The organism is Asticcacaulis sp. SL142, assembly GCF_026625745.1.
Classification (GTDB): domain Bacteria; phylum Pseudomonadota; class Alphaproteobacteria; order Caulobacterales; family Caulobacteraceae; genus Asticcacaulis.
This window is the reverse complement of the sequence record NZ_CP113061.1, coordinates 863,172-977,466: the sequence shown is the minus strand read 5'-3', so window position 1 is coordinate 977,466 and position 114,295 is coordinate 863,172. Positions and strand designations below refer to the sequence as shown.

Here is a 114,295-nt window from a genome sequence, read left to right as displayed (position 1 = left end):
CCGACAGGCGCAGGTATCGGAACACTGGCCACTCAGGACGGGGTGTCACCGGCGGATGTCGATTTGATCGCACCCAACGGTATTGTCGATGCCGGCGATGCAGGTCTGCGGGTATCGGGTAACTTCAACGTATTTGCTGTGCAAATTCTTGGTACGGATAACATCGATGTGGCGGGTATCTCAACCGGCCTTCCGGTACCACCGGCGGCGCCTCCGACCTCGATCGATATCGATATTTCTTCCGCAAACGACCTCGTCAAGAAGTCGCTCGAGGATGCTATTCAACAAGTCCAGAAAGACAAATCGATCGTTCCTCCCTCTCTGATCGAAGTCAAGGTTACGGGTTATGACGACGACGAAACCTGCGGCACCGAAGAAAATCCGTGTCCAAAAGTTGAACCGGACGCGCCGTCTTCACCCGCTGCTATCCGGGCCCCCCTGCAAGAGGAATATAAAGTGAAAGTGGCCTATACAGAGCCAAAGGTGGAATTCAAGATCGCACCGCAAATGCTCGATGAGGCGGTGCGCGCCATTGGCGAGGCGTCTGGTTTCAATATCCTTTATGACTCAGCGATCCTGAAACAACGCATGGCTCCGGCTTTGCGCGGACGCATGACGGTCGCTGAGGCGCTTGAAAAGCTGCTGTACAATCAGGGGCTTACGGCGGTTCGCGTAGGGCCACGCACCCTCATGCTGAAGAAGCTTCATAGTTGAAAATTAAGTCCGGAGCCGTCGCACTGACGGCTCCGGAATAAATCTGAAAGAAAATAGTATGTCTGAAACCAGAGTTAAACCCGACCCTGCCAAGGCTGAACCCCAGACGAGCAAATCGACCGCTGTGGCCAACCTTGCGTTGTTTTACAAAAATCCTCAGCCTTTGTCGGCGCAGTTGCATGGACACTGGCGATTAAGGGAAGGCAATGTGGGATTTGCAGCCGATACGGCTTATATCCCGGTTACTTTGAGCGAATTTGCCTTAGTGGTGCGCGATTATCCTCTGTTGTTCGCGCAATCAACGGCGGCACCGCTGGCTTTACTGGGGCTTGAGCGGCAGAACCTGTTTGTGTCAGACGGGATGTGGGAAGACCATGCCTATATCCCCGCCTATGTCCGACGCTATCCATTTAGCACGATACGATTGGAAGACGATAAAGGCTTCGCCATGGTCGTGGATACCGAAAGTGAACGTTTGGTAAAAGACCCGGCTTGCGAAGATGGCGTTGCCTTGTTCGATCTTGACGAACCGTCATCTTTCACGCGACAGGTCATGGACTATTGCGAGGCGTTTCACAGAGAAGCATTGGCAACCCAAGCTTTTAGTGAGGCCTTAAAAGCACAGGATATTCTGGTAGATCGACGTGCCGACCTTACCTTGCCGGACGGTAAAATTTTAGGCATTGATGGTTTTTGCATTGTCGATGCCGAGCGTTTTTCCAAGCTTGACGACCATGTGATCGTTGACTGGCATCGCAAGGGCTGGCTTGGCCTGATCAGCTTCCATCTGGCCTCACTGGAGCGGTTTTCAAATCTTATGAAACGCAACAGCGCACGACGTCAGACCCTAAGCGAACCAATCACTAACGCCAAAAGTAAGAAAGGCTGAGAGCCATGAAACCACGTCTTTTCCCGGTTTTTATCGTTATCCTGGCGCTGGGGGGGGCTACATGTGCAACCCCTTTATTGGCGCAGAATACTACAAAGGACCAAGGTCTTGGGGGGACGCCCCCATCTGGGCTGTGTATGCTGTCTCGTGAGGCGGTATTTGCCAATAGCAAGGTCGGCATAGCTGTTTCAGCCCGCCTGAAACAGTTGGCCGATGCCGCTCAGTCAGAAATTGAAGCTGACCGTAAGCCGGTTGAAGCCGAATTCCGGGGACTGCAGGCTGAGGCGGCAAAGCTGAAACCTGAACAGGTTAAGGCGCGTGAGGCCGCACTACAGCCTAAAGTCCAGGCTATTCAAACGAAAACGACCACACGTTCGCGTGAAATTGAACTCACCCGCACTAAGGTTATGGAAATGATTTCGGTGGAAGCTCAGCCCGTAATTGCCGAGGTTTATAAAAAAAGAGCGTGCGGTCTGCTGATTGATCGTAACACAGTGCTGGGAGGTAATTTTACGAATGACCTAACCTCAGACGTCGTTCGCAGTCTTGATGCAAAAATTACCACATTAACGTTTGAGCGGGAAACTCTGCCGAGTGGAACCTCCAGAAATGGCACCTAGGCTTCGCGAGTAGGATACGCCAAGCCAAGCCAAGCCAAGCTCGCGGCGATGCCGATCCTATCGCCGCCCTCCAAGAAACAGAGGAAAGTGATCTATCGGTCGTGGTTTAAGGGTGAGGAGTATACGCAACTCTATAAGGCCACGGGCGCGGGCGCAAAGGCGGCCCCAGACGCCCATCGCTGGAATTATCAGCAACTGCCATGACACCGGCGAAGAAATCCTTGAGATCGAGGTGCGCGGTAAGACCGGCCATGGGCCGTGTACACACCGGAGTCCAGAAATATCCGCTCAAATCCGTAAGAAACCCCCAAAACCGCTGGGGTCAATGCTAGGGTTTGGGTGAGGTATCGTAAAATGAATAGTAAAAACAAATATTTAAATAGTGTGATGGCGGGCAGAGAGTCATTCGCCCGGCGCACATTTTCATATTGGGATGTCAGGTCAGGATCGGTGGTGTTCCGCTCGGAAATTATCGCCGAAAACTTTCTGCTATTTGATGGTGAAGCACTATTTGCCAGATATTTGGTGGCCAAAGTCGCGGTTTTCCCTGATTCTAGATGAGCAAGAGCGTGAAGCAAACATGGCGACATGTCTTGACAACATGCTGATTGCTTCATTGCAAAATGATGGTGTCTCTCAGCACCTTTCGGAGGTAGAGATGATGGGCTTTCACTTTAGTGCGCTACAGCCTCGTTAACACTTTTAGGTTTCGGGAATGAATGCCGCTAATGGGATCTTGACGGAGCCGCCGAATGTCGCCTTCAGGGTGCGAAGTGCTTGAATGGCACTCAGGCGCCGTTGTCAACTTATGACCCATTCCCAAGCGCTTCGCTAATACTGTCGGCCACCCGGCTGGCGGCCATCTTTATGGGCGCATTGGCCAGGTGAGCGTATCGGGAAGTGGTCTGAACTTGCGTGTGGCCTAGTAGCTTGCCGATCATGGGCAAGCCTTCCCCAAGAGCGAGCGCCCCGCTGGCAAACGAATGGCGAAGATCGTGAATGCGAACATCATCTAATCCGGCGGCGGCACGAATACGACGCCAGGGATGCTGCAGATCGGTGAGGGGGCGGCCTTCATTCTTGCCTGCGATGACATAGGGATTGCTGTTGATGCGCTCGATCCTGAGCAGGACATCAACGACGCCCTGTCCAATGTAGACGGTTTTAGCACCGGTCTTGGAATCCGGTAGGCGCAGTTCGTAATCGGCTAAATACACGTCTTCCCACCTGAGTGTCATGATCTCGTTGAGGCGACAGCCGGTCAACATCAGAAGACGTATGGCATTGATGGCGGACTGGGTTTCAGAGCGGCTTTGCTCGGCTTCATTGAGGGCTTTACCTAATGACTGGTATTCTGCCGTGCTCAGGAAGCGGGCGCGCTTCTTCTCAGGATATTTCTTCACATGTAGGCAAGGATTGCTGCCGTCAGGACGAATATTCCACACCTCTGCCAGGTTGAACAACACGGACAGGACGCCAAGCGTTCGGTTAGCTTGGTAGGGGATATGACTAAACGCACAGTGTAGTTCAGCGATGTCGGCTCGGGCGATATCCGTCACCTTACGGCTGCCAAGGCGTGGGACGATAAACATATCGACGTTGCGCTGATATTCCCCTCGCGTGCGGGGCTTGCATCGTACCCTGACATGGTCGCGCATAAAGCGCTCGCATAAGGCTTTGACCGTCGGCGACTTGCGGGTCTGATCCAGTTCAAAGGCCGGATCACGACCATTCTTGGCTTCAGCTAGAATGTTATAGGCCCGGCTCCGGGCTTGATCGACGGTGACCGGGCCATGCGGCCCCAGCGTGATGACGCGCTGGCGGCCTTTGACCCGGCACTTGACGAGATAGACCTCCTTCCCGTAGGCCAGACGCGGACTCCGAATCCGCGCAGTTGGTCATCCCAGACATAGTAGGAAGTCCCCTGTAGAGGGGCGGCATCAACGGTCCGCTTGGTCAATTTCGTCATGGCGTGCACCTCGAATAGCTACCAAATAGCTACCACTTGGAGGAAAATAGGCGTGGACATGAGCGTATCGTGATGGCGATTTATGTCAAGAAAGATAAAATAAAACAACGACATGTCGGGCATGTGTGGACGAGTGCGGATAAAGAAAAATGTCGATTTGGCTATCTCATAACCTGAAGGTCGTCAGTTCAAATCTGGCCCCCGCAACCAAAATTAAAATATCATCACATTAAAAGCCTCCTTCGGGAGGCTTTTCTGCGTCCAAATCCAACGGCGCCAACGCGTCCTGTTTGAACGCCTCCGAAAACCTATTCCCCGTCTTCATCTCAGATATCCTTACAAAAAGGTAAAGTGTTTACACTTCTAGCGACACCTCAGCACGAGGTCGGCAATGTAGCTGTACGTCTCTACAACGGAACTTAGACTTCAGGTTTGCCTAAACGTGCGGTAACAGCCTTAGAATTAACTACGACGTCGAGGGATGGAAATCACCTTGCCCGTATTCGACCGCCACGGACTAATTTAATATGCCCTGTCATTAGGTAAGACCAATATTTGCAGGCGTGTTCGTTGGCCATGCCAGATTGACGTGGCATTTGTCGGCGAGTAAGACGTAATGGCTTCTGCAACTGAATACAGAGCGCGCGCTTCGAGCCGCGCTTTTTTTTTTAGCTTTTCTCTTTGCGCTATCTGCTGAGGAGCATGTAGTGCAACGGTTGTAGAGCAAGCTACGCAATGAAAAAGCCAGTTTAAATATTTTCGGGTTATTAATATTACTTATTTAAACCTCTGATATATATTGCCTTTTTTGTAACTGGTAACATTTTCAACCAAAACGTGTTGAAGTCAGGCCACAGTCTACTTATTGGTAAGGCCAGAGCTTGACGCTTGGTAATTCCTTTCATAGGCTGCACCGGTATTTTCTGCCCATGCAGAGATGCCCATTAATTATAAAACGGGAAGTTCCGAACGGAACTCAGGAGGAAAAGTGCCAAACCTATCACAACGCCACAAAACCATCAAAGCCGCCCTGATGAGCGCAACCGTTCTGACCGCCCTGTCAGGTGCCGGCGCTTATGCACAGAATGCCGACGTTCCGGTAGCCGCCGAAGAGGATGACACCACGGTCGTAGTTGTCACCGGATACCGCGCGTCACTACGCAGTGCCACCAACGCTAAGAAAAATGCCACTAACTTTACCGAGACGATTTTCTCTGAGGATCTGGGCAAGTTTCCTGATCTGAACATGGCCGAATCCATGCAGCGCGTTCCCGGCATGGTCGTTCAGCGTGATGCTCTCAGCGGCGAGGGGACACAGGTCTCGGTACGCGCGCTGCCGGGCAGTTTCACTCAGGTGACCATGAACGGCAACCGTGTGATGGTGGCGTCTGACTTCGGCTTTACCGGCTCGTCGCCAAACCGCAGCGTTGACCTTGATATGTTCCCGACCGGGCTGTTCAACCGCGTCGATGTTTCCAAGACCCCGAGCGCTGAAACCCTCGAAGGCGGGATTGCCGGTACGGTCAATGTTCAAAATGCGCGTCCGTTTGATCGCAAGGGGACCCATATCGTTCTGGCAGCGCAGGGCAATTACAATACTTCCATCGAAGAGATGGCACCGCGCTTTACGGGCGTGTTTTCAAAGACGTGGGACAAGTTTGGCATTCTAGCCGGCTATACCCAGACGGATCGTAAAATTTACACCGCCGGCTTTGAAACCATCGGTTGGGGCGATCCGAACCTTGCCAACTTTTGCACGAGTTGCGATCCGGCAGCACAATTTCCTGGCGGCGGCGCGGTGGTTAATCCCGGTGGCTCGAACCAGTTCAGATTCAGTAATACGGTTTATGGTTACACCGGCAATGGTTTGACGCCGGGGGCGCTGGATCTCAACGGCCTGCTGGCGCTCAATCCCGGTCTGACGACGGATCAGATCAAAGGCGCCATTCTGCCCCGTCTTGGGCGTAACTCTATTCTGGATGGCGAAACGACCAACAAGGTCGGGCTGATTGCGCTGGAGTTCCGTCCGGAGGATAATCTAAGGTTTACGCTCGATATCCTGGGTGGTCAGGCCGAACGTGAGGCCCTTAGGGCCAATATGATGTGGGCCATTCGCGGCACCGGACCGGGCGATGACTATAACGGCGGCATGATCCCCATCAATATGGAAGTTGACAGCAACAATGTTGTGACTTCCGGCACCTTTGCTAATTCGAGCTTTTTCTCGGAAAGCAACTTCTATCTGGATGAAACCTCGTACATCAGCGTCAATGCCGGCTTCGTATGGAATCCGAGCGATACCTGGGTCATTGACGGCCAGGTCGGGCGAATGGAGTCTGAATTTGAACGGCGCACCCTTTATCTGAAATATCGCTCGCCATTCCAGGTGGAGACTACGACCACCTATGTCAATGACGGGGGTAACGATATTCCGACCATTCAGTCGAGCCTCGACCTGAACGACCCTACAATCGGCTGGCGTACTTTTACCAGCCAGATGACGCTTCAGCGCGACATGCGTGAAGTCGAAACCTCTGCCATTCGCCTGAATGCGACAAAGTTCCTGGGTGACTGGACGATCAAGGGAGGATGGGCTACGGATAAATTCGTCCGCGAAATGGATATCCGTGATAATTCCGAAGCCTTGCGCACCGCCTATACGGCGGCGATACCTGATTCCAGCCTGTCAAATTATATGACTCCGATGTCGCGTTCAGTCTACGAAGGGACGGGGGTCTCAGGTGCGGGATTTGATAAATGGGTCATCCCTGATTTCAACAAGATATCCACTGCCGTTAATCTGAATGCACTGGTAGCCGCGCCCGGTAACGTAACTACAGGCAATTCTTCTAACGGTGCTGGTTCAACCAATATTGAGGAAGATATCACCTCGTCCTTCCTTATGGCGTCCTATGACGGTACCTTGTTTACGGTACCCATTCGCTCCAATTTTGGCTATCGCCTGCAAAAAACAGAGCAAACCATTACCTCGCCGTCGATTATCAACAATCAGGTCGTTTATATTACGACGGATCGTAAATATGAGGATGCCTTACCGGCTTTCAACGTGGTCGCAAAAGCCACAGAAAAGCTGAATATCCGCTTTGCCGCCTCAAAAACCATGACCCGCGCCAACCCGTCGGATATGTCGTCTCAACTGGGCTTCAGCGATCCGTCCGCCCAGAGCGCCAGTCAGGGCAACCCGAACCTCAAACCTTATTATTCTAAAAACCTCGATATTGGCGGTGAGTACTATACCGGCGATACCGGCTATGTCGGCTTTACCTGGTTCCGCAAGGAAATCGAAAACTACACCAGCCGCGTAAATATTCAGGTACCATTCAGTACGCTGGGCATCGGCTATGAAAACATTAGCCCCACTCAGCAGACATCGATGGCCGTGAATCTGGGCACAACGGTGGCGGCTCTGACGGCGAACCCGTCACTGGCAGACTCGGCGGTTATCACCTTGTCTACCCCACAGAACTCCGATCTTAAACTGGTTCTGACGGGGCAGGAATTTATCTGGGTGCAGCCACTCGACAATCTGCTGGACGGGCTTGGCTATACCTTCAACTACACACAGTTTGACTTTGATCAGGCCAATCTGGCCACGGGTATTCCGGAATATACCTATAACCTGACCGGTTACTATGAGCATGACGCCTATTCGGTGCGGGTCAGCTACTCCAAGGTAGGGGAAACCACGACCGGCCTGCTGCCATCACCCAACAGCATGCCCTATAACTGGTACGGGGCCGAACGCCACCAGATCGATATGTCGGGGGCTTATAAGTTCAAGGCTTTTGGCTTTGATCAGACCCTGACACTGGATGTCACCAACGTCGATAATCAGGGCTTCAAGAGCTATATTGGCTTTGAGAACGTGCCCTATGGTTATCAGCGTCCGGGCACAACCATCCTGTTTGGCTGGCGCGCTCAGTACTAAATCTGGCAGGGCTTGCCGCAGCCTCAACACAGTTTGATCCTGGTTTAATCTGTGTAAGGCGGCGGCGACCTGTGTCCGAGCCGGACTCGGACTCCCCGGCTCTTAATTGAGCCGGTTTTTTTTGATGAAAACAATGTGAAACTGCCGTCACTATAAGTTGGCCGGGTGCTTGCCTTGCGTGTAAGGGGTAGAGTAGAAGTATACAAAATACTTTGCCGCTATCATGAAACCATGAGTAATTTTTAATGAGTATGCACGAAAACTCGCCTCAACCTGATCGGTTATACCGGCGTGTGGCCGATAAGATGATCGCGGCAATCCAGGAGGGGGAATATGTGCCTGGTTGTAAGTTGCCAGCTGAACGTGATCTGGCGGAAACCTTGGGCGTCAGCCGACCTACAATCCGTGAGGCTATGATTGCCCTTGAAATCATGGGGGTTGTCGAAATTCGTGACCGTTCCGGTATCTATGTTTTAAATGGCGATAACCGTGCGATAGTGGAAACGTCAACGCCTGCGGTTGTCGATCTGAGCGTGGGCGCTTTTGAGTTGCTGGAGGCGCGCATCTTCGTTGAGGGCGCCGCGGCGGGTCTGGCAGCAGAGACCGCGACGCCGGATGATATAGATTTTTTAAAACAATGTCTTGCCGAGATGATGGATAGTGATCCCTTGGTTCGTGAACTGGCCGATCGCAGTTTTCACATGCGCATCGCGGCCATGTCAAATAACAGCGCTCTGGCGGCAGCGGTTGAATTAATGTGGGATCTTCGGCGCAATTCGCCATTGGCTTCACAGATAATGACGCGCGCCTTAGGGGGCGGGGCTACAGCGCGTATTAATGAACACGAAAGCATTTTGAACGCTTTGGCGGCCCATGATGCGATGGCGGCGCGGGAGGCCATGCGCATGCACCTTGAGCAGGTTCGCGACTATGTGCTGGATGCGACCGAAACCGCTGAGATCGATGCTTTGCGCTCAAAACTACACCAGCAGCGTCAGAGAGTTCTTCATCGTACCCAGAAGATGGGGGCCTGAGAGCGTAAATCCGCGTTGGTTTTTGGTAAGGCCTATTTTTTATTTTTGGAGTAAACTGGTCTATCCAATGTATTGACAGCTTTTAGGTTATCGCCTATCCCTTGATGAAAGCGGTGCTGATGCACCTATAAAAACAACAGGGATGGTCGGAATAGCGCGTTGTGTGTCTGCGACCGACAACATGCGCCACAACTCACAACATTACCCTGTACAATTCGATATAAGCCTGATGCTTTGAATGAAATGGGTAATCATGTTAAAAAAAACGGGTTTGTTCGTACTTTTGCTCGCTTCAGTCTCTTCTGCCGGTGTCGCGCAAGTCTGCGATCCGGTAGCGTCTGATGCGTCCGTCAATCGGCTGACGGCGACCGAGACCGCACAGGGCTGGACACTGTTGTGGGATGGGCGGACGTCGGATGGCTGGCGCGGGCTGCACTCAGACAGTTTCCCGGCCAAAGGCTGGAGTCTGTGCGACGGCACGCTCACTATTCATGAAAAGGGCGGTGAGGAATCTCAGGGCGGCGGCGATATCATTACGCGCGCCCGTTATTCGGATTTCGAACTTAGTGTCGATTTTAAAATTTCCCCGGGCGCGAACAGTGGCATAAAAATATTTGCGCAAACTGATGTGTCTCCGATCGACCGCGTCACGGGTAAGCCCGTCAAGGTTGGATCAGGTATCGGAATGGAATTTCAGGTTCTTGACGATGACCTTCACCCTGATGCCAAGGCCGGACGCGACGGCAACCGCACGATAGGCTCGTTCTATGACGTGATGGCGGCCCCCAAGGACAAGCATGTGCTGCCGCCGGGGCAGTGGAACAATGCCCGTATTCTGTCAAAGGACGGTCAGGTAACCTACTGGCTTAACGGGGTAAAGACGGTTGAGTTTACCCGCGGCTCGCCCGCCTTCCGCGCGGCGGTCGCCCAAAGCAAGTTCAAGGATATTCCGGCTTTCGGGGAATGGCGTGATGGTCATATCCTGTTGCAGGATCACGGTAATACCGTATCGTTCCGGAATATCAAAATCCGGGTGCCGGCGGGCGGCTGATATGCCCGGCGCGGTTTTCCACCATACCTTTTTCGCCATGAATACCCGGCTGTCGATCGTGCTGCCGGGGGTGGCTGAGGCTCAAGGCCTTGGCCTTATCCGCAGCATTGAGCGCTATGTCGATCAGCAGGAGACATTGCTAAGCCGTTTTCGGCCGGGTGAGACCTATCGGCTGAATCATTGCGCCTTTGACCATGCCGTGGACGTATCCGATGCGCTGTGGGCGGTACTGTGCGCGTGCCGGAACCATAACCGGCGCACTCACGGCCTGTTCGATATTGCGGCCGGCGGGCTCGGTAAGGTAGCGTTTGATGATCAGCGCCAGACCGTCCGGTTCCTCGAAGCGGGCATGAGATTTGATTTTGGCGGCGTCGGTAAAGGTATCGCTTTGGCGGGTGTGCGGGATTGGCTTGAGAGCAGAGGTATTGTGCAGGCGTTCTTGAGTTTTGGCGACAGCTCGATTGTCGCCATGGGTGAACACCCGTCAGGCGGGGCCTGGTCAGTGGGGCTGGCGGGCGGCGGTGAGGCCACGTTTGATCTGAATGATCAGGCCCTGTCGATTTCCGGCCAGACTGATAATCGCCGCCATATCGTTGACCCGCGCACCGGCACATGGGCGAACGGCACCCATATGGTGGCGGTTAAGAGTGCATGTCCGGTGGAGGCCGAGGTTTTATCGACCGCGCTGTTTATAGCGTCCCCGAAAGAGCGTCAGGCAATATTACGCAATTATGATCGGACGGTTGCCGCGCATATTGACACGGGGCAGGCGACGCAGACGGATATACAGTCGGAGTGGCGTGATGAACGACGAATTTCCTGATCTTGATTTGAGCCTTAAGCACCATGCAGCGGCGCGGCGTGAGCTATTGCGCCGCATAGCGGGCGGGGCGGCGGCCTCAGCGGTACTGGCGGGACTGCCATGGTTTTCCCCGCTTAAAGCCCAGCCCGCCGGTAAAAGTCCGTCCGACCGCGTGCGCATCGGTCTGATCGGCACTGGCTCACGCGGGCAGGTCTTGCTGGAACACCTGCTGAAGACACCGGCGGTCGAGATTGCGGGGCTATGCGACGTATATGCCCCGAGTCTGGACGCCGCTCAGCGCAAGGTCGGTAAAAAAGTGCCGTATTACCGCGACTACAGGGCTTTGCTAGACGATAAAACAATAGATGCGGTGGTGATCGCGACCCCTTTGCATCTTCATGCGCCTATGTGTCTATCGGCCTTTGCGGCCGGTAAAAGCGTGTATTGCGAGAAAAGCCTCGCCCTGACGATTGAGGAATGCAAGGCCGTGGCTATGGCAGCTGACCAAAGCCCGCAGGTTTTTCAGATCGGCCACCAGCGGCTTTTCCATCGCAGCGCCCTGCACGCCCTGTCGCAGGTCAAGGCCGGGGATTTGGGGCCCATCACCCAGATCCGGGCCTATTGGCACCGCAATATTGACTGGCGCAGGCCTGTACCGTCGCCTGATCTCGAACCCCTGATCAACTGGCGGCTATACCGGCAATTTTCAGCCGGGTTGATGACCGAGTTGGCGTCCCATCACCTCCACGTCGCCAACTGGTTTCTGGACGCGCCCCCTGTAGCGTGTGTGGGCTATGGCAGCATCAATTACTGGAAGGATGGCCGCGAAGTTTTCGATAATGTCAACGTTATCTATAAATACCCTAACGGCGTGTCTTTTGTGTACGACTCGTTGAGCAGCAACCGCTTTCACGGACTGGAAGTTCAGATCATGGGGCCGAAAGGGACTCTGGAACTGGAGACCTCCAGGTTTTACCGCGAAATCCCGCCACCGGCACCGGGGATCGTGCAGCTGATCAACCAGATCGAAAAGGGTATATTTGAGCGCGTACCGATCGGTGGTCCCAGTTGGGTGCCTGACCTTAAAAAAGATACAAAAGGTATCGCCCTGCCCGAAGATCCCGGACATGATGATGGCACAGGCCTTTCGCTGGCGGCCTTTGCCAGTGCGGTCAGGCTTAAGGAAAAAATGCCTTACATGGTTGAGCACGCCTACCGCTCCGGCGTGGCGGCCCTGATGGGGGTTCAGGCGATGGAAGAAGGGCGCGAAGTGCTGTGGCCGGGAGATTACCGCTCATGAGCCGCGTGACCATAGATATGCCTGATGTCCGGCGGGAACTGAGTCTGTTCGCGGTGTGTTTCGCACTGGCCTTTGCCCTGAACGTCTATGCGATCTTTGCCTTTCATACGTCGTGGCGCGAACTGATCACCAGCCTGCCGTGGGTGATGGCCATCACGGTGTTCCTGTACGGGATAGCCGCCATAGTCCGGCTCCTGATCTATGCCTTTAAACGCCTTCAAAATCGTCTCATCACTCAAAAAAACAACAGGGAAAAATCATCATGATCCTCAAACCTGACCGCCGGTCTGTCGTCACGGGCCTGATCACCGCCGCCATAGCCTCGCCCGCAATCCTGCAGGCGAAAACGCCGTCTGAAAAAGTTAATCTGGCCTGCTGCGGTATTGGCGGGCGGGGCGGGGCGGTGGTCAAGGAACTGTACGCCACGGGTCTGGTTAATATCGTGGCCCTCTGCGACACGGATATGGACTCGCCGCAGACGAAGGAAATTCAGGCCCTGTTTCCCAATGCGCCGACCTTCCGCGATTTCCGCCAGATGTTCGACAAAATGGGCAAGGACATTGAGGCCGTTTCAATCGGCACGCCTGATTTCTCGCACTTCCCGATCGCCATGCAGTCGATGGCCATGGGCAAACACATCTTTTGCGAAAAGCCCATGGGCCACAGCTTCCATCAGGTGCAATTGATGATGGAGGCCGAAAAGAAGTACAAGGTCGCCGCTCAGATGGGTAATCAGGGCCATTCCGGTCAGGGCTATTTCCAGTTTGAAGCCTGGACCAAGGCCGGCATAATCAAAAACGTGACAAAGATCACCACCTTCATGAACAGTCCGCGGCGGTGGCATGGCAAATCGTTTCCTGGCTATCTGCCGGAACAGCCGATCCCTGCGGGGCTTGATTACGACTCCTGGCTGTCGAGTGCTATGCCTCATCCCTATAATAAGGGCTATATGATCGGTGAATGGCGCTCATGGTATGATTTCGGTAACGGGGCCCTGGGTGACTGGGGCGCGCATATCTTTGATAATGCCCATGAGTTCCTGAAGCTGGGCCTGCCTACCGAAGTTGACCCTGTCCACATGGTTGGTCACAGCCCGTACATATATCCGCAAAACTCAACGCTCGTGTTCCGTTTCCCGGCGCGCGGGGATATGCCCCCTGTCGAGATGAGCTGGTACGAAGGCCAGCAGAACCTGCCGCCACTGCCCGAAGGCTTTGGCACGTCCGTGGTCGATCCCAACATCCCTCCGCCGACATCGGGCAGCATCGACACCAAAGTACTGGCCCCGGGCAAGGTTATTTACGGCGAAGGGCTGACCTTTAAGGGCGGCTCCCACGCCAGCGAACTGGAGATTATTGGTGGCCCTCGCGCACAGGAAGTCTTAAGCCATCTGCCGGTCGTGCCCCAAAGCCCCTCCAATCATTTCATGAACTTTGTCCGGGCATGTAAGGGCGAAGAAGCCTGCCGCTCTAACTTCGCCGTGGCCGGGCCGCTGTGTCAGGCCATGGCACTTGGGATTATTGCCCAGCGCCTCAATACAAAGGTTGTCTTTGATCCGAAGACGCAGCGCATTGTGAACAACAAAGCGGCCGATGCCATGCTGCGCGGCGATAGGCCCCGTAAAGACTGGGAACAATATTACCGGCTGTAAAAAATGCCTTTCAGGGTGATGCAATGGGTCTGTGGCGTCACCCTGAAGCCTGAACATTACGTAACACGTCGGTATTTGCTTGGATCTGAAGAGGCTATATTCATAAATTTTGGTAAGGCCATGCTGATAAATTGATAAATAGGCAAGCGCGGCTGTTATCTGTCGATGAGATTCCGGCGACACAGAGTTGATAATTACAGCTAAATATGATTCCTATCTGGTAAGGCCAGGCTATCCCTTCTGGTGGCAGGTTAGGTTTTTGCCAATGGCGGGTTTTTCTAAAGCTTTTCGAACACATAAAATGCCCCGGTTGCCATAGATGCGACCGGGGTATTTTTACATGGGGTATTTTTATATCAGATCCACGCTACCTCGGATTTTGAGCCAAATCGCGCTGTCGCTGTCAACCGATTGCGTTAACGCCATGGCGAAAATCAGACGGAATATGAAGTTTTTATAAAGATCCGGCGCGTCGGCAAAAGGCCTGCGTCCTTTGTACTGGGGGGCAATATGGTTTTGCTCCGGTTCAAGGGACTTCGGTTAATGACATCGTCCAGTTTCAAACATAAACTTTTGGCGTCGGCGATGACGCTGGCGGCCATGACGCTTGGGGCGCAGGCCCAGGCGCAGCAGGCCACAACTCAGGCGCCTCCGGCGGCGGAAGAGCCTGTGACCGTCACTGTGGTCGTCACGCGCAATGACGCCGTGCGGGCCCAGATGCGTGCCGATAACGCCGTCAGCGTCATGTCGGCCGACGATCTTGAGCACACGGCGGTCCACAACGTCGCCGAAGCTCTGGCGCTTTTACCAGGGATCAGCGTCACGAACACCGGTAACTCCTTCTTTGGCGGCGTTGATGGCGCCTCGCGCGGTGAAGGCATGTTCGTCGGCGTGCGCGGCATGAACTCAGAATTTACCCTGGCTCTGATTAATGGCGTCAACGCCGCTCAAGGCATGCCCTATTCGCGTCAGGTGCAACTCTCCCTGCTGCCGCCCTCAGGCCTGAAGACCATTGTGGTCAACAAGAACTCGACCGCTGACATGGACGGCGACGCCATCGGCGGCACGGTTGATTTCCGCACGCCGTCGGCTTTTGATTTCAAGAACGGCTATGCGTCGGTTTCGATTGCCGGACGCGTGGAAAGCCGCGCCCGCGACTATGATGAAGATGGTCTGGGCGGCGGTGCCAGCGGTGAATATGCCCGCCGTTTTGGACAGAACGATCAGTTCGGCCTTTATATCAGCGGCTTCTACGATAAGCGTAACTATGCCAATTCGATGGTTGCGGCGTTGATGAACGCTCAGAACGACGGCGGCTGGGCCTATCTTCATTCGGCGACCAACTCCGGCGAAGGTACAAATCCGGCGGGCATGGATAAAGAAGCCAATCTGGCCCTGACCGGACTGAACACCGGGATTTCCACCGGCTATACCGAACGCTACGGCGGTAACTTCTCGCTCGACTGGAAGGTTGATGACAGCCTCGATCTTTATGTGCGCGGCTCATATGCTAATGCTGAAACCGAGCAGAATTCGACGCTGAACCAGTTCGTGCAGAACCGGGCCCGCGTCCTGAACACGGCGACTGGTCTTTATGATCTCAACCTGACCAATTCGTCGGTACGGATGTGGTACACCACCAACCCCGAAGATGCCGACCTGGGCACCCTGACCTTCGGTGCGGTCAAGCGCGCCGGTAACTGGACTCTGTCGCCGTCGGTTTTCTATTCTTACGGCAGCAACGACCGCCCCGAGCACATCGAAGCCTCGATGCGTAATAACCAGACGGATAACTACAACACCGGTGCTGCCGCCGGTACGACCACGCCCTATAGCGGCCTGTTTATCGGCTACGATTCCGATGGTTACCCGATCCCGTTGCTCACCCAGGCGCAGTCGAACCTGATCAGTAACGCCAATACGCTGCTGCTCGCCCGCCGTGCCGGCCAGTTGACGGAGCAGTTTTCCAGCCAGGCCAAGGCGGGTGTTAAGTTCGACGCCCAGTATGACTTCGATTCCGGTAATCTGAGCTATATCAAAACCGGCTTTAAATTCGTCGGCAGCCACCGCCGTGTCACCAGCCGCGACTGGACCAACGATCACTTTGCCAACCTGCTGAAAAAGCCGGGCGTAACCTGGGCAGAACTGGGACTGGCGACCGATTATTACGACTCCGTCTATCCGGGGCTGTATAACTTCCGCGCCCCCAAGGTCGATCACCAGCGCCTGTTTGATCTGTTTTATCAGTATGTTGATAAAACCGCTCAGGCCGCCGACTTGTGTTACTGGAACTGCAATACGCTGAAAGGTGATGAAAACGTCACCGCCGCTTATGTGACGGGCAAGTATGATTTCGGCAATCTGGAAGTCATTCCGGGCATGCGCTACGAGCATACCGATATTGAAAATACCTACTGGAACAATGACAGCAAGGCGAAGCGCTTTGAGTCGAACTCGACCAAGTACGATGAATGGCTGCCCAGCCTGTTCGTCAACTACCGCCCGCAAGGCAATGCCGTTTATCGCGCCTCGCTGACCCGTGCCTATATGCGTCCGGCTCTGGTGCAATTGGGTGGCAATGAAACCACTGAGCGCGGCGACAATTCGATTACGGTGACGCGCGGCAATCCCGATCTCAAGACGCTGAAGTCATGGAACCTCGATACCTCGGCGGAATGGAGCAATACCGATGGTGGCTATGCCATGATCGGCGCCTATTACAAAAAACTGTCGGATTACATGTTCGATAACGGCTCAACACTGGTCAACGGGGGCACTAATCCGGCGGGTACGACCTATAATGGTGAAACCTTTGACCGCGTGACTATCGTCGCCCCGACCAATGGCGGCGACGGCTATGTGAAGGGGCTGGAAATCCAGCTTTATCAAAAGTTCGCCATGCTGCCGGGCTTCCTGTCGGGCTTCGGGTGCTGGGGCTAACCTCACCCGTCAATGGACTGAGGTCGATATCGGCGGCGGTCAGAAAGAGCGGATGCAGAACGCGCCGGACGTATTGGCCAACGTCAAGATCAACTACGCCTGGAAGGGCCTGACGGTCGATCTGAACTATAACTACGCGGGTGAGTCGGTCACGGCCTATAACCGCATCGCCGGTCTGGATTACTGGACGCGCCCGACCAAGCGGACTGACCTGCATGCCGGGTATAATTTCGGCAATGGCATGATCGTCGATGTGTCGGTGTCAAACCTGTTCAAGGACTACAGCTACTGGTCGCATGTCGGCAAGAACAGCCTGGCCATTTCCGATATCGTCAACTCCGGCTCAACCACACTGGTCACGCTTAAGTACGAATTTTAAGCGTCCTGGGCACACATTTCTGACCGCTAATCCGGAATGTGTGCTTATTTTCAACCTTGGCCGGACAGTCCCCTCTGTCCGGCTTTTTTTTAAGGATGTCTGTGATGCGGGTTTACCTTGTGGCCTGGGCGCTGATGATGACGCTGCCCTCATTTGGCCATGGCGAAGACCGAAGTGCGATGGCCTATGGCCGACTAAAGGCCGCTGCCGCCACGATCACGTCGGCAAAGGTGCGCGCGCAGACCCTTGATGCACTTGGTACCGATCCGTGCGTTCATCACCGTGCCCATCTGTCGGCGCACGATAAAGCGCTTATTCTCAAACAGTTACGCGCGGCCGGTTTTATACCTGAACCCGCATCGCCGTCTGATGCCGAGGCCCAGATGACGGGCGTATTCCCAAAGCTTACCCGCGACGCCAGCGCCTGTCCGGGACTGGCTCAGCCCTTTATCACCGCACCGGGCGGTAATGGCGGGTCGCATCACGACTGGCCCGGCGGGCTGGTAGATCATGAAGACGCCAACCTCAGAATTGGGCGTGATCTGGCGGCGACCTATGAGGCCCAAAGCGGTGTGCCCGTGGATGCCGACACCTTGACCGCCGCCATAATCTGGCATGACTGGGCTAAGGCGCTGGTGCTCACCTGGCAAGGTGACGGCACCCTGACGTCGGAATATTATATTGCCGGGGCAGGGGCTCACCACATTCTGGGGCTGGCCGAAGCCATGGCGCGCGGTCTGCCGGCGGATATGATCATGGCTCAGGCCTGCGCCCACACAGCGCCTGTCGGCAGTGATGCCCAAACGGTCGCTAACTGGCTCAAGGCGGCGGCCATAATCGCCCGGCTGGACACAGTGCCGGTGTTGCCAGAGGTGGCCACACGCGAATGTCTGATCAGCAACGCCTCAGACGACAACTGGGTTCATGCCGAAGTGGCTGTGCAGTCAAGCGATGCGGTCTTGGCGAGGCTGGCCCCGCGCTATGGGTTTGATCCGCAGGACCGGCCTGTCTATCTTACCCGTTTCCGCCATGTGGTGCTTAAAGCACTTGGGGCCGATCGCCTCTACGGCCTGTGGCAGGCTGAGGGCGATGACGGGGTGGCTCGCGCGATCAATGACTTAAAACTCCCGGCGCACACTGATGACAAACCGCCGTCCTGAGTCAATGACATCGGACAGGGCCAGACTGTCGCGGCCGACATGGGACCAGTAGCTGTAGTCGTCGGTCAGGTTCGTCATGACCAGATCCAGACTTAGTCCGCGCCGTAGCTGAAACTGGGCGCGGGCATCCAGACGACCGACCGGCCGGACCCACAGATTATCCCATGTGCCCGGCGCCTGAAGCACGTCATAGTCGGACAGATAGGCGCCGATATAATTGTAGCTCAGGTAAAGCGCGGTCCGCCCGCGCCGGTAGGTCAGATCGACATTGCCCAGCCAGTCCGGCGCATTCTGCATCGGCATATCCCGGCCCAGATCGTCGCGGCCCAGATCCACCTGCGACCACTGGCGGCTCAGGTTGACATGCAGGCTGACCTCACCAATGAGGCCAAGCGGATTGGGGAGGCTGCGAAAAAATTCCGCCTCCAGCCCGTAAACTTCGCCGCGTCCACCGTTTTGCGGCATGACGATGCGTAAGGTGTCCGTCGCCGGAATCTCCACACCGTCAAGGCTGCCGCCGTTTTCAAACAGATAATGATCCAGCCGCTTGTAATAGGCCGACAGGCTGAGCGCCGATCCGTCTGCCGCCACCCGCTGATAGTTTAGATCGAGGTTGGTGGCATCGACGCTTTTCAGGTCAGGATTGCCGCGCGTAAGCGTGGTGATGCCCGCCACAGTTTCCTGGCGCACACCGCCGCCCAACTGCATGAACGCCGGACGGACATAGGACCGCCACAGGGCCGCCCGCCACACGCTTTCGGTATCTGGCCGGTAGTTTAGGTTCAGGCTGGGCAGGAGTTTGCTGTACTGGCTATGGCTTCGGGCCCAGCTTCCGGCCTGTTCGACACCGCTTAAATCCGGCATGACCCAGTAGGTGTTGGCAATGCGGGTGTGCTCATATCTCAGTCCCGCCAGCAACTCCCATGGGCCGGCTATCAGCGTGCCCATGCCATAGGCGGCGGCGACGTTCTCCGTGCCCGACTGCGTGTTGCAGTTGAGGTTATTGATATAGATCTGACCGCAGGTGTCAAAGCTCAGCTCCGTACGGTTCTGGTAAAAATAGCGCATCAACTGATCATGGTCGATACGCGGCACGGACCAGTCATAGAGGCCCGGAAAGACAGAGTCGTAAGCCCCACGGGCGATCCCCAAGCCCTCCCAGGTCAGGCCTGCGGTTTCATAGACATCGCCAAAGAACCGGTTCGTCCAGTTGCGGTGGGTAACCTCACGGTCACTGAGGCTGTATTTCACACCAAACTTAAGGCTTTGCCATAGTCCCGCGGGCGGGCTGTAGGCCGCATCAAAGCCTGCGCCATAGCGTGTCTGTCCGCTGAACTGCGCCGTCAGTTGTCCGGCCCGCCGCGCCCGTAGCCGCTGACCAGCCTGATCCAGATCCTCAAAAACGCTTTGGGGCCACTGCGGCACCGGCAGGTGATCAACATAGGTGACGACGGCGGAGCCGCCAAAGGCGCGCGGGGCGTTGCCCTGATTATAGCCGTCCGTCTGATCCACCCATGCTGAGGCTTCTATGTGGTCGGGGCGGGCGCTGTTGCCGTCACTGGCGAACAGATAGGGCGATAATCGCCAGGTGCCCGCCGTGGCGTGCGCCCCCAAGGTCAGGGTTGATAAGGAAATTTCATCAGGGTTGGTTTCGTACCATACCCGCGATGACAGGCTGTCGACGACCAGTCGATAGGTGCCTGACCCGTCGTCCACCCAGCGATGGGGGCCGCTGACCACCTGACTGAAGGTCGAGTTTTGCTCGGTTTCAGCCTCGGCGTGGTTGCCGTACAGATAGACATCCAGAGTATCGCTGACCTTCCAGTCCAGCGACGCCGTCTGATTGCGAATGAGGCTGTGACCGCTCGATACCCCGACATTGAGGCTGGTCAGGGTCAGATTACCCTGGGGTCGTGTGGGGTCGACGGGGTCACCTGACGCTGAGCCCGACTGGCTATAGGCCCAGCCATTGTCGTTTTGCGCCGCCATAACCCCGGCCAGTTCGGAATTCACAAACGTCCGGCGCTCATATTCCGCAGCAATATAAAGCCCGATCTGTTGATTGGGGCCCAGACGATGGGCATGTTCCAGGCGTATGCCGCCCCCCAGTCCGTCGTCACCATAGTCGCGGGCCCGGCTTTCGGCGCGTCCGGTCACCGTCAGGGCCGTCCAGGGCTTCCCGTCGATATCAGTAGCTTGCGGTGTCTGAAAATCCATCGCCGCCCCGACGAAATCGCCGTCCAGATCGGCCCGCCCGGTCTTATAGACCACCACATTCTGAAAGGCGGCCGGCGGCAGGAGGCTAAGCTGAATACCGCGCGAATAGGGCTGGCCCTGCGCCAAAGTCACCCCATTTATCATGTTGAGGTTATATTCGGCGTTCAGCCCTCGAAACGCGGCATAAAGACCTTCGCCGCGTGAGGCCGAATCGACGCCGCCGATAAACGACCGTCCGGTATTGACGACCGTCATGCCCGGCAGACCGCTTAAGGCTTCGGACAGGTTCTGGGCGCTGTCCTGGGCCAGATCGGCCCGCGACAGGCGCTTAACGGCAGTCATGTCGAACACTTCCGCATCAAAACTTCGGCCCGCCGGGGCGTTGACGATGCGCGTACGCGGGGCCACGACGACCACTACCGGCACCGCGACCTCGCGCTCAGGCTGGGCGCGTTCCGGCCGGGGAGGGGTAGGTTTGCGCGCCGCGCGTTTGCTGGCGACCACGATCAGGGTGTGTTTCGTGACGCGCCGAACCTCAAGCCCCGTTCCGGTCAGGGCCTGGCCAAAGGCTTGGCGCACCGGCAGGCGGCCCTTAACCGCACGGCTGCGCTGACCGGCAACCCGGTCGCCTGAAAACAGGATCTGTACGCGGCCTTGCTGGGCCAGCAGGCGCAAGGCCGTATCAAGCGATTGTTCGGGTACGTCGAATAAGGTGTCTGAGGCTTCACGCGACTCGGCAACCGCTATATGCGGGCAAACCACCCCCGCCAGCGGCATCAGCAACGCTAATCGAAACCATAGTGCGCCAAATGCGCCGCTGCTCATAGGGGCTCAGCCTGTGACACCCGCGGTCACACCGACCGCTGGCCGAGGTCTTAAGGCGCGGGTGCAATAAAATTATGACAGGCTTAACGGAATAGCGTTTTCATACTATTGTCATCAAAAGCGGGTTTGGGTTGTTTTTTGGCGGTTAAGGCTGCGCGGTGCGTCTATCATTATACAGACGAAGGCGCGTTCGATGTTCGATGGTGACGGCAGGCAAATCATGAGCCTCAAAGAAGGCAGCCCTTCAGGCGCGTCGACAGGGTCAAAAGACGCGCCCAAAGATGTACCAGACATCATAGCCGACCTTATCGCCCGCTTTGATGGGCGGTTGCGCCGATACCTCAGACGGTTTCTGAATGAGCCGGACGCTGAGGATGCGTTGCAGGACATCTATGCCCGCCTCATCAAGCTGTCACGTCAGATTCCGCCCCCTGACTTTAATGCCGTCTACGTTTTTAAGGCCGCCGACAGTGTGGTGCGTGATCGCCATCGCCGCCATGTGAGCCGGTCGGGCGATCAGCACGTCGAAATTTCAGAGACCTTGCCGCAGGAGGGACCTTCGCCCTTTGAAGCCCTGCGCTGGCGTCAGAATGCTGACCTGCTGCGGCGGGCCATTTCAACCCTTAATCGCGATGAGCGCATGGTGCTGATGCTGCACCGCGTCGAAGGGCTTAAGCTTACCGAAATCTCAGAAAAACAGCGCATTCCCCTGCGCACGGTTCAGCGTCTGCTGGCCGATGCCCTGGCCAAATGTCGCCATAAACTTAAGGACAGTGGATGGTTCGAACTGTAATTCCCCTTCGCCCGGCGGGCACAGATCCACAAGCCGAGGCGTTTGTGGACGCCGTCACGCGTGCCGAAGCGGGCGAGACCCCGGCTGTGGGGCCCGACACGGCGGACGTCGAAGCGGTCTGGGATGCGCTCGGGCAACTGGAGGCCTCCGATTTCGACGTTTCGGATGTGGTGGTCAATAAACCGGCTTTTGGGTCGCGTCGTTATGTGCTGGGCGGTGCGGCTCTGGCGGCCAGTCTGGTTCTTGGAGTCGGGTTGATGTGGAACCAGCGGCCCGTCACCTATCAGACGGATGTCGGCGAGCAGAAAACTATCCAACTGCCGGATGGCTCAAAGGTGACGCTGAATACCGATACGCGGCTGTCGGCGCGGGTGACGGACAAACACCGCGAGGTCACGCTTAAAAGCGGAGAGGCCTTCTTTACGGTCGCGCACCGCCCGGATAATGCGCCGTTCGATGTCGTCAGTGGTCCGGCCCGCATTCGCGTGACCGGCACGAAATTCAATGTCTATCGCAAGGCTGAAACTACCGAGGTCGATCTGATTGAAGGCGGGGTCAGGGTGGGGGCCAAGAACACTGATGCCAATGTCGTATTGCGTCCCGGTCAGGCGGTCAGAGTGGATTCACAAGGTCGTACCGGACCGGTCACCGCCGCCCGGGCAACACGCATCCTGGACTGGCAGCAGAGGCGCCTTAGCTTTGAGAGCGCCCCTCTGGCTGAAGCTGTCGATGAAATGAACCGCTACAGCCGCGTAAAGCTGACGGTGACGACCCCGGCGCTGCAAGCGCTTAAGATAGATGGTGTCTTCGACGCCGGTGATACCAGGGGCTTTGCGCGCGCCCTGCACGAACTGCACGGTGTGTCGGTTAAGGAAAACGAACATGAGATTTGGCTTCATTCCGCCCGAACTACTGATCGCTGAATCTGTAGCCTATGCCGGGCTCCGTGAAGATAAAGGTCGGAGCCAGCGGATCGTCGTTGAGCTTTTCACGTAGGTGCTGGGTGTGGATGCGTAGGTAGTGGTTCTGGTCGCTCGAATGACGGCCCCAGACGGCTTTTAAAAGCTGGGCGTGGGTTAAGACCTTGCCGCGGTGACGAATGAATTCTGACAAGAGTTTGTACTCGATGGGCGTCAGGTGCACATCGTCGCCGTTCAGCCACACCCTGCGGGCGGCCAGATCGACTTTGAGACCCGCATACTCGATGATTTCGGTGGCACCCGCAGGGCTTTGGGCCGCATGACGCAGGGCGACGGTCACCCGCGCCAGCAGTTCTCCGGCCGCAAACGGTTTGGTCAGATAATCGTCAGCGCCGTTTTCCAGCGCCTCGATCTTATCAGATTCCCGATCACGGGCCGACAGGACGATGATCGGGGTTTTTGACCATTCGCGCACCTGCCGGATAAAATCCTGACCGTCCTGATCAGGCAGGCCGAGGTCGAGAATGACCACATCGGGCCGGTTGACCGTCAGTTTCTGCAGGCCCTCCTTGGCGGTCGCCGCCTCAAGCACCTCATAGTCGCGCGCGATCAGGGTGGCCCGCAAATAGCGGCGGATATCGGCTTCGTCTTCGATGATCAGAATGGTGGTCATAAAGCTTACTTAGCTATCGGCAGGGTAAAGATAAAGCTGGCGCCGGTGGGGGCGTCGTCTTTTGGCGGGTTGTTCTTGGCGTAGATCATGCCGCCGTGGGCCTCAACTATGCCCTTGCAGATGGCAAGGCCTAAGCCGGTGCCTGACCCGTCGCGGTCGGCAGCGGGTTTGCCGGAATGGAATTTGTTAAAGATGCGCGTCTCCTCGCCGGGTCTAAGCCCTTCGCCGTCATCGCTGATGCGTACCCGTACCCGATCAGCATCGGTCTCTAAAGTTATCGTGATTATGCCATTATCATCCGTGTGGGCGATGGCGTTTTCGATCAGATTGATCAGCACCTGCTCAATGAGTGCGCCGTCGATTTGCACCATCGGCAACTGACCGCTGACGGTTGTGCGGATCTGGCGCGCGCCTTTTTGCGGTTCGACGCGGGCGATGGCCGCTCCGGTGATTTCCTGAATGAGATAGGGCTCAAGATTGAGGCGCATCTGGCCCGACGTAATGGCCGCCATACGCAGCAGATTGGTCACAAATTTCTGAAGCCGCGTCAGGTGGCCCCACAGATTGGTCAGTTCCTCAACCGCTTCGCGCGGCAGCTTTTTACGCAGTTTGAGCAAAGACGACACCGAACCGTTCATGACGGTCAGCGGCGTTTTCAGGTCATGCGATAACGACGCCAGCAAGACATTGCGCAATCTTTCGTTCTCAGACTCCACGCGCGAGGTTTCGGCCAACTCGGCCTGACGGGCGCGTTGAAAGGCCCCGGCGATCAGGCTGGCGACCGTCTCGAACACAAGCTGGTCGGCGCCGGTGAACTGGCGGTCATCAGCGCGGGGTGTGATCGACAAAACGCCCAAAGGACTGTTTTCGGCCATAACCGGCAGATAAAGGCCGCTGGCCGAGGGCAAGGTATCCGTATGACGGCCGGCGATGTGATGGTTTTGCATGACCCAGTGGCGCGCGCCGATTTCCTTGGCATCACTTAGCGGCGCACCGGTAATCTGGCGCTCCCCGGCCCACAGGCGGATGTCGGCCTCAAAGGCTGGTTGCAGATGGCGCACGAGGACTTCGCCCATAGCCTCAACACCGCGCACGGCGGACAACTGTCGCGACAGGTCGTAGAGCAGGCGGGTCTCGGCTTCGCCCTTACGCGCCAGGCGGGCGTGGCGGGACAACTGCGCTGTCAGTGAGCCGACTATCAGCGAGGTGATCAGCATGACCACAAACGTCACCGCATAGCTGACGTCATCAAAGGTGAAGGTGTAGTAGGGGGTGATGAAAAACCAGTTGAAGGCGGCGACCGACAGGACCGAGGCCAGCACCGCCGGGCCGATGCTGAACCGTGCGGCGGTGATGACCACACCAATCAGATAGAGCATGATCAGGGTGTCAGGATCGGTCAGATTACGGAAGGGCAACCCTAAAAGCGTGCAGGCCGCGATGATGGCGGCCGCCATCAAATAGTCGCGGGGGCGGGCCGCCCAGACTTCCCAGCCGGAGGTATCGTCACGCGGGGTTTCTGCTGTCTCAAGATCAGCATTAAGCGTGGTGATTTCAAGACCTGCGCCGCGCTCGATCAGCTTTTGTGACAGGGACGTAGCCCCCAACAACCTGCGCCACCACGGCTGATGACTGTGGCCGAGTACCAGACGGGTGAAGCCGTTGTGACGGGCATAGCCGAGGATAGCGGTGGCGGCGCGCGCCGCATTCAGGCGTACCACCCGCCCGCCAAGTTTTTCGACCAGCCGCAGATTATGCTCGACCCGCAGGCGCGCCTTGGGTGACAGGGTTTCATGGCGGTCAGTGTGCAGATAAAGCGCTGACCACGGGGCGCGGGTGCGGTCAGCCATGCGCTTGGTGTGGCGTATCAGGCGCGACGACAGAGCGTCCGGCCCGACGAGCGCGAGGATTTTATCACCGGTGGCAGCTTCATCATGACCTTGCGCGGCGCTTAAGGCATCGTTCTGGGCATCAACCCGCTCGGTCGTGCGGCGCAGGGCCAGTTCGCGCAGGCGGCCCAGATTGCTCTTTTTAAAGAAGTTCTCGGCGGCACGGTGGTTGGCCCCTTCGGCCACATAGACCTTGCCGTCATGGAGGCGTTTCAGCAACTCATCGGGCGGCAGGTCGATAAGGGCGATCTCATCGGCGGCATCAAAGGCGGCATCGGGCACAGTTTCCTTCACCCATACGCCGGTCAGGCGCGCCACCATATCGTTGAGGCTTTCCAGATGCTGGACGTTCAGGGTTGTATAGACATCAATGCCGTGGTCGAGCAGTTCTTCGATGTCCTGCCAGCGCTTGGGGTGCCGCGATCCTGGCGCATTGGTGTGGGCGTATTCATCGACCAAAATGAGATCAGGATGTTGGGTGAGCGCCGCATCAAGATCAAACTCATGAACCCTGATCCCGCGATGATCGATCTCCCGCAAAGGCAGCACTGGCAATCCGTCGATCAGGGCCAGAGTCTCTGCCCGACCATGATGTTCCGCCACGCCGATGGTGACATTGCGGCCTTCAGTATGGAGACGCTGTGCTTCGGTCAGCATGGCAAAGGTCTTACCCACCCCGGCGGAGGCGCCAAAGAAGATTTTCAACCGCCCCCGGCGCTTACCGGATGCGGGCTCGCCCTCATCGGTGCGGATGAGGGCGAGGAGTTTATCAGGGTCGGGTCGGGTATTGATGCTCACTTACAGCTTGCCATCCAGTCGAAGATTGACCTCTAGCACATTGACGCGCGCTTCGCCGAAAATTCCAAGCGTAGGGCCTTCGGTTGCGGCGTCGATGGCGGCGCGTACCTTAGCCGCAGGGACGGCGCGGGCGGCGGCGATGCGGGGAACCTGAATTTCCGCCGCCGAAGGGCTGATGTGCGGGTCGAGGCCGGAACCGGACGCGGTCAACAGGTCAACAGGGACGGGGATTTCGACCCCAAGTGCCATTTTGCGGGCGGCAGCGGCCTCATGCAGGGCGGGGTTATTGACGCCGTAGTTGGAGCCGGAGGAGGCCCCGGCATTATAGGGCGTCTCAGCCGTGGCCGACAAACGGCCCCACAGATATTCAGGCTTGGTGAAGTTCTGCCCGATCAGGCGTGAGCCGGTGACGGTGTCGCCGTCGTGGATTAGGGAGCCTTGGGCCTTGTCAGCAAAAGCAAGGCTGGTGATGCCAGTGACGGTGAGGGGGTAGACCCCGCCGAACAGAACCGTGAACAGGCCAAGCGTGACTAAAGTCGGGCGGATGTGGGAGGTGAATGACATGATAAATTCCTTACACTAAGCCGACGGCGCTCAGGCCGAGATCAATGATCTTGATGCCGATGAACGGGGCGATGATCCCGCCCAAGCCGTAAATCAGGGCGTGGCGTGTCAGCATGTTGGAGGCAGATTCAGCCCGGTATTTGACACCTTTCAGCGCCAGCGGGATGAGAGCGACGATGATCAGGGCGTTGAAAATCACGGCGGCAAGAATAGCGCTCAACGGCGACGACAATCCCATAACATTAAGCACGCCAAGCGCCGGATAGGTGGTGGCAAAAGCCGCCGGAATAATGGCAAAATATTTGGCGAGGTCATTGGAAATGCTGAACGTCGTTAGGGCCCCGCGTGTCATCAAAAGCTGTTTGCCGATCTCGACAATCTCGATCAGCTTGGTCGGATCGCTGTCCAGATCAACCATATTGCCGGCTTCCTTGGCGGCCTGGGTGCCTGAGTTCATGGCCACGGCCACGTCTGATTGGGCCAAAGCCGGGGCGTCATTGGTGCCGTCACCGACCATAGCCACCATTTCCCCGCCTTCCTGCATCTTGCGGATATATTTCAGTTTTGTCTCCGGTGTGGCTTCGGCAACGAAATCATCGACCCCGGCCTCACTGGCAATAGCGGCGGCGGTCAAGGGATTATCGCCGGTAATCATCACCGACTTGATGCCCATCTTACGCAGTTCCGCCAGCCGGACCTTGATGTCGGGTTTAACGATGTCCTTGAGGTAGATAACGCCCAAAACCTTGGGGCCTTCGGCGACCAGCAGCGGGGTGCCGCCCTTGCGGGCAATGTCCTCGACCGCCGCATTGACGCCGGACGGCACCTGTCCGCCTTTGAGGGCGACCAGTTTGGCAATGGCGTCACCGGCGCCCTTCATGATGTGGCGTTCATTGATGATGACACCCGAGGCGCGGTGCTCCGCTGAAAACGGAATGAAGGTGGCTTTGATATCGGCAGCGGCACGGGCGACAATGTCAAACTGCGCACGGGCAAGCGTGACCACTGATCGGCCTTCAGGGGTCTCATCGGCCAGTGAGGACAGCTCAGCCGCTTCGGCCAGTTGGCGGGCGGTGACATTGGAGGCCGGGATGAACTCAACCGCCTGACGGTTGCCAAAGGTGATAGTGCCGGTTTTATCAAGCAGCAGGACGTTGATGTCGCCGGCGGCTTCGACGGCGCGGCCGGACGTTGCGATAACATTGGCCTTGATCAGGCGCTGCATGCCCGAAATACCGATGGCCGACAATAGCCCGCCGATAGTGGTAGGGATCAGGCAGACCAGAAGCGCAATCAGGACGACAATCGAAATCACCGTGCCGGAACCTGCCCGCTCGACACTGAACAGCGAGAACGGGAGCAGGGTGGCACACGCCAGCAGGAACACCAGGGTCAGGGCCGCCAGTAGGATCGACAGGGCGATCTCATTGGGCGTTTTCTGGCGCTTGGCCGATTCGACCAAGCCGATCATCTTATCCAGAAAGCTCTCGCCCGGATCAGCCGTGACGCGCACGATGATCCAGTCGCTGAGCACCCGCGTGCCGCCGGTGACGGCATCGCGGTCGCCGCCGGATTCGCGGATGACGGGGGCGGATTCGCCGGTGATGGCGCTTTCATCGACCGAGGCTATGCCCTCAACCACCTCGCCGTCGGCGGGGACGACATCGCCCGCTTCGATGATGATCAGGTCGCCTTTGCGAAGGGTGTTTGCGGCAACGACGGTTTGCTTTTTGGATTTGTCGAGCTTCTTGGCCGAGACATCGCGACGGGCTTTTTTGAGACTGTCGGCCTGCGCCTTGCCGCGCCCTTCGGCGATCGCTTCGGCAAAATTCGCAAACAGCACGGTGAACCATAGCCAGAAACAGATCAGGCCGACGAACCAGACTGGCTGGCCACCGCTGATGAGCGTGTCCGGATCGGCAAACATGACCACAAGGATCGCGGTGGTGACGACCGACCCGACCCAGACCAGGAACATGACCGGATTGCGGATCTGATAGCGCGGATCGAGCCGCTTAAAGGCCGCCAGCACGGCGCCCATCATATCGAGTTTATAGGGTTGAGATGATATTGTCATGAGAATTTCTCTTTCCTCCTCCCCTGCGAAGCGGGGGAGGTGTCGCAACTTGTTTTGCGACGGAGGGGGCGTTTTGTGGTCGGGTTGCCCCCTCCGTCAGCTTCGCGAAAGCTCGCTGCCACCTCCCCCGCTACGCAGGGGAGGAGAGTGAATTTAGCCTTTGAGCATGGTTAATGTTCTATGACCGGCCCAAGGGCGAGCGCCGGGGCATAGGTCAGCACACCAACGAGGACGATGACCCCGATCAGGATGGCGACGAGCAGAGGGGTGTGGGTGGGCAAGGTTCCTGTGGAGACAGGCACGGTCTGCTTGGCGGCCAGCGATCCGGCAATGGCCAGAACGGGCAGCAGCACAAAGAAGCGGCCAAACAACATGCACAACCCCAGCAAGGAATTGTAGAACGGGTTGTTCGCGCCCAGGCCCGCAAAGGCCGATCCGTTATTGTTGGCGGCTGAGGTAAAGGCATAGAGTACCTCAGAAAAGCCCTGCGCACCGGGGTTATAGATTCCGGCCTGACCGAGTGGTGACAGCACCGCCACAGCCGTGCAGATCAGCACCAGCGCACAGGGCAGGAGCACGGCGATCGAGGCCATCTTGATCTCATAGCCGCCGATCTTTTTGCCGAGATATTCGGGGGTACGTCCAACCATCAGGCCTGCGATAAACACGGTGAGGATGACAAACACCAACATGCCGTAAAGCCCTGAGCCCGCGCCGCCATAGATGACTTCGCCGAACTGCATCAGCACCATCGGGATCATGCCGCCCAGTGGTGTAAAGCTGTCGTGCATGGCATTGACCGAACCGTTGGAGGCGGCGGTGGTGGCGGTCGCCCACAGGGCGGAATTGGTGATACCAAAGCGGGTTTCTTTTCCCTCCATGTTTCCGCCGCCAGCGTCAGCGCCCGCCGTGATCAGATGCGGATTGCCGGACTGTTCAAGCGCGATACAGGCGACCGTCATGGGCACAAACACCAGCGTCATGGCCGCAAAGATGGCCACGCCCTGACGGTTGTCGCCGACCATCTTACCAAAGGTGAAACACAGCGCTGCCGGGATCAGCAGGATCGAGATCAGTTCCACAAAATTGCTGAAGGGTGTCGGGTTTTCAAACGGGTGGGACGAGTTGGTGTTGAAGAAACCGCCGCCATTGGTGCCCAGCATCTTGATGGCTTCCTGGGACGCCACCGGGCCAAGCGCCAGAGTCTGCTGACCGCCTTCCAGCGTTTGGGCGGTGACATAGGCGCTGAAGGTCTGAATAACCCCTTGCGAGCCTAGAATGACGGCTACAATCAGCGCCAGCGGCAGCAGGATATAGAGATTGATCCGCACCAGATCGGTCCAGAAATTGCCGAGCTTATTGGTGCTTTGCCGAGACAGGCTGCGCATCAATACGGCCAGCACGGCTATACCCACGGCGGCCGAGACAAAGTTCTGTACCGTCAGCCCGACCATCTGGCTGAAATAGCTAAGCGTGGTCTCGCCGCCGTAAGATTGCCAGTTGGTATTGGTCACAAAACTGACCGCCGTATTGAACGCCAGATCAGGTGTCAGACCGGACAGACCTTGCGGATTGAGCGGCAGAAACCCTTGCGCCAGCAACAACGTAAACAGCAGCAAGAATCCACCGAGCGAAAAGGTAATGACCGCGGTCGCGTACTGTTTCCAGGTCATGTCTTCATTCGGACGTGACTGGCTAAGGTTCAAAAACGCGCGCTCGACAGGGGCAAGCACAGGCGACAAAACCGTCCGCTCACCTGACAGGACGCGGGCGATATACCCGCCGAGCGGCACCGCCAGCGCCGTGAGCACACACATATAAAAGCCAAGCTGCAACCAGCCGCTTGGCGTGACACCGAGCATCATGTCGGTTTCTCCGGATAAGCGCATTCCAAAAAGTGCCAAGGAAGTTTCAAGGCGGTTTTTTGGATATAAATGCGCGTTAAAATAATTAAGTTGTTAGGGAAAAAGCTCAGGCTTGATCAGGGCAACGATCAGATAGCCCGCCAAAGCGACGGTCACTAAGCCTGCGGCAATATAGAGCGCGATCATGATCCGCCCTCACGCAAGTCTTCGGCGAAACCGACAAAAGCCAGGCACAGGCCGAAAAAGCCTGCCCCGGCCAGGCAATAGACGATGGCCATATAAAAAGCCCTCCGTTCACGTTTAAGGTGAGAGGGCTTTAGGCTGATCGGCATATAGGCGGTGTATGATTGCGGAGGTGGGCTATATATTTTTTATATAGGGCGTCTGAGTGTTCTTAGACGCTAAGACATGGACTTACGGACGCTCATGGTAATCGAAAAATGCGAAATCGGCAGGCAGAACCGTGCCGGACATATCCTGACAGGCCATGCCGACAAATGCGCCGGTGAAATTGGGCAGGCCCGGTGCCGTAGCCTCATCCGACAAAATGCTGGCGTCGAACACCGCTTCGATCCATGTCCATTCGCCATCACTGGCCAGCCTGAAGGCAAAGCGCAGATGCTCATAGGTGACCTCGACCCGTAAGGCGATTGGGCCTGACCCGATCGGTATCGGTGCGGTGAAGGCATCACTCACAGGCGCATCGGGCAGGGCCGACATCACACGGATATGGCGGCCCACCGTGTCATCGTGCGAGACATGAAGGTAGTGGAATTTGCTGCTATTGTAATAGCACACCAGCCCGGCGGCCTGTTGATAATGGGCCGGTTCAAACGCCATCTCGGTTTCAGCGGTATAGCTAAAGGCCTGCTGACGGCGGGCGATGAGCGATTGCTCATAAAGGCTTCCGATAGATTCGCGGCCATAGAGTCTGAGGTGACCGGGCCGTTCGGTCAGGCTGAACAGGCGCTGGGGTTCGGGCGTGCGCAGCCACTGAAACTCAATGGGCAGAACGGGCGTGTCGAATGTGGTTCTGACCGGGGGCGTGGGGGCGGTCTGTAAGGGTTCGGGGCTGTCACATTCCAAAAGCGGCAAGCCATCGCCCGCGACCGTCTCCAGCCAGTCGTCTTCGGTCCAGCGTATCGGCTGAATGGCGGTTTCACGCCCCATAACGCACCGCCCGCGGTTGGGCAGCGGGCGGCCGCACAGATAGACCATCATCGGCGTACCATCGCGGGCTTCCACCCAATCGGCATGTCCGGCCCGTTGCAGCGGGCTGTCGTGGCGGCCCCGGCTGGTTAAAATATGGCGCTTGGGGTGCAACTCATATGGCGCCATCAGGGATTTGGAGCGCGCCAGGGTTACGGCGTGGTTCCAGCCGGTGCCACCTTCGGCGGTCAGCAGATAATACCAGCCGTTGCGCTTATAGACATGGGGGCCTTCGGTGAAGCCGAGCGAGGTGCCCTCGAAAATGAGCCTGCGTTCCCCGATCAAGGCCTGCTCAGCGGGCGAATATTCCTGAATGACAATCCCGGCAAAGCGATTGCGTCCGGGCCGGTGGTCCCACAGCATGTTGGTCAGGTATTTGCGACCATCGTCATCGTGAAACAGTGACGGATCAAACCCACCGCTATTCAAGAAAACCGGATCTGACCAGTCGCCGTCAATGGTCGGGCAGGTCACCAGATAGTTATGGAAATCCCGCAGTGACGCCCCGCTGGCACCGCCGACCGTGGTGCGGCCATAGCGTTTGACATCGGTATAGATCAGGTAAAACAATCCGTCTGCATAGGTCAGGCACGGCGCCCACACGCCGCAGCTATCGGGAGCCCCGCGCATATCAAGCTGGGCGGCACGATTAAGCGGCCGCGCGATCAGCCGCCAGTTGACCAGATCGCGCGAATGGTGGATCTGAACGCCCGGATACCATTCAAAGGTCGAGGTGGCGATGTAGTAGTCATCGCCGACACGGACGATAGACGGATCGGGGTTAAAACCGGGCAGGATCGGGTTGCGGATCATGGCTTGACCTCCGCTTCAGGTGCTGGTGCTTTGACCAGAGTCCACAAAACGGCGGCGGCAATCAGATCAAGTACGCCCAGCACAATAAAGAACGGCTCATATCCGACGGTGGTGACCAGCGCCCCAATGGCCAATGAGAACAGCAGAACCCCCAGATTGGCAAAGGTGCCCGCCATGCCGGTGACCGTGCCGACTTCGTGTTTGCGAAACAGATCGGTCGACATGGTGATCACGGTCACCGACAGGGTTTGGTGCGCAAACGCCCCCAGGCACAGAAGCCCGATGGCCACATAAGGACTATCGACCATGCCGACAAAGATCATGCTGGTCATAAGTACCGCCCCCAGCGTAAAGGTCCAGCGGCGGGCATTAATCAGGGAGATGCCGCGCTTTTGCAGCCACAACACTACCGCAGGCCCGAACAGGCAGCCGATGTCGGCGGCGACGAACGGCAGCCACGCAAACAGCGCGATCTGGGTCAGGTCGAACCCGCGCGACGTGGCCAGATATAACGGCATCCAGAAGGTCAGCGTGCCCTAGGTCGGATCGGCCAGAAAGCGCGGCAGGGCAATGCCCCAGAAATTGCGCTGCCGCAGGATTTTCATAGGCGAGGGCTTTTCGGCGGTGCCTTCCAGAAAGCTTTCCTGACCTTCCTTGATGTAGGTTTTTTCCGCCTCAGACAGAGCTTTGTGCTTTTCCGGCGATTGATAACAGAAGATCCACAAAACCACCCAAATCAATGCGAACACGCCGGTGATCACAAAGGCCATGCGCCAGTTGTAATAAAGGATGGCCCACACCACTAGGGGCGGGGCCAGCATCGACCCGAATGACGCACCGATATTGTAGATGCCGCCGGCCAGACCGCGTTCTTTGGCCGGAAACCATTCGGCAACAACCTTAAGACCGCCGGGGTGGGCGATGCCTTCGGCAAACCCTAAAAGACCGCGCAGGGCTGCCAGACCTTGCCAGCTATTGGCCAGTCCGTGGGCCATGGTGATCAGGCCCCAGGCGGTGGCGAAGATGGCAAAGCCCCATTTCAGCTTGATGATATCCAGAAAATATCCCGCGATGGGCTGCATCATGATGCCAAGCTGAAACAGGCCGGTAATGTAGCTGTACTGCTGCGGCGTGAGGTTAAGTTCGGTCGTCAGCGTGGGGGCCGCGACGCTTAAGGTGCTGCGCGTCAGATAATTTATGATCGTTCCGAGCATCACCAGCCCGATGATCCACCAGCGCAAGGCCCGTATAGGTTTTGCGAACATAAGCCAACCTCTCCCTGTTTTATATTTTTGAGAGAGGTTGGCACGTTATAGCTGATAGCGCTACCAGAAATTTCCGTTCAGATTTCGGGCGGAATTTCGCCCGATTTGTATGATGACTTTATTTGGAAATATATCCAAAAGGATACGCCATGGCTGTCGCGTCATCATTAGTTTTAGCGGTTAACCGCTTTGGTCTGGGCCTGTCTGCAGGCGGTAGGGGGCTGACCGGCGACGCGCGGGAAGCGCTGAAAGCGGAGATGGTATCGCCTGACTCACTGGCGGATTTGCCAGCGACACCGGCCCTTATGCAGCAACTGGAGGTCTATCAGGCCTCAAGGCGTGATAATCGCAAAGCGACCGCCATACCCGAAATGGCGGAAGGTATGGCCTCTGAAAAACCAGAGATGATGGCGGCGGGCAAAGGCAAAAAGCAGGCCCGTCAGATGGACGACACGCCCGATAATCCCCGTCGTCGGGTTTTCATTGATGAGTTGTCTGCCCGCTATGACGGCAGCCTGCGGACACCGGTGATCGGGTTCAATGAGCGGCTGGTGATGTTTTGGGCCAATCATTTCGCGGTCGCTGTCAACCGGTCTTTGCCAGTCGGGGTACTGGCGGGCGCCTATGAGCGTGAGGCGATCCGGCCCCACATATTCGGCTCATTTACCGACCTTTTGATTGCGGCTGAAAGCCATCCTGCCATGCTGATGTATCTGGATAATCACCAATCGATCGGCCCAAATTCTCGCGCCAACCGCAAAGGCCAGCGGGGCCTGAATGAAAATCTGGCGCGCGAAATTCTTGAGTTGCATACGCTGGGGGTGAACGGCGGCTACGCTCAGGCTGATGTCACCAGCTTTGCCAAGGTCATCACCGGCTGGGGCATTGACCGCAAGGCCGGTGATTTCGGCTTTAATGCCAATCAGCATGAACCGGGGCCGCAGACGGTGCTGGGAAAAACCTATGCGCAGGCGGGGCAGGATCAGGGGTTGGCGGTGTTGAAAGACCTGAGCCGTCATCCGGCGACCGCCAACCATATTGCCTATAAGCTGGCGCGTCATTTCGTGGCCGATGTGCCGCCACAGTCTCTAGTTGAGAAGCTGAGCCAGAGCTTTACCCGCAGCGACGGCGATCTGAAAACGGTCTATGAGACCCTGATTGATGCACCCGAAAGCTGGAGCGCGCAACCGGCCAAGATACGCTCCCCGCAGGAGCATCTGATTGCCATGATCCGCGCCAGTGACACCAAAATGAAACCGGCTATGATCGCGACCACGCTCAAGGCTATGGGCCAGCCACTGTGGGAGCCGCCGGGCCCGAATGGCTTTGCCGACACGGCCGATGTCTGGGCCTCGCCCGAAGGCCTGAGCACGCGTCTTGAGGTCGCCAACAGTCTGTCGATACGGGCGGCGGAGCGGCTCGATGCCCGCGAATTAAGTGAAAGCCTGTTTGGTCCGTCGTTGAGTGAGGCGACACGCACCGCCATTGCCCGCGCCGAAAGCCGTGCGCAAGGCTTAGCCATTCTGTTCATGTCCCCCGAATTTATGAGGCGCTAAAAATGACTATTCATCGCCGTAATTTACTGGGCCTGATGGGGGCGAGTGCCGCCTTTGGTGGCTTTGGGCTGGCCCATGCGGCCACAGGCCGAGATCCGCGATTTGTCACCATTATCCTGCGCGGGGCGCTGGATGGCTTGAGCGCCGTGCCGCCGGTCGGTGATCCGGATTTTGAGCGGGTGCGCGGGGAACTGGCGGCTGTTAAGGCCGATGCGCTGCCGCTCAATGACCTGTTCGCGCTTAATCCGGCCATGCCGCAGTTTGCGCGGTTATATAAGGCCGGGCAAGGGGCGGTCGTTCATGCGGTCGCCTCGCCTTTCCGCGAACGATCCCATTTCGATGGCCAGGACGTTTTGGAGTCCGGTCATGAAAAGACTGGCTTTACCCGCTCCGGCTGGATGAACCGGCTGTTGACTGTAATGCCCAAGGGGCAGGGCGCGCCAATCCGGGGCTTGGGCGTGGGCGCTACGACACCACTGGTTATGCGCGGGGAAGCCGAAGTGCTGGGTTGGGCGCCGTCTAGCCTGTCGCCGGTCGATCCGGATTTGCCAGCGCGGCTGATGGCGCTTTATGAACAGTCCGATCCCTTATTATACAGGGTGCTGACCGAAGGGGTGGAGACCGGTAAAATCGCCGCCAACATGACCCAAACCAATGCGCGCGGCGGCTCGGCTGATCCGGCCATGATGGTGCAGATGGCGCAAGGGGCTGCCAACCTTATGGCGCAGCCCGAAGGCCCGCGTCTGGCGGCCTTGGCGTTTGACGGTTGGGATACCCATGCACAGGAAACCCAGAGACTGACGCGTCTTATGGGCGGGCTGGATCAGGCGATTGCGGCCTTTGAGACGACGCTGGGGCCTGCGTGGCAGGATACGACCGTACTGGTGGTTACGGAATTTGGCCGCACCGTCAATCCCAACGGCACCAAGGGGACGGATCACGGCACCGGTACAGTGGCGTTTCTGGCCGGTGGTGCGGTCAAGGGCGGTCGGGTCATTGGTGATTGGCCGGGATTGAAAGGCGGACAGCTTTTTGAAAACCGCGATCTGATGCCGACAACCGATCTGCGGGCCGTCATTAAGGGCATTGCGGCGGATCAGTTTGGGGTATCGGCTTCGTCTTTGTCAGGTACGGTGTTTCCAGGGTCTGAGCGGGTAGCGCCGATCAAGGGGCTGATCGCCTAAATCCGGAATACCGATTTGGGGATATGGGTGATGCGGCAGGCCAGATCGGTCTCACCCGAAGCCACGATATAATAATCGCCGCCATCAACTATGCCGGTCGTAAAAACCACGTCGTTCAGGTACATTTTATCCTGAAGGGGGGCTGTCAGGTCGGGATTAGCCTCCAGCAACGGCTGTGGAGAGGTATGGATCACGCGGCTGGGGTCGTCCTTATCCAGTAGTGACCAATAGGTACGGTAGATGCCGACGACCACTTTGGGCTCGACCCCATGCCACAGGCTCAGCCAGCCATCGGGCGTCAGGATCGGTGGTGTGCCGCCGCCCATGCGGGCCGTGGCTGCCATGCCCTTCTTTGGACGCAGGCCGGCGCGCGTGCAGGGCTTCCAGTAGAGCGCGTCTTTTGAGGTCGCCAGATTAATTGACGGACCGGCATGCCAGGGACTGTCTGGCGGATAGGCGAAATAGACATCCCCCAACGGGCGGGTTTGGGCCCAATATTCATCTGTGATCAGGCCTTCAAAGATCAGCATGTCCTTATTCTGGTGATCCAGAACCATGTCGGCAAAGCGCCAGTCCAGACCGTTCTGAGACCTGTAAAGCACGGTCGCGTGACGCTCCGGACTGATCGAGCAGGTGGTCATCAGCCACTCACCATTCACCTTACTGATGCGCGGGTCTTCTATGCCATAACACTGAAAGCTGGCGGTGGGCGTGATCGCTTTATCGTAGTGGATGCTGATAATCTCCAGTCCGTCAGGCCTCAACTCCACGGGCAAAAGCCACGACAGTGAGGTCAGGGCGATGACCTTCCATGAGGCGTCCGCAACCTTAAAGACGCGTGGGTCGGTGGTGTCGACCCAATCCAGCGGCCACGGATCAAGGACGTAACCTGATTGAGCATCCCACCTGATGGCGTGGATATGGCCGTTCGTTATTGGCGTTTTCAAAGCCTCAGCGACGCGCACCATCATCAGCAGATTGCCGCTTTCCAGCCGTGTCAGGCCGGGATTGAAAGCCCCCAGCACAAAGGTCTCCGCCCCAAGCCCAGCCCCAAGCCCCGCCCCAAGCCCTGCCAAAGGCGATCGCGACAGGTCTATATCGCCGGGCGTCAGGATCAGGCAGTCTACGGCGTAGGTCATGCTTTGTGGTTTGAGGGCGTTAATGGGTTGGCTCAGTGACGCTCAGCGGTTTCATGACTCGGCGCCGTCCGGCCGACGGGCGGTTATAGGCCTCAATTTCCTGACGCAGATAGGTTTCAAGCTCCGCATCGTTCTGGCTGGCGGCCTGAATGATGTAGATGATCTTTTCGCGGGTATCGCTGTGGGGGCGTTTACCCGTCGAAAAGGCGTGCAGTACCGCGTCAAGATACTGATTGAGCAGGCGATGATCGGGGACTATCGCGGTGGTCATGGTCTCCTCCTTATGATTGTGGGGTCACTTACTGTCCGGCAAAGGACATAAGAGAGCAATTGGCAAGTTAACCATTGGGCGCATTTCGCTCATAAGGCGAGCGTTTTGGAGGGCTGCTCGCGGTAAGTTTACCGGGGGTGAATGGTAAATTCGCGCGCCAGGGGATATGTTTCGGTGAGAACCTGACCGGGACATCGGGAGACATTGCATGATCGAGATGTATGGCCTTTATCGCGGGCGTGGCCTTAACCGCGAAGAACTGGTGATTTACGGCAATGGCGACGTGGATTTTGTCACCACGCGAAAATCCTACGAAGCGGCAGGGTTCACCCCGCGCTATGAAGACCTGCCGTGGAAAGAGTCGCTTGAGGAACTGATGCCGGGTTGAAACCCTGTCCGCAGGACGGCTATGAGCAGATATACATTGCTCAGGAGTGACTCGTGGCTGTGAAAATCTATGGCATCAAGAATTGCGACACTATGGCCAAGGCCCGCCACTGGCTGGAGGCGCGTGGTGTTGAGGCTGTGTTCCATGACTATAAGGCATTGAGCATCGGGCAGGATGTTCTCGAAGGTTGGGCTGATCGCATCGGCTGGCAAAAGTTGATCAATACCTCCGGCACGACGTTTCGGAAACTGCCGGACGAAGATCGCGCTGATCTGGATGAGGCCAAGGCGTTGCGGCTAATGCAAGCGCAACCGTCGATGATCCGGCGGCCCATACTCGATACCGGGGATCAACTGATTGCCGGGTTCAAGCCGGATATTTACGAGAACGTCTTCAAGTAACCCAAAGCTCGCCACACCGGCGGGCTTTTTTCTGTTTTGAGGTGAACATTACAAATGCGTTATGTATCGATAGGTATCTTGCAGTGAATGGTAGCTTGCTATAGATAGGTAATCAGCCGGTGAGATTGATCACCGCAGCCCGAGCGCTTCGGCGGAAGGATGGGAAAATGCCTGAACCTATTGATATACAACTTAAAAAGGGCGTGCTGGGCCTGTGTGTCCTGGCCGTGCTCGCCCGCCGCGAAAACTATGCCTATGAGATCGCCAGCCTGTTGTCAGGCGCGATCGGCATGGGCGAAGGGACGATCTACCCCCTGATGCGGCGCATGCAGACGGACGGTCTGGTGGAAACCTATCTGGTCGAATCCTCATCCGGTCCGTCACGTAAATACTATCGTCTGACCCCGGCGGGTCATAAGGCGCTTAAGGCACAAAGCAACGAATGGCGCGGGTTTGCCCGCGCGGTTGACGCCCTGCTTGAGCCCCTAGCTGAGCCCGCTGAACCGCAACCCGTAAACGAGGCCTGATCCATGACCCGTACTGAATTTCTCACTAAACTTAAGGCCGGTCTGTCTGACCTTCCGGCCAGCGCCATTGCCGATATTGTGGCCGATTACGAAACCCACTTTGCTGATGGGGCTGCCGCAGGCCGTACCGAAGCCGAAGTGGCTCAGGCTTTGGGTGATCCGGAGCGTCTGGCCCGCGAACTGCGCACCGAGGCCGGCATGAAGCGCTGGGAAGACTCCAAAACGCCGTCGTCAGCGGTGACCGCCGTCTTTGCGGTTATTGGTCTGGGGGCGCTCGATATTCTGGTGCTATTGCCGATTGTTATGGCTATTGCCGGAACCCTCGTCGGGTTCTTTTTCGGAGCCGTTGGCGCTTTCATTGGTGGCGGCGCACTGTTTGCCGCCGGGCCGTTCATGGGCTTGCCGGGCGGGGCCGCGGCCTCATTGTTGGGCGGGCTTGGCCTGATGGCTGCGTCCGTGACGGTCGCCGCTTTGACGGCTGCCGTGACCATCTGGTTCGTAAATGGCATCGTCTGGTATGCGCGCCTGCACTACCGCCTCCTGAAACCCGCCCTGAATGTTCAGTCGGCCTGATCTGGCCCCTCTGAAGGAGATTTATCATGATACGCAAACTCTTTATCGTCGCGGGTGCGGGCCTTGTCCTGTCGGTGGTCAGCTTAGGCATCACTGCCGCCCTGTTCAGCCGCGACATGGCCGCAGACGGATGGAACTGGGCACGGTTCGAAGACGGCGACCACAGCATCGTCGTCCGCAGCACCACTAAGGCCACGGAAACCACAACTCGCGCCCTGACCTGGACGGGTGGTGACCGGCTTGACATCAACATACCGGCGGATGTGATCTATACGCAGGGGCCAGTGGCATCCGTGAAAATCACCGGTGACAAGACTATGGTCGATCAGGTGGTGCTCGATGGTGGCCGCCTGACGATAAAAGATGGCGCTGACAATGAAAAGCACATCAATTTCAATTGGAACGGCGGTAAGTTCCGGCCCAACAGCGGTCACCTTACGGTCGAAATCACGGCCCCTTCGGTCACCAGCTTTGGGATTTCCGGCATTGGCGATCTTGAGGTGATCAATTACGACCAGCCAAAGCTTGATCTGGATATCTCCGGGGCCGGTCAGGCGGAGGTTGCGGGGCGCACTCAGGCGCTGAATGTCGACATTTCCGGCATGGGCGATGCCGAGCTTGAGAACCTGCAAACCGTCGATGCCAATATCGATGTCAGCGGGGCCGGTGATGCCACGATTGCCGCCACTGGCAAAGTCAACGTGTCGGTTTCAGGAACCGGAAATGTCGACCTGAAAGGCAAGCCTGCGAGTGTGAGTACGGATATATCCGGCCTCGGCAGCGTCGATCAGGAGTAGATCCATACTTTCAGGCCCGACTTGCTTTGACGGCAGGGCGGGCCTGAAGCTTAAACGGCATTGTGATCTTGAGGCGTCATATTGTTTATTGGTGCTGACATCGGAACAACGGTCTCGCCAATCGCTACCGTGCCTGCCATGATCACCCGTGCCGTAATGCCGCCGTGGCCGCGCACCGCGTTATAGCCGCCGGGCCCAAAGGTCTCTTCCATGCGCGAGCAGGGATGGCAGTCGCCGGTCATTTTGAGGGTGGCGCTTCCCAGCCGGAATTCACGATCCTTGAGCGCCAGCAGGTTCAGGCCCGACACGACAATATTACGGCGCAGGTCTTCGGGCGTGACCTGATCGCGGCCCAGAAAGCAGGCGATGGCCATCAGATGCTCGCTCTGGATCAGGGTCACATGGCGGTTGCCGGTGGTTTTACTCATGTAGCGATCACCGACAATGCCGTCCTGTGAGTTTAATTCGATCCTGTCAGGTGTCAGCATAGCCGCGCGGCGGGCCGGACGGATGCCAATCCATTCGACACGGCCAGCTCGCACCGGGGACAGCATCAGTTGCGCCAGAGGGGATGCCGGATTAAGCGCCATTCAGGCCGTCAACTCCGCATTAATGGCGGTTTGCAACCGTTTGTCATCGGTGGTGACGTCCGGCGAAAAGCGGCCCTTGACCTGACCATCGCGGCCGATCAGGAACTTCTCGAAATTCCACAACACTTCGCCGGGCGCAGGCGAGGCCAGACCATAGGATTGCAGCTTGGCCTTCATGATCTCATCGCCGGTGGTTACGGGGGCGGCTGCGGTCAAAGCGGCATACAGTGGATGCTGATCCGCACCCTTGACGCTCAGTTTGGCAAACATCGGAAAGGTGACGTCATAGCTCAGCGAACAGAAATTGGCGATCTCATCCTCACTGCCGGGTTCCTGGCCCATGAAGTTGTTGGCGGGAAAGCCCAGCACGACCAGCCCATCATCCTTGCGGGCACGGTACAGCGCCTCCAGCCCCTCATATTGCGGGGTCAGGCCGCATTTAGACGCGACATTGACCAGCAGGACAACCTTACCCGCATAGTCGCTAAGCGTGGCAGGCGCACCCTCAATGGTGGTGAGCGGAATATTGGCAATGTCGGTCATACGCGTCCTTACAATTTATCAAATACCGACCCCATGCGCGGGCTGAACAGGCGCTCATAGGTCTTCATGAGGTGGCCATCGGTCATGCCTGAAATGTGGTCGCATATGATGCGTTTGTCACCCCCTGATGCCGCAAATTTCTCATAAGCATCAGTGGGTAAAAAGGCTTTTGGATCACTCTCGAAAGTTTCAAACACGGCCACGACCATGTTCTGGCCCTTGAACTCAAGGTGCTGAACCTGCGGGCTTTTGATGACCTTATCGAACACAATATCCTTCAGGGCCTTAAGGAAATGATGGTGCGCCCCGGTCATGCCCGCACGGTAACGCAACAGCGGTTCGTCAAACAGGCCGTTATCTTCTAAGCGGACATTGGCCATAAGGAACCGCACCAGAATATTGATGAACATCTTGCGGGTGTTGGAATCCGAAAATAAGCTACGGACAAAGTGCTCATAGACATCGTTACCGCACTTATCCGGGTATTTTTCGTTAAGGTAATTCAGGAAGACCGCGCAGTCGGGCTCTAACACCGCGCGCCTGAAATCGCCCTCCCGGATTAGTCCCAAAGCGATAGCATCTTCGAAATCATGGACGCCGTAGGCGATGTCGTCGGCAATATCCATGATCGAACAATCGAGCGATTTGTGGCGCGTTCTGGCGTGCTTTCCGTCTTTTTTATCAATGGCTTGAAATCGATTGCGATCGGCAATTGATAGCGGCGACAGCGCCCATTCAACGACTTGTGTTTCGCAATCTAAATAGGATTTTGGCGGCTCAGACGCATGGCGATCAATAATGCGGATGGCTGATGGGCCGTCCTGAATCGTCGGGACAATTTCAGGGCTGCGGGCGGCACTATAGGCCACCGGATATTTTAAAACGCCCAACAGAGACCGCCGCGTCAGATTGGCGCCATTGGCTTTGGAGAAATTCTCCAGTTTGGTCAGGATGCGCAAAGTCTGGCCATTGCCTTCAAAGCCGCCGTCGTTGCGCATACAATAATTCAGCGCGGTTTCCCCACCATGCCCGAATGGCGGGTGGCCGAGGTCATGAGCAAAGCCCAAGGTCTGCACCAGACTGATCGGCGGTAGATGCGGGCAGGCGGGGTGGTCTTTGGCGAAGGTCTGAAACTGCCGCACCAGCCCGCCGGCGATTTGCGCCACCTCCAGCGAATGGGTCAGGCGGGTGCGGTAAAAATCACTGTCGCCCAGGTTCAGGATCTGGGTCTTGCCCTGCAACCGGCGGAACGACGCCGAATGGATGATGCGGGCATAATCGACATCAAAGGGCGAACGGGCGTCATCGTCGGCTTTACGTTCCGGTTTCTGCCGCGCTTCCCATACATCGTTCATATCAATCTCCGTACCCTGCAGACTTAAAACGATTCCCGGCTTGAACGGAAATGGCTATGGGTTATGACAGGCCCATGTCCTTACCGCTGATTATATATAGCGATGATTATCTAATTGTCGTCGACAAACCCGCAGGCCTGCTCAGTGTGCCGGGACGGGGTGAGGCCAATCAGGACTGTGTGGCGGTGCGCGTGCAGGCGGCGTTTCCTGATGCGCTGATCGTACACCGGCTCGATATGGCGACCTCCGGCCTTATGGTGATGGCGCGCGGCAAAGCGGCCCACCGCAGCCTGTCGATGGCCTTTGAGGCGCGCCAGGTTGATAAACACTATGTGGCGGTGGTGGCCGGACAGGTGGCGGCCGATGAGGGCGCGGTTGATCTGCCGCTGATCACCGACTGGCCTAACCGCCCGCGCCAGAGGGTTGACCATGATATCGGTAAGCCCAGCCTGACGCGCTACCGCGTGCTTGAGCGCCTTAGCGACCGGACGCGGGTGGAGTTGGAGCCGGTCACCGGCAGGTCACATCAGTTGCGGGTGCATATGATGGCGATTGGTCATCCCATTGTCGGTGATGAGTTTTATGCTTCCGATGAGGTGCGTAGGCTTAGCCCGCGTATGCTGCTGCACGCGCAATCCCTGCGCCTGCCGCACCCGCAGACGCAACAGCCTGTGGATTATGTCTCTGAGGTCAAGTTTTAGGACGCGGTTACCCTTAAACCCCGCTCAGGTCGTGCCTATATGACATCTGTAACCCCAACAATAAGGACATGACCCATGAGCACCGCCAAAGGCTATGCCGCCCTTGCGCCTAAAGCCCCATTGCAAGCATTTTCGTTCGAGCGCCGCGAACCGAATGATGACGATGTGGTCATCGATATCCAGTTCTGCGGCGTTTGCCATTCCGATATCCACCAGGTCCGCGACGAATGGTTCCCCGGCATCTACCCGCAGGTGCCCGGTCATGAAATCGTCGGTGTTGTCACCAAGGTCGGTGCCAAAGTCAGTAAATTCAAAGAAGGCGACCGGGTTGGTGTTGGCTGTTTTGTCGATTCCTGCCGCCACTGCCAGCGCGATGTGGATGCTGAGCAATATCTGCCCGGCCTGACCCAGACCTATAACGACCGTGACGCCGACGGCCAGCCGACCTACGGCGGCTATTCCGACCACATTGTCGTCAAGGAAGGCTATGTCCTGTCGGTGCCGGACAATCTGCCGCTCGATGGGGCCGCGCCTCTGTTGTGCGCAGGTATCACCCTGTGGTCGCCACTCAAGCACTGGAACGCCGGGCCGGGCAAGAAGGTCGCCATTATCGGCTTGGGCGGTCTTGGCCATATGGGCGTGAAACTGGCCCATGCGCTGGGGGCAGAGGTTACCGTGCTTAGCCAATCTATGGCCAAGAAGGACGATGCCCTGCGTCTGGGGGCTGATCATTATTATCCGACCAATGATCCGAAAACCTTTGAGGCTCTGGCCGGGTCGTTCGACCTAATCATCAACACGGTGTCGGCCCCGATCGACTGGAACGCTTATCTTGGTCTCGTCAAGGTCGACGGCACCATGGTGCTTGTGGGGGTGCCGGATAACCCCGTACCGGTCAGCGCTTTCGCTCTAATCGCCGGTCGTAAGTCACTGGCCGGTTCGATGATCGGCTCGATCAAGGAAACTCAGGAAATGCTCGATTTCTGTGGTGAGCACAACATCGTCTCAGATATCGAAGTTATCGACATCAAAGACATCAATGCCGCCTATGAACGGGTGATCAAATCCGATGTTCGCTATCGCTTTGTCATCGATATGGCGACGTTGAAAGGTTAAGGCTTTGGTCTTGACCTTATGATGAGAGTCACGGCTTGCTGACGCTCTATTTGCGGAGGTGGCCGTGGCCGATATCGCCCTTGATGAGCAATGGAAATCTGCCCTCGAAGGGGAGTTTTCAGCATCCTATATGCAGGCGCTGAAAACCTTTCTGACGGCGGAGAAGTCGGCGGGTAAACGCATATTCCCCAAGGGTTCGGAATATTTCGCAGCCCTTAACCTGACGCCGCTCGACAGCGTCAAAGTGGTGATTTTGGGACAAGACCCCTATCACGGCGAAGGTCAGGCGCATGGTCTGTCGTTTTCGGTGCGTCCGGGTGTGAAAACGCCGCCGTCACTGGCCAATATCTATAAGGAATTACAGGCCGATCTCGGCATCCCGCCCGCCCGTCATGGCTTTCTGGAGCACTGGGCCAAGCAGGGCGTGCTGCTGCTGAATGCGGTGCTGACGGTCGAGATGGCGCAGGCGGCCTCCCATCAGGGTAAGGGCTGGGAGCGCTTTACAGATGCCGTCATTCGCGCGGTTAATGATCTGCCGCATCCGGTGGTGTTCATTCTGTGGGGGGCATATGCGCAGAAAAAAGCGGCGTTTGTGAACGCCGATAAGCATCTGGTGATCAAATCGGCCCACCCTTCGCCGCTATCGGCCCATAACGGATTTCTGGGATCTAAGCCGTTTTCAAAAACGAATGAATTTCTTAAGTCAAAAAGCCAAAAACCTATCGACTGGCAATTGCCTTAATCTTCTCCTCCCCCGTTTACGGGGGGGGTGCGTTAGCAAAAGACGGAGGGGGGATTCCGTGGGCCGTTTCACCCTCTCTTTCATTTGACTTGTCAAATGAAAGCTCCCCCTGTTGCAGGGGGAGTTCTAAGGATTACAATGCGTTTGCAGCTGATAGTATCGCCTTGACCGACGCGGTAGCCGTATCGGAATCAATGCCCACGCCGAACACCTTCCGGTCATCGGGGGTTTTGCATTCGACATAGGCGACGGCCTTAGCGTCCGTGCCTTTGTAAAGCGCGTGTTCGTGGAAATCGACGACTTCCAACCCTAAGCCATAGCTGTCGTTAAGCGCATTGACCGCCGACGAAATCAAACCATTGCCGCGACCATTGACGGGCACTTCGACCCCGTCATGGCGGATGCGACCGGCAAACAAACGCTCGCCACCGGTGCGCAAAATACCGGAATCAGCGTATTCTAGCAGTTCATATTTTTGCTCACCGTTCAGGTGATAGGCACCTTCAAATGCATGCCAGATGTCTTCGGCGTGCATTTCCTTACCCGTTGCGTCGGCGATTTCCTGAACCTTGCGCGAAAAATCGACCTGAAACCGGCGCGGCAGTTTCAAGCCCTTATCCTGCTCCAGTATCCAGGCGATGCCGCCCTTGCCTGACTGGGAGTTGACACGGATGACGGCTTCATAGCTTTCGCCTAGATCGGCCGGATCAATCGGCAGATAGGGCATTTCCCAAATGCCGTCATTGCGCTCTTCATGGGCGGCAAAGCCTTTGCGGATGGCGTCCTGATGAGAGCCCGAAAAGGCAGTGAACACCAGTTCACCGGCGTAGGGGTGGCGCGGATGGACGGGCAGGGCGTTGCAGTATTCGACCGTGCGTACGACTGAGCGCATGTCAGAGAAATCAAGGTTTGGGGTGATGCCCTGCGTATAAAGATTGAGCGCCAAGGTCACCAGATCGACATTGCCGGTACGCTCGCCATTACCGAACAGACAGCCTTCGATCCGGTCAGCCCCCGCCAGCAGCGACAGTTCAGCCGCCGCAATGCCGGTGCCGCGGTCATTGTGCGGATGGATCGAAATGATCGCGGCATCCCGGCGCGACAGCTTACGGCAGAAATACTCGATCTGATCGGCATAGAGGTTGGGCATGGAGACCTCAACCGTCGCCGGCAAGTTCAGGATAACCGGATTTTCCGGTGTCGCCCCAAACACGTCCATGACGCGCTCACAGACCTCAACCGCGAAATCGAGTTCCGTTGCCGAAAACGTCTCCGGCGAATATTCGAACATCCACTTGGTGTCGGGTTGCTTGGCGGCCTCGGCCATAATGGCGGTGGCACCCTTGATGGCCAAAGCGATCACATCGGCCTTTTCCAGACCGAACACGACCCTGCGGAACAAGGGCGAGGTGGCGTTATAGAGGTGAACGATCGCCTGCCTGGCGCCTTTCAGCGACTCAAAGGTGCGCGCAATCAGGTCTTCGCGCGATTGCACCAGCACCTGAACGGCGACATCATCAGGGATATGGCCGCCTTCGATCAGTTTACGCACAAAATCGAACTCGATCTGCGACGCCGACGGAAAGCCGACCTCGACTTCTTTCAGGCCGACTTCCATCAGCTTGTTCCAGAAGCGCATCTTTTTTTCGACGTCCATCGGATCGGCCAGCGCCTGATTGCCGTCGCGCAGATCGGTTGACAGCCAGCGCGGAGCGGTCGTGATGGATTTTGACGGCCATGTCCGGTCGGACATATCGACGCCCAGGTCAAACGGGCGGTATTTATCGGCAGGATTTTTTAACATCATAGGGGTGGTACACCACAAAATACGGATAGATCAAAACATGTGACTACGGCGATATGCTCAAGCCGTCGGGTCGCCGTCAGTCCCGACAGCGGCCCATAAGTCGCTTAATGAGCGCCGCCTGTGCGCAGGCACCGGCAATATTCTCACATGTCTTAGACGTTTGATCCGTCGCCATAAATTACACCCGTAACGACCTCAGCACCAGTCAATTCCAGAACCGGAATTATGCTGAATCTTTGGGCGCACCCTATCTCACACCCATCCCGCAAGGTCAATGAAGAAGGGGGGAGAACGGGAAACGATCAGAGATAGGGCTGAAGGGCAGTCGCCAGTACCGAGATGTTTTCGACCGTTAGGCCTGCAATATTGATACGACCGGAACCAGCCATATAGATGCCGTTGTCTTCGCGCAAAGATGTGACCTGATCCGGCGACAGCGGCAGAAGTGAGAACATGCCAGTTTGAGCGGCCATCGGCGCCAGTCGCGGATGAGCGGCTGCCAGCAGCATACGCAGTTCCACCAGACGGCCTTGAGTTTCGGCCAGTTCGGCCTTCCACACTTGCGTCAGTTCGCCGTCCAGTAAGATAGTGCGCACAATCGCCCCACCATGATCGGGCGGCATAGACCAATGGGTGCGGGCAATGACCAGAATATTGCCGAGCACGCGCTGGGCCAAAGCCTCAGACGCCGCCAGCGCATAGATCGCGCCGACCCGTTCGCGGTAAAGGCCGAAATTCTTATCGCACGAATAGGCGATCAGGGCATTAGGTACAGCGGCCAGCAGGGCGCGCATGGCCTTGGCATCATCTTCAAGGCCATTGCCCAGCCCCTGATAGGCCAGATCAATGATCGGCAGCAGGCCGCGCGCAACGATGAAATCGCTTAAAATCTGCCATTGGGCCGATGTGAACTCTGCCCCCGCCGGATTGTGGCAGCAGCCGTGCAGCAAAATCGCATCACCGGAACGCGCCGCCGTCAAGGCCGCCATCATCTCATCGAACAGGACGGTCTGGGTGGCCTTGTCAAAGAACGGATGCTCAATGACATCAACGCCCGCAGACTTAAAAATCGGACCGTGGTTAGGCCAGGTCGGGGTGCCGACAAAGACGCGCGACTCCGTCAGTTTCAGAAGCTCGGCGATCAGTTTGAGCGCGCCGGTGCCGCCGGGGGTCTGTACCCCGATCAGGCGCTTAGACGCGGCCACGGGCTCACCAAAAGCCAGAGGCTTTAACAACTCAACATAGACCGGATCGCCTTCTGGCCCCAGATAGGACTTTGAAGTTTGTTCCGTCAGTAGGCGTTGTTCGGCGGCTTTAACGGCCGCCATGACAGGCGTTTGCCCGTCAGCGTTGCGATAAACACCGACTCCCAAATCGATCTTAGAGGTGCGCGGATCGTTGCGATACATACCGATAAGGGCCAGCAGGCCATCGGCGGGCTGATCCTTGAGGGCGGCAAACGGGTCGCGCTGGGCGGTGGCGGCATCGGTCATTGAACAGGTATCCGTTGAAACTTTTCGCTGGGTACTTAGCACATGGTGTCAACGGAAACTATTCAAAAAGGCATCCATTGCGGAATAGAATTACCTTTCGACTTTGACGCGCCGTCTGATGATAAATTTACTGTCACGCGGGCAGACTATGGTTTAGCGTTTTAGTCTCACATTCACTGAAACAGGAAAGGTCATCCCATGTTACGCACGGCTACGGCAAAATGGAGCGGCGACGGCGCTACAGGTCAGGGCGGTCTGACGACCCAGAGCGGGGTGTTCACTGATCAGCGCTATTCCTTTAAACTGCGCTTTGAAAACGCCGACGGCAAGGCAGGCACTAACCCCGAAGAACTGATCGCCGCGGCCCATTCCGGCTGCTTTACCATGGCGCTGGCGTTTGCCTTGGGTAAGGCGGGCTTTACGGCTGACCATATGGCGACGGATGCCGAGGTTGACCTCCAACAAGCTGATGGCGGGTTTGCCATTGCGGGCATCAAGCTGAAACTGAAAGCCACCATCCCCGGCATTTCCGATGAGCAGTTTCAGGAAGTCGCCGCCGGTGCCAAGGCCAACTGCCCGGTCTCAAAAGCCTTGTCGGCAGTGCCGATTACCTTAGAGGCCACGCTCGCCTAAAATCGTGTGTCAGGCGATAGATTTGTCGCCTTTTTACCAGTACAGGCGCAATTTACGGCCATTTACGGGTACGTTTCAAAAAAGCGCTTGCCTTGGTTTCACATGTTATCGGATAGAGGCCTTTGATAGTTTTTTCAAAGGCCTTTTCCGTTCATGACCTACGGTTTTCACAATATCCAGAGCCTGATCGGTATTGCGGTCATGTTGTTTGTCTGCTGGGTACTGTCCGAGAATAAACGCAAGTTCCCCTTTGTGCTGACCATCGGCGCGATCGGCGTTCAGGTGGGCCTGATCCTGCTGTTTTTCGGGGTGCCGCAGGCGCAGGTCGTTCTGGATGCCGTCAATTCAGCCGTGGATGGTCTGGCTCTCGCCACCCGTCAGGGCACCCAGTTCGTGTTTGGCTATCTGGGCGGCGGCAATCAGCCCTATCAGGTCGTCAATCAGAACGGCCTGTTCGTGTTTGCCTTTGAAGTTTTACCGCTCATTCTGGTGATTTCGGCCCTGTCGGCGCTGCTGTGGCACTGGCATATTCTGAAATGGATCACGCAGGCGTTCGGGTTTTTGTTCCAAAAGGCCATGGGGCTGGGTGGGGCGTCGGCGCTGGCCGTGGCGACCAACATATTCTTAGGCATGATCGAAAGCCCGATCGTCATCAAGGCATACCTTTCCAAGTTATCGCGCTCCGAAGTGTTCATGATGATGGTGGTGGGCCTTGCGACCGTTGCCGGGTCAACCATGGTCGCCTATGCCTTGATCCTGCGCGACGTGCTGCCCAATGCGGCCGGGCATGTGCTGGTGGCGTCGATCCTGTCAGCACCGGCGGGCGTGCTTCTGTCGCGTGTGATAGTGCCTGAAAAAGAGGGCGAGGGCGGCTACTACGCTGAGTACGATAGCGCGTTGAAATACGATTCCGCCATTGATGCCATCGTCAAGGGCACCAGCGATGGCCTGATGGTGGTCATGAACATCTCCGCCATCCTGATCGTGTTTGTGGCGTTTGTCTCGCTGGTCAATGTCATGCTGTCGGGCCTGCCGCTTGTGGGCGGAGAAGCGGTGACATTAGAGCGTATTCTAGGGGTTGCGTTCTCGCCTCTGGCCTGGCTGATGGGCGTGCCATGGGAAGAAGCGCAAAAGGCCGGCTGGATCTTAGGGGTAAAGCTGACCCTGACCGAGTTCGTGGCGTTCCTTAAGCTGGGCGCCATTCCGGCGACCGAGATGAGCGAGCGTACGCGCATGCTGCTGACCTATGCCATCTGTGGCTTTGCCAATATCGGCTCAGTCGGTATCACGGTCACGGGCCTGAGCGTGCTGATGCCCGAACGGCGCGAAGAGGTGTTAAGCCTTGTCTGGAAAGCCCTGTTCGCGGGTTTTGTCGCCACCTGTCTGACGGCGGCTGTGGTGGGCGCTCTGCCGTCAAACCTGTTCGTTAGGTAGTTTTTTAAGTCGCGCCTAGAATTTCCGGATCACGCCTGAAAAGGCCATGATCGGTTTATCGCCGACATGCAGCATCCCGCGCGCGAATATCGTGGTGCGGCCTGAGCGAACCACTTCGCCGGTCGCGATCACGATATCGCCGACATTGCCGGGATTTAGAAACTGCGAATCCAGTTGCATGGTCACCCCGCGCGAGCCTTCGAGGTCACCGACCGCGAACGCAAACAGTGCCGTATCCGCCAGCGACAGCATAGACCCGCCGTGCATAATGCCGCCGCCATTCATATGACGCTCATCGACCCTCATGGCAACGCGCATGTGGCCCGCGTCATCGAACTGATAATAAAACGGCCCGATTAGCTTGACATAGGGGTCTTGTTTAGGCGACAGGAACCAGCCCTTGAATTCGCCGTCTTCAATCATTAACGGTTCAAGACTTAAATTATCGGCCACGGGCTTACTCCTGCACATCGGACTTATGATATGTCGCTATCCATAGAAGATGCTATTTTCGACCTGCTATCGAAGGCGACGCCGGGGGAAAGTATCAATCCCAACCAGGTGGCTCAGGCTGTAGACCCGGAAATGTGGCGGCGTCAACTCCCGAAAGTGCGCACCACGGTGGTTGGCCTTGCGCGACAGGGCAAGATTGAGGTGTTGCGTAAGGGCAAGCCTGCCGATCCGAATACGTTCAAGGGTATTTACCGGCTGCGGTTGCCGGTTGAGGGGGAATAAGTTTACCCCCTCTGATCTAAACGCGAGCGTTTAAATCAGCTCCCCCTGCAACAGGGGGAGTTCTTAAAAAGCTAAAACACCGCGACCAGTTTCGGCTCAAGTCGGACATGGACGGTTTGCCCGACCGTATAGGGACGAAGCGATGACACATGGGCGTGGGCTTCGTCGCCGCTCGGCGCTTTAAGCACCAGATCGCAATAGGCGCCGTGATAGCGATAGGCGGTGACCAAAACCTCTGACGTCAGGTCGATCGCTGCGTCTTCGACTACAAAGGCTTCGGGGCGGATGCACAGGGTCAGTTTGATCGCCGCCGGACCCTTGGCCTGGAGGCTGCCGAACCCGGAGGTGATATGATCGCCCATGTGCTTACCCGGCACCAGATTGGTTTCACCTAACAACCGCGCGGCTACTAGCGACGCCGGATTGAAATAACAGTCTTCGGGCGTGCCGGTCTGGATGATCTTGCCTTCGTTCATCAAGGCCAGAGCATGCCCCATGCTGAGGGCTTCTTCGGCATCGTGGGTGACCATGATGGCGGTGGTGCCGGTGGTTTCCAGAATATTGAGCGTGGCTTCGCGCACTTCGGATTTCAGATGGGCATCAAGACCGGAAAACGGTTCATCGAGCAGGATCAGACGCGGATGGCGGGCAAGGGCGCGAGCCAGAGCAATGCGTTGCTGCTCACCGCCGGACAGGGACGACGGATAGAGTTTGGCCTTATCGCTTAAGCGGACGGTGGCCAGCAGGCTATTGATGCGCTCATCACGTTCAGCCGCGTTTAAGTGCTTCAGGCCAAAGCCGATATTGTCACGCACGCTCAGATGGGGAAACAGGGCGTAGTCCTGAAACACAAAGCCCATGTCGCGCTTTTCAGGCGGCACATGGATGCCCTTGCCCGACAGAACGACACCGTTTGCGGCGATCGTGCCGCCTTCGATGGTCTCCAGCCCCGAAATTAGCCGTAACAGGGTTGATTTCCCGCAGCCCGATGGCCCCAGAAGGCAGGTGATTTCGCCCTCGTTCAGCGACAGGGACACCCCATCGACGGCCTTATGGCCGCCAAAGGCACGTTTGACATCGGTAATTTCCAGCAGGGCGGCCATGAGTTATTCTTTTCCGGTACGCGAAGCATCAATGCGTAAAGACAGGTATAGGGATGGAATGAGCGATACCGCAAGGATCAACAGGCTGGGCCACGCCGCCTGTGACAATCTTTCATCACTGGCATAGCGGTCGGCCAGTACGGCAAGGCTTTCCAACTGGAATGGCCGCAGGATCAGGGTGGCGGGCAGTTCCTTGGCGATATCGACAAACACCAGCAATGCTGCCGCCATGAAGGTGCCGCGCACAAGCGGCAATTCTACCCTCCGGATAGCCTCGGTCTTTGTGGCCCCAAGGGTGCGGCTGGCCAGTGCCAAATTGGGTTGAATGCGGGTCAGGCCAGCCTTGATCGGCTCAAACGCGGACGCCATCAGGCGGGCGGCATAGGCGATCAGCAGCAGGGCGATGCCGATCCAGAAATTGTTTTGAATGGCAAAGCCTTGCCACAGGATTGCGGCAGGGACTAACAATCCGATGGCCATGACCGCGCCGGGGGTGGCGTAGCCGATGCTCATCAGGTTGGAAATGGCGCGGCTTTTTCTAAACCCAAAGGCCACTAGAGTGGCAAGCACAAGGGTGATGGCCGCACCCGCAAGGCTCAGGCCCAATGTGCTGATGGCGGCGTCCAGCAGACGCTGAACATCGGGGGAGGTTTTGATAGCGCGGTAGATCAGCCACGCGACGGGAATGACCACGCCAAACGCCAGCAGCAACAAACAATAAAGCGTGGCCAGCCACTGCTTAGGGCGGCTTAAGGGCAGGGCGTTCAATTCACGCCAGCGGGCGGAGGCGGCGGAGTAGCTACGGTTATGGCGCTGAGTGCGCTCGATCAGCAGCAAAAACGCGGTCGCCCCGATCAGGCACAGCGCCAGTCGCGCCGCCAGTTCGGTCGAGCCAAAGATCGACCATGCCCGCACCACGCCGGTGGTCAGGGTCTGCACGCCTAAGAAATTGACCGCGCCATAATCAGCCAGACATTCCATGATGACCAGCGCAACACCGGCGATCAGGGCCGGCCGGCATATAGGCAGGGACAGGCGCAGGAAGATATCGTTCGACCTTACCCCCAGCATACGCGCCGTCTCAATCGCGCAGACAGACTGGTTTAAGAAAGCGGTTTTAAGCGTCAGATAGATATAGGGAAAATAGGCAAAGCTTAAAACGAAAACCGCGCCGTAAAAGTTGCGCATATTGAGCGGGACATCATAACCCAATGCACCATAAAGCCATGCCCGAAACGGTGAGGCGACATCCAAAAAATCGCTCCAGCCATAGGCCAGCACAAAGGCGGGACAGGCCAGCGGCAGCACCAGCGCCCACGAAAAAATGCGACGGCCCGGAAATTCGTGCATAGCCACTAGCCAGGCTGCGACCGTCCCCAAAGCGACCGTAATGACGGCCACCCATGTCACCAGCGCGGCACTTGTCAGGGCATAGCGCATGACAGGAAAATCGGGCAGGTTAAGCGACTGACCGGACTCAAACGCCTTATAGACCACCGCCAAAATGGGCAGCAAGGTCACGCAGACCGCCAGGATCGCGCCTGCCTTAAAGGCCGCACCGCTCCAGTCGGTGCGCTCAGGGCGCCCGGACGTAGAAACCGGAGAGGGTGCGGCAGCATCAGGCATGGAGGGGGGTTATTTCCACCCCGCTTTATCGTAGATTTTTTGGGCCTCGGACTGGTTGGCACCATAGGTCGTGACCGACAAAGGATCGGCCTTGAAGCCGGAAATCGCCTGAATATAGGCCGGGGTCTCGTCTGACGGGACGACGGGATATTCGCCATTGGCCTGAGCGAAGATGGTCTGGGCTTTCTTTGAGGTCATGTACTCAAGGAACGCCTGAGCTTCCTTTTTGTTGGCGGCATATTTCGCCATGCCGCCGCCGGAAATATTGACGTGAGTGCCCTGGCCCGCGATATCGGGGAAGCTTAAGGCCGTGGTTTGCGCCACCTTCGGGTCGATTTCGCCCTCATGGTGCAGCAGGCGCATGTAGTAATAGGAGTTCGACAGTGCGACTTCGCACGCCCCGACGCTGACGGCTTTGATTTGGTCAATGTCGCCGCCTTGCGGATCGCGGGCCATGTTGGCGACCACGCCCTTGGCCCAGTCGAGCGACTTTTTCGGGCCCCAGTGCTGAATGAAGGCCGCCATCAGTGACAGGTTATAGACGTTGTCAGAAGAACGCACGCACACCTTGCCCTTAAAGCGCGGGCCGGCCAACGCTTCATAGGTGGCGACCTCTTCCGGTTTGACCTTGGTCTTATCATAGACAATGACGCGCGCCCGCTTGGAGAAGCCAAACCACAGGTGGTTAGGTTCGCGCAGGTTTTCCGGCACGGCGGCGCTGATGACCGGCGATTCCAGAGGTTGGAACAGACCGGCGTCTGACGCCTTCCATAAGGCACCGGCGTCGGCCATCAGGATGACATCGGCCGGTGAGCCTTCGCCTTCGGCCTTCATCCGCTCAACCAGTTGGTCGGGCTGGATCTCCAGCCGGTTGACCTTGATACCGGTCTCTTTGGTGAAAGCCTCATAGATCAGGTTGTCAGCATCGTAATGGCGGGCAGTGTAGACATTGACATGGCCTTTGGTTTGCGCAGGTACCGCTGGTTTCGCTTCCTCGGCGGGCTTGCCACACGCCGACAGTCCGAGAACGGCGGCAAACGCTAGAAAACGAGCGGAAATCAAAGTCATGACACAAACCTTTCACGCATACCCTCTAAATGCGGTCTGTTTGGCATGTATGAGAATTATTCGCAAGCGCGACGACGCTATTTGTCGGAATTTTATGGATTGGATAACAGGCCTGCTGGCTTCGCATTCCATTTTTACAAATTTTGGCGTGGTATAAAAAGCGCGGCAAAAAAATAAATGGATCACTTATTTTGTCATCACGTCATTTTAAGGGTAATCATAACACTTGACCTGCATAAGGTTGAGCGGTACGGATACAGAATGAGAATGATCGTTCATTCTCATTCTGTATCCGTCGTATGCCCGGGTAAATCCGGTCTGTTCTAAAATATGAGCCTGCGCTTTGGGGGCTCTATTCATGGTTTTTAAATTACTTAGGTATTTCAACAGTCTTTATGGCCAGCGCGCGCAACGACAAAGCACAATACCGCATAGAACCTGTGGGGGAGCAAGACGGCTATGGTCGGCTCACGCTCAGCGGTGATTGGCGCGTCGGTACGATTGGCGGCATCGCGCCGCGCCTTAAAAGCGATCTGAAGCCCTTTAGCTCGATCAAGGTTGATTCCGATGCGTTAGTTCAACTTGATACCGCCGGGGCTTATCTATTGAGCGCGGTCATTGGTGATCGGGTGCGCGGGGAGATATTCGCCGGGCAGGACAATTTTCGGGGACTTTATGATCTGGTCAGTGGGCGCGATCTGACGGTTGATGAGTTTCATGAAGACCATAGTCGCCGCGAAGACAGCCAAAATCCGATTATCCGGGGCGTCGCCAAGCTGGGCGCAGGTGTTGTCGCCAATCTGGCGATCTTTACCGCCCTGCTGTCCTTTATCGGGCGCACGGTCGTTACGCTGATCGTGACGATCTTTAATCCTTTGAAGCTGAGGCTTACTCCGCTGGTCAGTCTGATGCAGCGGGCTGGACTCGAAGCGATCCCGATCGTGGTCGCCTCAAACCTGTTTATCGGTGCGGTCATTGCCTTTCTGGGGGCGATGCAGTTGAGCCAGTTCGGGGCGCAGGTGTTTAGTATCGAGTTGGTTGGTATTGCCGAGTTGCGTGAACTGGGGCCGCTGATCACGGCGGTGCTGCTGGCTGGGCGCAGTGCCTCCAGCTTTGCCGCCGAAATCGGTGCCATGAAGATGAATCAGGAAATTGACGCCATGCGGGTCATGGGCATCGATCCTTACGAAGCCCTGGTGCTGCCACGCCTGATCGGGCTTGTCCTTATGATCCCGCTGATTACCTTTGTGGGGTCGATGGCCGGTATGATCGGTGGTTTTAGCATCATATGGACGACGCTGGATTATGGCCCACCGATGATCATGCAGCGCACGCTCGACTATGTTGATATCAGCCATTTCTTTGTCGGTATGGTCAAAACACCGTTCTATGCGGCCGCCATCGCCATCATCGGCTGTCACATGGGCATGACGGTGACGGAGGATGTCATATCCCTGGGGCGTCAGGTGACGCGCGCCGTCGTACAGGCAATCTTTGCGATTTTTGTCATTGATGCGGTATTCGCCATTCTGTTACAGGGAATTCCCGCCCAATGAGTGCGTATGAACTTAACCCCCGCAATGATGGGCCGCCGATTGAAATCCGCGGGCTTGTCAATCAGTTCGGTGACCGGGTTATCCATCAGGATCTTGACCTGACGGTTGAGCGCGGCAAAATTCTGGGCGTGGTCGGTGGGTCGGGCTCCGGCAAGACTGTGTTGTTGAAATCTATCCTTGGTTTGTTGCGCTTTAAATCCGGTCACAGATCAATATTTTCGGTCAGGATATTGCGACGGCCTCGAAAAAACAAAAACTGGATGTTCAGTCGCGCAGCGGCGTGTTGTTTCAAAGCGGGGCGTTGTTTTCCTCGCTGACCGTGCTGGAAAACATCATGGTGCCGATGGCTGAGTTCACAAAGCTGAACCGGCGCGAATCCAAGCGTATCGGACTGCTTAAGATGTCGCTGGCGGGGCTGCCGCTCAATGCGGCTGACCTGATGCCGTCGGAACTGTCAGGCGGGATGATCAAGCGGGCAGCACTGGCGCGCTCTCTGGCGCTTGATCCGGAGCTATTGTTTCTGGATGAACCGACCGCCGGACTTGACCCGATTTCGGCGGCGGCATTCGATGCGTTGATTAAGGAACTGGCGTCCAGTCTGGGGCTTACGGTCTTTATGATCACCCATGACCTCGACAGCCTCTATACCATTACGGATGAGGTGGCGGTTCTGGCCGACAAGCATGTGGTGGCCAAGGCCCCGCCGCTGGAGCTGGAAAAATCAGACCATCCGTGGATACACGAATATTTTCATGGTCCGCGCGGTCGCTTAGGCGGCAAGATGCGCGATCACACACCTTCTGGCGATCAGGAAAGCTGAGACGATGGAAAGACAAGCCCATTATGCCTTCGTAGGCTTTGTGACCTTGCTGCTGCTGGCGGCGGGACTAGCCTTTACGTTCTGGTTGGTTCGCTTTGATTTTAACCAGAGCTATGACACTTATGATGTCGTCTTTACCTCTTCGGTCAGTGGTCTGGTCGAAGGCGGAGAGGTGCACTTCAACGGTATCAAGGTCGGTGAAGTCACGGATCTGCGTCTGGGCAAGGTTGACAACAAGCAGGTGATTGCGACGGTTCGCCTTGACGGGGAAACGCCGGTGCGGGTGGATTCGACCGCAACGCTTGAGCCGATGGGGGTCACGGGTCTCAACTATATTCAGATTACGCCTGGTGGCAATAAATCCCCCTATCTGGTGCGCAAGAGCCTGTCTGGCCCCAATCCGGTGATCAAGGGGGCCCCTGGCGCGCTTGATTTGCTGCTGCAAGGGGGCGGGTCGGTGATCCAGAACGCCTATAAGACCCTTGACCGCGTCAACCGGCTGCTGTCGGACAAAAACCTGATGACATTGACCAAGAGCCTTGAGAATATTGAGAATTTTACCTCTGATCTCAAAGATCGTGAGCAGATGCTCAACGATACCCATGAGGCTATTGTCAGTGCGGGGCAGGCCGCTGATGAGGTCGCAAGGCTGGCCAAATCCACAGATGCTCTCGTCGGCGAGCGGGCGCCGCAAACCCTGGCCAAGCTGGAAGACGCCGCCGGACGGTTCGGCAAGGCGTCGGACGAACTGGCAAAGTTAGCGGTCGCCTTAGAGGCCCCGGCAACTGAGGTTTCGGAAACGACTTTGCCAGATATTCAGGAAACCCTGCAAAATCTCAACGAAGCGACCCGGTCGCTGGAACAATTGGTCGAAGAGGCCCGCTCAAGCCCGCAGGGCCTGATCAGTAAACCCGTTGCCAAGGACAGAAAGGTCAAAGAATGAACCGTTATATGGTTTCGCGCCGTCAGTTACTGACCCTTGGGGCAGTCTTGTCCGCCTCTACGGCCTTGGGCGGTTGTATCACCCTGCTGCCCAGCAGCGATCCGGTTCAGCTTTATCGCTTTGGGTTTAACGCTGATCTGCTTAAAGTGGGCGGTGTATCCGCAGAACCCGTCACGGGCGGCGAAGCGGCTGAGGTCTATATCTCCGGCATCAGCTTGCCCAAGGCGGCCGCGGGCGATGGCATCCTTACGACCGAAAATTCACTGGTGTCCTACATCGAAGGGGCCCGCTGGGCATCACCGGCGGATACCCTGTTTGAAAATGCGGTTTCCGAAGGCTTTGACCGGGTGGCGTCCACGGTTAGACTGTCCGATCGCGGACGTGGGGCGGCTAAATACCGCCTGGATGTTCAGGTGCGGCGTTTTGAGACCGCCTATGCCAAGCGTCAGCCCACCGTCGTAATCGCGCTGGATGTGACGATGGTGCGCTTGTCGAATCGCACGGCGGTGGCCCATAAATATCTGTCGCGGGAGGTCAAGGCGGACAGCAACCGGGTCGGCGAAATTGTCCCGGCTTACGAAGAAGCCACGACGCTGATGATTGCCGATATAGTGGCCTTTGCCGAGGAGACGGTGAAGGGGCAGGCTCTAGTGGTTCAGAGCCCGACGTCGTAATCGGCCTCGGTCAGGCGCGCCACCTCGTCCAGGGTCACATCGGGCGCTAACTCTTTGAGAATCAGGCCGGAACCATCCGGCTTGACCTCAAATACGCCCAAAGTTGAGATGATTAGATCGACCACATGCGTACCCGTCAGCGGCAGGGTGCAGGCCTTGAGCACCTTGGATTCGCCGTGCTTATTGGCGTGTTCCATGACCACGACGACGCGCTTGACGCCGGCCACCAGGTCCATGGCCCCGCCCATGCCCTTGATCAGCTTACCCGGTATCATCCAGTTAGCGATGTCGCCGTTTTGGGCCACTTCCATCGCGCCCAGAATAGTCAGGTCTATATGGCCGCCGCGGATCATGGCAAACGAGTCTGCCGATGAGAAATAAGCGGTTTCATCCAGTTCTGTAATGGTTTGTTTGCCGGCATTGATCAGGTCGGCGTCAACTTCAGTCTCGGTCGGGAAGGGGCCCATGCCGAGCATCCCGTTTTCCGATTGCAAGGTGACCGTCATGCCCGCCGGGATGTGGTTGGCCACAAGCGTGGGGATGCCGATGCCCAGATTGACGTAGTAACCGTCCTTCAGTTCTTTCGCCGCGCGTTCAGCCAGTTGGTCTCGTGTCCAGGGCATACTCAGGCCTCCACAGTACGGATAGTGCGCTGCTCGATGCGCTTTTCAAAAGTGCCCTGCACGATGCGGTCAACATAGATGCCCGGCGTGTGGATGTGGTCGGGATCAAGCGCGCCCACGGGGACTATTTCTTCAACCTCTGCTACGCAGATTTTACCGGCGGTCGCCATCATCGGGTTGAAATTGCGGGCGGTTTTCCTGAAAATCAGATTGCCTCGGGCATCGCCTTTCCAGGCCTTGATGATCGACAGATCAGCGACAAGCCCGGTTTCCAGCACATAGTTTTTGCCGTTAAACGCTTTGGTTTCCTTGCCCTCAGCCACCAGGGTGCCATAGCCGGTGGCGGTATAAAACCCCGGAATGCCTGCGCCACCCGCCCGGATGCGTTCGGCCAGCGTACCTTGCGGGTTAAACTCCAGTTCAAGCTCACCGGCCAGATACTGGCGCTCAAATTCCTTGTTTTCACCCACGTAGGACGAGATCATTTTTTTAATCTGACGGGTATTGAGCAACATGCCTAAGCCAAAGCCATCGACCCCGGCATTATTGGAAATGACGGTAAGGTATTTGGTGCCCGCATCACGTACGGCGGCGATCAAATTTTCAGGTATGCCGCACAAACCAAATCCGCCCGACATGATGGTCATGCCGTCGAACAACAACCCGTCGAGCGCGTTTTTAGCACCTGTGTAAACCTTGCTGGCCGATGTCATGTGCGTGCCTCGCCCTGATGCGTTTATGTTGGGGCGAGGCTATGCCATATCGGCTTGATTTGTCACGCGCAAATACGCTGCGCTGCGGCAAAATTATGTGATTTACCCTGCCGTCAGAAACGGTTTGAGCGAAGCCGCTGCATCGGCCACAACGACTGGATCAAGGGCGACACCCTTGGCGATCAGTTGTTTGGCGGCCATGAAATCAGCCGGGCGATTGACACATTCGGCGGCGCGCAGGCGGTGATCATCATCAAGGTGAAAAACGCTGAATGCGCCGTCATCAGGATTGCCGCGCACGACGGTATTTGACACAGGCGGGATCAGCCCCGCGATCTGAAGCTTATAGTCATATTGATCTGACCAGAACCACGGCACTTCGGGGGCGGGCGGTTTTGAACCGGCAATGGCGGCGGCGGCCTGCTTGGCCTGCTCCAGTGCATTGGGCACGCTCTCCAGACGATAGCGGCCTTCGTAATAGGGCTGCACCATGCGGGAGGTCACATCGCCAATGGCAAAGATATGGGGATCAGACGTGCGGGCCTCATTATCGACCTGCACTCCGTTTTCACACAGCAGGCCGCATGCGCGCGCCAGATCATCACAGGGCAGGGCGCCAATACCGACCAGCAGTAGGTCAAATTCAGATTGCGTACCATCGGCATGATGAACGATGGCGCCGTGGTCAGAGGGGCTGAGTTTAGAAATATCTGCACTCAGGCAAAAGGATACGCCATTTACCTCATGCGTTTTCTCAAAAAAGGCCGACAAAGTTTTCGAGGCGACGCGAGCCAGAACGCGGGCTTCGCGCTCAAAGACCGTAACCTGACACCCCAGTTTGCGCGCAGAGGCCGCGACCTCAAGGCCGACATAGCCCGCACCGATCAGGCCGACCCGCAAGCCATCTTGGAATGCGGATTTCAGCGCCTCGGCATGGGCCAGCGTGTGTAGCTGGTGATAGGGTGTCAGATCGGCACCTTCGATAGTGAACGGTCGCGCGGTCGAGCCGGTGGCAAGGATCAGATGATCATAACCGACACGCTCACCGCCGTTCAGTTCAACCTGTTGCGCTTCACGGTCAATCATTGACACGTGGGTGTCCAGCCTAAGCGTGATGTTTTTTTCGGCATAAAAACTGGCCGGACGCAGATAGAGGTCTTCCTCTTCGGCTTCGCCTTTCAGCCACGCCTTGGACAGGGGCGGGCGTTGATAGGGCAGGTAGGCTTCCGCCCCGATCAGGGTGATGTCACCGTCATAACCATATTGCCGCAGAAAGGCCGCGGCGCTGCCGCCGGCATGGCCCGCACCGATGATCACCACGCCCATATCTTACAGGCCTTCAGGGGAGGGCAGGCCGTATTGCAGGCAGGTGGCGTGCAGGGTGTTGTTCAAAAGGCAGGCGATGGTCATTGGCCCGACGCCGCGCGGCACGGGCGTAATCGCCTTGGCGCGCAGCTTGGCGGCGTCGAAATCAACATCACCGACGACCTTCGACTTTTTACCCTCCGGTCCGTCAACCTCGATGCGGTTGATGCCGACGTCAATGACATAGGCGCCGTCCCTGACCCAATCGCCGGCGATAAATTTCGGACGGCCAACCGCCGCCACCAAAATATCAGCCGTGAGGCATAATTCTTTGAGATTTTTGGTTTTTGAGTGCGCAATGGTGACGGTGCAATCCTGATTAAGCAGCAGTTGCGCCATCGGTTTGCCAACAATATTCGAGCGTCCCACGATAACCGCATTCATGCCCGCCAATGACCCGTTGCCCTGGGTTTTGACGGCATCTTTGAGCAGCATCAGACTGCCCAGCGGCGTACAGGGGACTATGCCGTCTAACCCGACCGCCAGCTTACCGGCATTTTCAATATGGAACCCGTCCACATCCTTGAGCGGATCGATGGCGTCAATGACCTTGAGCGAGGACATGTGTTTTGGCAGTGGCAACTGAACCAATATGCCGTTAACCGCAGTGTCGGCATTTAGTTCGGCGATCAATTTCAGCAGGTCATCTTCGGTCGTGGTGTCCGGCAAGGTGATAGTGCGCGATTCCATGCCGATGGCCCGCGTACTTTCGCCTTTGTTTTTGACGTAGATCTGGCTGGCTGGATCATCACCGACAATAACGACCACCAGGCAGGGCGTGATGCCGTTGGTAGCCTTAAGCTCTGCCACCTTGACCGCTAGCCGTTCCCGCAGACCCTTGGCGTAGCCAAACCCGTCGATAATATTGCCCAGATTGGTGTCGGTCATAAAAAAGGCTCACGCGTTGTTGCAATTAACCCGGTCTATAAGACCGCTCAAGGTGAGAAAGCAAGGCCTCAACCAGCGATTTCAGGCGCATTGACATGGCTTTGGCCCGCTCGGCATGGAATGTGCGCGGATCGGCTGTATCGAGATACCGATCCTGCACGATCTCGGTCTGAAGGCTGAACTGGTTGATCTCAGGCCTGCCGTAATGTCGGGTGGTATAGCCGCCCTTAAAGCGACCATCGAGCACGCTGGAAAACGGCGACCGTGTGTCTTGCCACTTGCGCACGACCTCCAAAACCTCCGGTGACAGGGTTTGTCCGTCATTGCTGCCCAGATTGATATCCGGCAACGACCCGCTGAACAGGCTGGGGATCGCGCTGCGGATCGAGTGGGCGTCGATCAAAAGCGCATAACCATGCCGCGCACGGGTGGCGGTCAGAATTTCAGTCAATCGTTGATGGTAGGGTGCGTGATAGTGCACCCGTCGGTGTTCAACCTCAGCGGCATCGGGTTCCAGCCCTGCGATATACAGCGGCTGGAGGTCAAAATCGGTCAGCGGGCACAGGGCCGTCTCGAACTTGCCAGGATACAGCGCGCCGCCATCGGGCGGACGATTAAGATCGATGACATAGCGGCTGTGGGTCGCCCATAATGTGCTGGCGCCCAGACTGCGGGCAAAATCGTAAAGCCGGTGAACATGAAAATCGGTTTCATTGACGCTGCAACCCGTAGACGTCATGCAGGCGGCAATATCATCGGGTAGATAGGTGCCGACATGCGGGGCAGCAATCACCAAAGGTCCATCGCCTTCGTGAACCTCAAACAGCGGCAGGGCAGGGATTATATCCATAATTTATGTGAGCCGTGTTCGTTGGTATCTGTCAAGCGCAACGGACTCGGGGTATCAGTAAGGCCGTCATGGAATCGAAATTACTGATCAACATATTTATCTTTCTGGCGGCCGCCTGCGTGGTGGTGCCGCTGGCGTCGCGTTTTAAGCTCGGCTCGGTTCTGGGCTACCTGATTGTCGGCGTTCTGATCGGGCCATTTGCTCTTGGCTTGATCGACCAGCCGGAGCGGATCATGGGCTTCGCCGAATTTGGCGTAATCATGATGTTGTTCCTGATTGGGCTTGAGCTTGAACCTGACACCTTGTGGCGGTTGCGGCGTTCGATCGTCGGCTTAGGCGGCTTACAAGTGGTGGTGACCAGCGTGGCCATTATGTTGGTCGGGATGGCGATGGGCCACGACTGGCAAACGACGCTGGCGGTCGGTATGGCCTTGTCATTGTCATCGACCGCTCTGGTCATGCAGATGTTGCAAGAGAAAAAGCTGCTGCACACCAATGTCGGGCAATCGTCATTTTCGGTCCTGTTGTTTCAGGACATAGCCGTCATTTTCATTCTGATTTTGTTGCCGTTTCTGGCCGCATCTCTGGGCGTACCCGAAAGCCGGATTGCCAATGAGTCGGGGCATGGCCACGGACTGTTGGCGGACGCTCCGGCATGGATGCAGGCCGGGGCGGTTGTGCTGGTGCTGGGGACAATGGTTCTGGCGGCGCGTTTTATTCTGCCAAAGTTGTTCCATGCGGTCGCCAAGACCAACCTGCGTGAGTTATTTACAGCGACGTCTCTGGCGCTGGTGGTGGGCACGACGGTGCTGATGGAAATGGTCGGTGTGTCACCCGCCTTGGGGGCCTTTATCGGTGGGGTGATCCTCGCCAACTCAGAATATAAGCGCACGATTGAGACCGATATAGAGCCATTCAAAGGGCTGCTGCTGGGGCTGTTTTTCATCACCGTCGGCATGGGGATGAATTTCGATGTTCTGCTGGAAAACCCACTGGGATTGATGGGGGCCGTACTGGGGCTGATGGTGCTCAAGGCTTTGATTCTAGTTGTGCTGGCAAAAATCTTTGGCTTTAGCGGCGAGGAGAATCTGGGACTGGCGCTGGGGCTGGCTCAGGGCGGCGAATTTGCCTTTGTGCTGTTTCAGATGATCTACGGTTTGCGGGTTATCGACGGTGAGATGTATCGGTCGCTGATGTTGATTGTGACCATATCGATTGCGCTGACACCGCTGATTATGGAGCTTTATGCCCGCTATGTCGTGCCCCGCTTTGTGACCATGCTGCCGGAGCGGCAATTTGATGCGATCAATGAACGCAACCGCGTCATCATTGCCGGATTTGGCCGTTACGGTCAGGTCATTGGCCGGTTTCTGCGCCATCAGGGGATAGGGATCACGGTTTTGGAGAACAACCCGGATCAGATCGAGCTGGTGCGAAAGTTCGGCAATAATGCCTATTTCGGGGACGCGACACGGTTAGACCTGTTGCGCAGTGCCGGTGCCGCAGACGCTAAAATTCTGGTGGTAGCGGTTGATGGCCCGGATGATGCGCTGGCGATTGTGCGCATGGCTAAACAATCGTTTCCAAACCTGAAAATCTACGCCCGCGCCCGTAACCGCCGCCATGCCTATGAACTGGATAAGGCCGGCGCTGACCACTTCCGGCGGGAGACGTTTGAATCGTCGCTGAATATGGCGCGCGAAGTCATGATTGCTTTGGGTTTCAAGTCTGCCGACATGGAGCGGAAAGCCAAGAAATTTATGGCCCATGATGTCATGACGCTCAAAAAATCGTTTGAGTTTTTCGACAATGAGCCTGAACTGGTCAATATGTCCAAGCTGAGCGCCGAAGAGCTGGAACGCATCCTGCGTGAAGATGTCGCTGACCCGGAAAAGGTCAATACCCCTTAAGCGGCCCGGTCAGACGCGAAGGTTTCGACCGCGTCCGACAGGCGTGACAGGGCATCAGTGACCCGATCGGCGGCAGTGGCCAGATCCTGAGCCGTCTGGCGTGATGCGGCCACTTTTTCGGAGGCGCTGACCACAGCCTGACGGGTATCGTCGGCGCTGCGGGCCGCGGAAGACGCGCCGTCTGAAATAGCAGCCGATGACTGGCTCTGGTCGGCTACGGCGCCCGACATAGCCGAGGCCAGATTTTGAACTTCACCCAACACGGAGGTGATCGTCGTAATGGCATCCACCGTGTCGCGGGTGGCGGTCTGGATTTCGCTAATCTGGGCCACGATGTCCTCAGTCGCCTTGGCGGTCTGGTTGGCGAGGGATTTGACCTCGGTGGCCACAACCGCAAAGCCTTTGCCAGCTTCACCGGCGCGGGCGGCTTCGATCGTAGCATTGAGGGCCAGCAGGTTTGTCTGGGCGGCAATCTGGCGGATCAGGCGCACCACATCATCAATTTTCTCAGCGGCATTGGCCAGTTGCGCCACTTTCACCGTAGCCGCATCGCCTTCGACGGTGGCCTTGTGCAGGGCCTGAGACGTGCTTTGGACCGAGGCTGATACCTCGCTTACCGCACTGGCCAAAGAATGGGCCGCTTCGGCGACATGTGCGACCGTGCGGGACGCTTCGTCGCTGGTCTGAGCGGCCGCTCCGGTAGACTGGGCCGTGGCTGAGGCGCTCGACTGCATATCGCCGGACAGTTGGGTGAGGGCGCGGACATCTTCGCTAAGGGTATCAAACAGACTGCGTGTGGTTTGCAGAAATGTGGCCACGCCGGTTTGGGTACTGTCACGACGAGCGAGCGCCTGAGCCGCCTCAATGGCCTGTTGCTCACGCAGGGTTTCGCGCTCACGGGCCGCATCGCGAAGATTAGCAATCGCGCGCCCGATCAGGCCGATTTCATCGCTATCATTTTGATGCGGGATATCGCGATCCAGTTGACCCTGAGCGATATCGCGGGCGGCGTTTGATATTTTATCGATCTTTTTCAGCTCTTTCGACAGCAGGCTGTAGACCACGACGGCGGTCACAAGCAACATAAACACCGCCGTGCCCGCGAGTTTCAGGGCTTGCCCGATCAGAGCGGCATTGAGATCGGCAACCTTGGCCGCCCCGACAAAAATGATGCCGATGACCTTGCCGTCAGTATTGATGACCGGTGTGTAGGCGGTCTGGTATTTTTCACCGACAATGGCGGCGACGCCGAAAAACGGCTTACCGGAGGATATGGCGGGGAAGGCAGCGCTGTCCTTGCCCAAGGGGGTGCCGACCGCGCGGGCCCCATCAGGTTTGATGACATTGGTGGTCAGGCGCACGAAATCGGCAGCGGCGTCATCGGCCTTGAAAACCGTTACATAGCCTTTGTTGATCTGGCCAATGTCATCGACCAGACTGTTGTCGGCGAAGTCAGGAACGCTGTCGGCGCGAACCGCCTGAACAATCCCGGCGTCATTTGTGTCAACTTGTGTTCCAGGCGCTACGGCGGCATATTTATCGGCCGCGACCCTTAAAGACCACTCCAGTTGCTGGCGAACCTGATCATCAAGCCGGCCTTTCATGGCCACGAAATCGAGCAGGGCTGTGACCACAACGGCGGCGGCGATACAGACAAATACTGCGCTCAGGATGCGACCTTTGAGCGACGACAGAATTTTGGCCACGCGGAGTCCCTTATAATCAAACGATTCACCTATGCTGCGACTATCGGTCGCAGTGGTAACTATAGGGTTAACCAAAAGGACTTAAAAGGGGCTCAAAGCCTTGCGCGGTAAGTGTTTGCCGTAAAAGCAATATGCGCTAAAATCAAAGACGATGTCGCTTCAGCCACGCGGCGGCATAACCGCAGATGGGTACGATTTTCTGGGGGCGGGTGCTGACGATATCGACCAGCCCTTGCATCAGCTTTCCCGCCGCGCCTGTGCCGCGCAAGGCATCGGGTGCAAAAACGTAATCGATATAGAGGGTGTCGCCGGTGACGTGGTAATCGGCATAGGCGGTTTCGCCCTCAACCGACAGTTCAAAGCGGCTTTCGGCGGTATTGTCGGTAACGGCAGTGGCCATGGGTGTCGCTCCTTGAAGATCGACTCCGAAGATGAGGCCGTCCGTGTAAACTTTCAATAGAGCTTATAATTACACGACAAAGTACACTGAGCGCAGCGAAGGACTTTGAAGTGAGATGGCCGAAGCGAAGCGACTAGCGACCAAGCGGGAGCGCAGGCTGCGCGCCGCCAAGGGCCTATGGCCCTGAGCGCCAGAAAAAAAGCATTTCTGAATTTTCGGAGAAAATGAGGAAATGGTGGACCCGACAGGGATTGAACCTGTGACCCTTCGCGTGTGAAGCGAATGCTCTCCCGCTGAGCTACGAGTCCGAACCAATTGCGAGGAGCGGTGCTTTAACCGCTCAAAACGCCGGTGACAAGTCCTTTATTTGAGGCAGGCGGCGACCGCATCGGGCAGTTCGCGGAAATGGTGGATAAGCCGGTCGGGCTTAAGTTCAGCCACCGGCGTGTCGTTATAGCCAAAGCTGACCAGTATCGACGGCACACCGGCATTGCGGGCGGTTAGAAAGTCGGTCTCTGAATCCCCGATCAGTATGGACTGATTGAGGGTTAAGCCCATAAAATCGGTGCAGGCCTTAAGGTGTTCCGGATCGGGTTTTTTATGGGTTACGCTGTCGGCACCGACCACCGTTTTGAAATGCTCGATCATGCCCATACGCGTGAGCAGCAAAACGGACAAATCATAGGGCTTGTTGGTGCAGACCGCCAGATGCGCGCCCGCCGTGCGAAGCATGTCCAGTGCCTCAAAAACGCCCTCAAACGGCTGGCTTTCATGGTCGATACGCTCCCGGTACAGCGCCAGAAAGTGCGGCACCATCGCGTCTTCCTGTTCTGGCGTCAGCGACAGTCCGGCCGCGGCAAAACCCCGCTGTATCAATGAGCGCGCGCCCTTACCGACCAGTGCGCGGGCGGCACTGTGCGGGAAGGGCTCTGCGCCATGTTCTTTCAGAATGTCGTTCAAGGTCCCGATGATATCCGGGGCCGTATCGACCAGAGTTCCGTCCAGATCGAAGGCCAGACAATAATCGCGCAAATCGGGCAGGGCAGGCATATAATGACTCGTGAGGTAATGGTGTTTGACCCTGCTTTGGGCTAAATCCGGTAAGGCTGCAACAGATGAGTCGCGATATGAGCTTAGATTCCACCATCAAACGGGCTGCGGTGATTTTAGCGGCGGGTCAGGGGACGCGCATGAAGTCGCCTCTGCCCAAGGTTTTGCATAAGGTTGGCGGGCGTACCATGCTCGACCGCGCCATTGATGCGGCCTTCGATCTGGGCTGTGACCGCGTGGTTGTGGTGGTCGGTAACCACAGCCCGTCGGTGGGTATTGCTGCCCGCGCGCGGGTGGGTGATCAGAATGTGGTCGTTCAGGATCCGCCGCTCGGCACCGGTCATGCGGTGTTGGCGGCGCGGGATGCGTTGGCTGATTTCGATGGTCAGGTGATTGTCACCTATGCTGACTGCCCGTTAATGTCGGCTGAGGTGCTGCTGCCGGTGTTTGAGATGGCCCAAACCACGGAAATGGTTGTGCTGGGCTTTGAAGCGGCTGATCCCGGTGCCTATGGGCGGTTGGTGATCTCTCAGAACCATAATCTTTATGCCATCGTCGAAGCCAAGGAGGCCAATAAGGAGCAGTTGGCCATTACCGCCTGTAATTCGGGCGTGCTGGCCTGTGACTGCGCGGTGCTGTTTTCGCTGTTGGCTGAGGTCACCAATGACAACGCCAAGGGCGAGTATTACCTGACTGATGTGGTGGCTCTGGCGCGCAAGCGTGATCTGATGCCGCAGGTGACGTTTGCGTCCGAACAGGATGTCGGCGGCGTCAATGCTCAAGGCGAACTGGCGATGATGGAGGCCGTCTGGCAAGGCCGCACTAGGCAGGCGTTTCTGCGCGATGGCGTGACCATGACGGCACCCGATACGGTTTGGTTCTCTTGGGATACCAAGATTGCGCCCGGTGTGGTGATTGAACCCAATGTTGTCTTTGGTGAGGGCGTTACGGTCGAGAGCGGTGCGGTGATCCACGCGTTTAGCCACCTTGAAGGCGCTGTCGTGGGTGAGGGGGCTCTGGTCGGGCCCTATGCGCGTTTGCGGCCGGGGGCCGTGCTGGGCAGGCAAGTCCATATCGGCAACTTTGTCGAAGTGAAAAACGTCACCATTGGCGAGGGTGCCAAGGCCAACCATCTGGCCTATCTGGGCGACGGCGAGGTCGGGGCCAAGGTCAATATCGGCGCAGGCACGATTTTCTGTAACTATGATGGCTACTTCAAGCATAAGACTATCATTGGTGACGGTGCGTTTATTGGTTCCAATTCGTCGCTGGTCGCCCCCGTGACCATCGGCGCGGGTGCCTTGGTCGGGTCGGGGTCGGTGATTACCGAAGACGTCAGCGCCGATGCTTTAGCCTTCGCCCGCTCGCGTCAGTCTGAAAAACCGGGCTGGGCCGCTAATTTCCGAGCCGTCAAATCCGCTGAAAAAGCCAGCAAAAAGTAGGAATTTCATGTCAGCCGAAACGCAAAAAGAACAATCGGGTCTCGCCGCCATAGAATACGTCAAGGATGGCATGAAAGTAGGGCTGGGGACGGGGTCTACCGCCGCCCATTTCGTCAAGGCCCTTGCCGATAAGGTCAAGGCAGGCATGAAGCTGACCTTAGTTTCGACGTCAGTGCAGACGACCAATCTGGCGCAGTCTCTGGGCCTGGCTATCCTTGATATCAATGATGTCGGCACGCTCGATCTATGTGTCGACGGGGCCGATGAAATCGGGCCGGGGCTGGCGCTGATCAAGGGCGGCGGCGGGGCATTGCTGCGTGAAAAGCTGATCTGGGAGCAGGCCAAAACCTGCATCGTTATCGCCGATGCTGCCAAGCATGTGAAAACCCTGGGGGCATTTGCCCTGCCTATTGAGGTTGAACCCTTTGCCTATAAGGGCACGGTCAACCGGATTTGTGATGTGCTGGCTGAGTTTGAGATCCAGAAAGTGCCGACATTACGTAAAAAAAACGGCCAGCCCTTTATAACGGACGGCGCGAACCTTATTTTTGACGTACCGTGTGGGCAGATTTATGACCCTACGGGACTGGCCGCCGCCCTGAAAGCCACGACCGGCGTAGTCGATCACGGCCTTTTCCTTGATCTGGCCGAATTTGCGTTGCTGGGGACGGATGATGGCGTGAAGGTTTTGGAACCTTAAAGGAGCTAAGTGTTTGTCATTGTTCTCCAAATATAAAATCGTCTGTGACGGCGATCTGACGGTGTTTGAGGGCAAACAGGCGCGCTTTCGTGTCTCGAAAGGCGGGCTGGAGAAATGCGTGCTGATGCACGACACCGCCAAGGCCCCGAAGATTCTTGAAAAGACGTTTCTGAAAACATTTTTCACCGCCAAAGACGCGGTGCATTTGCGCAGCATCATGCTGTTTTCAGGCGACGGCGAGATTGCCCTCAGTGCCGCCGAGCGGGGTTTTGGTGACGCGATCGAATGGCTGCGGGCCAATGGCTGGCAAATTGATGAGGCGCTGGCTCAGTCGGTAGGTTCGCCGGGCGTACGCACTTTTGTGAGAAAAAAATGACTTACGACTATGATTTGTTTGTGATCGGCGCAGGCTCCGGTGGGGTGCGCGCGGCCCGCCTGTCGGCCAATCTGGGCCTTAAGGTCGCGATTGCCGAAGAAGACCGGCCCGGCGGCACCTGCGTCCTGCGCGGCTGTGTGCCCAAGAAATTCATGGTCTACGCCTCAGAAGTGCCGGAACAACTCAAATATGCCCGTGGCTTTGGGTGGGACATTGGTGAGGCGGCCTTTGATTGGGATGCCTTCAAAGCCTCAAACGAAAAAGAACTGACCCGCCTGTCGCAAGCCTATACCGGTAACCTGACCCGCAATGGTGTCGAAATCATCGCTGCCCACGCCGCCTTCAAAGACCCGCATACCCTGACCCTGACCCCCAGCGACGGCTCGGCCCCCTATGAGGTGACGGCGAAAACCATCCTGATCGCCGTCGGTGGCTGGCCGTTCCTGCCGCGCCATATTGAGGGCGTTCAGGAGTATGCGATTTCCTCCAACGAAGTCTTCAATTTGCCTGAAATGCTCAAATCGGTGATCATTGTCGGCGGCGGCTATATTTCGGTCGAATTTGCGGGCGTGCTGAACGGTCTTGGGGTCGATGTCACCCTGGTCTATCGCGGCGAGCAGATCCTGCGCGGCTTTGATGATGAGGTGCGCGACCATCTGGCGATGGAAATGCAGGCGCGCGGCATCAAAATCCTGACCCGCGCCGATCCGGTAAAGCTTGAGAAAACGCCAGATGGTATCCGCGTGCATCTGAATACGGACATAGAGCTGATGGCCGATCAGGTGCTCTATGCCTCCGGTCGCAAGCCCAAGACCGAGGGGCTTAATCTTGAGGCTGCGGGCTGTGAGATCGAAGTGCATGGGGCCATTAAGGTCGATAACTATTCGCGCACCTGCGTCGATCATATCTGGGCGGTAGGCGACGTTACCAACCGCATGAATTTGACGCCGGTGGCGATCCGCGAAGCCGTGGCCTTTGTTGAAACCGCGTTCAAGAACAACCCAACGACCTATGATTACGAAAATATCCCGACCGCGGTCTTTTCTCAGCCGCAGATCGGCACAGTTGGCCTAAGCGAACAGCAGGCGATCGAAGCGGGCATAAAGTTCGATGTCTACACCACCCGTTTCAGGGCTATGAAAACGACCTTCATCGGCGGTGAAACCCGCGTCCTGATGAAACTGATCGTTGAGCAAGGCTCGGATGTGGTGTTAGGATGCCACATGGTCGGCGTCGATTCTGCCGAAATCATTCAGATGGCCGGTATTGCCGTCAAGGCGCGCCTGACCAAGTCGCAGTGGGATGCGACGTGCGCGGTCCATCCCACGGCCGCGGAGGAATTTGTGACCTTAAAGGATAAACGGGTCTGACCGGATGAAGTTACAGGCCCTGACCCCCATTGATATGGAGTTGCGCAGCATGGCTCCGGCTGAGTCGGCGTCTGTATCAGGGGCTGTAACGGGCCTGAAAGCCAGCCTTTATATGCGTATCGTGTTCACAGGGATGCTGCTTCTATTTCTGTTATGCACCTTTGCGTCGCCTTTGGGTTATATCCTGCCGGCGACCTTTGCGGGTTTGCTATGCATCGGGATGTGGCGACATGCCGGGGTGATCCTTGGGCCTGTGATCGCCCTTGGGCTGGCTCTGATGTGGATATTATATCGCGCGTCGGTGCCCGAAGGGGCAGACTTTTCGGACTATGAAACCTATGAAAAGCTGGTCTGGCTTAAGGCGTGTTTGCAGGCCGTCTGTTATGTGCCGGTGGTGATTGCCGGGTTTAGGCTGTCCCTTCCCGATGCTCAAAATCTGATGAAGGGGTTCACATGGGGGGCCTTGTTTCTGGCGGGACTGGCGCTATTTGAAGCCTTAACGCAGGCGCGGGTTTATATGGCGCTGGCCGAAGCCTTGGGTATGCCGATCCGGCCTGATCTGGCGGTCGTCAAAATATCGTTGATGAGCTATGGCCTGATGATGATCTACTGGCCAATGATGCTCTATTTCAACCAGACGGGTGCCAATCTGCCGCGCGTTTTACTGACGGCTTCGGTCGCCATTGCCCCGTTTTTTACCGGAGCTAATGCGCCGACCCTGGCGCTGGTGGCGTCTGTTATTATCTTTTTTGTCGCCCGCCGGTGGTCAACCCTGCGCGGTGTTGGCATCGAAAAATACATTGCCATTATGGTCTATGGCGTGATTTTAGGCTTCCCACTGTTGATCAAGTTTGCCCATGAGCAGGGCTGGCTCATCGCCTTGAAAGGTAATTTGCCGCCGTCGTGGCTGGCGCGAGTTGAAATCTGGGAATATGCCGCCAACCGTCTGTTTGAAAAGCCGCTGATGGGCTGGGGCTTTGATACCAGCCGGATGTTTAGCCCGCACATTCCGCTTCATCCCCATAATATGCCGGTTCAGGCGGCCCTTGAACTGGGCTATGTCGGGCTGGTACTGGTCGCGGTTCTGTGGCTGGTCAGCATCCGCCGTGTGGGTAAGGCGCCTGATGCGCAAATAATCAGCCCGGATCACCTGTTATGGACCGACCCTAAACCCTATATGCTGGCCACGATGACGGCGTTTTTTGTCTTTGCTTTTCTAAGCTTTGGCTTGTGGCAGGAGTGGTTTCTGGCACTGGCAGCTATGTCGGTATTTATTGCCCTGATGGCGCAAAAAGCGTCGTTACAGGTGATAATGTATCAAAATAAACTATAAACATTTGACTTTACTGAACATTTGCTTCGCTAAAGTTCGGATGTTATACATAAAGACGGATACGGCAATTCTCACACAACATCCGGCATGACGCCGGATATTTTTTCTTTAAGCGTAATACAAATGAAAAGGTTCGCCGCGAGGGGCGCATTTTCATGAAAGTGTTGGATATGGTAAAGAACTGGTCTCCCCAAAGCTGGCGGTCGCATCCCGCCCTTCACATTCCGGACGACTACCCGGATCAGGCCGCACTTTCGGCTGTTGAGGCCGAACTCAGCACCCTGCCGCCGCTGGTGTTTGCCGGTGAGGCTCGTCGTCTGACCTCGCATCTGGGTAAGGTCGCCGCCGGTGAAGCCTTCCTGCTGCAAGGCGGCGATTGCGCCGAAAGCTTTAAGGAGTTTTCCGCCGATAATATCCGCGATACCTTCCGGCTTATCCTGCAAATGGCGGTCGTGCTGACCTTTGCCGGTGGTAAGCCGGTGGTTAAACTCGGGCGTATTGCCGGTCAGTTTGGTAAGCCGCGCTCATCATCGGTGGAAACCATTGGCGATGTGACCTTGCAGTCTTACCGTGGTGACAACATCAATGGCATGGAGTTCACCCCAGAAGCGCGTCTGCCTGATCCACAAAGATTGTTAAAGGCGTACCATCAGTCGTCGGCGACCCTTAACCTGCTGCGCGCCTTTGCAACGGGCGGCTATGCCGATCTCTATAATATCCATAAGTGGACATTGGGCTTTGTTTCGGGGTCTCCGCAGGGCGAGCGTTACCGCGAACTGGCCGATAAAATCAGTGAAACCCTGTCGTTCATGTCGGCCATCGGCATTACGTCTGAAAAGGCGCAGGAAATCCGTCAGGTCGATTTCTTCACCTCGCACGAAGCCTTGCTGCTCAACTATGAGCAGGCGATGACGCGGGTGGATTCGACCTCCGGTGACTGGTACGACACCTCGGCCCATATGCTGTGGATTGGTGAGCGCACCCGTCAACTGGACGGCGCCCATGTGCACTACATGAAGGGCATCAAGAACCCGATCGGCGTCAAATGTGGCCCGACCTTAGAGCCTGATGACCTTAAGCGGTTGATCGATACCCTCAACCCCGAAGCCATTCCGGGCCGTCTGACGCTTATTGGCCGCTTTGGTTCGGATAAGGTCGGTGATCGTCTGCCGCGCCTGATGGCGGCCACCAAGGCCCACGGCGTGCCGGTGGTCTGGTCGATTGACCCGATGCACGGCAATGTCGTGAAGGCCAATAATGGCTATAAGACCCGTCCATTTGATCGCATTCTGTCGGAAGTCCGCTCCTTCATCGATGTGGCGGCGGCTGAGGGCGTTCACCCCGGCGGTCTGCATCTTGAAATGACCGGTCAGAACGTCACCGAATGTACCGGTGGTGCTTTTGCCCTGTCGGAAGAAGATCTGGGCGACCGCTACCACACGCACTGCGACCCGCGTCTCAATGCCGATCAGGCGTTGGAGTTGTCGTTCCTGGTGGCCGAGCGGATGCACAGCCTCAAGCAAAAGGCCGCTAAGGCCGCCTGATAGCCTTGGTGATTAATGTGAAAAGGACGGCTCACGCCGTCCTTTTTTTCATGCCTGATGACAGTTCCTGACAGTAACCGTCTCGCCGTCAATTGATGCGGGTGGCAAACTCGGCTATGAGCGCGGCATGAAACCGTTTCTGCCGACACCAACCTTCCATTCCTATAAAGCGGCCTTCACTGAGCTTTACACTCTGGCGTGGCCGGTGGTGATTTCGCGCCTGTCGATCATGCTGATGGGGCTGGCCGATACGGTGATTGTTGGCCATTATTCCTCTAAGGAGCTGGGTTACCATTCGATGGCCTGGGCGCCGACCAGCATATTTCTGGTGACGTCTATCGGGCTTTTGGTCGGTTTACAGGTCAAAACCTCCCACTATCTGGGCGCAGGCGAAACGGGCCGGATTGGTGCGGTCTTTCAGCGTGGGATGAGCTATGCACTGGCTTTAGGGCTGGGGTCTATGTTCTTGCTACTGCTGGCGGGGCCGTATCTGCTCGATCATACGGTGACGCAATCTCTGGCAGAAGGGGCGCGCAATCCGCTGATTTTGTTTGCCATTTCGATGCCCTTTTATATGGTGTCCATCGGTTGTTCTGAGTTCTTAGAGGCCTTGGGCAAGACACGCCAGACCATGTACATGAACATGGCAGGCAACGTGCTCAATGTGGCGCTTCTGATCCTGCTGGTGCCGGGGCAGGTTGAGGGTCTTGAGGCCTTTGACGGCGCGATGGGGGCGGCGGTCTCAACCTTTATTGCGCGCATATTCATCATGGTTCTGATGCTGATCTATGTCTTGCGCCTGCCGCAGGCGCGTGACTACGGCATATTGCGCAAACACGCCCCTGATCCGGCGGCGGCCAGAGAGCAGCGCCATGTCGGCTACGCCGCGGGCGCATCCTATTTTATCGAAGTCACTGCCTTTGCGGGCATGACCTTTTTCGCCGGACGCATATCCGAAGTCGCGGTCGCCCAATGGGCCATAGTGCTCAATTTTGCCTCACTGGTGTTCATGGTCCCAATGGGGCTGGCGGTCGGTTGCTCGGTGCTGGTGGGCAGAGCTTTCGGCGCGCGCGACCGCGATGCTATCCGACGCATGGGCCGCGTCAGCTTCACGGCGGCGGGCGCATTTATGGTGCTGGTCGTCGTCGGCGTGTTGCTGTTCTCTGGGGCTATGGCGCCGGGGTATACGTCTGATCCGGCCCTGATTGCGGGCGTTCAGGCGTGCCTTCTGCTGGCGTGCGGGTTCTTTATACCTGATGGGGTGCAGGTCGTGGCGGCTCAGGCCCTGCGGGCGCGGCGTGACGTGGTTACGCCAACCGTGTTGCACTACATATCCTACGGTGCGGTCATGTTACCACTTGGGTTTTTGTTCACCCAAATAATGGGCTTAGGTGTGCCGGGTCTGATCTACGCCGTCATTATCGCCAGCCTGATGTCCGGTAGTTTTCTGGTCGGGCGGTTTATCTGGCTGGATCACCGGCAGGTCGCCCTGCCAGCGGTCTGAACCTGAACTAGGCTTTGGTCAGCCCGAACATCCAGCCTTCTTCGGTGGCGGCGATGGCCTGCTCGGCTTCGCTTAAGCCCGCAGGTGCGGCAAACCACGCGCCCAGTTCGCTCTTGTCATCAACCTCAGCAATAGCCTGCGCGGTCAGGCGGGTGGCGGTGGCGTCCTTGACCTCAGCCGGTTCCGCCTCGCCCTTAAACAGGGGCGGATAGACTTCGGCGATGACGGTAGACACGCCTTCCAGATCGCTCTCGCTCAGCTTGCCAAAGCCGGTCTCAACCGGCCATAATTTCGCACTGTCACCCAGAGACTCGACCAGCGCTTTAAGCGCTGGAACCCCTAAGAAGGTCTGACCTCCGCCGGTGCCTGCGCCGTGCATCTGCCACTGGCTCTTGGCGTGCAGGGTTTTGGGTTTCAGTGCGTGGGTTGCCGCTTCGGTCAGTCGATATTCCGGGAAATCACCAAACGAGTCGGGTTTAAGCGTCGACAGCCACCGTTGCGCGGCTGATTTCGGCGCGCCCCAGAACGGGTAAGCTTCATCCGTCATCAGGCGGTTGATCTTGGCCGCGACGGCAAAGCGGTTATTGGTGTTGTCGGCCTTATCGACAATATTTTGCGCCAGAAACTTCCAGATGGCCTGCCAGGGCGTGCCCTCCAGTTTCAGGCGCTCAGACGTGCCGCGCGGCAGGCCCAGACCAAAATCAACCCCTAAGAAAATACGGTCGCCGCGCTTATGCAGGTCGACCAGAATAGTTTTGAGCAGTTCAATGGCAGCCTGACGCGTGGCTGGATTGTGGGCCTCATAGGACAGACGAAAGCGCACGTCGCGTTTCATGACGCCGATCCATACCGAGGATTCGCCGGTCTTTTTACCTTCGGCTGCGCTCCAGCTCAAAATCACATAGGCGCCAAACAGTCGGGACACGCGTTTACTCCTGCGGAAGTCTTGGGAATGGCGCATTTGATCTGCGCCTTGAATTCAAGGCGACGCTTGTAGCCTGATGAAGGAGGGGGAAAAAGCCCATAATTGTGAATTTGTGCCGCCCTCACGCAAAATGTGTTTCCAATCCGTGGATGAACCTGTGTAAAAAACCGAACGGTTAAGGCCTGCGAGGTAATTTATGTCCAGAATTTTAAAGGCCGGTGTGGCCGGTGCCGGTGTTTTCGGCGGTTATCACAGCGGTAAGTATAAGCAAGCTGGCCATATTGAATTTGTGGGCATATATGACCTCGATAAGTCGCGCGCGCAGGCTTTGGCGGAGGTGCAGGGATGTGAGGCTTTTGGCGGTGATGAACTGGACGCGTTTCTGGCGCAGCTTGATGTGATCACCATTGCCACGCCCGCCTTTGCCCATGCGCAGGTGGCGCTTAAGGCGCTTGAGGCCGGGGTGCATGTCTATGTCGAAAAGCCACTGGCTATCAATGTTGATGATGGTGAAGCGATGGTGTCGCTGGCCGCCTCCAAAAACCTTGTGCTGGCCTGCGGCCATCAGGAACGGGCGGTATTTGAGGCTATGGGCCTTTATGATGTGCCCGAAGCCCCGTTAAGCCTTGAGGCGGTTCGCAATGGCACGGTCAGCACCCGTAATCTGGATGTGTCGGTGGTGCTGGATCTGATGATCCACGACCTAGATCTGGGTTTGAGTTTAGCGCACGGGGAGGCCGGTGGTGTTGAAGCCGCCGCCCGCTATCGTAAGGCGGAAGGTTATAAAGCGACCGGTGCTGATGAGATGACGGCTGAGGTTAAATTTGACGATGGGTTTGTGGCGATATTCAAAGCTTCGCGCATGGCCGAGGCCCGCGAACGTACCATGCGGCTGGTCTACCCCAGCGGGGAGGTCAATATTGATTTTCTGACCCGTAAGTTCGAGAACACTACGCCATTTGCCCTGAATGCTGATTTTGCCGAAGCTGAAATTGCCAAAGATCCGCTCGGCACCAGCGTGTTCCGGTTTCTGGATACGGTGCGCGGGGAGCGGGCCAAACCTCTGGCGACTGGCGAAGAAGCCCTTAAGGCGCTGCAGGTGGCGTTGGCGATCGATGAGGCGGTTGAGCCTTAACCCAATCCTCACTCGCCTTTGAATACAAACCCCAGAAACAGCACGGCCCAGCCACCGCTCATTAGCCAGTATTTATGCTCACTTAAAAAGGGCAGGGGGCGGGCGTAGCCGAACAGGCTGCCGATCACCAGCGCCGCCGATAGCAGGCATAGCAGTAGCGTGGTCGCCGTCAGTTTCATTGCAAACTCTACCCCCAAAGCGGCAAGGGCCTGAACCTTGCCTTTTGCTGTCGCTATCTATTCAAATTTCCGTGATAATATCAATGGTAATTTGAAGGTGAGCTTAAAAACCTTAACCCTGAATTTTTACCGGAATATCTCAGAAATCACCAATACGGGCCTGATGATGAAAAGATTTTGGATATTATCCATAGTGGCGGCCTTTTTGGCGGGCGTTGCAGACGCAGGTCCGGTTCGGGAACGTCTCAAGGCGCGACTGGAAGCCAAGAAGGCTGCGGAAAGCCAGGTGATTGATGTCGGGGCTATTTCACCGGGGGCGCGCAAGCTGACCAAGTCGTATGGCGACCACCCTCAGCAGGCTATGGATGTCTATATTCCGGCGAAGGTGACATCGGCACCTGTGATCGTCATGGTGCATGGCGGGGCCTGGAAAATCGGGGATAAAGCCAATACCGGTTTGATCGAAAACAAACTAAAATACTGGCTGGGTAAGGGCTATATTTTCATAAGCGTTAATTATCGCTTGCTACCGGATGCCATGGCCTATGAGCAGGCGCAGGATGTCGCCGCCGCTATGCGTTATGTCCAATCAAACGCTCCGTCATTTGGCGGCAATCCGGATCAGGTCATATTGATGGGACATTCCGCAGGGGCACACATAGTCGCTTTGCTATCGTCCAATCCCGCTATGGTGGGCACGAACTGGCGCGGGACGGTGGTGCTGGATTCCGCAGTCATGAGCGTGCCTGCGATCATGGGCCGCCGCCATCTGGGGTTCTATGACGAAGCCTTCGGCGCGGATAAGGCGTACTGGGTTAAGGCGTCGCCCATGGATCAGTGGACGCCGCAGGCCGTACCGATGATGGTGGTCTGTTCCTCTCAGCGTAAGGATAAACCGTGCGGCGAGGCCGATGCGTTTAAAGCCAAGGTGACTAAGGGCGGAGGTGACATGATCGTCCTGCCGCAGAACCTTACTCACGAAGAGATCAATAGGACTTTGGGGATGCCGGGGGCCTATACGTCCGCAGTTGACGCCTTTATCACTTCGCGATTGAAGCCCGCGCCTTAAATCGCTAAATACCGGCTATGATCCGACTATTTATTCAGGAACAGCACGGGGCCTATAGCGCCGGGCTTGTCATTCCGCTCAATATTGACCAAAGCCGTTATCTGGGCGCGGTTATGCGTCTCAGCGTCGGGGATGAGGTCGCTATTTTCAACGGTATCGACGGCGAATGGCGGACGCGCATTCACACCCTGACGAAGAAGGCCTGTCATCTGGAACTAGTTGAGCAGATCAGGCCCCAGCCCGATGCGTCTGGCCCGGTGCTGCTGATCGCGCTGGTCAAGCGGGCGCGGCTGGAAACCATTATCGAAAAAGCGACCGAACTCGGTGTGGCGCAAATTCAACTATTGATTACACGCCGAACTAACGCTGATCACACCAATGTCAACCGCTTGCAAGTGATTGCGCAGGAAGCGGCCGAACAGACTGAACGCCTTGATGTGCCGCAGGTTCTAGCGCCGGTCAAACTTGAAAAATGGCTTATGGATGAGGCTGATATCCCGCTGGTTTATGGCGATGAAGACTCCACCCATGCCGGCAATTCGGTCCCACCCATGCTTACCGCCTTGAAAGACATAACTGGCCCTGCCGCCATACTCATCGGGCCGGAGGGCGGATTTGATGAGGTTGAACGCGACACGTTAAAAGCCTTGCCCCGCGCCGTCGCGGTCAATCTGGGGCCACGGATATTGCGGGCGGATACGGCCGCCATCAGCGCGCTTACCCTTTATCAGGCCATATGCGGGGACTGGCGGTAAGGGGCACTTTAGATTTTTTCGCTTTATTGATCCTTGCCCGCAGTTCATGCACGTAACCTCAAAAGAATATGCGCGTGCGCGCTTGTATTCATCCAAAGACCCGCACATATAGAGCCGGAACCTTTCCGGTTACAGTTTCAAAGACTTACAGAGATACAGGTGTTTCATGGCCTTAAAGGAATTTTCAAAGCCTATAGAGCGCCATGAGGAACTGATCGCCTATTTTGAAAGCGGCTGTAAACCGCGCGAGGCGTGGCGCATTGGCGCTGAGCATGAAAAGTTCGTCTTTGATCTTAAAACGCTGCGTCGTCCCACCTATGAGGGGCCAAACGGCATCAAGGCCATGCTGGAGGGCCTGCAACGGTTTGGCTGGACACCGGTATTTGAAGACGGCCATGTCATTGCCCTGCTGCGGGACGGCGCTTCGGTATCTCTTGAACCTGGCGGACAGTTTGAACTGTCAGGGGCGCCGCTTGAGACCGTTCACGATATTTGTAGTGAAACGGGCCAGCACCTTGAAGAGGTTAAGGCCGTGGCCTCCGAAATCGGGCTTGGGTTTCTAGGCGTAGGCTTTTCGCCCCTGTGGACGCGGGCAGAAACCCCGGTCATGCCCAAGGGGCGCTATAATATCATGCGCAGCTATATGCCCAAGGTGGGCGACTTAGGCCTTGATATGATGCTGCGCACCTCGACCATCCAGGCCAATCTTGATTATTCGTCCGAAGCGGACATGATTTTAAAGTTCCGTGTGTCGCTGGCCTTGCAACCTATTGCGACGGCCCTGTTTGCCTGCTCGCCGTTCACCGAGGGCAAGCCCAACGGCTTCCTGTCGGCTCGCGCCAATGTCTGGACCGACACCGATGCCGATCGCACGGGCATGTTAGGGTTTGTGTTTGAGGATGGCTTCGGGTTTGAGAGGTATGCGCAATATGCCCTTGATGTGCCTATGTATTTCGTCAAACGCTATGGTGCGCCCAATGGCGGCTACATCGATGCATCGGGCCAGAGTTTCCGATCATTCTTAAAGGGTGAATTGCCAGCCTTGCCGGGTGAATTGCCAAATATCGACGACTGGGCGGATCATTTGACGACGCTGTTCCCGGAAGTGCGCCTTAAAAAATACCTTGAGATGCGCGGGGCTGACGGTGGGCCGTGGAGCCGGATTTGCGCACTCCCTGCGCTTTGGGCCGGACTGTTGTACGATCAGACTTCCCTCGAAGCCGCGTGGGATATGGTCAAGGGTTGGAGCCTCGAAGACCACGACACCCTGCGCGGCATGGCGGCCAAAACCGGCCTGAAAGGCACGATCGCAGGGCGTCCGGTTCAGGAAATCGCGCTGGAGACCCTGAACATCGCCCGCGAGGGCCTAAAACGCCGGAATCGCCTATCGGGCGGCATGGTCGATGAAACGGGATATCTTGGCGAACTGTTCGAGATCGCCGAAAGCGGAATCACACCGGCTGAGCGTCTTCTGGAAGCGTACCACGGTCGCTGGGGCGGGGATGTAAGCCGCCTCTACGGGGAATATGCTTATTAAATTCCTCGGATTGTCCCGTTTGAAACAATCTGACTTGCCAAAATTTTATTTTGCTGTTCTTTTCGTGACGTATATACGACATGTATCGTATACCGTATAAATTGTTGCGTCAGCCTCACAAAGAGACCTAAGCAGAATGATAAATATCGTTATCGCCGCCGGCATTATTGTCACGATCCTGACGGCGATTCCCGTCGTCATGCAGATGCGCAACCACCCGAAGGGATTGTTTGTGCTGTTCTTTGCCGAAATGTGGGAGCGTTTTTCCTACTACGGTATGCGAGCGCTTTTGATCTTTTACCTGACCAAGCATTTCCTGTTCAGCGACGAAAAGGCCAGCCAGCAATACGCGTCCTATACGACACTGGTATATCTCCTGCCGCTGATTGGTGGGTTGATGGCCGATAAATACCTGGGAACCCGTAAGGCGATTGTGTTCGGGGCTATTCTCCTGGTGCTTGGGCATGGCGGCATGGCGCTGGAAGGTTCGCCGAACGTGCAGACACTGACCCATCAGGGGGCGACCTATGAGTTCGTGCGCGAGGGCAATCATTTGTCCAACCCGCTGCTTAAGGTTGGTGATGAGGCCTATGCGGTGGCGCCGACCAAATCGGGCGGGCTCGAGATTGTGGGTCTGCCCGCCGGATCGGCCTTGCCTCCGGTACTTGAGTCAGGATCGTTTGAGACCGGCGTCAAGAAAATCACGCCGTGGGCGGAACATGCGTTCTTCCTGTCGATTTCGCTGATCATCATGGGGGTGGGCTACCTTAAACCCAATATATCCTCGATCGTCGGCCAACTTTATCCCGACCGGGACCCCCGCCGCGATTCGGGCTTTACGCTCTATTATTACGGCATCAACCTGGGCGGGTTCTGGGCGGCCATTCTGTGTGGCCTGCTGGGCGAAACCTATGGCTGGGGCTATGGCTTCGGTTTGGCCGGCCTTGGGATGCTGGCCGGTCTGGTTGTGTTCGTGCTCGGCAAACCGTGGCTGCAGGGCAATGGCGAACCGCCGGCACCGCAGCAGCTTAAAAAGCCGGTGGCGGGCCCTATCAGTCAGGAATGGTTGATTTATGGCGCGTCCATTCTGGCCTTGCCGGTTATCTATTTCATGGTTCAGCGCAATGATATTGTGGGCTGGTTCCTGTTGGCATCATCGCTTGGCATCATCGGCTATGTCGTTCTGACTATGGTCACCAAATTTTCCAGAGAAGAGAATTACCGGTTAGGTCTGGCGTTTGTGCTGATCTTTGCGTCGGTGATTTTCTTTACGCTGTTTGAGCAGGCGGGGTCTTCGCTCAACCTGTTTGCGGCCCGTAACACGAACCTGAACCTCATTGATGCGCCGGTCATCTTTAACCTTCTGGGCCAAAGTTTCGTTCTGGCCACGCCTGCGCAACTGGCCGCCCTTACCGTACCCGCAGGTTACGTCTTTGTTGATATGACCCTGACCGCCTCACAGGTGCAGTCGTTCAACTCCGGCTTTATCCTGATTTTTGCGCCGGTCTTTGCGGCGATTTTCACCTTCCTCGGCCGCCGCGGCGCTGACCCCGATCCCGTCAAGAAGTTCTCATTCGGTCTGGTCAATGTGGGCTTGGGCTTCATGTTGCTGGTGTGGGGGGCGAATTTCGCCGACGGTGCGTTCCGGGTGCCGCTGATCTTCCTGTCCATGACCTATTTGCTGCATACCTGGGGTGAACTGGCCCTGTCGCCGGTCGGCTTGTCGCAGATCACCAAGCTCTCGCCGCCGGTGATTGTGTCGACCATGATGGCCATTTGGTTCCTGGCCTCATCCGCCGCCCAGTATCTGGCGGGTATTATCGCCGGCCATACCTCAACCGCAACCGTGGGCGGGCAGGTGCTGGATCAGGCCGCATCGCTGAAATCATCGCTGGATGTGTTCTGGAGCATCGGCCTGTGGGGCGTTGGTTTGGGCGTGGGCCTGTTTGTGCTGTCCTTCTTCATCAAGCACTGGTCTTACGGCGCCAACGACACAACTAAGGACGTCGTTCACTAATAGCGATCAGGGTCTGGTGACGATCACAGGATATCAGGTGATCATTGACTAGACCCACCGCCTGCATGAAGGCATAGACGATGGTCGGGCCGCAAAACTTATAGCCCTTGGATTTCAAGAGCTTTGATAAGGCAATTGAGGCTTCGGTTTGCGCTGGTATCTGAGTGTTTTCGGCATAGTGGTTGACCTGTGGTTTGTAATCCTGGGCTCCCCAGATCAGGTCGGATAGCTCAATGCCCTGATCGCGCAGTTTCAGGGTGACACGCGCATTATGGATGGCGGAATTGATCTTGGTACGTGACCGAATGATGCGGGCGTCATTCATCAACCGCTCAACATCGGCCTCATCAAAGCGGGCCACAATCTCCGGATCAAAACCCTGAAACGCCTCACGCAGGGCGTCTCGTTTGCGAAGGACTGTAATCCACGACAGTCCCGCTTGAAAACCATCCAGCACTAGCTTTTCATAGAGTGCGCGCGAATCATAAACGGGCGTGCCCCACTCAAAGTCATGATAGGGGCCATATTCGGGATGGGCTTCGGCCCAGGGGCATCTCATTAGGTTTATCCGGCGGGGTTGGCGACCGCGATATGGGGCTGCAACCAGTCGGGGATGTCAAGCGTGGCGGCCTGTCCGCTGACGGTCAGAGCGCCGGAGGTGCGATCAAGCCGCATCAGGCCCAAAGCACGGGGCGGCTGTGAGGTCAAAATCTCACCGGCGCGGCGTTCACCGTTCAGCACCTCGGTTTCAAACGGCGCATCTATGGTGACCTTAAGCGGCAGGATACGGTTCTTGATATGGCCGCGCCGTTTCATGCGTGAGGTCGTTTCCTGACCGACAAAGCAGCCTTTTTTGAAATCAATGGCTTCGAGCAGATCGAGATTGGCATCAATGGGGTACAGATACTCGCGCGGATAATCGAACACCGGATCACTCAGGCCATGGGTCAGGCGATAGTCTATCCACGCGCTGAGTTCAGCCGTGGCGATCTGCGGGGCGTAGCTGAGGCCCAATTGGCCGTCCTGACCGATAATAGCGGCGCGCGGGTCTTCACTGAAACCGGCAAGCAGGGGCCCGCCAAAGGCTGCAAACACAGGGTTATCCAGCTTGGATAAGGTGATTTTGGCTCGCAGCTTGTAGAGGTTTAGCCGCGTAAACATTTCATCGCGCAGGTCACGCGGAATATCGAGCCAAGCTTCTTCGGCGGACACAGTATAGATGAAAGCATCGGTGATCATCTTACCCTGCGGCGTCAAAAAGGCCGCATAATAGAGCTTATTCAACCGCCCCGCTTCGACATCAGCCATGATCTTATCAAGGTTGATGGTCGATTGCCCTTGAAGGAATTTGGCCCAGTCCGGGCCGGTAAAGCCGATCAAGGCGCGGTGGGGCAGGGCGGCAATTTGGGTCATGGCGGGTTCCTGAAAATCTCAGTCTTATTTGGGCGCGTTAAGGTGTCGCTGCAAGGTAAACCTCTGCGCAAACACGTTAAAATGTCTGGCCTGCCCGCCCTGAAAAGGTGTAAGACGCGGCCATAAATCCAAACCGAACGGAGCCGGTCATGCCCACATACGATATGATTATCAAAAATGCCGATATCATCAATCATGCGGGACGCGGTATGGGCGATATCGCCATTAAGGACGGTAAGTTTGCAGGCTTTGGGCACTTTGACGCCACTGAGGCCGGTGAGGTGTTTGATGCCTCTGGCCTTCTGGCTATGCCGGGCGTGATCGACACCCAAGTGCATTTTCGTGAGCCGGGCCTTGAGTGGAAAGAAGACCTTGAAACCGGCTCTCAGGCCGCCGTCATGGGCGGGGTTGTGGCGGTGTTTGAAATGCCCAACACCAACCCCAATACCATTGATGTCGCGACCTTTGAAGATAAGCTGAAACGCGCCCACCACCGTATGCACTGCGACCATGCCTTCTATGTCGGCGGCACGCACGAGAATATCAACCATCTGGCTGAATTGGAGCGCCTGAAGGGCTGCTGTGGAGTTAAGGTATTCATGGGCGCCTCGACCGGCTCATTGCTGATCGCCGATGATGCCGGTGTGGCGGCGGTGCTTAAGGCGGTTAATCGCCGCGCCACCTTCCATTCGGAGGATGAATACCGTTTGGCTGAGCGTCGTCCGTTGGCGCGCGAAGGCGACTGGACCAGCCATGATTATGTCCGCGATGCCGAATCGGCCATTCAATCGACCCACCGTCTGGTGCGACTGGCCCGTGAAGCCGGAAAACGCATCCACGTCCTGCATGTGACGACTGCCGAAGAGATCGACTTCCTGTCGAAGAATAAGGATATCGCCACCGTCGAGATCACGCCGCAGCACCTGACCCTGGTCGCTCCCGAAGCCTATGAGCGCTTAAAGGGGCTGGCCCAGATGAACCCGCCGGTCCGCAACCAATACCATGTCGATGGCCTGTGGCGCGGGATATTGCAAGGTGTGGCTGATGTGCTGGGGTCCGACCACGCGCCCCATACGCTGGAGGAAAAATCAAAGCCCTATCCGGCATCACCATCGGGTATGCCGGGGGTGCAAACCCTGCTGCCAGTCATGCTAACCCACGTCAATAACGGTAAGCTGTCGCTGGAGCGGTTGGTGGACCTGACCTCAGCCGGGGCTCAGCGCGTGTTTGGTGTGGCAGGTAAGGGCCGCATGGCGGAAGGCTATGACGCCGATATTACGCTGGTCGATATGAACCATAAGCGTGTGTTGAAGCACGAAAACATGCGCTCACGCTGCGGCTGGACACCGTTTGATGGCTTTGAGGCGCACGGCTGGCCCAAGGCGACCATTATCCGCGGTAAGGTCGTCATGCGCGATGATGAGATCGTTCTGCCGTCGAAGGGGGAATCCTGCCGGTTCATGGAAACATTATAAATCGTGGTCTTTGGGTGATTAGTGCGTCGCTGTCGCTAGGAGGTATCTAATATACCTCCGTCGCTTAGCTCCTGCTACTCACCTCAAATCTCACGATTTATGGACGGTTGGCTATAAATAAAAACCCCGCAGGTTAGTGCCTGCGGGGTTTTTATTTTGGTTCAGAGGTTCAGAGGTTCAGAGGTTCAGCTTAAGGCTTCACATCCGAAACATAGGTGCCGTTACCTGGGATTTTGCAGGTTTCATAACCGGCACGATTCTTGGCGATATTACAGGCGATGATATCCTCAAAGGTCTTGCGTGACTTGGCAAGGGCGGCGATGTAGCCGCGCTTGTTGGAGCACGCCAGTTCGACTAGAACGCCATCAGTGTCAGTTAGGCCGGCATAGCGGGCTTCCTGCACGTCACAATCCTTCTTATCGGCCTTAGCGAGGGCATCAAGGTTGGCCAGCAGAACCGTAGCCGGGGTCAGGGTGCACTCACGCTTGCGGGCAATGCCGGTATAGCAATCGAACACATCAGCTTTTGCGGTTGAGCCTTCGTTAGGCAAGAAACCCATTACGCCAAACGCTTGCTCAGGGCATTTGAACTCGACGAAATCGCGGTTAGTCTGGGTTTGGGTGCCGACAACATTATAGGCTTCGACCGTGCAATTGATCCCGACTTGTTTCAGGGTCGCGGTGTAGGCGGCATTCTGACCGGCAACCAAAGACGCTGAGTCTGTGTATTGGCAGGGGCCCAGAGTTCCGGCATTGGCGCAGCTTATCTTGGCCAGATAGTCGCCATTGGTTTTGGCGCGGACGAGGAAACCGGCCTCATTGGCGCAGCCGAACTCGTAATAGTCTTCGTTGTCGGCGGTGACGCGACCGATCAGGCGGGAGTTATTGACCTGACACGAAGCCGACGCCTTTTGCGCCAGAGGCTTAATTGCGGCAATCGCCTGCTCGCGGGTCGTGAACTGGCAGGTGACCTTTTTCAGATCCATGACCAGACAGTTATCAAAGGTGCTGGGGTTTGCAGACCCCGCGCGCGCCAGATCCAGAACGCCGCCCGCACCGGCCGAACAGCCCACTTCGTAGCGGTCAATCTTGGCTTCATCGCTGCTGCCCAACCAGCGGGCATTGTTGACGGTACAGGCCGTGCTCAGCTTTTGAACCGGTTCCTGAAGCCAGGCATAGTGGTTCACATTGGCAGGCAACAAACACTTGGTCGCTTTGGGGTCGATTGCGTTTTGAGACCAGGCTTGCGTGCAGTTGAAGGTTGTGGCGATGGTGCCGTCGGCATTTTTGGCCAGAATATAGCCAGGCCCCGCCTGACAGGCGACTTCATACACGACGATCTTGGATTTTTTACCATCCGTTGCCGTGGCTGTGCTTTCGCCGATAAAGTGGGCGTCGCTAAGCTGGCATGGAACGCCGGAGGTGGCCAGCAACGCCGGCGCATCGGCCATGCCCTTGGCGCGGGTTTTGTCCGTCACCTTCACGTCAGCGGCCAGAGCCTGACCCGCGCCCATGACGAGCGCTGCTGCCGCAACGATTGCCGGAAGTTTGCGGGCTATTGAGAAAATGTTCATCGTAGTTTCCCGAGAGAGTGTTTTGGAATACCTCAGCGCAACGGCCTTGACCCGGCTTATAAGGGGTGGTGTTGTCAGTTTTATACGCAGATTGCCTACAGGATATGGCCTAAGCATGGCAAGTCCTTAAAGGCGCTGCGTAATGTTTAAAGACCGCTGAAAATAAAAATTCTATATCGGCATATGCCGCACGCTTGAGGAAACGTCATGAGTGAGTGGGTTCTGAGTGAATATACGGATGGCATCGTCCATGTGCGCCTCAATCGCGCCTCCAAAAAGAATGCCCTGACGTCGGATATGTACCGGGCTTTGAGTGAGCATATCGAGGCTGCAGCGGCGGATATTGAGGTGAAGGCTGTGGTTCTGAGCGCCGAGGGGAGCGATTTTTGCGCGGGCAATGATATACTTGATTTTATGCAGTCGGGGTTCCTGAATGGCGGCGTTGAGGACTTGCCGGTTTTTCAATTCCTTAAGTCTATCAACTATTTCCCCAAACCTCTTTTGGCAGCGGTTCAGGGGCAGGCCGTAGGCGTCGGCACCACCATGCTGCTGCATTGCGATCTGGTCTATCTATCAGCAGATGCGAGATTGTCCCTGCCGTTTGTGCAGCTTGGTTTGGTACCGGAAGCCGGTTCCAGCCGTCTATTGCCGAAACTCGTCGGTCATCCACGGGCCTTTGCCTGGATGACTTTGGGCGAGGCGGTTACGGCATCCGAAGCGCTGCGGCTTAATCTGGCGACGGCGGTTGTTGACGATGATGTTTTAGGCGCGGCCATGACCGCCGCGCGAAAACTGACCAAATTGTCGCCGTCGGCGCTTCGTCACACGAAATCCCTGATGCGCGCCCCTGACGATTTGTGGGCGGTTATTGTGGAGGAAGGGCGCATTTTCCAGGAGCAACTGGCATCTCCCGAAGCGGCGCAAGCCTTTGCCGCCTTTATGAAAAAATCCGCCTGATCCCGATAGCCAACCATAGAGTTGTCACAGTTTGACGGTCTAATTGATTTGACGCGGATACCCCCGCGTTATAAAGCGCGCGCTCCCGGTGGCTTTAGTTCTTTTGGCCGGATCAGGTTGAGGTTACGGATTTGCCCTTGGACGCATATCTTTACAGCGACACGACGAACGCACTGGTGGTAGCACCGGAGGCGGTGCATCAGGATTCAGCTATAACTAACCTTATTTATAAGGTTTTTGGCCCTGGCCGCTATGTCAAGACGGCTGAGCGTTTGCGTGAGGGTAATCGCCCGTACCCCGATCTTAGTCTGGTCGCCATGAAGGGCGACACCCTTATGGGTTCCGTCAGATTATGGCCGGTCGTCGTAAAATCTGATGATGGTGACACGAGTACCGAAGTGGCCTTTCTGGGGCCGATTACGGTCGATCCGGTCGTACAGGGTGGCGGTATTGGCTCGCAACTGGTTGAAACAGCGCTTAATAAGGCGTTTGCGAAAGGTCTGAGCGCGGTGGTTCTGGTCGGGGATTTTGACTACTTCAAGCGGTTCGGGTTTGAGCGGGCGCAGCTTTCCCTACCGGGGCCAGCCGATCCCAAGCGTATCCTGATCGCCTATGCCGAGGGGGCGACGCCGCTTACGGGTAAGGTCAGTGTCCGGCGCTGATCTGGAAAACAGGTTCACTCCGGTTGAGGGCTATCCGGTAGAGCTCTGGAACCCAAAGCTGTGCGGCGAGATAGACATTGTCATTCGCGCAGACGGTTCATGGTGGCATGAAGGCGCGCGCATTGAGCGTCAATCGTTGATATTCTTATTTGCCAAGCTGTTGCGTTATGATGACGATGGCTATTACCTGATCACGCCGGTTGAAAAACTGAAGATCACCGTCGAGGATCTACCGTTTTTGGCGGTTGATTTTGATCGTGAGGGGGAAACGCTGGTTTTCAGCACAGACCAGAGTGAGCGCGTGACGTTAGGGGCTGAGCATCCGCTGGCTTTTGATGGCGATGATTTGTGGCCCCGGATCAGAGTGCGCCATAATTTGTGGGCGCGCGTGACGCGGGCGGCCTGGTACAGACTGATTGACATCGCGGATGTGCAGAGGGATCGGATCATATTCGGATCGCAGTCATTTGATCTTAAACCCAGCGTGATTTAGACTCATCCGAATATGTGCCGGAAGCAATATTGATGAATCTTGATCTGCCCGTCTCCATGCGTACCGGAGCGACCCTTGATGTCTTTACCGCGCTGGAGGCCAAGGGCGGGGCGGGGTGTGTGCGCTTTGTCGGCGGATCGGTGCGCAATCTGATCATGGGTTTGCCGGTCAGCGATTTTGACCTGTCGACGCAACTGACGCCCGATGATATCGAAGCCGCCCTTGATGTCGCCGGTATTCACCATATCCCGACTGGCAAGGTGTTTGGCACTATCACGGCGGTGGTGGGCGGTGAGACCTATGAGATTACCTCTCTGCGGCGCGATGTGGAAACCGATGGACGGCGGGCGGTGGTCAGTTTCACGACAGACTGGACCGAAGACGCTCAAAGACGTGATTTTTACCTCAATGCGCTTTATGCCGATATTCGCGGGCAGGTTTACGATCCGACCGGAAAAGGCCTTGAGGATGCCAATGCGCGGGTGGTGCGGTTCATCGGTGAGGCCGAACAACGTATCCGTGAGGATTATCTGCGAATTTTGAGATTTTTCAGATTTTCAGCGGCTTATGCGCAATCTCTTGATGCGGAGTCTCTGGAGGCGTGCATTCGCCTGAGATACGGCATCGATGGCCTGTCGGGTGAGCGCCTGCTTCAGGAACTGACCAAGATGCTGGTCTATGACGGTGCACCGGTCGTTTATAACCGAATGTGGGAAACGGGCATAATGTCGCGTATCCTGCCGGGCCTTGAGTATGATCCGGTGCAATCTGCGGTGCTTACACGCATGGTTCAGGCGACCACCGATATTGAGCGGCGGTTTATGGCGCTTTTGGCCCAAAGCGATGAAGGGCGACTGTACTTCGACGGACATGTTTCCGCCGTGACCGATGTACTTTCGAGGTTAAGAGTGTCAAATCGCGCCCGGCAAAGACTTGAGGCTGTGGTTAAGGTGCGGCAGGCGCTGGACGGAGGCTATCCGTTGCGGCGCGCGCTCTATGAGTATGGGCGTGAGGCTGTCACGGATGAAGTCTATCTAACCCACGCGCAGACCGGGGCCGATCTTGCCGGGTCGATAGCTGAGCTTGAACATATGACCATACCGGAGTTTCCGCTGACGGCGCGGCATCTCATGGCCGCAGGAATTGAGGCAGGCCCTTACCTTGGCCAGACCCTGAAACGGATCGAGGCGGACTGGTGCACACATGATTTTTCGCAAAGCGTGATAGATCGCGCCCTTGACGAACTTCACAAACAGCCAAAAATAAGCGGCGAGTAAGATTTTCGCCCCTGACTTACCATACTGAGTTGCTGTGCCATGAGTTATGTCGCCATTTTAGAAACCGGTATTCCGCCCGCAGGTCTTGATGTGACCTACGGTACCTATGCCGATATGTTTGCCAAAAAGCTGCATGAGCCGGAGCGCGCTTTTCGGGTATTTAAGACGCTGGACGGGGAACTGCCGGATATTAATGAAGACTTTCGCGGCGTGGTCATTACCGGCTCGCCAGCCGGGGTTTATGAGAGTGATCCGTGGATTGCGGCCCTGATTGACTGGCTGAAAGCGCTGCGGGCTGATGTGCCGGTGGTCGGTATCTGTTTCGGCCATCAGGTCATGGCGCAGGCCTGGGGCGGCCATGTCGAAAAATCTCACAAAGGCTGGGGCGTAGGGCTTCATGAATATACTATCCATGACGGCGATATCTGGAGTACCTTAACCGACGATGCGCATCGAGCCATCAAGGTCGCGGTGACCCATCAGGATCAGGTGGTCAAAAAACCCGACAATGCCATTGTGCTGGCGGGTTCTGAGTTCACGCCGTATGGGGCGCTGTACTACTCTGACCGTAAGGCGATCTCGTTTCAGTGCCACCCTGAGTTTTGCGCTGATTTTGCCGGTGATCTGCTGAAGTCCCGCCGGGGCGTGCGCATAGATGAGGAACTGGTCGATACCGCCCTGATTAGCCTTCAGGAACAGGGCCATAGTCAGGATATCTTAAAGCTGATCTCCAGATTCTTGGCCGCTTAAGAGGTTAAGGCCACTTTACCAAGGGCGGCATGGAGGACAGGATAGACTCGACATTGCCGCCGGTTTTCAGCCCAAACAGCGTCCCGCGATCATAGAGCAGGTTGAACTCGACATAGCGCCCGCGCTGAATCAGCTGTTCCTCGCGCTCGGCCTCGCTCCACGGTTCATTAAAGCGGTCACGCACTATGACGGGATAAACATCGAGGAACGTATCACCGACCGAACGTGTGAAAGCGAAATCGGCGTCATGATCGCCGCTGTTGAAGTGGTCATAGAATATGCCGCCGATGCCGCGCGACTCATTGCGGTGAGGCAGGAAAAAATACTCGTCGCACCATTTTTTGAAGCGCTCATAATAGTCTGCGCCATACTGATCGCAGGTGTCTTTGAACGCCTGATGGAATTTGGCTGCATCCGGCGCTGCCTGAGACCGATCCACCGCCAGCAGCGGTGTCAGGTCGGCACCGCCACCAAACCAGCCCTTGGTCGTGCAGATATAGCGGGTGTTCATATGCACCGCTGGCACGCGCGGATTGGTCATGTGCGAAATCAGGCTGATGCCGGTGGCAAAAAAGCGCGGGTCTTCGTCGGCGCCGGGAATGGTTTTGGCAAATTCCGGGCTAAACGTGCCATGCACAGTAGAGATATGAACGCCGACCTTTTCAAACAGGCGGCCGGTCATCATCGACATCTCACCGCCGCCGCCCTCAGCCCGCTGCCAGGGACTGCGCACAAACCGGCCCGCTTCGCCTTTGTAAAGTGACGGCGACGCTTCATCCTCCAGCGCCTCAAATGCAGCGCAAATCCGGTCGCGCAAAGACCGAAACCAGGCGGACGCCGCCTTCTGGCGATCGGCCAGTACATCTGGGGTGGTGACAATGGCGGTGTTCAGCATAAGGGGCTCACGGACAAGTGGCGGGAGGTTTCAGGGGCTTATAGGCTGATCAGGGCCTGACAGGAAAGGTGCTTGTTTGGCGCAGGGCTTCCCCCAGCGCCATGGAGGCTGAATTTATGACATTGATTGAGCGGGCCTGAGCGCTGATCGGGATGAACAGGCGCGCATCGGCATAGGCATGAACCTCATCGGGTGCGCCCGCACTTTCGCGACCAAACAGCAGTATGTCGTTTGCCTGAAACCCATAGTCACAATAGGGGGCCGCAGACTTGGTTGTAAACAGGATCACTCTGGATGCCGGGGTTGAACTGGCGCGCCAGTTTTTGAACCGGTCCCACGAATCATGCCGCGACACATCAGCGCACCCCCCGTAATCCATAGCTGCCCGTTTGATGGCTTTGTCATTAAGGGGAAAGCCGCAAGGCTCGATAATATCAAGGCTTACCTCAAGGCAGGCCGCCAGACGTATGGCGCTGCCGAGGTTTTGAGGGATGTCGGGCTGGTACAATACAAAACGCATGATTTTATAGGTTTTCCGGACTACGGGTTTGAATCCATCCTGCAATTGTGGTTATAGACGGATACAAGAACCGATAAATGCTGATTTGAGTTAAATTTTTAACGGAATCGGTGGATGGAAGGTTTGTAATTATGGGCGCTTCGGCTATGAACGAAGCGGGCCGCGGCACTTTAACGCATAGCGCTAAGGGGACGTGGCAGAGGAAAACTATGAGGTGGCAAGGTGAGCGAACCTGACAATACGGCCGCTGCGGTGAATGACGATACGTCCCGCCGCGACTTTATCTACATTGCTGCGGGGGCGACCGCCGTGGGTGCCGTGGGGGCTATTGCCGTACCGCTGGTGGCGCAAATGAATCCGGCAGCCGATACTCTGGCCATGGCGTCGACGGAGTTCGACCTGACCAAGGTTCAGGAAGGTCAGCAGATCGTGATTAAATGGCGCGGTAAGCCGGTCTTTATTCGCAGCCGTACAGGTTCGGAGATCAAGGCGGCTCAGGATACACCGCTGGCTGATCTGAAAGATCCGCAAACCGATGCCGACCGTGTTAAGGCGGGCAAAGAACAATGGCTGATTCTTGTTGGTTCCTGCACCCATCTGGGGTGCGTGCCGACCTTTGGGGCCGGTGACTATGGTGGCTGGTTCTGTCCGTGCCATGGCTCTCACTACGATACGTCGGGCCGCATCCGCAAAGGCCCGGCCCCGCTCAATCTGGTCGTTCCGGAATATGATTTCCTGACCGATACTCGCGTCAAAATCGGTTAAGGGGAGCGCAGGGCACCATGAGCGATCATCCGTCTACCTATGTACCTAAAACCGGCTTTGAAAAGTGGCTCGATTCGCGTTTGCCGATCGTGCGACTGGCCTATGACAGTTTTGTCGACTATCCGACTCCTAAGAACCTGAACTACTGGTGGACTTTCGGCGGGATTTTGTCAGTCTGTTTGGCGATTCAGATCATCACCGGCATTATTTTGGCCATGCACTATACGCCGCATGTTGATTACGCGTTTAACAGTGTCGAACGCATCATGCGCGATGTGAACTATGGCTGGCTGATCCGTTATGTCCACGCCAATGGCGCGTCGATGTTCTTTTTTGCCGTCTATATCCACATGCTGCGCGGCCTATACTACGGCTCCTATAAGGCCCCGCGCGAAGTTCTGTGGATTTTGGGCTGTATCATCTTCTTCCTGATGATCGCTACGGCGTTCATGGGCTATGTCTTGCCCTGGGGGCAGATGTCGTTCCATGGCGCGGTCGTGATCACCAATCTGATCGGCTCGATTCCGCTGATCGGCGGGCCGATCCTGACCTGGCTGCAAGGTGGCTTCGCGGTCGATCAGGCGACGCTTAACCGCTTCTTTTCACTGCATTATCTGCTGCCGTTCGTGATTGCCGGTGTGGTCATCCTGCACATCTGGGCACTGCACGTCGCCGGTCAGAATAATCCGGCGGGTGTTGAGATCAAGTCCAAGGAAGACACCGTTGCGTTCACACCCTATGCGACGGTTAAGGACGGCGTGGCGATTATCGTCTTCCTGTTCCTGTTCTCGGTGTTTGTGTTCTTTATGCCGAATGCTCTGGGCCATGCCGATAACTATATTCCGGCTAACCCACTGGTCACGCCAGCCCATATTGTGCCTGAATGGTATCTCTTGCCCTTCTATGCCATCCTGCGCGCTATCCCGGATAAATTCGGTGGTGTGATTGCGATGTTCGGTTCGATCGCGGTGATCTTTGCCCTGCCATGGCTGGATACCTCAAAGGTCAAGTCTATGCGTTACCGTCCGGTGATGCGCTGGTTCTTCGTGATCTTCGTTATCGTCTGTCTGGGCCTTGGCTGGTGCGGCGCTCAGTTGCCGGATGCTCAGGTCATTCCGGGCCTGCCGAGTTTCACCCTGTTTGACGGTCAGTTGAACTCCTATCTGTGGCTGACCCGTCTGTTCACAATCTATTATTTCGTTTTCTTCCTGCTCATCATGCCATGGATTGGTCTGAAGGAAGAGCCGTTGCCGGTGCCTGCGTCGATCTCCGAGGCGGTTTTGGCCGAACACAACAAGAAAAAGGGCTAACTCAGATGAAGTCCCTACAAACTCTCGGCAGGAAAGCGTGGATTAAGGCGGCGGCGACCGTGATGACGGCTTCGCTTACCCTTGGGGCAGGTTCGGCTCTGGCGGCAGGCGGTGCTTTGCATGCCCATGAACCCAAAGAAGGCTTTAGCTCTAGCGGCGTTCTGGGCACCTATGATCAGGCGCAGCTTCAACGGGGCTATAAGGTCTACCGCGAAGTGTGCGCGGCCTGCCATTCTATGAAGCTGATTTCGTTTCGTAATCTGGGTGAAAAGGACGGTCCGTTCTATGATCCGAAGTACAAGAACCCGAACGAAAACCCGGTCGTAAAGCAGATTGCCTCCGAATTTGAGGTGCCTACTATTGACTCTGAGACGGGCGATGTGATCACCCGCAAAGCCACTACTTCAGATGCTTTCCCGTCACCGTTTGCCAATCCGGAAGCTGCGGCGGCATCGAACGGCGGGGCGGTTCCGCCGGATCTGTCGGTCATTACCAAGGCCCGTCACGGTGGTGCGTCCTATGTCTATTCATTGCTGACTGGCTATAAAGCACCGCCTGCGGGTCTTAAGATTGCCGAAGGTCAGCATTACAACCCTTACTTCCCCGGCGATCTGTCGTCGGCATGGTCGGGCGATCACAAGCATGTGCCTGCCGGTGGGGTTCTGGCTATGGCACCGCCGTTGTCCGCCGGTCAGGTTACCTTTGATGATGGCCGTGAATCGACCCTCAGCAACCAGGCGGCTGATGTTGCGGCCTTCCTTGAGTGGGCCGGTGAACCCAAGGCTGTTCTTCGCAAGAAGACCGGTGTTGCGGTTCTGGCCTATCTGCTGCTGTTCTTCGGTTTGACCTATGCGTCTTATAGGTTTGTCTGGCGCGGTAAGCACTAAGACTTCATGAGGGGAGCAGGCTCCCCTCATGGGCACCCCTTCCAGCATTGAGAAAATTTTCTCGGATATGATCCTGTGAAAATTTTCACATATTAGCTTAGTAAAAACCCGTCGATAATTCGGCGGGTTTTTTTGTTGTAAAAGCGCCGAAAAACAGGCGTATAAGCACGGCTCTAAGCTTTGAGATAATATATATGAAACTGGCCTCGACCATCCGCACTATCCCTGATTTCCCCAAGCCCGGCATCATGTTCCGGGACATCACCACGCTTTTAGGGGATGCTCAGGCGTTTACCCTGGCCGTGGATGAATTGGTCGGTGCCTTTGCCGGGACGGATATTGATAAGGTCGCCTGTATCGAAGCGCGCGGGTTTATACTGGGCGGGGCGGTGGCGCATATTCTGGGAGCGGGCGTGGTGCCTTTGCGTAAAAAGGGCAAACTGCCGCACGACCGGATTTCCAGCGCCTATCAGTTAGAATACGGCATGGACATCATAGAAATGCACTCTGACGCGATTGAATCGGGGGAACGGGTTCTGTTGATTGACGATTTGATTGCCACCGGGGGGACGGCTATGGCGGGAATCGATTTGCTTAAGCGGGGTGGGGCGGAAATTGTGGGCGCGGCTTTTGTGATCGATCTGCCCGACCTTGGCGGTGCGCGCAGGCTGGAGGCCGCAGGCATTAAGGTCGTAAGTCTGGTGGGCTTTGACGGGCATTGAGTCTCAAGAGCTGCTGCGCCAGCGAACAAATTTCGTCCGAAAAGTGTGTAGCGGACTTATCAGTTGTGGCTTATAGACCCTTAAGCGCTGAACCGTGTATACGATTCTGTGCAGGGTAATAGCGTAACCAAAACGAAGAGACCTGAGTCGATGTCATTCGTACAACTTAGTGAAGGGTTCGCGCCCTATGAAGAATTGGCGCAGGATCTTTTGCCGCATGTCGTGGTCAGTAACGACGGCGCCCATGATGTTGCCCATCTGGTTCGGGTCTATAAGGTCGCCCGCACGCTTCAGGCGCTTGAGGGCGGGTGCTTGCGCATTCTGACGGCGGCAGTGTTGCTGCATGATTGTGTCGCCGTCGAAAAGAATTCTCCGGAGCGGTCGCGCGCCTCGCGCATGGCGGCGGATAAGGCGCGCGAAATCCTGAGCCAACTGGGCTGGGAAGAGGCCGATCTTGATGCCGTCGATCACGCCATTCATGCCCATAGCTACAGCGCCAATATCCCGCCCCAGACCCTTGAGGCGCGCATACTTCAGGACGCGGATCGTCTGGATGCCATTGGTTTCGTGGGTATTGCCCGGTGCTTTTATACGGCAGGACGTATGGGATCATCGCTGTACGATGCGACTGACCCGCAAGCCCAAGGCCGCGACCTGGATGACGCCTCTTTTGCGCTGGATCACTTTACGACTAAGCTGTTTAAGCTATCAGACGGTTTTCAGACTCGGGCCGGTAAAGATATGGCCGAACTCCGTCAGGCCCGGATGAGGGCCTTTGTCGAATACTTTCACGAAGAGATATGAAAATCGCGGTCTTTGGTCGATTAGTGCGTCGCCGTCACTAGGAGGTATTTAATATACCTCCGTCGCTAGGCTCCTGCTACTCGACTCAAATCTCACGATTTTCGGGTTATTTACTGATCACCTGAAAGTACACTGAGCGCAGCGAAGGACTTTCGGGAGAGGGGGTTACACGTTGAACCGGAAGTTCAGGATATCGCCGTCCTTGACAAGGTATTCCTTGCCTTCCTGGCGAAACTTGCCGTTTTCCTTGCAGCCGGCTTCGCCGTTAAACTTGACATAGTCGTCAAAGGCCATGGTTTCAGCGCGGATGAAGCCCTTCTCGAAGTCGGTGTGGATGACACCGGCGGCTTGCGGGGCAGTATCCCCAACATGGATGGTCCAGGCGCGGGCTTCCTTGGGGCCGACCGTGAAATAGGATTGCAGCCCAAGAAGGGTATAGGCTTCACGAATCAGGCGGTTCAGGCCCGGTTCTTCGAGGCCCAGGGTTTCAAGAAACTCAGCGCGTTCTTCGGCATCGAGCAGGGCGATTTCCGACTCGATCTGGGCTGAAATCACGACTGATTTGGCATGGTCGGCCTTGGCGCGGGTGGCTACTTGCTCGGACAGGTCGTTGCCCTTATCGGCGGAGCCTTCATCGACATTACAGACATAAAGCGCAGGCTTTGAGGTCAGCAGTTGCAGCATGTCCCAAGCTTTTTGGTCGTCCTTGGAAACCTTGCCTTTTTCGTAGGCGATGCGGGCAGGACGGCCATCACGCAGTTCAGCCAGCGCGGCATTAATCAGGCCCACCGTGATGGCCGCGTCCTTATCACCGCCGGTTTTGGCGCGTTTCTCAAGGTTCGGCAGGCGCTTTTCCAGGCTTTCCAGATCAGCCAGCATCAGTTCGGTTTCGATAATTTCCAGATCGCTGATCGGATCAATGCGGCCTTCGACATGGGTGATGTCGGTATCAACAAAGCAGCGCGCCACGAAGGCAATCGCGTCACAGTCGCGGATATTGGCCAGGAACTGGTTGCCGAGGCCTTCGCCTTTTGAGGCACCGCGCACGAGGCCAGCGATATCGACAAAATTGATGCGCGCCGGAATGATTTCCTTGGAGCCCATGATCTTGGCCAGCACCTCAAGACGCGGTTCAGGCACGGCGACATCGCCGGTATTGGGCTCAATGGTGCAGAACGGATAGTTGGCGGCCTGCGCCGAGGCGGTCTGGGTCAGGGCGTTGAACAGGGTGGATTTGCCGACATTGGGCAAACCGACGATAGCGACTTTGAGGGCCATGGGAATCCGTGACTATGGGAAACTGTAAATTGGCCGTTCCGCTATCATGGAACCACGGCTAAGGCCAGATTTAAAGTGCCCGCATCTTATGGGGCGCGAAGTTGCAAAATCCATGTGACGCCGCAAAAAGGGTGTGGTAGCCAGTGGTAAAGGATCGAAAATGATCGGCAGGGGGAATTATGATCACGAAACGTCAGTTTATGGCGGGCGCCACGGCGACTGCGGGTGTGGGTGTTGCGGGCGGTGTCCATGCCGCAGACGGGCAGGTAGTTCGGGTACCCATTACCCTATCCAAAGGCGGGCTGCCTTTGGTGCAACTCAAGATCAATAGTCAGGGGCCCTTTACGTTCATGCTCGATACGGGGGCATCGGTCAGCATGATCCGTGAGGATCTGGCGCGGCAGTTGGGCCTGCGTGTGGATGGCAAGGCGGCAACGGGCAGCATCAAGGGAACGGATATCCACAAGGCCTATGCGGCGGGGGAAATTGTCCTTGGGGGGACGTTGCGTGTGGAAAACTGGCGGTTTGCCGGATCGGATGCCTTCACAGAGCGCGAATATGACGGCCTGCTGTCGGCCAATATACTGACCCAGTTACCTTGCCAGCTTGACTATGAAGCCAGAGAAATTCGCTACTATGTCGGCGCGCCTATGGACCTGACGGGGTTCGGAAAACTGAACGGCATCTACAGGTCCGAATATCAGGGGGGCGTAGAAAAGGTCTATGTGCAGATCAAACTGCCGGACGCGGCGCTGAATCTTGCGCTGGATACGGGGGCGACGGGCCCTATAATGGTGTTTGGCGATGTCGTCAGGCGGCATAAGCTGTGGGATAAGTATCCGGTTTATCGTGAGGCTGAGATGACCGGCGCCAATGGCCGCAAACTCAAGGGGCGGCTGGTCAGTATCAAGGATGTGCAGATTGGTGGGATCTGGGTGCCGGACGTGGCCGCCGCCTTGGTCGATCCCGCTGAAAAGGACACTATTCAATCCAAAGACCACTTTCACGGCCTTGTGGGTGCGCCATTCCTTAGAGCCTTCACGGTGGCGTTCACGCCGCAGAAGGCGGTTTATATCAAGCGTAATCAGAATCTGATGGCTATGGCGCCGCCGACGCGTTTGGCCGGGGCTTCTGAGGTTCGGCCTGAATCATCAGCAGATAAACCCGTGCTGGGTTTTGACTACACCAGCAGCCGCCAGATATTGTTTCGGCTGACGGGTAAGGGCGGGCTGCCGGCAATCGCCAGACTGGATACTGGTGCTGAGAGTTCAATCGGTGAGGCATTGGCGGCGCGGCTTGGTCTGTCGGCGACGGGTGGCTATTATCAGGGGGCTCCGCTTTCCATTCACGGCATGTCACTGGAGGCGCTGCGCTTTAAGGTGGCCCATAACCCCAAGAATGGAGCTGTGCTGGGGCTGGATTTTCTGAGGCTTTACCCGTCCTTGCTGGATTTCGCCACTAACAGTCTGGTCTTCTTTAAGAGCGGTGATGTCGATACGGGCGGTTTTGAGCGTCTGGCCGTGACAAAGGCGTCTGACGGGCGGTTGATTGTGGCGGCAAAGCTGATGGGCAAGGATACACAATGCCTGATGCAGACCGGCACGGCCTATGGCCTATGGTTGCCGTCGCAAACGGTACGGGCGCGTAATCTTTGGGATGCCTTTCCCAAGGCCGAGGATCGTCTGGCCTATAGCGACCCGCAGCATTTTGTGAAGACCCGCTTTACAGGCGTAAGTGGTTTTGATCTGGGATCATACCGGATTGATCCCTGTCCGGTGACCTTTTCGGACCCGTCACTTAGCGATGACCTGGATATGGCAGGGGCCGATGCGGTCATGGGCATGGGGCTGCTGCGGCGGTTCAACAGCCTTTATGATCGTGACGGAAATGTCTGGTTTAAAGCGAACAAGTATTTCAATGGGTAGGCGTTAGGATGAGGGCGGCTGCCGTGGCAGCACCATCGTGGCGGGATAAGGATAGCCTTACTTCCTGGGCATGGATGGTGATGTCGGGGTCATCCAGTACGGGCGTGAGGGCTGTGAGAGCCTTATGCATCGTCCACTGATCGTAATCGAGGTGTTTGCCTGCGCCCAGACGCGTGACGCGGCGGGCATTGTCGAACTGATCGGCAAACACGGGCACCACCAGTTGCGCCCGGCCAGAACGCAGGGCCTGAGCGGTGGAGCCTATGCCACCGTGGTGGATAATGGCGCGGCAGCGCGGGAACAGCAGGGAGTGCGGTGCGTAAGATATGGCCAGTATGTCCGGGCCGTGATCTTCGGCAAGGAGCGGGCTGTCCGCACCGACCAGCAGCACGGCGCGGGCATTAAGGTGGCGCGTGACCTCTATGGCGGTTCGGTAAAACGCTCCGCCGCCCGTGACGACCGCGCTGCCCAAGCCAAAGACGAGCGGGGCAGGGCCGCTGCTTAAAAAACGTGTTAATTCAGGCGACAATTGCGGCTCATGGCCATCTTCGCTGTCGTAAAATGGAAACCCGCAGATTTGGGTATTGGGCGGAAAATCAGGCTCGATCTGTCCAAACAGAGGATCATAAAGCGCCAGAGTCTGGTGATCCGATAATATGCCGCCCAGACTTATGTGGGGTTCCAGACCGAATTTTTTATAGATGCGCTGGATGCTGGATTGCGTGGAGGCCATAAAGGCTTCGCCCGCACGAATGATCAGGCGGTTGTAATGGCGTTGCCAGGCTTGGGTGGGATTGAAGATGAACGGAGCTTTTTTGACCTTAGGCGGGTCATAAACTGACATCATAACCGTAGGCTGCAAGGCGATGACCGTAAACGGTTTGCGCGCCAGTTGCGCCGGTATATGTGCGCCATAAGCAAAGGAGGAACCAACCACCGCATCGGCGTCGGCCACGAGCGGTTTTAGGGCGTCCACTGACGCTTCAAGGTAGGGCGCAATCAGGCGTTTGATCATAAAGCCGTGGTCGCGGGTCAGGCGGTGGATGATGGCTTCGGGGGCCATGCGCAGGTCGCGGGTATAGGTTTCGCGACTGGCACCATAATCGAAAAAGGTAAGGCCTGCCGCTTCGACTTTTTGCTGGTAGTCGGGATGTGAGGCCAGCACGACCTCCGCGCCCTGCGCTTTCAGCGCCAGCCCAAGCGCCATAAACGGGTGAAGATCGCCCAAGCTTCCGTGAGTGGCCAGGACAATCTTCATGGGCGTTTATTCCACCCCGGCCGCGCCGACCTGACGCGGGCTGAACTTAGGCGCAGGCGCCAGTCGCATGACTTCATTCTGGTAGCGGTCATTATCGGGCTTGCCGTGGGCGTCGCCAAGTAATAGCGGCAGGGACTTGACGCAGGCGCGGTTGAGATCATCAACCCACGCCATATCCGATTTGCCGAAATCGGACAGCACCCAGTTATGAACCATAGACTTGTCGCCGGGATGGCCGATACCCATGCGGGCGCGCACAAAATTGGGTCCCAGATGTCCCATGATCGAGCGCAGGCCATTGTGACCGGCATGGCCGCCGCCCAGTTTCATGCGGAACCGTCCGGGTGCCAGATCCAATTCATCGTGAAACACGATAATATGCTCAGGCTTGATCTTATAAAACGAGGCGGCTTCCAGCACGGCATTGCCGGACAGGTTCATATAGGTCTGCGGCTTAAGGCACAGGACTTTTTTGAGACCGGCTGCGGTCTCAACCTGCCCTTCGCTGGACAGCGATTGAAAGCGCTTTTTCGCAAGGCCAAACCCGCCGTTATCGACCAAGGCGTCGATAAACATGAAGCCGATATTATGGCGGTTTTTTTCGTATTTATCGCCCGGATTGCCGAGGCCGACCAGCAGGAACACGTACATCTCCCAAAGAATAAGGCCTTGTTCTTAAGCTAGAACAAGGCCTCAATCAATTTCAATGCTAAAGTCGGAAAACTTTAAGCTTCGGTGGTCGCTTCGTCTGCACCCATGCCGCCAGTTGCAGCAACCGTCGCGATCACGAAATCGCGGTCAACGGTCGGGGAAACACCTTCGGGCAGCTTCACAGCCGAAACGCGGACAGTGTCGCCGATTTCAAGGCCGGTCAGGTCGAAAACCAGATCTTCTGGGATGTGGTCAGCCGGGGCCCACAGTTCAACTTCGTGACGCACGACGTTGAGCGTACCGCCCTTTTTCAGGCCGGGCGACAGTTCGTGGTTGATAAAGTGAGCCACGACGTTGATCTTGATCTTTTGGTGCTCATCGACGCGGTAAAGGTCGAAGTGTACCGGAACGTCGGTGACCGGATGGAAGTCGATCGCCTTGGCGATAACTTTTTGGGTCTCAGTGCCATGCTTAAGCGTGACAAGGTGACCCGCCAGCTTGCCGGTATAAAGCGCCTTACGGAACTCATTCAGGCTGACGGCGATCGGCACAGGGGCCTTGTCACCACCATAAAGAACGCCAGGCAGCTTACCGGCATTGCGGGCAGCACGGGCGCCACCGGTGCCGGTGCGCTCACGAACTTCAACGTCTAAAACGATCTCGGCCATAAGCCACTTCCTCAAACAAAATGCGCCGTACACAGCGTAAGCCTGCGGCGTGGGTGAATACCCGAAATTCCAAAGAGGCCGGTTGATACACGCATTGTCCTGAATACGCAACCGTCAAGCCGGGCAAAAAATGCAATTTTCGGCGTCATATGACGGCTTTTTAAGGCACGTATATAGCAAAAGGGCCTGAAAAACATCAAATGCACTTCAGGCCCGAATTGAATTCGACGGATAAGAATCGATCAGGACGTCTTCTTTTTCGTGGCTGTCTTTTTAGCCGGAGCCTTCTTGGCCGGAGCCGGCTTTATATAGGGCTTGGCGTTGACGTATTTCAGCTTTTCAGTGCCATCAGCATTGAACTCAACAGTGCGCTTTGGCGCCAGATCAAGCGCATTGGACGACACCTGACCGATGCATTGGCCGGTATCCATAAGGATGTGCTGACCAATGCAGAAGACATCTTCAAAGTGTGGCTTGGCAACGGCGAGGCACTGATAAAGGTTGAGCTTGGCCATGTTCAGGCAGGTCGGGCCATCACGTTCATCGAGCAGCATGGAGATATTGGCCTCATTGGCACCGGCGCCTTCGCCCAGAATAGCCAGAGCGGCGATTGCCAGTCCGCGGTTGACGGTGGCCGTATAGGGGGCGTCAAACATGTTCGCGGGCAGGGTGACGCCCGGTTGAAGATCGGATGTCGTCAGTTTTTGCGCGACGATCGGGTCTTGCTGTCCCGTTGAGGTCGCGGCAATAGTAGCGGCCTGATCGGTGGAATAGGCCGCCGACGTGGCTTGGGTTACCATGCCTTGACCGGTCAGTGCCGCGACCAGAAGTTGGTTCGATTGATCGGCAGCGACCGGATGGGCGGTTGTGGAATTGATCTTGGCTTGTGACAGGCGCACGTCACGGGTCTTGATGAACTCGCGCGACCATTGCTGTTTCTGGATGTCATAGGCCGCCTGCTTGACGCGCGCACCGGCCTTATAGACGCTTTCGCCGTGGCTGGACAGAGCCAGGATCACCCGGCGGGCCGCGATATTGGCGCCCGGAATATTGGCCGCTGCCGCCGGGTTTGACATTATATTGTTTATCAGTTGCGCGCGGCTTTCAGGATTGGCGGCATAGGCGCGCAGCTCCGAGCGGAAACTGGGTTCCTGCATGGCCACGATGGCGGCATAGGCAACCGCCCCGCGAGCCAATTGCTTGGGCTCATAGGCGGCACCTTGCTGAAGCTTGGTCTGAATAACGTCGGCAGTGGCGAAATCAGGGGTCATTTCGCGCGCGGTTTTCACATATTCTAAATAGACGGAGGCGGCGTCCGACACGACCGGAGACAAAGCAACCGGCGGACCGGCCGGAGCTGGCGGCGGGGGCGGAGGTGGTGGCGGGGCTTCCGTGGCGCAACTGGCCAGAGCCAGAGCGAACATCGATACCAATACGCCTTTATAAACAACCGTCTTCATAACAACTCCCCTTAAATACTCTCAGGCGCGGTGGGTATGCGCACATGCCGCTATGACTGCAGGTCGCCTGTCTGGGCGTTCACTGTGCGCAATTTTCCGCGACTGTATAGCCTATTTCCTTGCCGATTTATTACATCAGGCAAAAAAAGCGCCGAAATTATGGCCCATTGCAAGGCGGGGGAGAATTGTGATTTCGGAACTATCCGAACCGTTGAAAATCAGTCGAACAGTTTCGAGACAGATTCTTCGTTGGCTATGCGGCGGATGGCTTCGCCGATCAGCGGGGCCACGCCGACGATGCGGATTTTCGGGTGATTGCGGATAACTTCGGGGACTTCGATAGAGTCGGTTATCACCAGTTCTTTGAGGACCGATTTATCGACGCGGTTGAGCGCTTCGCCCGATAGGACACCGTGGCTGATATAGGCTGACACCGATTTGGCGCCTTGTTCGACCAGAGCTTTGGCGGCGTTTACCAGCGTGCCGCCGGAGTCAACGATATCGTCGAACAGGATACAGTCGCGGCCTTCGACTTCACCGATGATGTTCATGACTTCGGATTCACCGGCGCGCGGACGGCGCTTATCAACGATGGCCAGATCACCGCCCAGACGGTCAGCCAGAGCGCGGGCGCGCACCACGCCGCCAACGTCAGGCGAGACAATCATAATGTCAGCCGCGTTGCTGTATTGATCCTTGATGTCGCGGGCCATGAACGGGATGGCCACAAGGTTATCGGTCGGGATGTCGAAAAAGCCCTGAATCTGACCGGCGTGTAGGTCCATTGTCAAAACCCGGTGGGCTCCGGCGCGGGTGATCAGGTTTGCGACCAACTTGGCTGAAATCGGGGTGCGGCCGCCGACTTTGCGATCCTGACGGGCGTAACCAAAGTAAGGAATGACCGCCGTGATCCGCTTGGCCGAGGCGCGGGTAAGCGCATCGATGCAGATCAGAAGCTCCATCAGGTTGTCATTGGCCGGAAAGCTGGTCGACTGAATGACAAAGACGTCTTCGCCGCGCACGTTTTCGTCGATGGTGACGAAGATTTCGTTGTCCGCAAACCGTTGGACCCGCGCCTTGGTCAGCGGCATGTCGAGATAGGTGCCGATATTCTGGGCAAGGCTGCGGTTGGAATTGGCGGAGAGGAGTTTCATGTCTTTAGGCCTGGGTTGGAGCAAACCGAAGGATGTGCGCTTAAGGCACAGGAATTTATGCGGCTTTTAGCAGGAGAAACCACAGGGACAAGGAGATTCGTCGTAAATATGTAAATTTATGAACGGCGTGGCAGGGTTGCGCCGTTTCAGACTATTCCGGCCTTAGCATAATGGCTGAAATCAACCGCCCATAGTCGCTTTTTCCAGTTTTAAAGGCGCGACGGTTGGAAAAGAACAATTCCCCTTGCGCGCAGGTATCATGGCCGGTTGAGGCCGTCATGGTGACGCCAGCACTCTTAAGCCGCATCAGGCAGTAACCGGGCAAATCGAAAAAGCGTTTATCAGGGCTGTGACCCGGAATGAAAAAGGCCGGACTGTCGGGATCGGTTTGAGCAAAGGTGGCTTCATAATCGGCGCTGACTTCATAGGAGGCCTGCTGAATACATGGGCCGACCACGCAGCGGATGTGACGCAGATCAGCGCCTTCTGCCAGCATAGCGGTGAGCGTGGCCTCGATAATGCCGCCGAGCGCGCCTTTCCAGCCGGCATGGGCCGAAGCGACCACCCGGTTGATCGGGTCGGCAAATAATAGCGGCGCGCAATCCGCCGACAACGCTCCCAATACCAGTCCGGCCTTACCGGTGACTAGTCCGTCCGCTTCGGGGCGGGCATCAAGAGCAAGCGGCATGTTTACCGTCAAAGCGATAGCCGAGTGCACCTGATAGCAGGTCAGGAGGTGGCTGTCGTCGCGGTCGAAACTGGCGGCGACACGACGGCGGTTTTCACTCACGTCATCCTGATCATCTTTTGAGCCCAGCCCTATGTTGAGGCTGTCATACGGTGCTTTTGACACCCCGCCCAGACGGGTGAAAAAGCCATGCTGGATATTAGGCAAATCCAATAACGGATGCAGGATGCGGGGCGGAAGCGTGGAGATCATGGGATCAGTCTAGGCTTTCAGTAAGGGCGTTTCAAGCGCGGGCAGGTTAAGGTCTTTGGAAAAGCTTAAACCCAGCACCTTGAACAGTTCGCCCATATGCTCCGGCGCGATCAGGCGTTCAACCTGACGCGACAGCACATCCGCGCGGTCGGGGTTTTTAGCGCTTAAGGCCTCAAGGCGTGCACCTATGCCCAGTCTTTGCAGGAAAACCGATTGTGTCGTGATTTCGCTAACGGTGACACCCGCTGCGCGCGCGGTGGCAGCGACGGACGGAAAATCGGCCCACACGGTTAGGTCATGCGCGCCAGGTGCCTCCAGCGGACTGAATTTCTGATGGCGATATAGGGCTTGTAAGGTATCGCCTGAGCCCGGCATATCGCGGCCATAGTCGATCAGCAGAGCGGCGCCGGTCGCTGTTTTTAGTTTATCCGACAGGATTTGCGCCATCAGCCTCTGGGTGGGGGAGATTTCATAAATCTGCCCCTCTTCGTCATTCGGCGGCGGCCTAAAATCAGCAGGCGCGTCGCTGAGGCCAAAGATCAGTTCACCGTTGTCGTCAAGCCCCACGCGCCGTTCATGCCATTTGCCATCACGCCGGATAAACTGACGGGCAGGCAGGCAATCCAGAACCTCATTGGCAATGATAATGAGGGGCGCGTCGTCGGGCATGTCGGCGATATCATTCAGGTATGCGGCGTTCGGCACCTTGGCCGACTGCAAATCGCGCAGAGGTGCGGACGGTTCAACCAGCACCACCTTAGCTGCCGTCAGAAACGCTGGAACCACGCGTCCGGCGCGCAGAATATCGCTGATCAATGTGCCATTGCCGGGGCCAATTTCGACCAGATTAAACCGCGCGGGCGATCCCAAATCCTGCCAAACCTGAACGCACCAAAGGCCGATCAGTTCGCCGAATACCTGCGATATCATGGGCGCGGTGATGAAGTCGCCGTCTGCACCCAGTGCCGGTCGGGTCGAATAATAACCGTCCTTTGGATCAAGCAGGCAGCGCCACATATAATCAGCGACGGTCATCGGCCCGTCCTGAGCGATGTCGCGTTTCAGCCGGTCTTTCAGAGACATCAGGTCGTTTCGTCCTCAGTCTTAGTTTGGGTTTTACCCGATAGCGCGCGCCAGATCAGCCAGCCCCCAATAATCACCATGATCAGCGACAGGCTCTGGCCCATGGTGATGACGTTCTTGAAAAACGGCAGCATCTGCTCATCCGGCTCACGAAACATCTCAACTATGGTGCGGAAAATGCCGTAGCCCGCCACAAATACCCCCATGATCAGTCCGGGGCGTTTCAGTTGCTTATAGATATAGGCCAGAACAAAGGCGACGGCGAACAGTACCAGCCCTTCCAGCACCGCCTCATAAAGCTGCGACGGATGGCGTGGCAATGGGCCGGCGGGACAATATCCATAGGCTTCAAGCACATGCTTATTACAAAACACCATGCCCCAGGGCGCATCGGTCGCGCGGCCCCACAGTTCGGCATTGATGAAATTGGCCACCCGGCCCAGAAACAGACCAATCGGCGCCGCACAAGCCAGTAAATCACCGACGCTGTAGGCATTGAGCTTATATTTACGGGCAAACAATATGCCTGCCACGGCTACACCCGTGATGCCGCCGTGGAAGGACATGCCGCCTTCCCAGACCTTGAGCGCCTGAATGGGGTTAGCCAGCACCGGCCCCAGATCATAGAATAGTATATAGCCGATCCGGCCGCCTAGAATAATCCCGACAAACAGCCACAGGATCAGATCTTCGAGTTGTTCGCGCGTAATCGGGGCGCGGTCATGGGGCCACAAGACCTCTTTTTTCAGCAGTCTGGCGGCATACATCCAGCCAAACAGCACCCCGCCTACATAGGCCAGCGCATACCATCTGATGGCAACGGGGCCGATCTGCAAAAGTACGGGATCGAAATCGGGTAAAACTAAAGGCACAGGGCTCATGACAGGGCGCGCTTTCGTGACATATCCAAAAGTCCGTTTAGCAAGATCGCATCGAATCGTCGCGCTTAAATGAAGAATCATGAAAAATGTTTGTGAAAGTGTACTATATGGCGTCTGACCCTGTTGTACCCCCCCTTGAGGAGACGGCTATGCAAACCAAAAATCCCTTCATGGACGAATTTGCCAAAATGACCACCAATGCCATGTCCTTGGCGCAGGCGGCAGGCGAAGAGGCCAAGTCCGCGTTCCGGGCTCAGGCTGACAAATGGGTGGCCGACATGGATCTGGTGCGTCGCGATGAATACGAAGCGCTGGCGGCGCAGGTCGCAGAACTACGTGCCGAACTGGCAACGCTCAAAGCTGCCAAAAAACCAGCCGCTAAAAAAGACGAAAGCGGCCCGGCCGCGTAATTGCCAAGCCTTTTTTGACCCATTTGGGTAAGACTTGCGCATAGTGACGGCAATATAGAGATAAAAGACGATATCATGGATCAGCCTCTGGCTTTTGACAGCGATTTCAGCCTCGACCCGCTGGAGATGGTGGAAACCATCCTCACCGATGAGGGGCTGAATTTTGAACGCACCAAAGACGGTGAACTGACCTTTATGTTGTCGGGTGACTGGAAAAGCTATGACATGTGGTTTGTCTGGCGCCCCGAAGGTGAGTGCCTGCAACTGTGTTGTGGCCTGGATATCGGCTTTAAACCGGAGCATGTGACTGGGCTTTATGAGTTGTTATCGCTGGTCAATCAGCGGGTCTGGTTCGGGCATTTTGAAATTTACCGCGAGCCGGGCATGGATGACGGCGAACCGGTCAATGATATTGTGTTTCGCCATACTTTGGCGTTCACCACGCTGGATAAGCCCTCGGCCGTGCAGACCGCGCATATGATCAATTCAGCGGCGGATGCCGTTGACCGGTTTTTCCCGGCGTTTGATTTTTACCTCAAAGGGGCGCGCTCACCGATGGCGGCTTTAGAGGCCTGCCTGTTTGAGACTGTCGGCGAAGCGTAAGAAGAGATTAGCATATGTCTTTCACCCCCATTCTTCTGGTTGGCGCAGGCGCGCTGGGGTCATCCATTCTCAAAGGGTTTCGTCGTCAGGGCCATGTGTCGCCGTCTGACGTGATGATTCTGGATCTCAAGCCGCAGGACGAAGCGCAGGCCTACGCCGCTGATGGGGCGAAGCTCAATCCGCCACCCGAAGTCTGGGCGCAGGCCAAAACAATTATCGTCGCCGTCAAGCCGCAGAGCTGGCGCGAGATGGCCAAGATTTTCGAGGGCAACCTGAACCCTGACGCGGTGCTGATTTCGGTTATGGCCGGGGTGAAAACGGCGGACCTGTCAGAAGTCTTTGCCCCGATTAAGGTGGCGCGTGTCATGCCCACAACCGGCGTGGCAACAGGTAAGGGCGTGGCCAGCATATATGCCGCCGATGCGTCAGCACTTGAGGCGGCCCGGTTTGTATTTGAACCCATCGCGGCGACGGCGATATTAAGCGACGAAGGTCTGATTGACTCGGCCACGGCCGTGTCGGGTTCAGGGCCCGCCTATGTTTATGCCTTTGCGCGAGCGCTTGAGAAGGCCGCATTAAGTGTGAACCTGATGCCTGCTGATGCCCGGACCCTGGCGCGGGCCACCCTGATCAGCGCGGCGCGCCTGCTGGATGAAACGGGTGAAGAGCCCGACGATCTGATCCGCAAGGTGGCGTCTCCCGGCGGGACGACCGAGGCGGGTTTGAAGGTATTGTGTGCAGACGGCGGGCTTGATGACCTGATCAAGGCGACGGTTGAGGCGGCTTTCAAGCGCTCGCGCGAACTGGGCTAAACCGCTGACAGGCCAAATAGAAATTCGTGGAAGGCCAGCATCACGAAATAGATGGATGCCGCAAACAGGAATTTGACCAAGCCTATCTCTTCCGGAATGAACGGCGTACGCCCGGTCATCATGGCGGCGAACGGTATGATCGAGGTGCGCTTTTTGATCATCCGGTACGTATCGCCCATCAGCGCCAGACGTTTATTGTCGATGCTGTTGGCCCCCAGCACGCACAGGGCCAGCAGCGATCCGAAAAATATCCATGCCGCCAGATTACCATTGCAGGCCATGTGGGTCAGCGCCCATAAGCCAATACCTGACAAAATCGGATGACGGGATACGCGAATGATGCCGTAGACCGGTTTGTCGCTGAGGTGTTTCAGGGCGGCCATGCCCGTAGGGCTTTTACTCATGAAGCCGATGATGATCAGTTGAAAAGCGACGAAATTGGTCACGAGCGCCAAGGCTTTCAGCAGCACCGGTGCCTGCCAGATGCGCAGGTTCAACGGATCAGCCATCGCCATGGCATAGGCGTGCATCATCCACGCCAGACCGGCCAGAGAAAACAACGAAAACAGGATGTAATAGGCCGTCGGGCCGATGGCGCTGATGATTTGCAGCTTAAGCACCGTTCCGGAGATCATCAGGTGGATACACAGAAAAAAAGCGCAGGCCAGCGCGAGGGTCCACATACCGGTCTCCATCAACAGTCACTGTGATGACTATCACGACTGTTTGCCATCAAACAAGGGTTGCTGACGGCATTGATAACCGCAGGCTGCCGGGTGCGTTGTTTAAGAGACGCCCGAACTCAAAGCCACTTATGGCCGCATATCGACATAAGGGATGATGGGGGCATTGAGCAAGTCAATATCATCCTTTTTGGGCGTGGCTTTTGGTGGTTCAGGCTTTGACGGCTCGCCCGGTGCCGGAAAGGGCTTATGCGCCTCTGGCGGTGGTGCGGGCGGTGTCGGTGAGGGGGCCTGTGGCGGTTCTGTAGCTGCGGCCTTTACCTCAAGCTCATCCTTGGGGCGGCGGATAATCGCCTCGACATGATAAAACCAGCGGCGAGCCGTTTCCATCGCGCCCCGCGGGCCTTCGGCGCGGGCGGTCAGATTATCGTTGGGGTCCCACAGCACCAGTTCA

General features: G+C 56.7%; 105 protein-coding genes, 1 tRNA gene and 2 pseudogenes (2 of these 108 only partly in view). 60 read left to right on the top strand and 48 right to left on the bottom strand.

Annotated features, from left to right (window positions below):
- The 3 genes in view from OVA03_RS04535 to OVA03_RS04525 are tightly spaced (at most 58 nt apart) and all read left to right on the top strand, a layout consistent with a single transcriptional unit that may run on beyond the window.
- Nucleotides 1-714, top strand: the 3' end of a protein-coding gene (locus OVA03_RS04535) for a filamentous haemagglutinin family protein (RefSeq protein WP_267526984.1). 12,021 nt of this gene lie to the left of the window's left edge; only the last 714 of its 12,735 coding nucleotides appear in the window; the start codon falls outside the window, past its left edge; it ends in the stop codon at nt 712-714.
- Nucleotides 715-772: 58 nt separating this feature from the next.
- Entirely contained in the window at nt 773-1,603 is an 831-nt protein-coding gene (locus OVA03_RS04530; RefSeq protein ID WP_267526983.1) for a SapC family protein, read from the top strand.
- A gap of 5 nt (nt 1,604-1,608) precedes the next feature.
- Nucleotides 1,609-2,223, top strand: a complete 615-nt coding sequence (locus tag OVA03_RS04525) for an OmpH family outer membrane protein (RefSeq protein ID WP_267526982.1) — start codon at nt 1,609-1,611, stop codon at nt 2,221-2,223.
- A gap of 806 nt (nt 2,224-3,029) precedes the next feature.
- Here OVA03_RS04525 and OVA03_RS04520 read toward each other — a convergent pair.
- Nucleotides 3,030-3,881 (bottom strand): tyrosine-type recombinase/integrase, encoded by an 852-nt coding sequence (locus OVA03_RS04520; RefSeq protein ID WP_267526981.1) that lies wholly within the window; start codon nt 3,879-3,881, stop codon nt 3,030-3,032.
- A gap of 1,299 nt (nt 3,882-5,180) precedes the next feature.
- Between OVA03_RS04520 and OVA03_RS04515 the strand changes: the two genes are divergently transcribed.
- The 10 genes from OVA03_RS04515 (at nt 5,181) to OVA03_RS04470 (ending at nt 18,458) form a co-directional block, all read left to right on the top strand.
- On the top strand, nt 5,181-8,141 hold the full coding sequence (locus tag OVA03_RS04515) for a TonB-dependent receptor (protein WP_267526980.1): 2,961 nt from the start codon (nt 5,181-5,183) through the stop codon (nt 8,139-8,141).
- A 245-nt stretch (nt 8,142-8,386) separates the two neighbouring features.
- Entirely contained in the window at nt 8,387-9,175 is a 789-nt protein-coding gene (locus OVA03_RS04510; protein ID WP_324291028.1) for a FadR/GntR family transcriptional regulator, read from the top strand.
- 253 nt (nt 9,176-9,428) lie between these two features.
- A complete protein-coding gene (locus OVA03_RS04505) occupies nt 9,429-10,226 on the top strand; it encodes a 3-keto-disaccharide hydrolase (protein ID WP_267526979.1) in 798 nt (265 codons plus the stop codon).
- 1 nt (nt 10,227) lies between these two features.
- A complete protein-coding gene (locus OVA03_RS04500; protein ID WP_267526978.1) occupies nt 10,228-11,049 on the top strand; it encodes an FAD:protein FMN transferase in 822 nt (273 codons plus the stop codon).
- Nucleotides 11,030-12,328, top strand: coding sequence for a Gfo/Idh/MocA family protein (locus OVA03_RS04495; protein WP_267526977.1), 1,299 nt, complete (start codon nt 11,030-11,032; stop codon nt 12,326-12,328). The genes OVA03_RS04500 and OVA03_RS04495 overlap by 20 nt, the downstream gene beginning before the upstream one ends.
- Nucleotides 12,325-12,594, top strand: a complete 270-nt coding sequence (locus OVA03_RS04490; RefSeq protein WP_267526976.1) for a hypothetical protein — start codon at nt 12,325-12,327, stop codon at nt 12,592-12,594. Before OVA03_RS04495 ends, OVA03_RS04490 begins: the two co-directional genes overlap by 4 nt.
- On the top strand, nt 12,591-13,979 hold the full coding sequence (locus OVA03_RS04485; protein ID WP_267526975.1) for a Gfo/Idh/MocA family oxidoreductase: 1,389 nt from the start codon (nt 12,591-12,593) through the stop codon (nt 13,977-13,979). Before OVA03_RS04490 ends, OVA03_RS04485 begins: the two co-directional genes overlap by 4 nt.
- A 543-nt stretch (nt 13,980-14,522) precedes the next feature.
- Complete coding sequence (locus OVA03_RS04480) at nt 14,523-16,919, top strand: TonB-dependent receptor (protein ID WP_267526974.1); 2,397 nt, start codon at nt 14,523-14,525, stop codon at nt 16,917-16,919.
- A gap of 52 nt (nt 16,920-16,971) precedes the next feature.
- Nucleotides 16,972-17,298 (top strand): TonB-dependent receptor, encoded by a 327-nt coding sequence (locus OVA03_RS04475; protein ID WP_267526973.1) that lies wholly within the window; start codon nt 16,972-16,974, stop codon nt 17,296-17,298.
- 104 nt (nt 17,299-17,402) lie between these two features.
- The gene (locus tag OVA03_RS04470; protein WP_267526972.1) at nt 17,403-18,458 is read left to right on the top strand and encodes a hypothetical protein; all 1,056 of its coding nucleotides are present in this window, start codon (nt 17,403-17,405) and stop codon (nt 18,456-18,458) included.
- Here the strand turns inward: OVA03_RS04470 and OVA03_RS04465 are convergent.
- On the bottom strand, nt 18,417-21,500 hold the full coding sequence (locus OVA03_RS04465; RefSeq protein WP_267526971.1) for a TonB-dependent receptor: 3,084 nt from the start codon (nt 21,498-21,500) through the stop codon (nt 18,417-18,419). The two genes, OVA03_RS04470 and OVA03_RS04465, sit on opposite strands and share 42 nt — an antisense overlap.
- 193 nt (nt 21,501-21,693) lie before the next feature.
- On the opposite strand from OVA03_RS04465, the gene OVA03_RS04460 reads away from it, so the two are divergent.
- Entirely contained in the window at nt 21,694-22,293 is a 600-nt protein-coding gene (locus OVA03_RS04460; protein ID WP_267526970.1) for an RNA polymerase sigma factor, read from the top strand.
- Entirely contained in the window at nt 22,278-23,216 is a 939-nt protein-coding gene (locus OVA03_RS04455; protein WP_267526969.1) for a FecR family protein, read from the top strand. The genes OVA03_RS04460 and OVA03_RS04455 overlap by 16 nt, the downstream gene beginning before the upstream one ends.
- Here OVA03_RS04455 and OVA03_RS04450 read toward each other — a convergent pair.
- From OVA03_RS04450 to OVA03_RS04415, 8 genes and pseudogenes are all read right to left on the bottom strand, one after another.
- Nucleotides 23,203-23,886 (bottom strand): response regulator, encoded by a 684-nt coding sequence (locus OVA03_RS04450; RefSeq protein ID WP_267526968.1) that lies wholly within the window; start codon nt 23,884-23,886, stop codon nt 23,203-23,205. The genes OVA03_RS04455 and OVA03_RS04450 overlap by 14 nt on opposite strands.
- A gap of 5 nt (nt 23,887-23,891) precedes the next feature.
- Nucleotides 23,892-26,573 (bottom strand): sensor histidine kinase, encoded by a 2,682-nt coding sequence (locus OVA03_RS04445; RefSeq protein WP_267526967.1) that lies wholly within the window; start codon nt 26,571-26,573, stop codon nt 23,892-23,894.
- Nucleotides 26,574-27,137, bottom strand: a complete 564-nt coding sequence (gene kdpC, locus OVA03_RS04440; RefSeq protein ID WP_267526966.1) for a potassium-transporting ATPase subunit KdpC — start codon at nt 27,135-27,137, stop codon at nt 26,574-26,576.
- Between the two features lie 10 nt (nt 27,138-27,147).
- Nucleotides 27,148-29,214 carry a potassium-transporting ATPase subunit KdpB gene (kdpB, locus tag OVA03_RS04435; protein ID WP_267526965.1) on the bottom strand — a complete coding sequence of 689 codons (2,067 nt, stop codon included), beginning with the start codon at nt 29,212-29,214 and terminating at the stop codon, nt 27,148-27,150.
- 170 nt (nt 29,215-29,384) lie between these two features.
- Nucleotides 29,385-31,079 carry a potassium-transporting ATPase subunit KdpA gene (kdpA, locus tag OVA03_RS04430; protein ID WP_267526964.1) on the bottom strand — a complete coding sequence of 565 codons (1,695 nt, stop codon included), beginning with the start codon at nt 31,077-31,079 and terminating at the stop codon, nt 29,385-29,387.
- Nucleotides 31,080-31,172: 93 nt separating this feature from the next.
- Nucleotides 31,173-31,265 (bottom strand): K(+)-transporting ATPase subunit F, encoded by a 93-nt coding sequence (gene kdpF / locus OVA03_RS04425; protein WP_189486589.1) that lies wholly within the window; start codon nt 31,263-31,265, stop codon nt 31,173-31,175.
- 228 nt (nt 31,266-31,493) lie between these two features.
- Nucleotides 31,494-33,101 (bottom strand): glycoside hydrolase family 43 protein, encoded by a 1,608-nt coding sequence (locus tag OVA03_RS04420; protein WP_267526963.1) that lies wholly within the window; start codon nt 33,099-33,101, stop codon nt 31,494-31,496.
- Nucleotides 33,098-34,366, bottom strand: a pseudogene (locus OVA03_RS04415) (MFS transporter). Before OVA03_RS04415 ends, OVA03_RS04420 begins: the two are co-directional and overlap by 4 nt.
- A 149-nt stretch (nt 34,367-34,515) precedes the next feature.
- On the opposite strand from OVA03_RS04415, the gene OVA03_RS04410 reads away from it, so the two are divergent.
- Nucleotides 34,516-35,922 (top strand): DUF1800 domain-containing protein, encoded by a 1,407-nt coding sequence (locus OVA03_RS04410; RefSeq protein WP_267526962.1) that lies wholly within the window; start codon nt 34,516-34,518, stop codon nt 35,920-35,922.
- Between the two features lie 2 nt (nt 35,923-35,924).
- Entirely contained in the window at nt 35,925-37,106 is a 1,182-nt protein-coding gene (locus tag OVA03_RS04405; RefSeq protein WP_267526961.1) for a DUF1501 domain-containing protein, read from the top strand.
- Here the strand turns inward: OVA03_RS04405 and OVA03_RS04400 are convergent.
- Together OVA03_RS04400 and OVA03_RS04395 are read right to left on the bottom strand one after the other, a co-directional pair.
- Nucleotides 37,103-38,245, bottom strand: coding sequence for a glycosidase (locus OVA03_RS04400; protein WP_267526960.1), 1,143 nt, complete (start codon nt 38,243-38,245; stop codon nt 37,103-37,105). The genes OVA03_RS04405 and OVA03_RS04400 overlap by 4 nt on opposite strands.
- Before the next feature lie 19 nt (nt 38,246-38,264).
- Nucleotides 38,265-38,516, bottom strand: coding sequence for a hypothetical protein (locus OVA03_RS04395; RefSeq protein ID WP_267526959.1), 252 nt, complete (start codon nt 38,514-38,516; stop codon nt 38,265-38,267).
- Between the two features lie 208 nt (nt 38,517-38,724).
- Between OVA03_RS04395 and OVA03_RS04390 the strand changes: the two genes are divergently transcribed.
- From OVA03_RS04390 to OVA03_RS04370, 5 genes are all read left to right on the top strand, one after another.
- Nucleotides 38,725-38,904 (top strand): hypothetical protein, encoded by a 180-nt coding sequence (locus tag OVA03_RS04390; RefSeq protein ID WP_267526958.1) that lies wholly within the window; start codon nt 38,725-38,727, stop codon nt 38,902-38,904.
- A 53-nt stretch (nt 38,905-38,957) separates the two neighbouring features.
- Nucleotides 38,958-39,305, top strand: a complete 348-nt coding sequence (locus tag OVA03_RS04385; protein ID WP_267526957.1) for an ArsC family reductase — start codon at nt 38,958-38,960, stop codon at nt 39,303-39,305.
- A 167-nt stretch (nt 39,306-39,472) separates the two neighbouring features.
- Nucleotides 39,473-39,832, top strand: a complete 360-nt coding sequence (locus OVA03_RS04380) for a PadR family transcriptional regulator (RefSeq protein ID WP_267526956.1) — start codon at nt 39,473-39,475, stop codon at nt 39,830-39,832.
- Between the two features lie 3 nt (nt 39,833-39,835).
- Nucleotides 39,836-40,405: a DUF1700 domain-containing protein gene (locus OVA03_RS04375; RefSeq protein WP_189486608.1), complete on the top strand. Its 570-nt coding sequence runs from the start codon at nt 39,836-39,838 to the stop codon at nt 40,403-40,405.
- Nucleotides 40,406-40,431: 26 nt separating this feature from the next.
- On the top strand, nt 40,432-41,202 hold the full coding sequence (locus OVA03_RS04370; RefSeq protein ID WP_267526955.1) for a GIN domain-containing protein: 771 nt from the start codon (nt 40,432-40,434) through the stop codon (nt 41,200-41,202).
- A gap of 50 nt (nt 41,203-41,252) precedes the next feature.
- Here the strand turns inward: OVA03_RS04370 and OVA03_RS04365 are convergent, their stop codons facing one another.
- The 3 genes from OVA03_RS04365 to OVA03_RS04355 are packed head-to-tail and all read right to left on the bottom strand — an operon-like array spanning nt 41,253 to nt 43,690.
- Nucleotides 41,253-41,792 (bottom strand): MOSC domain-containing protein, encoded by a 540-nt coding sequence (locus tag OVA03_RS04365; RefSeq protein WP_267526954.1) that lies wholly within the window; start codon nt 41,790-41,792, stop codon nt 41,253-41,255.
- A complete protein-coding gene (locus OVA03_RS04360; protein WP_267526953.1) occupies nt 41,793-42,335 on the bottom strand; it encodes a glutathione peroxidase in 543 nt (180 codons plus the stop codon).
- Nucleotides 42,336-42,343: 8 nt separating this feature from the next.
- Nucleotides 42,344-43,690: an anti-phage deoxyguanosine triphosphatase gene (locus OVA03_RS04355; RefSeq protein WP_267526952.1), complete on the bottom strand. Its 1,347-nt coding sequence runs from the start codon at nt 43,688-43,690 to the stop codon at nt 42,344-42,346.
- 74 nt (nt 43,691-43,764) lie between these two features.
- On the opposite strand from OVA03_RS04355, the gene OVA03_RS04350 reads away from it, so the two are divergent.
- The 3 genes from OVA03_RS04350 to ung all read left to right on the top strand — a co-directional run bounded on the left by OVA03_RS04350 (nt 43,765) and on the right by ung (nt 46,249).
- Nucleotides 43,765-44,391 carry an RluA family pseudouridine synthase gene (locus OVA03_RS04350; protein ID WP_267526951.1) on the top strand — a complete coding sequence of 209 codons (627 nt, stop codon included), beginning with the start codon at nt 43,765-43,767 and terminating at the stop codon, nt 44,389-44,391.
- 75 nt (nt 44,392-44,466) lie between these two features.
- On the top strand, nt 44,467-45,507 hold the full coding sequence (locus OVA03_RS04345) for an NAD(P)-dependent alcohol dehydrogenase (RefSeq protein WP_267526950.1): 1,041 nt from the start codon (nt 44,467-44,469) through the stop codon (nt 45,505-45,507).
- Nucleotides 45,508-45,571: 64 nt separating this feature from the next.
- On the top strand, nt 45,572-46,249 hold the full coding sequence (ung, locus tag OVA03_RS04340) for a uracil-DNA glycosylase (protein ID WP_267526949.1): 678 nt from the start codon (nt 45,572-45,574) through the stop codon (nt 46,247-46,249).
- 133 nt (nt 46,250-46,382) lie between these two features.
- Here the strand turns inward: ung and leuA are convergent, their stop codons facing one another.
- Nucleotides 46,383-48,056, bottom strand: a complete 1,674-nt coding sequence (leuA, locus tag OVA03_RS04335; RefSeq protein ID WP_267526948.1) for a 2-isopropylmalate synthase — start codon at nt 48,054-48,056, stop codon at nt 46,383-46,385.
- 302 nt (nt 48,057-48,358) lie between these two features.
- On the bottom strand, nt 48,359-49,549 hold the full coding sequence (locus OVA03_RS04330; RefSeq protein ID WP_267526947.1) for an amino acid aminotransferase: 1,191 nt from the start codon (nt 49,547-49,549) through the stop codon (nt 48,359-48,361).
- Between the two features lie 198 nt (nt 49,550-49,747).
- On the opposite strand from OVA03_RS04330, the gene OVA03_RS04325 reads away from it, so the two are divergent.
- Together OVA03_RS04325 and OVA03_RS04320 are read left to right on the top strand one after the other, a co-directional pair.
- Nucleotides 49,748-50,182 carry an OsmC family protein gene (locus tag OVA03_RS04325; RefSeq protein WP_267526946.1) on the top strand — a complete coding sequence of 145 codons (435 nt, stop codon included), beginning with the start codon at nt 49,748-49,750 and terminating at the stop codon, nt 50,180-50,182.
- A gap of 153 nt (nt 50,183-50,335) precedes the next feature.
- Nucleotides 50,336-51,616 (top strand): NupC/NupG family nucleoside CNT transporter, encoded by a 1,281-nt coding sequence (locus OVA03_RS04320; RefSeq protein WP_267526945.1) that lies wholly within the window; start codon nt 50,336-50,338, stop codon nt 51,614-51,616.
- Nucleotides 51,617-51,631: 15 nt separating this feature from the next.
- Here OVA03_RS04320 and OVA03_RS04315 read toward each other — a convergent pair whose 3' ends face one another.
- Complete coding sequence (locus OVA03_RS04315; RefSeq protein ID WP_267526944.1) at nt 51,632-52,069, bottom strand: PaaI family thioesterase; 438 nt, start codon at nt 52,067-52,069, stop codon at nt 51,632-51,634.
- Between the two features lie 30 nt (nt 52,070-52,099).
- Here OVA03_RS04315 and OVA03_RS04310 point away from each other — a divergent pair, with 30 nt between their 5' ends.
- Complete coding sequence (locus tag OVA03_RS04310) at nt 52,100-52,351, top strand: DUF3253 domain-containing protein (protein ID WP_267526943.1); 252 nt, start codon at nt 52,100-52,102, stop codon at nt 52,349-52,351.
- Between the two features lie 71 nt (nt 52,352-52,422).
- Here the strand turns inward: OVA03_RS04310 and OVA03_RS04305 are convergent, their stop codons facing one another.
- Genes OVA03_RS04305 through OVA03_RS04295 form a run of 3 tightly spaced genes read right to left on the bottom strand, consistent with a single transcriptional unit; the run spans nt 52,423 to nt 56,148 of the window.
- Nucleotides 52,423-53,454 carry an ABC transporter ATP-binding protein gene (locus OVA03_RS04305; RefSeq protein ID WP_267526942.1) on the bottom strand — a complete coding sequence of 344 codons (1,032 nt, stop codon included), beginning with the start codon at nt 53,452-53,454 and terminating at the stop codon, nt 52,423-52,425.
- 3 nt (nt 53,455-53,457) lie between these two features.
- Nucleotides 53,458-55,080, bottom strand: coding sequence for an ABC transporter permease (locus OVA03_RS04300; protein ID WP_267526941.1), 1,623 nt, complete (start codon nt 55,078-55,080; stop codon nt 53,458-53,460).
- A gap of 9 nt (nt 55,081-55,089) precedes the next feature.
- Nucleotides 55,090-56,148 (bottom strand): extracellular solute-binding protein, encoded by a 1,059-nt coding sequence (locus tag OVA03_RS04295; protein WP_267526940.1) that lies wholly within the window; start codon nt 56,146-56,148, stop codon nt 55,090-55,092.
- Between the two features lie 395 nt (nt 56,149-56,543).
- Here OVA03_RS04295 and OVA03_RS04290 point away from each other — a divergent pair, with 395 nt between their 5' ends.
- The 4 genes and pseudogenes from OVA03_RS04290 (at nt 56,544) to OVA03_RS04275 (ending at nt 60,141) form a co-directional block, all read left to right on the top strand.
- The gene (locus tag OVA03_RS04290) at nt 56,544-57,704 is read left to right on the top strand and encodes an MlaE family ABC transporter permease (protein WP_267526939.1); all 1,161 of its coding nucleotides are present in this window, start codon (nt 56,544-56,546) and stop codon (nt 57,702-57,704) included.
- Nucleotides 57,701-58,524 (top strand): annotated as a pseudogene (locus OVA03_RS04285) (ABC transporter ATP-binding protein). Before OVA03_RS04290 ends, OVA03_RS04285 begins: the two are co-directional and overlap by 4 nt.
- Before the next feature lie 4 nt (nt 58,525-58,528).
- Nucleotides 58,529-59,467 carry an MlaD family protein gene (locus OVA03_RS04280; protein ID WP_267526938.1) on the top strand — a complete coding sequence of 313 codons (939 nt, stop codon included), beginning with the start codon at nt 58,529-58,531 and terminating at the stop codon, nt 59,465-59,467.
- The gene (locus OVA03_RS04275; protein WP_267526937.1) at nt 59,464-60,141 is read left to right on the top strand and encodes an ABC-type transport auxiliary lipoprotein family protein; all 678 of its coding nucleotides are present in this window, start codon (nt 59,464-59,466) and stop codon (nt 60,139-60,141) included. Before OVA03_RS04280 ends, OVA03_RS04275 begins: the two co-directional genes overlap by 4 nt.
- Here OVA03_RS04275 and OVA03_RS04270 read toward each other — a convergent pair.
- The 5 genes from OVA03_RS04270 to hutG all read right to left on the bottom strand — a co-directional run bounded on the left by OVA03_RS04270 (nt 60,123) and on the right by hutG (nt 64,580).
- Nucleotides 60,123-60,764, bottom strand: a complete 642-nt coding sequence (locus OVA03_RS04270) for a 3-oxoacid CoA-transferase subunit B (RefSeq protein WP_267526936.1) — start codon at nt 60,762-60,764, stop codon at nt 60,123-60,125. The genes OVA03_RS04275 and OVA03_RS04270 overlap by 19 nt on opposite strands.
- A 2-nt stretch (nt 60,765-60,766) precedes the next feature.
- Entirely contained in the window at nt 60,767-61,477 is a 711-nt protein-coding gene (locus OVA03_RS04265) for a CoA transferase subunit A (protein ID WP_267526935.1), read from the bottom strand.
- A gap of 102 nt (nt 61,478-61,579) precedes the next feature.
- Nucleotides 61,580-62,803 carry an NAD(P)/FAD-dependent oxidoreductase gene (locus OVA03_RS04260; protein ID WP_267526934.1) on the bottom strand — a complete coding sequence of 408 codons (1,224 nt, stop codon included), beginning with the start codon at nt 62,801-62,803 and terminating at the stop codon, nt 61,580-61,582.
- Between the two features lie 3 nt (nt 62,804-62,806).
- Nucleotides 62,807-63,730 (bottom strand): bifunctional 5,10-methylenetetrahydrofolate dehydrogenase/5,10-methenyltetrahydrofolate cyclohydrolase, encoded by a 924-nt coding sequence (locus OVA03_RS04255; RefSeq protein WP_267526933.1) that lies wholly within the window; start codon nt 63,728-63,730, stop codon nt 62,807-62,809.
- Nucleotides 63,731-63,755: 25 nt separating this feature from the next.
- Nucleotides 63,756-64,580, bottom strand: a complete 825-nt coding sequence (gene hutG, locus OVA03_RS04250) for an N-formylglutamate deformylase (protein WP_267526932.1) — start codon at nt 64,578-64,580, stop codon at nt 63,756-63,758.
- A gap of 68 nt (nt 64,581-64,648) precedes the next feature.
- On the opposite strand from hutG, the gene OVA03_RS04245 reads away from it, so the two are divergent.
- Nucleotides 64,649-66,490: a monovalent cation:proton antiporter-2 (CPA2) family protein gene (locus OVA03_RS04245; RefSeq protein WP_267526931.1), complete on the top strand. Its 1,842-nt coding sequence runs from the start codon at nt 64,649-64,651 to the stop codon at nt 66,488-66,490.
- Here the strand turns inward: OVA03_RS04245 and OVA03_RS04240 are convergent.
- From OVA03_RS04240 to gph, 4 genes are all read right to left on the bottom strand, one after another.
- Nucleotides 66,487-68,196, bottom strand: a complete 1,710-nt coding sequence (locus tag OVA03_RS04240) for a methyl-accepting chemotaxis protein (RefSeq protein WP_267526930.1) — start codon at nt 68,194-68,196, stop codon at nt 66,487-66,489. The genes OVA03_RS04245 and OVA03_RS04240 overlap by 4 nt on opposite strands.
- A gap of 142 nt (nt 68,197-68,338) precedes the next feature.
- A complete protein-coding gene (locus OVA03_RS04235) occupies nt 68,339-68,596 on the bottom strand; it encodes a GNAT family N-acetyltransferase (RefSeq protein ID WP_267526929.1) in 258 nt (85 codons plus the stop codon).
- 233 nt (nt 68,597-68,829) lie between these two features.
- A tRNA-Val gene (locus OVA03_RS04230) sits at nt 68,830-68,904 on the bottom strand.
- Nucleotides 68,905-68,959: 55 nt separating this feature from the next.
- Entirely contained in the window at nt 68,960-69,646 is a 687-nt protein-coding gene (gene gph / locus OVA03_RS04225) for a phosphoglycolate phosphatase (RefSeq protein WP_267526928.1), read from the bottom strand.
- A gap of 77 nt (nt 69,647-69,723) precedes the next feature.
- Here gph and glmU point away from each other — a divergent pair, with 77 nt between their 5' ends.
- From glmU to OVA03_RS04190, 7 genes are all read left to right on the top strand, one after another.
- Complete coding sequence (glmU, locus tag OVA03_RS04220) at nt 69,724-71,088, top strand: bifunctional UDP-N-acetylglucosamine diphosphorylase/glucosamine-1-phosphate N-acetyltransferase GlmU (RefSeq protein ID WP_267526927.1); 1,365 nt, start codon at nt 69,724-69,726, stop codon at nt 71,086-71,088.
- 7 nt (nt 71,089-71,095) lie between these two features.
- Nucleotides 71,096-71,788 (top strand): ribose-5-phosphate isomerase RpiA, encoded by a 693-nt coding sequence (gene rpiA / locus OVA03_RS04215; protein WP_267526926.1) that lies wholly within the window; start codon nt 71,096-71,098, stop codon nt 71,786-71,788.
- Nucleotides 71,789-71,801: 13 nt separating this feature from the next.
- Nucleotides 71,802-72,164 carry a hypothetical protein gene (locus OVA03_RS04210; protein WP_267526925.1) on the top strand — a complete coding sequence of 121 codons (363 nt, stop codon included), beginning with the start codon at nt 71,802-71,804 and terminating at the stop codon, nt 72,162-72,164.
- Nucleotides 72,161-73,534, top strand: a complete 1,374-nt coding sequence (gene gor, locus OVA03_RS04205; protein ID WP_267526924.1) for a glutathione-disulfide reductase — start codon at nt 72,161-72,163, stop codon at nt 73,532-73,534. The genes OVA03_RS04210 and gor overlap by 4 nt, the downstream gene beginning before the upstream one ends.
- A 4-nt stretch (nt 73,535-73,538) precedes the next feature.
- Nucleotides 73,539-74,867, top strand: coding sequence for an O-antigen ligase family protein (locus OVA03_RS04200; protein WP_267526923.1), 1,329 nt, complete (start codon nt 73,539-73,541; stop codon nt 74,865-74,867).
- Between the two features lie 170 nt (nt 74,868-75,037).
- Entirely contained in the window at nt 75,038-76,411 is a 1,374-nt protein-coding gene (locus tag OVA03_RS04195) for a class II 3-deoxy-7-phosphoheptulonate synthase (RefSeq protein ID WP_267527674.1), read from the top strand.
- Nucleotides 76,412-76,538: 127 nt separating this feature from the next.
- Nucleotides 76,539-77,915 (top strand): MATE family efflux transporter, encoded by a 1,377-nt coding sequence (locus OVA03_RS04190; RefSeq protein ID WP_267526922.1) that lies wholly within the window; start codon nt 76,539-76,541, stop codon nt 77,913-77,915.
- A 7-nt stretch (nt 77,916-77,922) separates the two neighbouring features.
- Here the strand turns inward: OVA03_RS04190 and OVA03_RS04185 are convergent, their stop codons facing one another.
- On the bottom strand, nt 77,923-78,840 hold the full coding sequence (locus OVA03_RS04185; RefSeq protein WP_267526921.1) for a cobalamin biosynthesis protein CbiG: 918 nt from the start codon (nt 78,838-78,840) through the stop codon (nt 77,923-77,925).
- Nucleotides 78,841-79,036: 196 nt separating this feature from the next.
- Between OVA03_RS04185 and OVA03_RS04180 the strand changes: the two genes are divergently transcribed.
- Nucleotides 79,037-79,975, top strand: coding sequence for a Gfo/Idh/MocA family protein (locus tag OVA03_RS04180; RefSeq protein ID WP_267526920.1), 939 nt, complete (start codon nt 79,037-79,039; stop codon nt 79,973-79,975).
- Between the two features lie 8 nt (nt 79,976-79,983).
- Here the strand turns inward: OVA03_RS04180 and OVA03_RS04175 are convergent, their stop codons facing one another.
- On the bottom strand, nt 79,984-80,154 hold the full coding sequence (locus OVA03_RS04175; RefSeq protein ID WP_189486701.1) for a hypothetical protein: 171 nt from the start codon (nt 80,152-80,154) through the stop codon (nt 79,984-79,986).
- Between the two features lie 97 nt (nt 80,155-80,251).
- Between OVA03_RS04175 and OVA03_RS04170 the strand changes: the two genes are divergently transcribed.
- The 4 genes from OVA03_RS04170 (at nt 80,252) to OVA03_RS04155 (ending at nt 85,532) form a co-directional block, all read left to right on the top strand.
- Nucleotides 80,252-81,223, top strand: a complete 972-nt coding sequence (locus OVA03_RS04170; protein WP_267526919.1) for an alpha/beta hydrolase — start codon at nt 80,252-80,254, stop codon at nt 81,221-81,223.
- Nucleotides 81,224-81,240: 17 nt separating this feature from the next.
- Nucleotides 81,241-81,978, top strand: a complete 738-nt coding sequence (locus OVA03_RS04165; RefSeq protein ID WP_267526918.1) for a 16S rRNA (uracil(1498)-N(3))-methyltransferase — start codon at nt 81,241-81,243, stop codon at nt 81,976-81,978.
- A gap of 166 nt (nt 81,979-82,144) precedes the next feature.
- Nucleotides 82,145-83,515 (top strand): glutamate--cysteine ligase, encoded by a 1,371-nt coding sequence (locus OVA03_RS04160; RefSeq protein WP_267526917.1) that lies wholly within the window; start codon nt 82,145-82,147, stop codon nt 83,513-83,515.
- Between the two features lie 136 nt (nt 83,516-83,651).
- Nucleotides 83,652-85,532 carry a peptide MFS transporter gene (locus OVA03_RS04155; protein ID WP_267526916.1) on the top strand — a complete coding sequence of 627 codons (1,881 nt, stop codon included), beginning with the start codon at nt 83,652-83,654 and terminating at the stop codon, nt 85,530-85,532.
- Here OVA03_RS04155 and OVA03_RS04150 read toward each other — a convergent pair.
- Both OVA03_RS04150 and OVA03_RS04145 read right to left on the bottom strand, forming a co-directional pair.
- A complete protein-coding gene (locus tag OVA03_RS04150; RefSeq protein WP_267526915.1) occupies nt 85,513-86,091 on the bottom strand; it encodes a DNA-3-methyladenine glycosylase I in 579 nt (192 codons plus the stop codon). The two genes, OVA03_RS04155 and OVA03_RS04150, sit on opposite strands and share 20 nt — an antisense overlap.
- A 5-nt stretch (nt 86,092-86,096) precedes the next feature.
- Nucleotides 86,097-86,945 carry a YgfZ/GcvT domain-containing protein gene (locus OVA03_RS04145; RefSeq protein WP_267526914.1) on the bottom strand — a complete coding sequence of 283 codons (849 nt, stop codon included), beginning with the start codon at nt 86,943-86,945 and terminating at the stop codon, nt 86,097-86,099.
- A 149-nt stretch (nt 86,946-87,094) separates the two neighbouring features.
- On the opposite strand from OVA03_RS04145, the gene OVA03_RS04140 reads away from it, so the two are divergent.
- The gene (locus OVA03_RS04140) at nt 87,095-88,420 is read left to right on the top strand and encodes a dihydroorotase (RefSeq protein ID WP_267526913.1); all 1,326 of its coding nucleotides are present in this window, start codon (nt 87,095-87,097) and stop codon (nt 88,418-88,420) included.
- A 190-nt stretch (nt 88,421-88,610) separates the two neighbouring features.
- Here the strand turns inward: OVA03_RS04140 and OVA03_RS04135 are convergent, their stop codons facing one another.
- Complete coding sequence (locus tag OVA03_RS04135; protein WP_267526912.1) at nt 88,611-89,993, bottom strand: hypothetical protein; 1,383 nt, start codon at nt 89,991-89,993, stop codon at nt 88,611-88,613.
- Nucleotides 89,994-90,200: 207 nt separating this feature from the next.
- Between OVA03_RS04135 and OVA03_RS04130 the strand changes: the two genes are divergently transcribed.
- The 5 genes from OVA03_RS04130 (at nt 90,201) to OVA03_RS04110 (ending at nt 94,132) form a co-directional block, all read left to right on the top strand.
- On the top strand, nt 90,201-90,950 hold the full coding sequence (locus tag OVA03_RS04130; RefSeq protein ID WP_267526911.1) for an enoyl-CoA hydratase-related protein: 750 nt from the start codon (nt 90,201-90,203) through the stop codon (nt 90,948-90,950).
- Between the two features lie 137 nt (nt 90,951-91,087).
- Nucleotides 91,088-91,612, top strand: coding sequence for a GNAT family N-acetyltransferase (locus OVA03_RS04125; protein ID WP_267526910.1), 525 nt, complete (start codon nt 91,088-91,090; stop codon nt 91,610-91,612).
- Nucleotides 91,599-92,105, top strand: a complete 507-nt coding sequence (locus tag OVA03_RS04120; protein WP_267526909.1) for a DUF1285 domain-containing protein — start codon at nt 91,599-91,601, stop codon at nt 92,103-92,105. The genes OVA03_RS04125 and OVA03_RS04120 overlap by 14 nt, the downstream gene beginning before the upstream one ends.
- Before the next feature lie 32 nt (nt 92,106-92,137).
- Complete coding sequence (locus OVA03_RS04115) at nt 92,138-93,382, top strand: CCA tRNA nucleotidyltransferase (RefSeq protein WP_267526908.1); 1,245 nt, start codon at nt 92,138-92,140, stop codon at nt 93,380-93,382.
- Between the two features lie 39 nt (nt 93,383-93,421).
- A complete protein-coding gene (locus OVA03_RS04110; RefSeq protein ID WP_267526907.1) occupies nt 93,422-94,132 on the top strand; it encodes a type 1 glutamine amidotransferase in 711 nt (236 codons plus the stop codon).
- A 4-nt stretch (nt 94,133-94,136) separates the two neighbouring features.
- On the opposite strand, the gene hemF is transcribed toward OVA03_RS04110, so the two are convergent.
- Both hemF and OVA03_RS04100 read right to left on the bottom strand, forming a co-directional pair.
- Nucleotides 94,137-95,027 carry an oxygen-dependent coproporphyrinogen oxidase gene (gene hemF, locus OVA03_RS04105; protein ID WP_267526906.1) on the bottom strand — a complete coding sequence of 297 codons (891 nt, stop codon included), beginning with the start codon at nt 95,025-95,027 and terminating at the stop codon, nt 94,137-94,139.
- 49 nt (nt 95,028-95,076) lie between these two features.
- The gene (locus OVA03_RS04100; protein WP_267526905.1) at nt 95,077-95,547 is read right to left on the bottom strand and encodes a tRNA (cytidine(34)-2'-O)-methyltransferase; all 471 of its coding nucleotides are present in this window, start codon (nt 95,545-95,547) and stop codon (nt 95,077-95,079) included.
- A gap of 222 nt (nt 95,548-95,769) precedes the next feature.
- On the opposite strand from OVA03_RS04100, the gene petA reads away from it, so the two are divergent.
- From petA to OVA03_RS04075, 5 genes are all read left to right on the top strand, one after another.
- Complete coding sequence (gene petA, locus OVA03_RS04095) at nt 95,770-96,312, top strand: ubiquinol-cytochrome c reductase iron-sulfur subunit (protein WP_267526904.1); 543 nt, start codon at nt 95,770-95,772, stop codon at nt 96,310-96,312.
- 17 nt (nt 96,313-96,329) lie between these two features.
- The gene (locus tag OVA03_RS04090) at nt 96,330-97,622 is read left to right on the top strand and encodes a cytochrome b (protein ID WP_267526903.1); all 1,293 of its coding nucleotides are present in this window, start codon (nt 96,330-96,332) and stop codon (nt 97,620-97,622) included.
- A gap of 5 nt (nt 97,623-97,627) precedes the next feature.
- Entirely contained in the window at nt 97,628-98,509 is an 882-nt protein-coding gene (locus OVA03_RS04085; protein WP_267526902.1) for a cytochrome c1, read from the top strand.
- Between the two features lie 194 nt (nt 98,510-98,703).
- Nucleotides 98,704-99,231: an adenine phosphoribosyltransferase gene (locus OVA03_RS04080; RefSeq protein ID WP_267526901.1), complete on the top strand. Its 528-nt coding sequence runs from the start codon at nt 98,704-98,706 to the stop codon at nt 99,229-99,231.
- A gap of 150 nt (nt 99,232-99,381) precedes the next feature.
- Entirely contained in the window at nt 99,382-100,035 is a 654-nt protein-coding gene (locus tag OVA03_RS04075; RefSeq protein ID WP_267526900.1) for an HD domain-containing protein, read from the top strand.
- A 165-nt stretch (nt 100,036-100,200) separates the two neighbouring features.
- Here the strand turns inward: OVA03_RS04075 and ychF are convergent, their stop codons facing one another.
- Complete coding sequence (gene ychF / locus OVA03_RS04070; protein WP_267526899.1) at nt 100,201-101,313, bottom strand: redox-regulated ATPase YchF; 1,113 nt, start codon at nt 101,311-101,313, stop codon at nt 100,201-100,203.
- A 179-nt stretch (nt 101,314-101,492) separates the two neighbouring features.
- Here ychF and OVA03_RS04065 point away from each other — a divergent pair, with 179 nt between their 5' ends.
- A complete protein-coding gene (locus OVA03_RS04065) occupies nt 101,493-103,238 on the top strand; it encodes an aspartyl protease family protein (RefSeq protein ID WP_267526898.1) in 1,746 nt (581 codons plus the stop codon).
- On the opposite strand, the gene OVA03_RS04060 is transcribed toward OVA03_RS04065, so the two are convergent.
- From OVA03_RS04060 to lgt, 8 genes are all read right to left on the bottom strand, one after another.
- Complete coding sequence (locus tag OVA03_RS04060; protein WP_267526897.1) at nt 103,228-104,496, bottom strand: glycosyltransferase; 1,269 nt, start codon at nt 104,494-104,496, stop codon at nt 103,228-103,230. The genes OVA03_RS04065 and OVA03_RS04060 overlap by 11 nt on opposite strands.
- 6 nt (nt 104,497-104,502) lie before the next feature.
- A complete protein-coding gene (pth, locus tag OVA03_RS04055; protein WP_267526896.1) occupies nt 104,503-105,141 on the bottom strand; it encodes an aminoacyl-tRNA hydrolase in 639 nt (212 codons plus the stop codon).
- Nucleotides 105,142-105,221: 80 nt separating this feature from the next.
- Entirely contained in the window at nt 105,222-105,815 is a 594-nt protein-coding gene (locus OVA03_RS04050; protein ID WP_267526895.1) for a 50S ribosomal protein L25/general stress protein Ctc, read from the bottom strand.
- Between the two features lie 242 nt (nt 105,816-106,057).
- Nucleotides 106,058-107,275 (bottom strand): hypothetical protein, encoded by a 1,218-nt coding sequence (locus OVA03_RS04045; RefSeq protein WP_267526894.1) that lies wholly within the window; start codon nt 107,273-107,275, stop codon nt 106,058-106,060.
- A 218-nt stretch (nt 107,276-107,493) separates the two neighbouring features.
- A complete protein-coding gene (locus tag OVA03_RS04040) occupies nt 107,494-108,429 on the bottom strand; it encodes a ribose-phosphate pyrophosphokinase (protein ID WP_267526893.1) in 936 nt (311 codons plus the stop codon).
- 151 nt (nt 108,430-108,580) lie between these two features.
- Nucleotides 108,581-109,369 (bottom strand): peptidoglycan editing factor PgeF, encoded by a 789-nt coding sequence (gene pgeF, locus OVA03_RS04035; protein WP_267526892.1) that lies wholly within the window; start codon nt 109,367-109,369, stop codon nt 108,581-108,583.
- A gap of 9 nt (nt 109,370-109,378) precedes the next feature.
- Nucleotides 109,379-110,452 carry a class I SAM-dependent methyltransferase gene (locus OVA03_RS04030; protein WP_267526891.1) on the bottom strand — a complete coding sequence of 358 codons (1,074 nt, stop codon included), beginning with the start codon at nt 110,450-110,452 and terminating at the stop codon, nt 109,379-109,381.
- A complete protein-coding gene (lgt, locus tag OVA03_RS04025) occupies nt 110,452-111,333 on the bottom strand; it encodes a prolipoprotein diacylglyceryl transferase (protein ID WP_267526890.1) in 882 nt (293 codons plus the stop codon). The genes OVA03_RS04030 and lgt overlap by 1 nt, the downstream gene beginning before the upstream one ends.
- 149 nt (nt 111,334-111,482) lie before the next feature.
- On the opposite strand from lgt, the gene OVA03_RS04020 reads away from it, so the two are divergent.
- From OVA03_RS04020 to proC, 3 genes are all read left to right on the top strand, one after another.
- Nucleotides 111,483-111,743 carry an accessory factor UbiK family protein gene (locus tag OVA03_RS04020; RefSeq protein WP_267526889.1) on the top strand — a complete coding sequence of 87 codons (261 nt, stop codon included), beginning with the start codon at nt 111,483-111,485 and terminating at the stop codon, nt 111,741-111,743.
- 75 nt (nt 111,744-111,818) lie between these two features.
- Nucleotides 111,819-112,346: a YbjN domain-containing protein gene (locus tag OVA03_RS04015; protein ID WP_267526888.1), complete on the top strand. Its 528-nt coding sequence runs from the start codon at nt 111,819-111,821 to the stop codon at nt 112,344-112,346.
- Between the two features lie 14 nt (nt 112,347-112,360).
- Nucleotides 112,361-113,158, top strand: coding sequence for a pyrroline-5-carboxylate reductase (proC, locus tag OVA03_RS04010; RefSeq protein ID WP_267526887.1), 798 nt, complete (start codon nt 112,361-112,363; stop codon nt 113,156-113,158).
- Here proC and OVA03_RS04005 read toward each other — a convergent pair.
- The gene (locus OVA03_RS04005) at nt 113,155-113,841 is read right to left on the bottom strand and encodes an NnrU family protein (protein WP_267526886.1); all 687 of its coding nucleotides are present in this window, start codon (nt 113,839-113,841) and stop codon (nt 113,155-113,157) included. The genes proC and OVA03_RS04005 overlap by 4 nt on opposite strands.
- Before the next feature lie 129 nt (nt 113,842-113,970).
- On the bottom strand, nt 113,971-114,295 hold the final stretch of the coding sequence (locus OVA03_RS04000; protein WP_267526885.1) for a hypothetical protein. 413 nt of this gene lie beyond the right edge of the window; only the last 325 of its 738 coding nucleotides appear in the window; the start codon falls outside the window, past its right edge; the stop codon is at nt 113,971-113,973.

What these genes read in the sequence shown, in the direction of transcription:
- OVA03_RS04530 (WP_267526983.1), top strand. Translation starts at nt 773, where the DNA reads ATGTCTGAAACCAGAGTTAAACCCGACCCTGCCAAGGCTGAACCCCAG.
- OVA03_RS04525 (WP_267526982.1), top strand. Translation starts at nt 1,609, where the DNA reads ATGAAACCACGTCTTTTCCCGGTTTTTATCGTTATCCTGGCGCTGGGG.
- OVA03_RS04520 (WP_267526981.1), bottom strand. Translation starts at nt 3,881, where the DNA reads ATGCGCGACCATGTCAGGGTACGATGCAAGCCCCGCACGCGAGGGGAA.
- OVA03_RS04510 (WP_324291028.1), top strand. Translation starts at nt 8,387, where the DNA reads ATGAGTATGCACGAAAACTCGCCTCAACCTGATCGGTTATACCGGCGT.
- OVA03_RS04505 (WP_267526979.1), top strand. Translation starts at nt 9,429, where the DNA reads ATGTTAAAAAAAACGGGTTTGTTCGTACTTTTGCTCGCTTCAGTCTCT.
- OVA03_RS04500 (WP_267526978.1), top strand. Translation starts at nt 10,228, where the DNA reads ATGCCCGGCGCGGTTTTCCACCATACCTTTTTCGCCATGAATACCCGG.
- OVA03_RS04495 (WP_267526977.1), top strand. Translation starts at nt 11,030, where the DNA reads ATGAACGACGAATTTCCTGATCTTGATTTGAGCCTTAAGCACCATGCA.
- OVA03_RS04490 (WP_267526976.1), top strand. Translation starts at nt 12,325, where the DNA reads ATGAGCCGCGTGACCATAGATATGCCTGATGTCCGGCGGGAACTGAGT.
- OVA03_RS04485 (WP_267526975.1), top strand. Translation starts at nt 12,591, where the DNA reads ATGATCCTCAAACCTGACCGCCGGTCTGTCGTCACGGGCCTGATCACC.
- OVA03_RS04480 (WP_267526974.1), top strand. Translation starts at nt 14,523, where the DNA reads ATGACATCGTCCAGTTTCAAACATAAACTTTTGGCGTCGGCGATGACG.
- OVA03_RS04475 (WP_267526973.1), top strand. Translation starts at nt 16,972, where the DNA reads ATGCAGAACGCGCCGGACGTATTGGCCAACGTCAAGATCAACTACGCC.
- OVA03_RS04470 (WP_267526972.1), top strand. Translation starts at nt 17,403, where the DNA reads ATGCGGGTTTACCTTGTGGCCTGGGCGCTGATGATGACGCTGCCCTCA.
- OVA03_RS04465 (WP_267526971.1), bottom strand. Translation starts at nt 21,500, where the DNA reads ATGAGCAGCGGCGCATTTGGCGCACTATGGTTTCGATTAGCGTTGCTG.
- OVA03_RS04460 (WP_267526970.1), top strand. Translation starts at nt 21,694, where the DNA reads ATGTTCGATGGTGACGGCAGGCAAATCATGAGCCTCAAAGAAGGCAGC.
- OVA03_RS04455 (WP_267526969.1), top strand. Translation starts at nt 22,278, where the DNA reads ATGGTTCGAACTGTAATTCCCCTTCGCCCGGCGGGCACAGATCCACAA.
- OVA03_RS04450 (WP_267526968.1), bottom strand. Translation starts at nt 23,886, where the DNA reads ATGACCACCATTCTGATCATCGAAGACGAAGCCGATATCCGCCGCTAT.
- kdpC (WP_267526966.1), bottom strand. Translation starts at nt 27,137, where the DNA reads ATGTCATTCACCTCCCACATCCGCCCGACTTTAGTCACGCTTGGCCTG.
- kdpB (WP_267526965.1), bottom strand. Translation starts at nt 29,214, where the DNA reads ATGACAATATCATCTCAACCCTATAAACTCGATATGATGGGCGCCGTG.
- kdpA (WP_267526964.1), bottom strand. Translation starts at nt 31,079, where the DNA reads ATGATGCTCGGTGTCACGCCAAGCGGCTGGTTGCAGCTTGGCTTTTAT.
- kdpF (WP_189486589.1), bottom strand. Translation starts at nt 31,265, where the DNA reads ATGATCGCGCTCTATATTGCCGCAGGCTTAGTGACCGTCGCTTTGGCG.
- OVA03_RS04420 (WP_267526963.1), bottom strand. Translation starts at nt 33,101, where the DNA reads ATGATCCGCAACCCGATCCTGCCCGGTTTTAACCCCGATCCGTCTATC.
- OVA03_RS04410 (WP_267526962.1), top strand. Translation starts at nt 34,516, where the DNA reads ATGGCTGTCGCGTCATCATTAGTTTTAGCGGTTAACCGCTTTGGTCTG.
- OVA03_RS04405 (WP_267526961.1), top strand. Translation starts at nt 35,925, where the DNA reads ATGACTATTCATCGCCGTAATTTACTGGGCCTGATGGGGGCGAGTGCC.
- OVA03_RS04400 (WP_267526960.1), bottom strand. Translation starts at nt 38,245, where the DNA reads ATGACCTACGCCGTAGACTGCCTGATCCTGACGCCCGGCGATATAGAC.
- OVA03_RS04395 (WP_267526959.1), bottom strand. Translation starts at nt 38,516, where the DNA reads ATGACCACCGCGATAGTCCCCGATCATCGCCTGCTCAATCAGTATCTT.
- OVA03_RS04390 (WP_267526958.1), top strand. Translation starts at nt 38,725, where the DNA reads ATGATCGAGATGTATGGCCTTTATCGCGGGCGTGGCCTTAACCGCGAA.
- OVA03_RS04380 (WP_267526956.1), top strand. Translation starts at nt 39,473, where the DNA reads ATGCCTGAACCTATTGATATACAACTTAAAAAGGGCGTGCTGGGCCTG.
- OVA03_RS04375 (WP_189486608.1), top strand. Translation starts at nt 39,836, where the DNA reads ATGACCCGTACTGAATTTCTCACTAAACTTAAGGCCGGTCTGTCTGAC.
- OVA03_RS04370 (WP_267526955.1), top strand. Translation starts at nt 40,432, where the DNA reads ATGATACGCAAACTCTTTATCGTCGCGGGTGCGGGCCTTGTCCTGTCG.
- OVA03_RS04365 (WP_267526954.1), bottom strand. Translation starts at nt 41,792, where the DNA reads ATGGCGCTTAATCCGGCATCCCCTCTGGCGCAACTGATGCTGTCCCCG.
- OVA03_RS04360 (WP_267526953.1), bottom strand. Translation starts at nt 42,335, where the DNA reads ATGACCGACATTGCCAATATTCCGCTCACCACCATTGAGGGTGCGCCT.
- OVA03_RS04355 (WP_267526952.1), bottom strand. Translation starts at nt 43,690, where the DNA reads ATGAACGATGTATGGGAAGCGCGGCAGAAACCGGAACGTAAAGCCGAC.
- OVA03_RS04350 (WP_267526951.1), top strand. Translation starts at nt 43,765, where the DNA reads ATGTCCTTACCGCTGATTATATATAGCGATGATTATCTAATTGTCGTC.
- OVA03_RS04345 (WP_267526950.1), top strand. Translation starts at nt 44,467, where the DNA reads ATGAGCACCGCCAAAGGCTATGCCGCCCTTGCGCCTAAAGCCCCATTG.
- leuA (WP_267526948.1), bottom strand. Translation starts at nt 48,056, where the DNA reads ATGATGTTAAAAAATCCTGCCGATAAATACCGCCCGTTTGACCTGGGC.
- OVA03_RS04330 (WP_267526947.1), bottom strand. Translation starts at nt 49,549, where the DNA reads ATGACCGATGCCGCCACCGCCCAGCGCGACCCGTTTGCCGCCCTCAAG.
- OVA03_RS04325 (WP_267526946.1), top strand. Translation starts at nt 49,748, where the DNA reads ATGTTACGCACGGCTACGGCAAAATGGAGCGGCGACGGCGCTACAGGT.
- OVA03_RS04320 (WP_267526945.1), top strand. Translation starts at nt 50,336, where the DNA reads ATGACCTACGGTTTTCACAATATCCAGAGCCTGATCGGTATTGCGGTC.
- OVA03_RS04310 (WP_267526943.1), top strand. Translation starts at nt 52,100, where the DNA reads ATGTCGCTATCCATAGAAGATGCTATTTTCGACCTGCTATCGAAGGCG.
- OVA03_RS04305 (WP_267526942.1), bottom strand. Translation starts at nt 53,454, where the DNA reads ATGGCCGCCCTGCTGGAAATTACCGATGTCAAACGTGCCTTTGGCGGC.
- OVA03_RS04300 (WP_267526941.1), bottom strand. Translation starts at nt 55,080, where the DNA reads ATGCCTGATGCTGCCGCACCCTCTCCGGTTTCTACGTCCGGGCGCCCT.
- OVA03_RS04295 (WP_267526940.1), bottom strand. Translation starts at nt 56,148, where the DNA reads ATGACTTTGATTTCCGCTCGTTTTCTAGCGTTTGCCGCCGTTCTCGGA.
- OVA03_RS04290 (WP_267526939.1), top strand. Translation starts at nt 56,544, where the DNA reads ATGGCCAGCGCGCGCAACGACAAAGCACAATACCGCATAGAACCTGTG.
- OVA03_RS04280 (WP_267526938.1), top strand. Translation starts at nt 58,529, where the DNA reads ATGGAAAGACAAGCCCATTATGCCTTCGTAGGCTTTGTGACCTTGCTG.
- OVA03_RS04275 (WP_267526937.1), top strand. Translation starts at nt 59,464, where the DNA reads ATGAACCGTTATATGGTTTCGCGCCGTCAGTTACTGACCCTTGGGGCA.
- OVA03_RS04270 (WP_267526936.1), bottom strand. Translation starts at nt 60,764, where the DNA reads ATGCCCTGGACACGAGACCAACTGGCTGAACGCGCGGCGAAAGAACTG.
- OVA03_RS04265 (WP_267526935.1), bottom strand. Translation starts at nt 61,477, where the DNA reads ATGACATCGGCCAGCAAGGTTTACACAGGTGCTAAAAACGCGCTCGAC.
- OVA03_RS04260 (WP_267526934.1), bottom strand. Translation starts at nt 62,803, where the DNA reads ATGGGCGTGGTGATCATCGGTGCGGGCCATGCCGGCGGCAGCGCCGCG.
- OVA03_RS04255 (WP_267526933.1), bottom strand. Translation starts at nt 63,730, where the DNA reads ATGACCGACACCAATCTGGGCAATATTATCGACGGGTTTGGCTACGCC.
- hutG (WP_267526932.1), bottom strand. Translation starts at nt 64,580, where the DNA reads ATGGATATAATCCCTGCCCTGCCGCTGTTTGAGGTTCACGAAGGCGAT.
- OVA03_RS04245 (WP_267526931.1), top strand. Translation starts at nt 64,649, where the DNA reads ATGGAATCGAAATTACTGATCAACATATTTATCTTTCTGGCGGCCGCC.
- OVA03_RS04235 (WP_267526929.1), bottom strand. Translation starts at nt 68,596, where the DNA reads ATGGCCACTGCCGTTACCGACAATACCGCCGAAAGCCGCTTTGAACTG.
- gph (WP_267526928.1), bottom strand. Translation starts at nt 69,646, where the DNA reads ATGCCTGCCCTGCCCGATTTGCGCGATTATTGTCTGGCCTTCGATCTG.
- glmU (WP_267526927.1), top strand. Translation starts at nt 69,724, where the DNA reads ATGAGCTTAGATTCCACCATCAAACGGGCTGCGGTGATTTTAGCGGCG.
- rpiA (WP_267526926.1), top strand. Translation starts at nt 71,096, where the DNA reads ATGTCAGCCGAAACGCAAAAAGAACAATCGGGTCTCGCCGCCATAGAA.
- gor (WP_267526924.1), top strand. Translation starts at nt 72,161, where the DNA reads ATGACTTACGACTATGATTTGTTTGTGATCGGCGCAGGCTCCGGTGGG.
- OVA03_RS04200 (WP_267526923.1), top strand. Translation starts at nt 73,539, where the DNA reads ATGAAGTTACAGGCCCTGACCCCCATTGATATGGAGTTGCGCAGCATG.
- OVA03_RS04195 (WP_267527674.1), top strand. Translation starts at nt 75,038, where the DNA reads ATGGTAAAGAACTGGTCTCCCCAAAGCTGGCGGTCGCATCCCGCCCTT.
- OVA03_RS04190 (WP_267526922.1), top strand. Translation starts at nt 76,539, where the DNA reads ATGAAACCGTTTCTGCCGACACCAACCTTCCATTCCTATAAAGCGGCC.
- OVA03_RS04180 (WP_267526920.1), top strand. Translation starts at nt 79,037, where the DNA reads ATGTCCAGAATTTTAAAGGCCGGTGTGGCCGGTGCCGGTGTTTTCGGC.
- OVA03_RS04175 (WP_189486701.1), bottom strand. Translation starts at nt 80,154, where the DNA reads ATGAAACTGACGGCGACCACGCTACTGCTATGCCTGCTATCGGCGGCG.
- OVA03_RS04165 (WP_267526918.1), top strand. Translation starts at nt 81,241, where the DNA reads ATGATCCGACTATTTATTCAGGAACAGCACGGGGCCTATAGCGCCGGG.
- OVA03_RS04160 (WP_267526917.1), top strand. Translation starts at nt 82,145, where the DNA reads ATGGCCTTAAAGGAATTTTCAAAGCCTATAGAGCGCCATGAGGAACTG.
- OVA03_RS04155 (WP_267526916.1), top strand. Translation starts at nt 83,652, where the DNA reads ATGATAAATATCGTTATCGCCGCCGGCATTATTGTCACGATCCTGACG.
- OVA03_RS04150 (WP_267526915.1), bottom strand. Translation starts at nt 86,091, where the DNA reads ATGAGATGCCCCTGGGCCGAAGCCCATCCCGAATATGGCCCCTATCAT.
- OVA03_RS04145 (WP_267526914.1), bottom strand. Translation starts at nt 86,945, where the DNA reads ATGACCCAAATTGCCGCCCTGCCCCACCGCGCCTTGATCGGCTTTACC.
- OVA03_RS04140 (WP_267526913.1), top strand. Translation starts at nt 87,095, where the DNA reads ATGCCCACATACGATATGATTATCAAAAATGCCGATATCATCAATCAT.
- OVA03_RS04135 (WP_267526912.1), bottom strand. Translation starts at nt 89,993, where the DNA reads ATGAACATTTTCTCAATAGCCCGCAAACTTCCGGCAATCGTTGCGGCA.
- OVA03_RS04130 (WP_267526911.1), top strand. Translation starts at nt 90,201, where the DNA reads ATGAGTGAGTGGGTTCTGAGTGAATATACGGATGGCATCGTCCATGTG.
- OVA03_RS04115 (WP_267526908.1), top strand. Translation starts at nt 92,138, where the DNA reads ATGAATCTTGATCTGCCCGTCTCCATGCGTACCGGAGCGACCCTTGAT.
- OVA03_RS04110 (WP_267526907.1), top strand. Translation starts at nt 93,422, where the DNA reads ATGAGTTATGTCGCCATTTTAGAAACCGGTATTCCGCCCGCAGGTCTT.
- hemF (WP_267526906.1), bottom strand. Translation starts at nt 95,027, where the DNA reads ATGCTGAACACCGCCATTGTCACCACCCCAGATGTACTGGCCGATCGC.
- OVA03_RS04100 (WP_267526905.1), bottom strand. Translation starts at nt 95,547, where the DNA reads ATGCGTTTTGTATTGTACCAGCCCGACATCCCTCAAAACCTCGGCAGC.
- OVA03_RS04090 (WP_267526903.1), top strand. Translation starts at nt 96,330, where the DNA reads ATGAGCGATCATCCGTCTACCTATGTACCTAAAACCGGCTTTGAAAAG.
- OVA03_RS04085 (WP_267526902.1), top strand. Translation starts at nt 97,628, where the DNA reads ATGAAGTCCCTACAAACTCTCGGCAGGAAAGCGTGGATTAAGGCGGCG.
- OVA03_RS04080 (WP_267526901.1), top strand. Translation starts at nt 98,704, where the DNA reads ATGAAACTGGCCTCGACCATCCGCACTATCCCTGATTTCCCCAAGCCC.
- OVA03_RS04075 (WP_267526900.1), top strand. Translation starts at nt 99,382, where the DNA reads ATGTCATTCGTACAACTTAGTGAAGGGTTCGCGCCCTATGAAGAATTG.
- ychF (WP_267526899.1), bottom strand. Translation starts at nt 101,313, where the DNA reads ATGGCCCTCAAAGTCGCTATCGTCGGTTTGCCCAATGTCGGCAAATCC.
- OVA03_RS04065 (WP_267526898.1), top strand. Translation starts at nt 101,493, where the DNA reads ATGATCACGAAACGTCAGTTTATGGCGGGCGCCACGGCGACTGCGGGT.
- OVA03_RS04060 (WP_267526897.1), bottom strand. Translation starts at nt 104,496, where the DNA reads ATGAAGATTGTCCTGGCCACTCACGGAAGCTTGGGCGATCTTCACCCG.
- OVA03_RS04050 (WP_267526895.1), bottom strand. Translation starts at nt 105,815, where the DNA reads ATGGCCGAGATCGTTTTAGACGTTGAAGTTCGTGAGCGCACCGGCACC.
- OVA03_RS04045 (WP_267526894.1), bottom strand. Translation starts at nt 107,275, where the DNA reads ATGAAGACGGTTGTTTATAAAGGCGTATTGGTATCGATGTTCGCTCTG.
- OVA03_RS04040 (WP_267526893.1), bottom strand. Translation starts at nt 108,429, where the DNA reads ATGAAACTCCTCTCCGCCAATTCCAACCGCAGCCTTGCCCAGAATATC.
- pgeF (WP_267526892.1), bottom strand. Translation starts at nt 109,369, where the DNA reads ATGATCTCCACGCTTCCGCCCCGCATCCTGCATCCGTTATTGGATTTG.
- OVA03_RS04030 (WP_267526891.1), bottom strand. Translation starts at nt 110,452, where the DNA reads ATGTCTCTGAAAGACCGGCTGAAACGCGACATCGCTCAGGACGGGCCG.
- lgt (WP_267526890.1), bottom strand. Translation starts at nt 111,333, where the DNA reads ATGAGCCCTGTGCCTTTAGTTTTACCCGATTTCGATCCCGTACTTTTG.
- OVA03_RS04020 (WP_267526889.1), top strand. Translation starts at nt 111,483, where the DNA reads ATGCAAACCAAAAATCCCTTCATGGACGAATTTGCCAAAATGACCACC.
- OVA03_RS04015 (WP_267526888.1), top strand. Translation starts at nt 111,819, where the DNA reads ATGGATCAGCCTCTGGCTTTTGACAGCGATTTCAGCCTCGACCCGCTG.
- proC (WP_267526887.1), top strand. Translation starts at nt 112,361, where the DNA reads ATGTCTTTCACCCCCATTCTTCTGGTTGGCGCAGGCGCGCTGGGGTCA.
- OVA03_RS04005 (WP_267526886.1), bottom strand. Translation starts at nt 113,841, where the DNA reads ATGTGGACCCTCGCGCTGGCCTGCGCTTTTTTTCTGTGTATCCACCTG.